Consider the following 115,343-nt stretch of genomic DNA (forward strand, 5'->3'; position numbering starts at 1 on the left):
CGGCCACGACGGCGAGCACCGACACCTCCTGGAGTCACGGGGTCGTTCGGACCAGCGGTTCCGCTCACGTCACGGCCGGACCCGGGGAGCGCCGGAAGAGGCCGCCGCACGATCACCGGAAGGGACGCGGCGACGACGCCGAGGTCATCCTATCGGCGCAACCGGACGTTTCGCCCGTGACCGTACCGAGTCTCACGCCGCGAGCGGTTTGGCGAAGCACCGGGAGCGGGGGTCGTTCCGGTACGCACCGAAGTTGCTGGTCCGACGGTATCCGCTGGTCTCGTACAGCGCGATCGCAGCGGGCTGGCCGTCACCCGTCTCGAGGATCATGCGACGACGCCCGGCGGCGGCGGCCGCACGCTCCAGCGCGACGAGTACCGCCCGGGCGTGTCCCCGGCCGCGGGCGGCGGGCTCGACGTACATCCGCTTCAGCTCGGCGTCGCCGTCACGGCGCGCCGGGTCGGCCGGGTCGGCGTCGACGGCGCGCCACGCCCCGGTCGCGACGGGGACGCCGTCGTCGTAGCCGACCAGGAACAACCCGGACGGGGTCCGGAAGTCGGCCGGGTCGACGGGGGTGGCGTCGCCGTCGCCGTAGACCTCGCCGTAGAACGCCTGCAGCCGCCGCATCAGTGGCGTCACGTCCGGATGGTCGAGCCCCGCCACCCGCAGTTCGAGTTCCCCCACGTCCTCATGATCGGCCCCAGGTGACCGGCAGCGCACGCAGCCCTCCGGTGAGCACGTCCGAGCGCAGCTCCAGCTCGGTGCGCGGCACGGCGAGGCGCAGCGACGGGAACCGGGCGGGCAGCGCCCGGAACACCTCGGTCAGCTCGACCCGGGCCAGGCTCGCGCCCACGCAGAAGTACGGCCCGTGCCCGAACGCGAGGTGCGAGGACTTCCTCCCGGCGTCGAACCCGGTCGCCCCGTCGAAGTGCCGCGGGTCCCGGTTCGCCGCGCCCGGGGCGAGCAGGATCGCGTCGCCCGCCGGGATGTGCACCCCGGCGATGTCGACGTCGGCGTGCGCGTAGCGCGGGATGCCGCCGTTGCCCCCGCTGGGCACGGCCAGCCGCAGGACCTCCTCGACCGCCCCCGGGGCGCGCTCCGGGTCCGCGGCGAGCGCCGCCCACTCCCCCGGGCGGTCCAGCAGCAGGACGGTGCCGGTGTCGATCCGCCCGACCGTCGTCTCGTGCCCGGCGAACAGCAGTCCGGCACCGAGCGCGGCGAGCCGGTCGCGCTGCTCCGGCGCCGAGCCGAGCGCGGCGAAGTCCGACAGCACGTCCTCCCCCGGCTCGTCGTCCTTGCGGTCGACGAGGCCGCGGACGTAGGCGAACAGTGCCTGCGCGGCGGCCTCGGCGCGGGGCCGGTCGTGGAGCAGCCCGAGCTCGCCGGACCAGCGCCGGAACTCCTCGCGGTCGTCGTAGGGGACGCCGAGCAGCTCGCAGATGACCAGCACCGGCAGCGGGAAGGAGAACAGCTCGTGCAGGTCGGCGCCGGGACCGGCGGCCTCGACGACGTCGAGCTGCCGGGCCACCAGCTCCGCGACGTGTCCGGAGAGCCTGCGCATCCGGCGCGCGGAGAACGCGGGCGCGAGCAGTCTGCGCATCAGGGTGTGGTTCGCGCGCTCGGTCTCCGGTGAGTCGCCGCTCGGCCCGCCGAAGATCATCGAGTCGGAGATGCGCGCGGCCCGCTCCGGCTCGGGGTGGCTGCGGCCGAGCCGGTCGTCGGCGAACAGGGCGCGGGCCTCGTCGTAACCGGTGACCAGCCACGCGACATCACCGGCCGGGGTCCGGACCGGGGTGATCGGGGACCGCTCCCGCAGCCGGTCGAACAGCGGCGGGAGCTCGAGGACGTCGTGGCGCGGGAACGGGAGGCGCGGCAGGTCCGTGGCGTCCGGACCGGTGGTGGTGGTCACCCGCCCGACGGTACGAGCGCCGGCCGGTGGCCGCCTCCGTCCCGGGGTGGACATCGGGTGGACCCCCCGGCCGGGGGCGGCGGCGCGCGCCGACCCCGACGGCCTCCCGGCTCGGACGGCGGGGTGATCCGCACCGCGCGCGGTGATCCGCTCCGCGCGCGGACCTGGACGCGCGCGCGGAGCGGATCAGCGCGCGGACCGCGACCACACCGGGGCCGTGGCCACGGGTCAGGGCACCGCGGTCCGCTCCCGTGGGGACCGGCGCACCCGGTGCGCCCCCGCCCAGACCAGGCCCAGGCAGACCGCCTGCACCCCGGCGACGACGAGCAGCAGGACCGGGTATCCCGCGGCCCCGGTCAGGGCGGACAGCAGCATCGGCAGCAGGAAACCGGCGTAGGTCAGCGAGTAGAACACCGCGGTGAGCCCGGCCAGGTGCTCCGGCGCGGCGATGCGCTGGACCTCCTGCAGTCCTGACAGCAGCACGAAGCCGTAGCCGGCGCCGAGCAACGCGGCGGCACCGAACGCGACCGGGACGGAGCGGCCGGCGGCACCCGCCGCGGCCACCACCGTCCCGACGACGACGAGCACGAGCCCGATCCGGGTGGCGGCGAGCGCCGAGCGGGCGTCGATCGTCCGGGCCGCGGACTGGGCGAGGAAGCCGCAGCCCAGGGTGACGGCGGTGAGCAGCGTCGCGACGAGCAGCCCGTAGCCGCCGACGACGTCGCCGAGCGCGGTCGGCTGCACCGCGAACGACAGCGCGGCGGCGCCGAACACCCACGGCGCGGCGGGCAGCACCAGCCACCGGAAGCGGGGGTGCGCGGCGGCGGGCACCCGCAGGTCGCGCAGCCAGGACCGGGAGCGGCCCGGCACGACCGTCTCCGGGGCCGCCACGAGCCACCAGGTGACGGGGACCATGAGCGCGATGTGGACCAGGTAGGGCAGCTCCATCGGCAGCGGTGCGAACTGCGCGAGCAGCCCGCCGACCAACGGTCCGAGGCCGAAGCCCGCGGTGAGCGCGAGCGCCGCCCGCCGGGCGCCCTCCCCCTCGCCGGACAGCTCCTTGACCCACGTCGTCGCCACCGCCATCGCGACGCCGATGCACAGGCCGAACAGCAGCCTGCCGGCGTAGAGCAGGATCTCGGAGAACGCACCGAGCGCGATGACGGCACTGGCCGGGATCGACGCGGCCGTCGCGGGCACCAGCACCCGGCGGCGGCCCCAGCGGTCCGACGCGGGCCCGCCGACGAGCAGGCCCGGGGCGAGACCGAGCACGTAGACGCCGAAGAACGCGGCGACCACGGTCGGCGAGTAGTGCCCCTGCTCGCGGTACATGACCATCAGCGGGCTGAACTGGTTGGCGCCGTAACCGACGCCGAACAGCACGGCGGCCGGCCGCACCCACGGCTTCACGATCGGTCTCCTCCTCGGAACGCGACGACGCCCCCGGGAACCGGTCCCGGGGGCGTCGTCGTCGACGGTGGTGGTGCGGCCTAGGCCGCGGCCTTGGCCCGCTGACGCCAGCGGGTGAGCGTCCGCTCGGTGTAGCCGTTGGGCTCGGTCGCCCCGCTGAACACCAGCTCCAGCGCGGCCTGGAACGACTCGCTGGACTCCAGGTCCTTCGCCATCGCGGGGTAGCCGTCCTCGCCGGCGTTCTGCTCGTCGACCACGGCGGCCATGCGGGCGAAGGTGTCGCGCACCGTCCCCTCGTCGACGACACCGTGCTGGAGCCAGTTCGCGACCAGCTGCGCGGAGATCCGCAGGGTGGCGCGGTCCTCCATCAGCCCGACGCCCTCCAGGTCCGGCACGGTGGAGCAGCCGATGCCCATGCCGACCCAGCGCACCACGTAGCCGAGGATCGACTGGGCGTTGGTCTCCAGCTCGTGGGTCACGTCCTGCGCCGACAGCGACGCCGCGTCGGTCACCGGGACCTCGAGCAGCTTGCGACGGTCCGCGGTGGCGCGGGAGGCGATCTCGTCCTGCACCCCGTGCACGTCGACGCGCAGGTAGTGCAGCGCGTGCAGGGTCGCGGCGGTCGGAGACGGCACCCAGGCGCAGTTCGCGCCGGCCTTCGGGTGGCCGATCTTCTGCTCGATCATCTCGGCCATCGCGGCGGGCTTGGCCCACATGCCCTTGCCGACCTGCGCGGTGTGCGCGAACCCGGCGGCCAGCGCGACGTCGACGTTGCGGTCCTCGTAGGTCTTCAGCCACGTCGTCGACTTCATGTCGCCCTTGCGCAGGACCGGGCCCGCGGTGAAGCAGGTGTGGATCTCGTCGCCGGTCCGGTCGAGGAAACCGGTGTTGACGAAGATGACCCGGTTCGCGGCCTCGGCGATGCAGGCGGAGAGGTTGACCGTGGTCCGCTTCTCCTCGTCCATGATGCCGATCTTGAGCGTGTTCGCCCGCAGTCCGAGGGCCTCCTCGACGGCGCCGAACAGCTCGACGGTGAGCGCGACCTCCTCGGGCCCGTGCTGCTTGGGCTTGACGATGTAGACGCTGCCCGCGCGGGAGTTGGTGTGCGGCCCCTTCCCCTGCAGGTCGTACAGCCCGGCGACGGCCGAGACGAGCGCGTCGAGCACGCCCTCGGCGACCTCGGCGCCGTCGGCGGTGCGGACCGCGTTCGTCGTCATGTGGTGGCCGCAGTTGCGGACCAGCATCAGCGAGCGCCCGGGCAGGGTGAGGTCGGAGCCGTCGGCCGCGGTGTACTCGCGGTCCGGGTTGACCCGGCGGGTGACCGTCTTCCCGCCCTTGCGGAACTCGGCGGTCAGGTCACCGCGCAGCAGCCCGAGCCAGGTGCGGTAGGCCAGCGCCTTGTCCTCGCCGTCCACGGTCGCGACGGAGTCCTCGAGGTCGACGATCGTGGTGACCGCGGACTCGAGCACGACATCGGCGACGTCGGCGTGGTGCTGGGTGCCGACCCGGGTGGTCGGGTCGATCGTGATCTCCAGGTGCAGCCCGTTGCGGGTCAGCAGGACCGCGCCGCGGCCGTCGCCGTCGACCGGGCGGAACCCGGCGAACTGCGCGGGGTCGGCCAGCCCGACCGTGCCGGTCGCGCCGGTGTCGACGACGAGCCCGTCGGCCGAGGCCCGGTAGGCGGTGGCGTCGGCGTGGCTGCCCTTCGCGAGCGGGAACAGCTCGTCGAGCAGCTCGTCGGCGGCGGTGATCACCTGTGCGCCGCGGCGCTCGTCGTAGCCCTTCGCGAGCTCACCGTCCTGCGGGAGCGCGTCGGTGCCGTAGAAGGCGTCGAACAGCGAGCCCCAGCGGGCGTTGGCGGCGTTCAGCGCGTAGCGCGGCACGGTGGAGGGCACGACCAGCTGCGGGCCCGGAACCTCGGCGATCTCCGGGTCGACCCGGTCGACGTCGATCGTCGGGGACTTCTCCGGGAGCAGGTAGCCGAGGTCGGTGAGGAACTTCTCGTACTCCTCGACCGAGCCGGCCCCGTGCTCGCGGTGCCACTCGTCGATGCGCGCCTGGATCTCGTCGCGACGGGCCAGGGCGTCGGCGATCCTCGGGGCGAAGCGCTCCTGGAGCCGGGCCAGGGTCGCCCAGAAGTCGTCCGCCGTGAGGTCGACGTCGGACAGGAGCTCGCCCTCGACGAAGGACCTCAGGTGCTCGTCGACCTGCAGGCCGGCGGTGTCGGCCATCTGTGACCACCCTCTCCGTGTGGATGTCAGGACTGGTCGTATTTCTACCAGTGGATTATCTTTTCCGCATCACGGAAGTGACACGGCCCCCGTCCGTGACGTCGAACAGGCGTGGCGTCACCGTGTCGACGTACCCTCCCGTGAGCCCCGCCACGCGCAGCAAGGGAGTGCAGCGATGCCTCTGGCCCGCTCGATCCACGACGAGTTCGTCGCCCTCCTGGGCGCAGCGGACGTGCTCGACGACCCGGTCCGTACCCGGACCTACGAGTGCGACGGCCTGACCGGCAGCCGGGTCGTCCCCGAGCTGGTCCTGCTGCCCCGCACCGCCGAGGACGTCGCCGGGTGCGTGCGGATCTGCGCCCGGCACCGGATCCCGTTCGTCGCCCGCGGCGCCGGGACCGGCCTGTCCGGCGGCGCGCTGCCGGTGGCCGAGGGCGTCGTCATCGGGCTGAACCGGCTCAACCGGGTGCTCGAGGTCGACCCGGAGAACCGGCGCGCGGTGCTGGAGCCGGGCGTCACGAACCTCGAGATCACCGCGGCCGCGTCGCCGTACGGGCTCTACTACGCCCCGGACCCGTCGAGCCAGCAGGTGTGCACGATCGGCGGCAACGTCGCGGAGAACTCCGGCGGCGCGCACTGCCTCAAGTACGGCTTCACCACCAACCACGTGCTGTCGATGGAGGTCGTGCTCCCCGACGGCGAGGTGGTCACCCTCGGCTCAGACACGATGGAGCAGTCCGGGCCCGACCTGCGCGGGGTGTTCCTCGGCTCCGAGGGCACGCTCGGCATCGTCACCAAGGTCACCGTCCGGCTGCTGCGCACCCCCGAGGTCATGCGCACGCTGCTGGCGGACTTCCCGTCGGTGTCGGCGGGCGGCCGGGTCGTGTCCGACATCGTCGCGGCAGGGATCGTGCCCGCCGCGGTCGAGATGATGGACGCGCTGGCCATCGAGGCCGCCGAGGGCGCCACCGGCGCCGGCTACTCCCTCGACACCCCGGCCGCGCTCGTCGTCGAGCTGGACGGGACCGTCGAGGAGTGCGAGGAGCAGTTCGCGCTGGTCAAGGAGATCTGCGACCGGCACGGCTGCACCCGGCTGCACATCGCGGGCTCCCCCGAGGAGCGGGCGAACATCTGGCGGGGCCGCAAGGCCGCGTTCGCCGCGGTCGGCCGGATCTCGCCGGACTACATCGTCCAGGACGGCGTGGTCCCCCGGACCCGGCTCGCCGAGATCCTCGAACGGATCGACGAGATGGGCACCGACGCCGGGCTGCGCGTCGCGAACGTCTTCCACGCCGGCGACGGCAACCTGCACCCGCTGGTCCTGTTCTCCGCCGCCGAGGGCCAGACCGAGCAGGCCGAGCACCTGTCGGCGCAGATCGCGGAGCTGTGCGTCGAGATGGGCGGCTCGCTGTCGGGCGAGCACGGCATCGGCACCGACAAGGCCTGCTCCATGCCGCGGATGTTCGGCGAGGACGACCTGGCCGTCATGCGCCGCATCCGCGACGGCTTCGACCCCGACCACATCTGCAACCCCGGCAAGCTCCTGCCCACCCCGCGGCTGTGCGGTGAGAAGCCGGGGCTCTACCGGCCGCACCCGCTGGAGGAGGCGGGCCTGATCGAACGGCTGTGACCCGTCCGGCCGACCTGTCCGACCGACCCGTACGAGACCCGGAAGGGCCCGACGACATGACACGCGCTGCTCCCACCACGCTGCGCCCCACCTCGGCCAAGGAGGTCCGGGACGCCGTCCTGGACACCCCCGGCCGCCTCGCGATCACCGGCGCCGGCACCGCCACCGGCTGGGCCGGCCGCGCGGGCGACGACATCGCCGCGACGCTCGACCTCTCCGCACTGTCCGGGGTGATCCACCACAACCCCGGCGACATGACCGTCTCGGTGCACGCCGGGACCCCGGTCCGCGCGCTGCAGGAGCAGCTGGCCGAGCACGGTCAGCGCCTCGCGTTCGACGCCGCCCGGGTCGCCCGCGGCGCCACGGTCGGCGGGCTGCTCGCCACCGCCGACGCCGGCCCGTCCGCCCTGGTCTGGGGCGGTCTGCGGGACCTGGTCATCGGCACCACCTCGGTACTCGCCGACGGCACGATGGTCCGCTCCGGCGGACACGTCATCAAGAACGTCGCCGGCTACGACATGGCCAAGCTCATGCACGGCTCCTACGGCACCTTCGGCCCGCTGGTCGAGGTCGTCCTGCGGCTGCACCCGGTCCCGAAGGCCGTCGCCTGCGTGGGCGTCGACGGCCCGGTGGCCGAGGCCGCGTCGCGGGTGCTGGAGCTGATGGCCAGCCCGCTGGAGCCGATCGCCGTCGAGTGGGTGTCCGGTGACCCGGGACGTCTGCTGGTCCGGTTGGAGGGCGGCGCCCAGACCCTGCCCGCACGGGTGGAGCGGCTGCGTGAGCTGCTCGGCGCCGACGCCCGGGAGGTGGGCGCGGACGCGTGGGACGCCCACACGTCGCTGACCGACGGTCCGCACGCCGGCGGTGACGGCGACGGACCCGCCCTCGACGGCGCCGTCGTCCGGATCGGGTGCGCACCGACCCGGCTGGCGCCGCTGGTGGAGCAGCTGCCCGCCACCGCCGTCACGGCCGGCCTCGCGACCGGCGTCGCGACCGTCACCGTGCCGGGGGCCGCCGTCGCGGAGGTGCACGACGCCGTCGCCGCGGTCGGCGGCACCAGCGTGCTGCGTGACCGGCCCGAGACCCTCGACGCCCCCGCGTGGGGCCCCGCACCGTCCGCACTCGCCCTGCTCAGGGCCGTCAAGACCCAGCTCGACCCCGAGGCCCGGTTCGCCGCCGGTCGCTTCGCTCCCTGGATGTGAGGCACGCATGACGAGCACCCACGAGCCCGCAGGCACCCCGACCGGGGCGGCCGAGACCAAGATCCCCCAGCAGGGCCCGAGCGCGTTCGACGACGTCCACCCGCCGCAGCGCGAGCTGCTCGACGACTGCGTCCACTGCGGCTTCTGCCTGCCGACCTGCCCCACCTACGTGCTGTGGGGCGAGGAGATGGACTCCCCGCGCGGCCGGATCCTGCTGATGGACCTGGCCGAGAAGGGTGACATCGGCCTCGACGGGCCGTTCACCGAGCACATGGACAACTGCCTGGGCTGCATGGCGTGCGTGACCGCCTGCCCGTCCGGGGTGCAGTACGACAAGCTGCTGGAGTCGGTGCGCCCGCAGATCGAGCGCAACGTGCCCCGCAGTGCGTCGGACAAGCTGTTCCGCGACGCGATCTTCGCGCTGTTCCCCTACAAGCGACGGCTGCGGGCGGCCGCCCTGCCCGGCGCGCTGTACCAGCAGCTGCGGAAGGTCCCCGCGATCCGGAAGCTCGCCGAGAAGCTGCCCGGTCAGCTCGCGGCGATGGAGTCGCTGCTGCCGCCGGTCTCGGTGCGCGAGGCGTTCGCGACGCTCCCGGTGCACACCCCCGCGGTCGGCACGCGCCGGGCCCGGGTCGCACTGCTCACCGGCTGCGTGCAGGACGTGTTCTTCCACCGGGTCAACGAGGCCACCGTGCGGGTGCTCGCCGCCGAGGGCTGCGACGTGCTCGTCCCCCGCGACCAGCAGTGCTGCGGCGCGCTGGAGGTGCACGCCGGGCGCGAGGAGTCCGCGCTGGACCGGGCCCGGCGCACCATCGCCCGCTTCGAGACCCTCGACGTCGACGCGGTGGTCACGAACGTCGCGGGCTGCGGCTCGTCGATGAAGGACTACGGCCACCTGCTCGCCGACGACCCCGCCTGGGCCGACCGCGCGGCGCGCTTCTCCGCCCGCTGCCGCGACGTGCACGAGGTCCTGGCCGACCTGTACTCCCGGGAGGACGACGGCGGCCCCCGCGCCCCGCGGACCCCGGTCACCGGCCGCGTCGCCTACCACGACGCCTGTCACCTCGGGCACGCCCAGGGCGTCCGCAACCAGCCGCGCGAGGTGCTCCGGACCATCCCCGAGCTGGAGCTCGTCGACATCGCCGAGGCGTCGCTGTGCTGCGGCTCGGCCGGCATCTACAACATGGTGAAGCCGGACGCGGCCGCGGATCTGGGCGTGCGGAAGGCGGAGAAGATCCGCGACGCGAAGCCGGACGTCGTGGTCACCGCGAACCCGGGCTGTCTGCTGCAGATCGGCAAGTACCTGCCGAACGAGGACTTCGCCGACGTTCCGCTGCTGCACCCGGTGCAGCTGCTGGACGCGAGCATCCGGGGGGCGGCGGTGCCACGGCGCTGACCCCGCCCCCTGTCAGGAGGGACGCCGCCGGGTACGGCCCACCGGGCGCCGGTGCGACCGGCGCCATGCCGTGGCGCCGGCCGTCCGGGTACGCCCGGGCGTCCCGCCGGCCGGGACCGGGGACCCGGGGTCACCTCCGGGGTGCCGCGGGACGGACGGGCCGGCACCGGTGGACGTGGCGGGGTCGGACAGCTCGTCCGGCCGCCGGTGCAACGCCCGCAGCTGGGCACGCAGCGCGACGATGTCCCACTTGCGGGCGGTGTGCTCCCGCTCGAGCCGCTCCAGCCGCCGGTGGGCCAGCACGAGCAGCACACCGGCGGCGATCCACCCCGCCAGGGCGGCCCACGCCACCACCGCCACCAGCCCCGACACGCCCGCTCCGTCCACCCGTCCCACCTGCTCGGCACTCACCGTAGCGAGCACCCGGGTCTCCGACGGCGTGCCGGGTGAGCCACCGCACACGTCTCCGGAGCACGTCACGTCGGTACCCTGGGTGTGCAGGCACCGCCGCCCCGCGCTCGCCTCCCGGGCCCGGCGGTGGCCCGTCCCGGATGCGGCCCGTGCGGGTGGACCCCGGCCCCGGCGGGTACGGGTCCCGGCGATGCGCCCCGCCCGAGACCGTGAGGAGGCCGGAGATGCAGCAGGCCGTCGGTAACGACCCGACCACCGCGAGCGATGGACCGGCCGTGGAGGAGACGACCGTGCACCCCGAGAAGACCCCGTCGCCCGATGCGCGCCACTTCCCCCAGACCCTGGTCGCGATGGACCCGCCCACCCTCCCGGCGGCCCACCTGACCCCGCCGCCCGCGGAGTTCCGGCAGTTCCCGGCCCCGCAGCGGTCGGTGCCCGGTCACCCGAGCCTGCGGAGCCGGCTGCGCCGGGTGCTGCTGTTCTGGCGTCGCGGCTCCTGATCCACACGACGACGGCCCGGTCCCCGCAGCGATGGGGACCGGGCCGTCGTCGTCTCCGGGTCAGGCCGGCAGCCGGGTCGCCGCCCGCCGCAGGCCCACCACGATCGCGGCCAGTGTCAGCAGCACCAGGGTGAGCAGCACCGTGCCGGTGTTGAGCCCGACGCCGTGGATCAGCACGAACGCCAGCCCGCCCGAGAGCAGGCAGTAGTACGTCATCGGGATGATCGTCATCCGGATCACGTCGCCCTCCCGGCCGAGCAGCCCCACCGTCGCCGACGCGGCGACGACGTTGTGCACGGTGATCATGTTCCCGGCGGCGCCGCCGACCGCCTGGGCCGCGACCACCGTCTCCGGGGTGGCGCCGATGTTCTCCGCGGTCGCGAACTGGAACAGGGCGAACGTCAGGTTGGACACCGTGTTCGACCCGGCGACGAAGGCCCCCAGGGCGCCGATCCACGGTGCCAGGACCGGCCAGGCCGGCCCGGCGACGGCGGCGGCCCCCTCGGCCAGCGTCAGCGGCATCGAGGCCAGCCCGGTCGTGTTCAGCTCGGCACCGGAGTTGATCAGGATGCGGACCAGCGGCAGCGCGAACAGCAGCGCGACCGCGGCACCGGCGAGCTGGCGTCCCGACACGGCCCATGACGTCGCGACCTGGCGGCCGTTCATCCGGTGCAGGCCGTAGGTGACCAGGCAGACCAGCAGGAACACCGCGCCCGGCGAGTAGAGCGGCTGCAGCGTCTCGTCGATGCCGGTCCCGAGGATGTCCGCGGGTCCGACGGTGATTCCCGACAGCGCGTCCTTCACCGGCGCGACGGTGCGGGTCAGCACCAGCACCGCCGCGACGAGCACGTAGGGCGACCAGGCCAGCCAGGTGCTCATCCGGGTGCCGGTGACGCCGTCGTCGGCACCCGCGGAGATGGTGCCGGTCCAGCGGTCGAGCCACCGCTCGCGCGGCGGGAAGTCCCACACCGTGCGCGGCATGAGGAAGCCGCGGCTGGAGGTGAACATCACCAGCGCCAGCCCGACGAGCCCGCCGAGCAGTGACGGGAACTCCGGGCCGAGCAGCGCGGCGACCAGCACGTAGGGCACGGTCATCGCGAACGCGGCGTAGAGCGCGAACGGGGCGACCGCGAGGCCCTCGGCGAAGCTGCGGTTCTCCCCGAAGAAGCGGGTCAGCAGGCACACCAGGAACAGTGGGATGAGCGTCCCGGCGACCGCGTGCAGCGCCGCGACCTCGAACCCGATCGCGGACAGGTAGCCGGTCGCGTCCAGGCCGAGCGCAGCGGTGCGCGCGTCGACCTCCGCCGACCCGGACAGCCCCTGCCCGATGCCGGTGAGTACGGGCGTCCCGGCGGCGCCGAAGCTGACCGGCGTCGACTGGATCACCATGCCGACCAGCACCGCGGCCAGCGCCGGGAAGCCGAGCGCCAGCAACAACGGCGCGACGACGGCTGCCGGGGTCCCGAACCCCGACGCACCCTCGATGAACGACCCGAACAGCCAGCCGATGATGATCGCCTGGACCCGCCGGTCCGGGCTGATGCCGGTGAACCCGGCACGGATCGTCGCGAGCGCGCCGCTCTGGGTGAGCGTCTGCAGCAGCAGCAGCGCACCGAAGATGATGTAGAGCAGGCCGACCGCGATGATCAGGCCCTCGATCGTCGACGCGACGATCGCGGTGGTGCCCATCCCCCAGACCAGCGACCCGATCAGGGCCGCCGCGACGAAGCCGAGCGGCATCGCGTACTTCGCGGGCCAGCGCAGCCCGACCAGCAAAACCGCGACGACGAGGATGGGGGTGAGAGCGAGCAGGCTGAGTACGCCCAGGTTGTCCACGGTGACACCCCTCCGGTGCGGGGCGAATCGCGACACGTGCCCGAATCGCCCGATCGTGAGGGCACGATGTCACCCGTCCCGGCGCCGCGCAAGCACGATGTGGAATCAGTATTTCGCGAAGTGGACCCAGCCGCCGTCGCCGTCGTAGGGACGGCCGTCGACGGTGACCCCCGGGCCCGCCTCGTCCGGTGCCTCCACCGCCCCCACCTCGGTCCAGCCCTCGGGCAGCGGCGCGTCCCCGGGGAAGGTCGCCGCCAGCGCGTGGTCCTCACCACCGGTCAGGACCCAGCGCAGCGGGTCCAGGCCCAGCGCGGACGCGATCTCCGCCATCCGCGGGGCCACCGTGAACGGCCGCGACCGCAGCCGCAGCGCCACCCCCGAGGCCCGCGCGACGTGTGCCAGGTCGGCCAGCAGGCCGTCCGAGACGTCGATCATGGATGTGGCGCCGGCGTCGGCGGCCTGCGGACCGGCGGAGTAGGGCGGTTCCGGGACCCGGTGCGCGTCGACCAGCGCCGCCGGGGAGCGGAACCCGCGCCCGAGCACCGCCAGCCCGGCCGCGGACCAGCCCAGCCGCCCGCAGACCGCGATCCGGTCCCCCGCCCGGGCCCCGGAGCGCAGCACCGGGGCCCGGCCCTGCAGGTCCCCCAGCGCCGTCACCGAGACGACGATCACCGGCGCCGAGGTCAGGTCGCCCCCGACGAGCCCGGCCCCGGTCGAGCGGGCCTCGGCCCACAGCCCGTCGGCCAGCTGCTCGAGCTGCGCCGCGGGCGTCGACGAGGGGCACGCCAGCCCCACCAGCAGCGACGTGGGCACCGCCCCCATCGCGGCGATGTCGGCCAGGTTCGCGGCCGCGGCCTTGCGCCCGACCTGCTCGGGACTCGACCAGTCGAGCCGGAAGTGCACGCCCTCGACGAGCACGTCGGTGCAGGCGACGACCCGCCCGTCGGCGGCGGTGACGACGGCCGAGTCGTCCCCGGGACCGAGCTCCGTCGTAGCCGGTTGGACACGGTCCGTGGTGACCCGGTCGATCAGTGCGAACTCACCGACCTCCCGGAGTGAGACACCGGTCTCGGAACCGCCCTCGGGCGTGATCGCGGATGGGGACACGGGGGCGGCCTCCGGTAGGTTCTGCGTCCGACATTCCTGCCGCCAACCATCCGGCAGGTCGGCAGTTACCGGAAAGGGGCACGCCGTGGTGCAGGCATACATCCTCGTCCAGACCGAGGTCGGCAAGGCCGCCTCCGTCGCCTCCGAGATCGGGGGTCTGCCGGGCGTGGTCTCGGCCGAGGACGTCACCGGCCCGTACGACGTGATCGTGCGCGCCGAGGCGGACGACGTCGACGAGCTCGGCCGGCTGGTCGTGGCCCGGGTGCAGAACGTCAACGGGATCACCCGGACGCTCACCTGCCCCGTGGTCAAGCTGAGCTGAGACGGGCGCGGACGTGGCAGGGGCACGCATGTCACCACCGGTCGTGGTGGCGATCGCGCTGCCCCTGCTGCTCGCCCTCGTCGTGGCGGGGCTCGCGGTCTGGGCCCGCCTGACGACGGGGCCGGACACCGGCCCCCTGGAGCTTCCCGCACAGGCCGCACCGCAGGCGTCGTCGACGTCGTGCGACGCGGTGCTGCGCGCGCTGCCGGCCGGCATCCCCGGCGACACCGGGGACCTCGCGCCGCGCGAGATCGACCCGCCGGTCCCCGGCGCGCGGGCGTGGGTCGCCGAGCCGGAGCCGGTGGTGCTGCGCTGCGGCACCGAACGGCCGGCCGAGCTGGGGCCGACCTCGCCGCTGATCGTCGTCAACGGGGTGAGCTGGCTGCCGCTGGCGACCCCGCAGGGCGCGCTCGCGACGACCTACGCCGTCGTCGACCGCGGGGTGTACCTGGAGCTGTCCGCGCCCGCGGAGACCGGTCCGGGGCCGCTGCAGGCGGTGTCGGACGCGGTCGTCGACGCCCTCCCGCCGCAGCCGGTGCGGGTCCGGTAGCTACCGCAGCCCGGTCCCGCGGGCCAGCGCGGTGTCGACCATGGTGCTGAGCAGCTCGGAGTAGTCGAGCCCGGTGACCGCCCACATCTTCGGGAACGCGGAGCTCGGGGTGAACCCGGGCATCGTGTTGACCTCGTTGACGGTGATGTCGCCGTCGTCGGTGACGAAGAAGTCGACCCGGGCCAGGCCCTGCACGTCGAGCGCACGGAACGCGGTGATCGCCTTCCAGCGCAGCGACTCGGTGATCTCGTCGTCGAGCTTGGCGGGGATCTGCAGCTCGGAGGTGTCGAGGTACTTGGACTCGAAGTCGTAGAACTCGCCGTTGTAGCGCAGCTCGGCGGGCAGGCTGGCGCGGACGCTGCCGTCGGGGAACTCCAGCACCGCGCACTCGATCTCGCGGCCGGGCACGGCCGCCTCGACGAGCACCTTCGGGTCGTGCCGGCGGGCCTCGGCGACGGCGGCGTCGAGCGCGGCCGGGTCGGTGACCCGGGTGACGCCCATCGAGGACCCGGCGCGGGCCGGCTTCACGAACAGCGGCAGACCGAGCCGGTCGCGGTCGGCGAACCCGATATCGGTGCCGGGGCGGAGCACGACGCCGTCGGCGACGTTCAGGCCCTCGGCGCGCAGCAGCTTCTTCGCGAACTCCTTGTCCATGCCGACCGCGGAGGCCAGCACGCCGGCGCCGACGTAGGGCAGCCCGGCCATCTCCAGCAGACCCTGGATGGTGCCGTCCTCGCCGAAGGCCCCGTGCAGGATCGGGAAGACCACGTCGACCGAGGTCAGCGCCTCGCGCGCGTCGAGGCGGACCAGGCCGCGACCCGGTTCGCCGGGCAGCACCAGGGCCTCGGCGGTCCCGTCGACCTCGGGCAGCTCGCGACCCGAGATCGCCAGCCGGACCGGGTCGGACGGGCCGACCACCCACGCCCCGTGCGGGGTGATCCCGACCGGGACCGCCTCGAACCGCTCCGGGTCGAGGTGGGTCAGCACGCTGCCCGCGGACACGCACGAGATCGCGTGCTCGGAACTGCGGCCGCCGAAGACGACGGCGACCTTGACCCGGTCGGCACTCATGGGGCCCGAGGGTAGGCGGCGGCTCCGCCGGGTCGCACAGCCGGGCGTCGGCCCGGCCCTCGGCACAGCCGGGCGTCGGCCCGGCCCTCGGCACAGCCGGGCGTCGGCCCGGCCCTCGGCACGGCCGGGCGGGCCGCTCACCCCACCAGCGCCGCCAGCGCGGCGGTCAGCTCGGCCCGGGTCCCGGCGGCGTACCCGACGACCAGGCCGGACGTGCCGGGCCCGTCCCGGTGGTAGTCGGCCAGCCCGCGCACGGCGACGCCACGCCGGGCGGCCGCGGCGATCGCGGCCCGCTCCCCCTCGGGAGGGCGCAGCACGAGGTGCGCCCCGGCCGGGTCCCCCTGCGCGGCCCAGCCCGCCGTGCGGGCGGTGTCCAGGACCAGGGCCCGCCGCTCACGCAGCTCGCGGCGCAGCCGTCGCAGGTGCCGGGACAGGTCGCCGTGTGTGGCGAGCGCGGTGAGGACCAGCTGCCCCGCGGGCGACGGCCGGGTGCCGGTCCGGGCGCGCAGGTCCCGCCACGCGGCGACGACGGCGGGCGGCGCGACCGCCCAGCCGACCCCCAGCGTCGGGCTGAGGATCTTGCTCGCGGTGCCCAGGTGCACGACGTGGGCGGGCGCGAGCGCGGCGAGCAGGGGCAGCGGGGCGACGTCGTAGCGGAGCTCCCCGTCGTAGTCGTCCTCGATGACCAGGAAGTCCTCGGCGCGGGCACGCCCGACCAGGGCGACCCGGCGGGCGGCGGACAGACGCACCGCGGTGGGGAACTGGTGCGCGGGCGTGGTGTAGACGGCCGCGCAGCCGGCGGGGACGGCGTCGACGACCAGGCCGTCGTCGTCCACGGGCACGCCGAGGACCCGCAGCCCGGCGGCCCGCAGCGCGCTGACCGCCCGCGGGTACCCCGGCTCCTCGACGGCGACGGTGGCCCCCGCAGGCAGCAGCCGGGCCAGCTCGGCGACGGCGGCGGAGGTCCCGGCGGTGGCCAGCACGGTGCCCGCGGGCGGGGTGAGCCCGCGGTGACGCAGCAGGTGGCCGGTGACGGCGTCGTGGAACGCGGGCAGCCCGTCGGCGCGGGGCCGGTCGTCCGGGGGCGGATCGGCGGCGGCCCGCCAGGCGCGGCGCCACATCGCGGGGTCCAGCGCGGCGACACACGGCCGCCCCGGGTCCAGCACCGACGGCTCGGCATGCGGACGGGGCCCGGCGGGCGCGGCCGGGCCCGCCGGGGCGGGCCCGGGGACCGCGGTCACGAACGTCCCCGCGCCGACCCGGCCGGCGACCCAGCCCTCGGCGAGCAGTTGGTCGTAGGCGGCGGCGGTGACCGTCCGGCTCACCCGCAGCGTCGTCGCGAGCCCCCGGGTCGACGGCAGCCGGTCGCCGGGGCGCAGTGCCCCGCCCACGGCCGCGGCGCGGAGACCGTCGGCGAGCTGGACCGCCAGCGGGGTCGCCGCGGCGCGGTCGAGGACGATCGGGAGATCCTGCACAGTGGCCTTTCGTCCGCGACCGGAAGTGGCCGTTCCAGGATGCCACTGTCGAGAGCCATCCTCGGCTGGTGACGCTCTCCCCCACCACCCGCAGCACGCTGGGCCGCAAGCGCGACCGGGCCGCCGTCGACCGGTCCGACCTGCACGCGGTCCTCGACGACGGCCTCGTCGCCCACCTGGGCTTCGTCCGCGACGACGCACCCGTCGTCCTCCCGACCGCCTACGGCCGCGACGGCGACACGCTCTACCTGCACGGCTCGTCCGGGGCCCGCTACCTGACCGGCGACACGCTGCCCTGCTGCGTGACCGTGACCCACCTCGACGGCATCGTGCACGCCCGCGCGCTCATGCACTTCTCGATGAACTACCGCAGCGCGGTCGTGCACGGCGACGCCCGCCGCGTCACCGGCGACGACGAGCGTCTGCACGCGCTGCGGGTGATCGTCGAGCACCTCACCCCGGGCGCATGGGACCACGCCCGCCGCCCGGACCGCCGGGAGCTGGCCGCCACCGCGGTGTTCGCGCTCGACCTGACCGAGGCCAGCGTGAAGAGCCGCTCCGGGCCGCCGTCCGACGACGAGGCCGACGTCGCCGCCGGTCTCGCCTGGGCCGGCGTGGTGCCGCTGCGGACCGTCGCCGGGCCTCCGGAGACCGCCCCTGACCTGCAACGACACCGGTCGGTTCCGGACCACGTGCGCGACCGTCGTCACACCGGCGGGTGACGTAGCCTCGGGGGTTCCGACGCAGCCCTCACCGCCCCCCGAGGAGGACTCGTGACCCCCGTCGTGCTGCCCGACGTACCCCTGCAGAACGTGACGCTGATGCCGGACTGCGTGCACGACGCCGGTTCGTGGTGCGCCACGCTCTACCGCTGGACCAGCAACGACTTCCTGGCCCAGCACGCGGACACCCTGGTCAGCAGGACCGTGGCGATCACCGTGATCGTCGTGGTCGCGGTGCTGTTCCGGTGGCTGGCGCACCGGGCGATCGCGCGGATGGTCGACGGCGCGACCAACGGCCGGTTCACCGCGCTGGTGGGCCGGGCCCGCCGGCTGCGTCCGGGTGGCGGCGCCGCCGTTGCGCCGGCGGCGGACCCGGGTACGCAGCGACGGGCGCAGCGGGCACGCACGATCGGCTCGGTGCTGCGCTCGATCGTCTCGGCGGTCGTGCTGCTCGTCGCGGTGATGATGGTGATGAACGAGCTCGGCTACCCGCTGGGCCCGTTGCTGGCCGGTGCCGGGGTGATCGGGCTCGCCATCGGTTTCGGTGCGCAGAACCTGGTGCGCGACTTCCTGTCCGGCATGTTCATGCTGCTGGAGGACCAGTACGGCGTCGGCGACGTCGTCGACGTCGGGGAGGCCGTCGGCACCGTCGAGGCGGTCGGCCTGCGGATCACCACGATCCGCGACATCAAGGGCACCGTCTGGTACGTCCGCAACGGCGAGATCCTGCGCGTGGGCAACATGAGCCAGGGCTACGCGGTCGCGGTGGTCGACCTGCCGATCGCCCACCACGCCGACGTCGAGGAGGCCACCGAGCTGGCCGGGAGCACCGCCACCGAGCGCGCCTCCCAGGACGACATCGCCGGTGACGTGCTGGAGGCCCCCGAGGTGCTCGGCGTCGACAAGATCGGCCCGGAGGGCGTCACGCTGCGGATCACCGTGCGGGTCAGTCCCGGCCGGCAGTGGGCGGTGCAGCGCGCGCTCAACGGCGCGATCACCGACGCGTTCGACGACCACGGCATCCCGCGGCCGATGGTCTACCCCGGCGCGGCCTTCGACGGCCAGGCGCAGAAGCAGAACTGACGACTCCTGGGAGACTGGTCGGCGTGAGTGCACCGCAGAACTTCTACGCCGAGGTGGGTGGCGCCCCGGTCTTCCACCGGATCGTCCACCGGTTCTACGAGGAGGTGGCCCGGGACGAGGTGTTGCGGCCGCTGTACCCGGAGGAGGATCTCGGCCCGGCCGAGGACCGCCTGCGGATGTTCCTGGAGCAGTACTGGGGAGGTCCGCGCACCTACTCCGACCAGCGCGGCCACCCCCGGCTGAGGATGCGGCACGTGCCGTTCACGATCGGCCCGATCGAGCGCGACGCCTGGCTGCGCTGCATGCGGATCGCCGTCGACGAGGAAAACCTCTCTCCGGAGCACCGCGAGCAGCTGTGGAACTACCTGCAGTACGCCGCGGCGAGCATGCAGAACTCGGAGTTCTGACCCGAGTAGGGGTATTACCACACACTGTGATCGCCGGCCCGGCCGTCCGGCGGCCATTCGAGTGGCATTCGGGCGCTTTCCGGGTTGATCCAGCGCTGAACGTGACCGAATGCGTCCGGTCTCGTTGGACGGGACGCCGCCCCGGCACGTCGGGCGGCTCGTAGTCACCCGTCTTGGGGGTTCATCGTGAGCGTCTCTCCCTCGCTGTCCGGTCCGCATCGGCACGAGCCGGTCGACGGGTCGTCGCGGCACACGCACCGCGGCGGTGACTCCGGGGCCCACCCCGACCGCCACGACGGCGAGGACGGCTCCTGGTTCACCGTCGTCCTGCGCGGCTACGACCGCGGCGAGGTCGACACCCGGCTGGCCGAGCTCGACCACCGCATCCACGACGAGATCCGCCGCGCGGACGCGGCCGAGCAGTCGCTGTCCGCGGCCCGCGCGCAGGTCCGGCGACTGCAGGAGCAGCTGGAGAACGACTCCGCCGCCCGGGCCGGTGAGGAGCGCCGCGCCGAGGAAGCCGGCTTCGGCCGCCGCGTCGAACGCGTCCTCCAGGCCGCCGAGCAGGAGGCGGCCGAGCTGCGCGATCGTGCGGCCGACGAGGCCGCGGAGATCGTGGAACGCGCTCGCCGCGAGGCCGAGGACCGTCGCTCCCGCACCGAGGAGGCGCTGCTCGGCCGCGCCGCCACCCTGGACCGCGAGTTCGCCTCCCGCAGCAGCACCCTCGACGACCGTGAGCACGACGCCGACCGCCGCGAGCGCGACCTCGCCGAGCGGGAGCGCACCGTGTCCGACCGGCTGTCCGGCGTCCGCACCGAGGCCGAGCGGATCCTCGCCGACGCCCGCTCCGACGCCGAGCAGACGCTGTCCACCGCGCGCGCCGAGGCCGCCGCGCTGCTGCGCGACGCCGAGCAGGGCGCCGGGGAGCGACGGTCGGCGGTCGTGCGCGACGTCGAGCGGCTCGCCGCGCTGCGCGACGACGTCCGGGACGAGCTGACAAGGGTGCAGCGCACCCTCGCCGAGGAGCTGGACCGTGAGCCGGTCTCGGCCGCCCTCGACGACGCCCTGTTCGGCCCCGCGCCCGTCTCCCTGCCGCCCGTCTCCCTGCCGCCCGTCTCCCTGCCGTCCTCGACCTCGGCGCCGGCGTCGGACGAGGGTTCGATCGCCTCGGTGTCGGAGCTCGGCAGCAGGCCGTCGGCCGACGCCGCCGGCTCGGAGGCCGGTGATCCCGCCGACGACGAGGACGAGGACGCGCCCGCCACCGGTTCCCTGCTCCTCGGTCCCGGGCACCGCCCGGCCGAGGAGGACCCCGACAGCACCACCGTCGGCCGCATCCCGCCGATCTCGCTCACCTCGATCGGGGTCCTCCCGTTCGGTGATCTCGGAACGGGGCGTGACCAGCCCCGGACCAGGACGGACGTCGCAGGTGGGACGACCAGGACGGGCCGGGGGGCCACCCGGGGTCCGGGCCCGGGGCGACGCTCGCGATAATCGAATCGTTATGTGCACCCGACCGCCGCAGAACGCATGACGTCGGCGCCCGGTCACCCGGGCCCCGACGACCGCTCCCCCCGGCGTGCCGACGGCCCGCCGGACCCCGAACCGAACCCCGACGGGCTCGGCGAGGCGATCCGGACCGGCCGCGTGCCGGTGGTCCCCGGCTCCCTGGTCGACCTGGTCATGCGGTCCGGCTCGGGCGAGCCCCCGGAGCCGGAGGCCACGTCCGAGGACGACGGCGCCCGGCGCGAGCCGACCCCGACCGGGTTCACCGAACTGGTGTCCCGCGAACGGGATCCCGCGCCCGCCCCACGTCCCACCCCGGGACCGCGGCCCGCTGCCCCCGAACCGCCGTCGGATGCGGGTGACTACGCCGATCTCGGCGACCTCGGCGACGACCCGCTGGGCGTCGGGCCGCTGCCCGACGAACCCGGCGACGACGGTCTCGACCCCCTGCACACCCCGGCGGACCGCTTCGCGCCGCCGCCGTCGTTCGCGCCGGGCACACCGGGCGGGACACCGCCCGCGACCGGCGGCATCCCGGCCGCGCCGACGCCCGGCCCGGCCGACGCCACGCCGGCGTCACCGCGGCCGGACCCGACGGACGGCGGCCCGGCGGCACCCCGTCCCGGCCCGGCGGACGCCGTTCCGGCGACTCCCCGGTCCGGCTCGTCGGACGTCTCCCCGTCGGCTCCCGGGGTGGACGCGGCGGGCACCGTCCCGTCGGCGCCCCGGCCGGACCCCACGCAAACGGGACGTCCCGGCCCCGGGCCCGGTGCGAACCGGCCCGACCCCGCCGCCACCCCCGCGGAGGGCGGTCGTCGCACCGATGCCGGTCCCGGGCCGGACGGTGTCCCGGTGACCGCACCCGCACCGACCGTCGTCCCGCCGATCGCGCCCACCCCGCGGCCGCTCGGCGACAGCACCCGCCCCACCGCCGGCTCCACCCCGGACCAGGACGCCGCCCCGTCGCCCTCGGCCGGGGACACCACGGAGTCCGGCGGCTCCGGCGCCGGGGACCGCGACGCCGCGGGACAGCACACCACCAAGCGGTGGCCGCCCCGCCCGGCGCGCAGCGGCGCCGACGGCCCGGAGACCGACATCCTGCCGCCCGGCGCACTGATCGGGCACTACCCGAGCGCGGACTCCTCCGACGACCGGACCGAGCAGCCGCCCGCGCGGCCCTCGACCCCGCCGTCCGGGAACCGACCGACGATGCCCGGTCGCAGACCTCCCGCGCCCGCGGGCCCGGAGCAGCGTCCGGTGCCCCGTCCGGCCATGGGTGGGGCCCCGTCCGGTCCGGCGATGGCCGGGCTGTCGGGCAACGACCTGTTCGCCACCGCCGGCGGCGACTCGGGCAGCGGCTTCGGCCGGCTCCCGGGCCGCGCCGACGACCCGTGGCGCTCCCGCGCCGACACCGCGGCCTCCGCGCCCGACAGCGACGGGCCCTCCTCCGACGACGTCCACCGTGACGACACCACCGGTGAGGGTTCCGCCCGGGACGACTCCTCGCGGGACGGCGATGCCCCCCGGGGCACGGCCTGGGGCCCGGACGGCGGTCCGGGTTCCTCCGTCGGCGGGCCGTCCGCGTGGGACCGGGACGCCCCGGCGTGGGACACCGGCCGTCCGCCCACGGACGACGCCGCACCGTCCCGCAACGTCGCGTTCCCGACGCCGGGGTCGTACGGCGACCCGCCGTCGCGCTCCGGGTCGGCCCCGGGTCACGCAGCCGCTGCGTTCTCCGGACCGGCGCGGACCGGGACGTTCCCCGCCCCCGGCGCGGGCCCGGACGAGCGGCGCGGCGGGCCGGGCACCGGGGCGTACCCCACCGACCGGCCCGGCGGACCGGGCACCGGCTCACTCCCCACCGACCGGCCCACGGGACCGGGCACCGGCGCGTTCCCGACCGACCGCTCCGGTGGTCCGGGCACGGGGGCGTACCCCGTCGACCGCCCCGGTGGGCAGGGCTTCGGTTCGTCTCCGACCGACCGGCCCGGTGCCCCGGGGGCCGGTGGCCGCCCGGACGGGCCCGGTACCGGCGCCCACCCGTCGAACGGCGCCCCCGGTGCCCGTTCCTGGGCCCCCGCCCCGGACCGCCTGGGCCCCGGAGGACCGGACGGGCGGCCCGCACCGCGACCGGACGCCCCGTCCGAGAACGAGACCACCGTCGTCCTGCGGCCCGTCGGGACCGACGGCGAGCCACCCACGCTGCAGGGCCTCACCCCAGTCACCGGACACCCGGACGCCCCGGCGGCGGACGACACGACCGGCCTCTCGGACCCGGACCGGTCGGACGCCTCGACGACCAGCCGCAACGCGGCCGCCGCGGCCTCGGTCGGGGCCGTCTCGGTGGCCGCCGCCCGCGCCGCGTCCGGCCGGGACGGCACGGTCAGCGACACCGGTCCGGGCACCGCGGTCCAGCCCGCGGCCGCGGAGGCCGCCGCCCACGCCGCGGTGACCGGCGAGAAGCCGCCGGTCACCCCGCGCCGCGAGGCGATCATGTCGGCGAAGCCGCGCAACGGCCGTCGCAGCCCGTCCGCGGCCGGGCTCGCGATCGCGCTGGCGATCGTGCTGCTCGGCGCGCTGACGCTGTGGGCGATGCTGTCGCCCAGCCAGTCCGACCCGGGCGCGAACGCGACCCGGCCCGCCGTCTCGGCCGGTCCGGGCACGGGGCCGCGTCCGGAAGCGGTCGCGTCCGGGGCGAGCCTGGCACAGCCGACGGTGCGGGCGACCGTGCCCCTCGGCGGCGCCCCGGTCGCCGTCGCGGCCGCCCCGGACGGCTCGACGGCCCTCGTCGCGGTCCGTGACGCGGACCGGCTCGCGGTCGTCGACACCGCGTCCGACGCCGTCACCGGGGAGATCGAGCTCCCGGCCGCCCCGCAGGGGGTGGTGACCTCTCCGGACGGCACCCGCGCCTACGTCAGCACCGCCGGTCAGGGCGGCGGGCAGATCGCCGTCGTCGACGTGCCGGGGCGGACCGTCGTCTCGACCGCTGCCGTCGGCGGGGACCCGGCCGCGGCCGCGGTGTCCCCCGACGGCCGGTTCCTCTACGTGCCGTCCCGCGCGGACGCCACCGTGGAGGAGCTCGACCCGAACGCGGGCACCGTCACCCGGACCGTGCCGGTGTCCCGCGACCCGTACGCGAGCGCCACGAACGACGCGGGAGACCGCGTCTACCTCGCCACCCGCGGCGCCGACCAGCTCACCGTCCTCGACCCGGACAGCCTCACCGTGCTCGGCAGCTTCCCGGTGCGTGGCGGCGCGGAGTCCCTGGCCGTCAGCCCCGCGTCGGTCCCGCGGACCGTGGTCGCGGTCGGCGGCCCGGAGTCCGGCACCGTGACCGTCCTGGACCCCGCCGACGGCCGCGAGATCGCGACCGTGCAGGTCGACGGCGGCGCCACCGGCATGGCCTTCGCCCCCGACGGCCGCCACCTCTACGTCGCGACCCGGCAGGCTCTCGTCACGGTCGACACCGGGTCCTGGCAGGTCACCGGGACCACCGACGTCGCCCCGAACCCGACCGCCGTCGCGGTCGCCCCCGACGGCCGCACCGGCTGGGTCACCGGCGACGGCGCGGTCAGCGTGCTGAACCTGACCTGACCCGTCCCGGCTGCGGGCTCGGACCGTCAGCGCGCGACCGACAGCGGCAGCGACACCACGCGCCGCTTCACCACCGCCCCGTACCGGGCGTCGAGCCGCATCCACGACCCCGACGCGGACACCCGCACCCGCGGCCCGTCGGTCTCCTGCGGCGCCGAGCCGAGGAAACCCATCCCGGACATCGCGAACAGCACCCGCATCGGCACGGTCACCGGGCGGCCCGCGTCCGGCGGGGACACCGTCAGTACCGTCTGGTCCAGCAGCGACGCCGGCGGCCCCATCGGGCCTGCGTGCTCGCGGGCCAGTGCCAGCCCCCGGTCGGCGAGCTCGTCGAGCTCCGCGGCGGGGACGTCGTCGACCCGGGACCAGCCGTCGTCGGGCGGGAGCTCGTCGAGCCACGGCGCGGGCGGGCCGGGGTCGACCGCGGCGGAACGGTCGACGGCCAGCGCCGTCAGCAGCGTCGACGCCTGCGCCGTGACCGGCAGCGCCGGGTCGAGCTCCCCGGCCACCGATCGGGTCACGAGCACGTCGAACGGGGTGCGGGCCCACGCGGTGACCCGGCCGGAACCGGCTGTGAGCCGGATCGTGGCGCTCTGGTCGAGCCGGGCGACGCGCGCGGTGAACGCGCCGAGGTCGTCGCGCTCGGTCGCGTCCGCCAGTCGCAGGGTCACGACACGCCTCCCAGGTGGCGCTCGAGGAAGTTCCGCTCGTCGACGGTGAGCCGGCGGACCCGGTCCGCCTCGAGGTCGTAGAGGGCCATCCGGGTCCAGGCGGTGACCGCGACCGGGTCGCCCGCGCCGGGCCCGTCGTGCAGGGCGTAGTCGAGGACGAACGACGCGGCCCGCAGCTCCCGCACGGTGATCGCGCACCGCAGCGGCTCGGGCCGCCACGGCAGCTGCCGCTTGTACTCCACGTGCAGCCCGGCGACGAGCAGCCCGGAGGAGAACCCGGCGAGCCCCTCCCGCCCGGCGGCGGTGAAGGCCAGCGCGACGCGGGCCTCCTCGACGAGCGTGACGATCCGGGCGTGGTTGACGTGGCGGTAGGCGTCCTGGTCGGTCCAGCGCAGCGGGACCTCGGCGACGAAGGCGGTCACGGGGAGCTCCTACCGGGCCAGTCCGCGCAGCTGACGCGAGATCACCGACAGGGTCGCGAGGTCCAGCGACGCCGACGCCCCGATCTCCTCCAGCGCGCTGCGGGCGCGCGCGAGCTTCGAGGAGTTCGCCTGCTCCCAGGCGGCGATCGCGTCGTCGACACCCGTGCCGGGCGGGGTCTCGCGCAGCGCGTCGAGGGTGATCGAGCGCAGCGACCCGTAGAGGTCGTCACGCAGCGCGAGTCGCGCCAGCGCGTGCCAGCGGTCCCCGCGGTCGAGCCGGGACACCGCGGTCAGCACCTGGTCGACGCCGAGGTGCTCGGACAGCGCGTAGTACAGGCGGGCCACCTCGGCGCCGGGCCGTGGTTCGGCCTCGCGGTCGGACAGCTCCACCAGCTCGACGACGTCGAGCAGCCCGTAGGCGTAGAGCGACAGCGCGGCCGACTCCACCATCTCCTCGGGCACCCCGCAGGCGCGCAGCTCCGCGGCACGTTCCTGAACCGCGTCGAGCTCGCGGCCCTGCAGCAGCTCGGGCAGCCGCGCCCGCAGCTCCGCGATGGGGCCGGCGAACCGGTTGACCTCCGCGCCGACGGCGAGCGGCTGCGGCCGGTTGGTCAGGAACCAGCGCGACACCCGGTCGAGCAGCCGCCGCGACTCCAGCACCACCGCGTCGGCGATCGGGACTCCGACCTCGGCCCGGCGGACGGCCTCCCACAGCGCGGGCAGCCCGAACACGCGGGTGGTGACGGTGTAGGCGCGCAGCACGTCGTCGGGGCCCGCGGAGATCTCCTCGCCCAGCCGGAACGCGTAGCTGATCCCGGCACCGTCGACCATGTCGTTGACCAGCGACGTACCGATGATCTCGCGACGCAGCGGGTGGTTGCGCACGGCGTGGTCGAAGCGCTCCCGCAGCGGGTGCGGGAAGTAGCCGGGCAGAGTCGGCGCGAACGCCGGCAGGTCGGGCAGGTCGGTCTGCAGCAGCCGGTGGGTGAGGTCGAGCTTGGTGTGGGCGAGCAGCGTCGCCAGCTCGGGGCCGGTGAGACCGAGACCGTCGGCGGCCAGGCGCGCGAACCCCGCCTCGTCGGGCAGGACCTCCAGCGTGCGGTCGAGCCCGGTGCGCCCGGCGAGGTCGGTGACCATCCGGGCGTGCACACCCACCATGCCCGGGGCGTGGGCGCGCGCGACGCCGAGCACCTGGTTCTGCGCGACGTTGTCGGCGAGCACGAGGGCGGACACCTCGTCGGTCATCGACGCGAGCAGCTCGTTGCGGGCGTCGCGGTCCAGGGAGCCGTCCGCGACCGGGCGGTCCAGCAGGATCTTGATGTTGACCTCGTGGTCGGAGCAGTCGACACCCGCGGAGTTGTCGATGGCGTCGGTGTTGACCCGGCCGCCGGCGCCGTCCGGGCCGCCGTGGCGGGCGAACTCGATCCGCCCGCGCTGGGTGAGCCCGAGGTTGCCGCCCTCGCCGACGACGCGCACCCGCAGGGCACGGCCGTCGACGCGGATGGCGTCGTTGGCCTTGTCCCCCACCTCGCCGTCGGTCTCGCCGGACGCCTTGACGTAGGTGCCGATGCCGCCGTTCCACAGCAGGTCGGCGGGGGCGAGCAGGATCGCGTGGATCAGCTCGGGCGGGGACATCGCGGTGACCGTGTCGGCCAGCCCGAGCGCGGCCCGGATCTCCGGCCCGACCGGCACCTTCTTCGCCGTCCGCGGCCACACCCCGCCACCGGCGCTGATCAGGGAGGTGTCGTAGTCGGCCCAGGAGCTGCGCGGCAGCTCGAACAGCCTGCGACGCTCGGCGTAGGAGGTCGCGGCGTCCGGGGTGGGGTCGACGAACACGTGCCGGTGGTCGAACGCGGCGACGAGCCGGATGTGCTCCGACAGCAGCATCCCGTTGCCGAACACGTCGCCGGACATGTCGCCGACGCCGACGACGGTGAACTCCTCGCGCTGGGTGTCGACGCCCAGCTCGCGGAAGTGCCGCTTGACCGACTCCCACGCGCCGCGGGCGGTGATGCCCATGGCCTTGTGGTCGTAGCCGACCGAGCCGCCGGAGGCGAACGCGTCGCCCAGCCAGAAGCCGTAGGACTCGGCGACGGAGTTGGCCAGGTCGGAGAACGTGGCGGTGCCCTTGTCCGCGGCGACGACGAGGTAGGAGTCGTCGCCGTCGTGACGCACCACGTCGGTGGGCGGCAGCGTCTCGGTGGCGCCGTCGGCGTGGGTCAGCAGGTTGTCGGTGATGTCGAGCAGCCCGGAGATGAAGGTCCGGTAGCAGTCCCGGACGTGCTCGGGCGCCGGCCCGGGCCTGCGCACGACGAACCCGCCCTTCGCCCCGACCGGGACGATGACGGCGTTCTTCACCGCCTGGGCTTTCACCAGGCCGAGCACCTCGGTGCGGTAGTCCTGCTGGCGGTCGGAGAAGCGCAGACCGCCGCGGGCGACCGGGCCGAACCGCAGGTGCACGCCCTCCACCGCGGGCGAGTACACGAAGATCTCGAACCGCGGACGGGGCAGCGGCATGTCCGGTACGGCGGCCGGGTCCAGCTTGAAGGAGAAGAACGGGCGGCCCCGGAACCAGTTGGTCCGCAGCGTCGCCTCGATGACGGCCAGCAGGCCACGCAGGATGCGGTCGGCGTCGAGGCCGGAGACCTGGTCGATCAGGGTGGTGACGTTCTCCAGTGCCCGCTGGTGGGCGGCATCGCGCTCGTCGGCGTCGGCCGTGGCCGGGTCGAACCGGGCGCGGAACAGGGCGATCAGACCCTGCGCGACCTGCGGGTGGGCGACCAGGACGCCGGCCGTGTACTGCAGGGTGAACAGCCCGCCGAGCTGGCGGGTGTAGCGGCTGTAGGCCCGCAGGACGGCGGCCTCGCGCCAGTGCAGACCGGCGCGCAGGACGAGCGCGGAGAACCGGTCGGACTCGGCGTCGCCCCGCCAGGCCGCGGCGAACGCCTCCTCGAACCGTCGCCCGGCGTCCTCGACGGTGACCGTCGGGACCGCGGGGGCTCCGGCGGGCTGCGGGGGCCGGAGCCCGAAGTCGTAGAGCCAGCAGCGACGGCCGTCGGGGCGGCGGAACTCGTAGGGCCGCTCGTCGACGACCTCGACGTCGAGCTGCTGCAGCAGCGGCAGCACACCGGTGAGGGTGACCGGGTCGTCGCCGACATAGAGCGCGAACCGGATGTCGCCCTCGATGCTGCGGTACAGCCGCAGGTCGAACGCGTCCTCGCCCTTCTCCCCCAGCGTCATCAGCCGCCGCAGGTCCTCGACGGCGCGCAGCGGGGTCACCGTCGCCTTGTAGGACTCGGGGACCCCGGCCAGCATCGGGCGGGCGGCGGGCCCGGCGTCTCCGAGCGCGGCGACGAGCAGGTCGTCCCACGTGCGGGTCGCCTCGGCGACGTGGACCTGCAGCTCGGCCAGGTCCACCGTGACCGGCTCGGCGCCGGGATCGGTGGTGATCGTCAGGTGCAGCAGCGCCAGCTCGACGTCGCCGACCTGCGCGGTGTAGCTGACGTCGGTGCCCCCGAGCCGGGTGCGCAGGATGTCGGTGATCTTCAGCCGGGTCGCGGTCGTGTAGCGGTCGCGCGGCAGGTAGACCAGACAGGACAGGAAGCGGCGGTACGGGTCGGGGTGGACGAACAGCCGCACCGCGCGGCGGGCGCCCGCCTCCAGCACACCGACGGCGGTGTCGTGCAGCCGATTCTGCGACGAGGTGAACAGCTCCGCGCGCGGCAGCTGGGAGAACACCTCGAGCATCTGCTGCCCGGAGTAGGAGTCGGCCGGGAAGCCCGCGCGCCGGATGGCGCCGCGGATGCGGCGGGCGACGACCGGGATGTCCAGGACCGACTCGTGCCGGGCCGGGACGGTCAGCATCCCGAGGAAGCGGTGCTCGCCGGTGACGGTCCCGTCGGCGTCGCGGGTGCGGACCCCCACGTAGTACGGGTGCACCGCACGCAGCACCCGGCTGCGCTCGCTGGCCCGGGTGAACAGGAGCAGGCCCGCGGGGTCGGCGGCGCCGGTCTCCTCGGGGAGGAAGACGTTCGCGCCGGCGTCGCCGGGGCGCAGCACGCCGAGACCGGTGTCGGTGTCGGGCCGCAGGCGCCCGTCCGGGCCACCCCCGTCATCGGTGCGTCGGGAGTAGTGGCGGTAGCCGACGAACACGAAGTGGTCGTCGACGAGCCAGCGCAGCAGGTCCGCGACCTCGGCCGGGTGCACGTCGTCCTCGTCGGTGTCGGCGGCCGTGGCGGCACCGGTCCCGGAGAGGTCGTCGGCGAGGGCGCGGGCGCGCAGGGTCATCGCAGCGGTGTCGTCGACGACCTGCCGGACCGCGGAGAGCGTGTGTTCCAGCTCGGCGTGCAGCGCGTCGGGGTCGAGGTCCCCGGAGGACACGAGGTCAACGTGCATCCACGACTCGACCGAGGCCCCCTCGGTGGGGTCGGTCGGGTCGGCGGCGGTGTCGACGCCGGTCAGCGTGCCGTCGGCGGCGCGGTGCACGACCAGGATCGGGTGCACGACGCGCCGCGCGGTGCCGCCGGCCCGGCCGATCCCGGCGAGCGCCGACTCGACGATGTAGGGCATGTCGTCGGTGACGATGTCGACCGTCACCGCGTCTCCCCCGGCGGCGGCCACCCGGACGGCGGCCCGGCCGGGTTCGCGGTGCGCGCCGAGCGCGAGATGGGTGTCGACGACGGTCGCCGGCCCGGGCAGCTCCGCGCCGCCGGTCGCGTCGGTCTCCGGGGTGTGCCGGGCGTAGAGACGGACGAGCTCCGCGGCGGCACCGCTCCCGGGGCGGGGATCACCGCCCGGCCCGTCGGTGCTCGTGGTGTTCCCGGTCTGCCCCGTCGTCCCGCTGCTCACGATCCACTCCGGCCCCGTGCGTGTGTTGACGGCCGTCACCCTATCCCGCGGTACCGACGCCATCGGCGGACCGGGACGGCCGCGTCCGCGCTGACCGGGCGAGCGGTTCCCGGCGGCCGGTCAGATCTCGCGGTAGGCCGCGAGGGCCCCGGCGAGCAGATCGGCGAGGCCCATGTCCTCGGGGATGCCTGCGGGCTCGGACGGGGCCGGCGTGGCCGGGGCGCCCGGTGTGCCGTCGCCCGGTGACGACGTCGTCCCCGGGGCGTCGGCGGCGCTGTCCTGCCGTCCGGGCGGCAGGGGTGACGCGCTGTCCCGCGTCGCGGGCGTCGCGGGCGGGGCGTCGTCGCGCGGGGGGCCGGTCGGCGGTTCGTGCCTCGTGGCCGGGCCGTCCTCCCGGATCGCGGTGTCCGACGGCTCCGATCCGTCCGCGGGGACCGCTCGGCGGGAGCGAGCCCGTCGGGTCGCGGTGCCGACGTCCGGCGTCCGCCCGCCTGCGTCCGGTCGGTTCCCGCCGGGTCGTAGGTCCGTCATCGGTGCGTGGACGGCGCCGGTCGACGGCTCGTCGTCGCCGGTCGCGGCAGCGTCACCGGTCGCGGCAGCGTCACCGGTCGCCGGGGCGAAGACGGCCGCCGCACCCCGCACCACGGTCGGTCCGGTCGCGGTACGCAACGTCCAGGTCCCCGCGCCCACGCCACTGCCGTCGGGCTCGCCGGACGCACGGTGGCCGCCGGCGGACGTGCTCTTGCCCCCGTCGAACAGACCGGCGGCCCCGCCGTGTCCGTCATCGGCCGGTGGGGTGACGACCCGCCCACGACGACGCGGCAGCGCTGACTCCCCCACTCCGCCGTCGTCGATCCCGGACCACCGCACCGGCAGCCCGGAACGTTCCCGGGCCGGGCCGTCGTAGCGGGAGGCGGCGCCATCCGGCACGGGGAGGTCGAGGTGGGCCCGGACTGCCTCGGCGAGGCGCCGGTCCGGTTCCGGGGGCAACGCGAACCGGGTGTCCAGCGGGTCCGGCACCGACGTGGGGTCCGCCGGGGCGGAACCGCCCCACACCTGCGACGGCTCGTCTGTCGCCCGCCCGGCGGAGTCGCCGCCCACCTCGTCGCGGGCCTCGTCGCGGGCCTCGTCGCGGGCCTCGTCGCGGGCGGAGGGGTGCGGCGCGGCGGGGTGTCCGGGGTCATGATCGCGGGCACCGGAGTCGTGGGCGGCCGGGGGCCGGCCGGTCCGGTCGCGGGCCGCCGGGTCCCGGACGGCTCCGTCGGAGCGCCGCCGCCCGCCGCTCCCGGGCCGGACGGTGAGACCGACGGCGCTCAACGACGCCGTCCCGTCGCCGGCGGCCCGTCGCCGCCCACCTCGGGCCGCTCGCTCGCCGGACAGGTCCAGCGGCGTCGCCAGCGCCGGCCCCGCGACCGGCTCCGGGGCGGCCGACAGCTCACCGGAACCCGGCCCCGCGGCGCCGGTCTGCGCGGCGCCGGGATGCCCGCCGGCCCGGGCCGAGGGGGCCTCGGGGAGGGGCGCCGGCGTGTCCGGCCCGGTCAGCTCGGTGACGATCTCGTCGCCCTCGACGCCGTGCGGTCCGACGGCCTGCATCCGCAGGGACGTCCCCGCCGGCAGCCCGCCCCGGCGCACGCGGCCGCCGAGGTGCGTCGCGAGCGACCGTGCCCAGAGCAGGACGGTGACGTGGTCGACGTCGGGCAGGGTGACCCGCACCGTGTCGTCGTCGCGACGTGTGGTTCCGGACGGCGGAACCAACCGGCGGGCCCGGGTGAGCATGTCGTGCAGGGCTCCCACCGTCGCCGTACCGGTGACGGTCTCGAGGTCGCCGTCGACGAGGTCGAGGACGATCGACCGCTCCGCCGTACCGGGTGGCCCCGTCGGGGCCGCGGGGGCCGTCGGTGCCGCAGCCGGGCCGCTGTCCCGGACACGGGCCGCGGCGGACGCGCTCGCCCGATCGGACCTCGTGTCGGCCTCCGGGGGGTTCGGCTCGCCCGCAGCCCGCTCGGCAGCCACGGTCGGCTCGCCCGCAGCCCGCTCGACGGCCACGGTCGGCTCGCCCGCAGCCCGCTCAACAGCCACGACCGGCTCCGGAGCGGGAGCCCCGTTCCGGCGGCTGTCGACGAAGCCTGGCCCGGCTGCCGGCTCGGCCCCGTGGCTGTCGCCGGGCCGGTGGGCCGCGTCGTGCCGTGCTCCGTTCCGCGGGGCGGCGTCGGCCGGGCCGTGGGACCCGTTGCGGTGCGCGGCCGCGGGCGGCTCGGGGGCACGCCACTCGGCCAGGAGGGCGTCGGCGAGCGGCGACCCGCCTGCCGCGTCGGGTGTCCACGACGGGCCGGTCCACGACGGGTCCCGGGGTGCCGTCGGTGCCGGCCCGTCCGCGAGGAGCCCGGATACGCCCAGCGGGTCGGCGGGGTCGATGCCCGCGGGTCGTCGACCTCCGGCGTTCGTCGTGTCGCCCGACGCCCGGTCGGACGACCCTGCGGCGTTCGCCGTGTCCGGCGTACCGGTGGTGTCCGTAGTGCCCGGCGTACCGCTCGCCGACGACGCATCCGCCGCGAGGCCGGCCTCGCCGGGACGATGACCGTTCCGGTCCGCGCCCGTGGATCGGCCCACGGTCCGGTCGTCCGGCGACGGGTCGGCGGATCCGGCGCCGTTCATCGTGCCGGGGTCCAGGAGCAGGCTCTCCGACGGCGCCCAGCGCACCGGGAAGCGTCCGGCCGCCGGGAGGCCGTTCGTGGCCCCGGCTCCCGTGGCGCCGTCGTTCCCGGGCCCGGTCGGATGGTCGTCCCCGGCCCCGGCTCCGTCCGAGCGACCGTTCCTGCTCTCCGTGCCGGTGAACCGGTCGTCCCCGGGCCGATCGTCGGTCGGGCGATCGTGGTCGGGCTCGGTGTGGCCGGTTCCGGCGGGTCGGTCGGTCCCGGCACCGACCTCGCCTTCCTCGACGGGCGTCCCGGCGGGCGGGGCGGCTCCGTCCCGCCGGTCCGCGCCGGAGGGCGGGTCCGCGCTGGCGGGGCGAGACGCGGCGAACCCTGGTTCCGGCGTACTGCGACCGGCGCTGTCCCGGTTACCGGCACCGGGCCCGCCCGTGGGAGCACCGGCAACGGTGCCTCCGGTCGCGGGCGGACGTTCGGCGGGTACGGCAGGTGACCCGCCCGTGCGCGGGAACGGGGTGGGTCGCTCGGTGGTGCTGGTGCGGACGGCGGCGAGCGGCAGCAACGCCGCCACCGCGGCGCGGAAGCGCGTCCCGCGGTCGCGGTCGACCTGGTCGGCCTCCGTCGCGGCGCGCATGGTCTCCAGGGCCTCGCGGTACCGGCCCGAGCCCTCGTGCAGCTCGGACTGGGCGGTTCGGCAGGCCGCGACCAGCGCGGGGACACCCGCCTGTTCGGCGCCATCGGCGGCCTCGACCAGGGCGCGGGCCGCGTGGTCCGCACGTCCCGCCTGCACCCGGGCGAGCGTGAGCCGCAGCAGCACACCCTGACGACCGGCGTCCCCGGCCTCGCGCTGCACGGCGGCCGCGGCGACCGCGTCGGGCGGGACGTGCCCGGAGTCGAGCAGCGCAGTGATCCACTGGCTGAGCAGTGCCGCGGCGAGGTGGGTCGACAGCGGGCGGGACCCGGGCCGTTCCGGTGTCCACCCGAGTTGGGCCAGACCGCGCAACGCGCGGTCCACGGCGGCATCGTGTTCGCGCCGGGCCCGATGCACCGACCCGACGACGAGGTCCGCGTACGCCGCGGGTTCGCCACCGAAGCCGGACCCGCAGTCGTCGACGTCGCGGCGCAGCCGCTCGAGCTCGGCGGCGGAGGCGCCGGCGAGTGCGCAGCGCACCTCGACCGCGAGCCGGTCGAGGCGTAGCAGCCCCGGGTCCTCGCCCGGGGCGTCGTCCGGCAGGCCGACGACGAGTGCCCGAGCCGCCTCGAGCTCTCCGTCGGCCTGGGCGACCCCGGCCAGCTCCACCCGCAGGCGGGCACCCTCGGGGCGGGTGAGGACCTCGGTACCGGGCGCGCGGACGGGCACGGGGACCGTGCTGTCACCCGGGGTGGCATGACCGGTCACCCCGGCGACGACGGCAGTGGCGACGTCGCGGGCGTCCCCACCGGCGGCGTGGCCGTCGAGCAGCCAGCCCGCGGCCTGCAGCCAGCGCAGATCGTCACCGTCTGCGACAGCTCGCGCGCACGCCTGCTCGGCCAGTTCCGCGGTGAGCAGGGGCCGCTGCCAGCGCAGGGCCGCCGCCGTGCGCAGTTCGGCCGTCGTCGCGCCGGCGGCCCGACCTTGCAGGTCGAACGTCACATCGCCTCCCGTGAGTGACACCACCGTCCGGACCTCCCGAGGGAGCCGGTCTCCCCGTCGCCGGGGACCGGCCCGACCGGATGGGGAGGTCCGGACCGGGCGGTGATCAGTCGCGGGTGAGCTTACGGTGGGTGACCCGGTGCGGTCGCGCCGCCTCCGCGCCGAGCCGCTCCACCTTGTTCTTCTCGTAGGCCTCGAAGTTGCCCTCGAACCAGAACCACTCGGCCGGGTTCTCGTCCGTGCCCTCCCACGCCAGGATGTGCGTGCAGGTCCGGTCGAGGAACCAGCGGTCGTGGGAGATGACCACGGCGCAGCCGGGGAACTGCTCGAGCGCGTTCTCCAGCGAACCGAGGGTCTCGACGTCCAGGTCGTTCGTCGGCTCGTCGAGCAGGATCAGGTTGCCGCCCTGCTTGAGCGTCAGCGCCAGGTTGAGGCGGTTGCGCTCACCACCGGACAGGACCCCGGCCGGCTTCTGCTGGTCCGGCCCCTTGAAGCCGAACGCCGCGACGTAGGCGCGCGACGGCATCTCGGTGTTGCCGACCTGGATGTAGTCGAGCCCGTCGGAGACCACTTCGAAGACGGTCTTCTTCGGGTCGATCCCGCCGCGGTTCTGGTCGACGTAGGACAGCTTGACCGTGTCGCCGATCTTGACCTCGCCGGAGTCCGGGTGCTCCAGACCGACGATCGTCTTGAACAGCGTCGTCTTACCGACACCGTTCGGACCGATCACGCCGACGATGCCGTTGCGCGGCAGCGTGAAGGAGAGGTCCTTGATCAGCTGGCGGCCGTCGAAGCCCTTGTCGAGGTGGGAGACCTCGACGACCTGGCTGCCCAGGCGCGGGCCCGGCGGGATCTGGATCTCCTCGAAGTCGAGCTTCTTGTGCCGCTCGGCCTCGGTCGCCATCTCCTCGTAGCGGTCGAGCCGCGAGCGGCTCTTCGCCTGGCGGGCCTTGGGGTTGGAACGGACCCAGGCCAGCTCCTCCTTCAGGCGCTTCTGGAGCTTCGCGTCCTTCTTGCCCTGGACGGCGAGGCGCTCGGCCTTCTTCTCCAGGTAGGTGGAGTAGTTGCCCTCGTAGGGGAAGGTGCGTCCGCGGTCGAGCTCGAGGATCCAGCCCGCGACGTTGTCCAGGAAGTACCGGTCGTGGGTGACCGCGAGGACGGCGCCCGGGTAGTTCGCGAGGAACTGCTCGAGCCAGAGGACGCTCTCGGCGTCGAGGTGGTTGGTGGGCTCGTCGAGCAGGAGCAGGTCGGGCTGGGAAAGCAGCAGCTTGCACAGCGCGACACGCCGGCGCTCACCACCGGAGAGGTGGGAGACCTCGGCATCCCCGGGCGGGCAACGCAGTGCGTCCATCGCCTGCTCGAGCTGGGAGTCGATCTCCCACGCGTCGGCGTGGTCGAGCTCCTCCTGGAGCTGGCCCATCTCCTCCATCAGCTCGTCGGTGTAGTTGGTCGCCATCTCCTCGGCGATCGCGTTGTACCGGTCGAGCTTGACCTTCACGTCGCCGAGGCCCTCCTCGACGTTCCCGAGGACGGTCTTCTCCTCGTTGAGCGGGGGCTCCTGCTGGAGGATGCCGACCGTCGCCCCGGGCTTGAGGAAGGCGTCGCCGTTGTTCGCGTTCTCCAGCCCTGCCATGATCTTGAGGACGGTCGACTTCCCGGCGCCGTTGGGGCCCACGACGCCGATCTTCGCCCCCGGCAGGAAGCTGATCGACGCGTTCTCCAGGATGACCTTGTCGCCGTGCGCCTTACGCACGTTCCGCATCGTGTAAATCAGATCCGCCACGATGCGATGGTAGATCGGGCCCGCTCAGCCGCTCGAGGCCGGTGCGGTCGCCAGCCTCGCGAGCTCGTCGAGCTCCGCGGTCTCGCCCTCGTCCGGGGTGTCGCCGTACCCGTCGTGGTCCGGCTCTTCGATGGGCGGGGCGCCCCACCGCGTGGCGGCGTCGTCGGTGTCCCGGGCCTGCGGCACCGACGGTGCCTGTGACACCGACGGACGGGGCGCGACGGCCGCCGGGGAGAAGCGGATGTCGAGCCCGACGCTGGACGGCTCGATCCGGATGCTCTGCCGCACGTCGCCCTCCCGGCCCGTCCACTCCTCGACATACATCCGGCCGATGACGATCACGCGGTGCCCCTTCTCGAACGTCCGCACCGCGTGCTCGGCCAGGGTCCGCCAGCACGTCACCGTGTAGTAGGTGCACGCGACGTCGTGCCACTGCTCGGTCATCGGGTCCTTGCGACGGTGGTTGACCGCGACCGTCAGGTCCGTAACCGGGATGCTGTTCGGGGTGTAGCGCAGGACGGGGGTGCGGGTCAGGTTGCCGACGATGGTGGCGGTGTTGTCGCTCATCGGATCCTCCGAGGCTCTGGGGTGTGTTGTCCCCATGAGCTTCACCCGGCCACGCCCTGTCGACGAGGTCACTTCAGAGCCTGTGGACAACCGTGCCCGTTGGGGATGACCGGCCGTTCCAACCTGGTTCGGCCACGACGACTGTCGGTCCGGTGTGCTTCTCCCACCCCGACCTGTCCATCCCCGTGGCCGGCATCCCGCGGCGGTGGCACCGCGGCCGCACGGATCCCCTGGTCACATCACCTATCCCCTGACGGGCGGAGACACGGGCCCGACGGACCCCGCCGCCTGATCGGAGCGGACACCATCGCTCGCCCGGCACCTTTCCGCTCTCTCGCGGACCGGACGCGGACTCCGGATCGCACAGCATCGGGTGTCCGACGATCTGCGGGAAGCCCCGGCACGGTCCGTCGTAGGCCGCCGGCCGTCGACGTCACGGAAGCCAGGGGCGCCGCCGCGGTGGCGGAACCGTGCGAACGCCACGAGCCGGGCACCGCACCCGACGGACGTGTCCGGCAGCGCCCGACGGGCCCCGCGATGCACACAACGCTCTCCGGGCCACCGTGCGCCATCTCCCACAGCTTCGTCCACCTCGCACGCTCCGCGGGTGAGCGCAGCCGGGACGGACCCCTCCTCGCCGCCGTCTCCGCTCTCGCCTGCGAAGGGACTCCCTGGGTGGAACGGGCCCCGACACCGCGCTCCGACGACCGAGCTTCTTCGTACGACGCACCGGGCGCCCCACGTCGCACACGTTGCTGCGACCTCGCAGCCCCTGCAGAGGGTGCGAGGTCACAGGAAGGCATGCCAGGTGCGCCGACCCACCGGCACGACAGGACCGGATGCGACTCCCACGAGAGAGCTCCACGGCCCCGACCACCGGCCCCGAGGGACCCGCGCCAGGGACCACAAACAGACACACTCATGCCCGGCCGGGCCGGCATCACGCATCGGACCGAAAAAAGTCCGGAAATGAGAAATGCCCCGGACTCGACAGTCCGGGGCACATCCCATGAAGTTGAATGTCGGCGACGACCTACTCTCCCACACCCTGGCGAGTGCAGTACCATCGGCGCTGGAAGGCTTAGCTACCGGGTTCGGAATGGGACCGGGCGTTTCCCTACCGCAATGACCACCGACAACACTATCCAACTATCACCCCACCCCCCAGAAAACCCCGAGAGGCGGGGGTCGAGCACACAAACCGACCCCACGATCCCCGGATCACCGGGAACATGGACGGTTGTGGACTCAGGGTCACACAGTGGATGCGAACAACTCGTTGTGGCAAGCCCTCGGCCTATTAGTACCGGTCAACTCCACCCCTCACAGGGCTTCCATCTCCGGCCTATCAACCCAGTCATCTACTGGGAGCCTTACCCACTCGAAGGTGGTGGGAGACCTCATCTTGGAACAGGCTTCCCGCTTAGATGCCTTCAGCGGTTATCCCTCCCGAACATAGCCAACCAGCCGTGCCCCTGGCGGGACAACTGGCACACCAGAGGTTCGTCCGTCCCGGTCCTCTCGTACTAGGGACAGCCTTCCTCAAGTCTCCAACGCGCGCGGCGGATAGGGACCGAACTGTCTCACGACGTTCTAAACCCAGCTCGCGTACCGCTTTAATGGGCGAACAGCCCAACCCTTGGGACCTACTCCAGCCCCAGGATGCGACGAGCCGACATCGAGGTGCCAAACCATGCCGTCGATATGGACTCTTGGGCAAGATCAGCCTGTTATCCCCGGGGTACCTTTTATCCGTTGAGCGACACCCCTTCCACAAGGTGGTGCCGGATCACTAGTCCCGACTTTCGTCCCTGCTCGACCCGTCAGTCTCACAGTCAAGCTCCCTTGTGCACTTACACTCAACACCTGATTGCCAACCAGGCTGAGGGAACCTTTGGGCGCCTCCGTTACTCTTTGGGAGGCAACCGCCCCAGTTAAACTACCCACCAGGCACTGTCCCTGAACCAGATCATGGCCCGAGGTTAAGACACCCAATTCGACCAGAGTGGTATTTCAACAACGACTCCACCACCACTGGCGTGATAGCTTCACAGTCTCCCACCTATCCTACACAAGCCGAACCAAGCATCAATACCAAGCTATAGTAAAGGTCCCGGGGTCTTTCCGTCCTGCCGCGCGTAACGAGCATCTTTACTCGTAGTGCAATTTCGCCGAGTCTGTGGTCGAGACAGCGCCCAAGTCGTTACGCCATTCGTGCAGGTCGGAACTTACCCGACAAGGAATTTCGCTACCTTAGGATGGTTATAGTTACCACCGCCGTTTACTGGCGCTTAAATTCTCCGCTTCGCCCCGAAGAGCTAACAGGTCCTCTTAACGTTCCAGCACCGGGCAGGCGTCAGTCCGTATACATCGTCTTGCGACTTCGCACGGACCTGTGTTTTTAGTAAACAGTCGCTTGGGCCTGGTCTCTGCGACCGGCCGTCCCTAGCCCGCAAGGAGCCTCAAGACAACCGGCCCTCCTTCTCCCGAAGTTACGGAGGTATTTTGCCGAATTCCTTAACCACAGTTCGCTCGATCGCCTCGGTATTCTCTACCTGACCACCTGTGTCGGTTTGGGGTACGGGCCGCAACAGCACTCGCTAGAGGCTTTTCTCGACAGCATGGGATCACTCTCTTCGCCTCAATCGGCTACGCATCACCTCTCACCCTTCGATGAGCCCCGGATTTACCTAGGACTCGGGCTACAGGCTTACACCACGACAACCACCGCGTGGCGGAGCTACCCTCCTGCGTCACCCCATCACTTGCCTACTACCAGATCGGATCCCACGCTCCCCCACAAACAACACTCCCGAAGGAGCGAAGGTGGGTTCGGATGGTTAGCATCACCAGCCTCGGCATGGACGCACTATCACGAGCACGGGAATATCAACCCGTTGTCCATCGACTACGCCTGACGGCCTCGCCTTAGGTCCCGGCTCACCCTGGGCGGAACAACCTGGCCCAGGAACCCTTGGTCATCCGGCGGCAGAGATTCTCACTCTGCATTCGCTACTCATGCCTGCATTCTCACTCCCACACCCTCCACCCGTAAATCACTCCCGGGCTTCACCAGATGCAGGACGCTCCCCTACCCAACAACACCTAAGTGTCATTGCCACGGCTTCGGCGGTGCGCTTGAGCCCCGCTACATTGTCGGCGCAGGACCACTTGACCAGTGAGCTATTACGCACTCTTTCAAGGGTGGCTGCTTCTAAGCCAACCTCCTGGTTGTCCGGGCGATCCCACATCCTTTCCCACTTAGCGCACGCTTAGGGGCCTTAGCCGGTGATCTGGGCTGTTTCCCTCTCGACCACGAAGCTTATCCCCCGCAGTCTCACTGCCGCGCTCTCACTCACCGGCATTCGGAGTTTGGCTGACTTCGGTAAGCTTGTCGGCCCCCTAGGCCATCCAGTGCTCTACCTCCGGTGAGAAACACACGACGCTGCACCTAAATGCATTTCGGGGAGAACCAGCTATCACGAAGTTTGATTGGCCTTTCACCCCTACCCACAGCTCATCCCCCAGGTTTTCAACCCTGGTGGGTTCGGGCCTCCACGACGTCTTACCGACGCTTCACCCTGGCCATGGGTAGATCACTCCGCTTCGGGTCTACACCCCGCGACTCACACGCCCTATTCGGACTCGCTTTCGCTACGGCTACCCCACACAGGTTAACCTCGCCACGAAGCATAACTCGCAGGCTCATTCTTCAAAAGGCACGCCATCACCCCGAAAGGCTCTGACGGCTTGTAAGCACACGGTTTCAGGTACTATTTCACTCCCCTCCCGGGGTACTTTTCACCTTTCCCTCACGGTACTTGTCCGCTATCGGTCATCAGGTAGTATTTAGGCTTGACGGGTGGTCCCGCCAGATTCACAGCGAATTTCACGGGCTCGCTGCTACTCGAGAACACGCCCACAACAGAACCCAGTGTTTTCGCGTACGGGGCTATCACCCACTACGGCCGACCATCCCAGAGTCGTTCCGCTAACACAGGCACTTGCTGTCCCACCCTCGGCAGAAGATGAACGACACGTCTCACAACCCCGCACCCGCAACGCCTGCCGGCTTGACACGGACACGGTTTAGCCTCTTCCGCTTTCGCTCGCCACTACTCACGGAATCACTATTGTTTTCTCTTCCTGTGGGTACTGAGATGTTTCACTTCCCCACGTTCCCTCCACGCACCCTATGAATTCAGGTACGGGTAACGCCCCATGACGGGCGCTGGGTTTCCCCATTCGGACACCCTCGGATCACAGCTCGGTTGACAGCTCCCCGAGGCCTATCGCGGCCTCCCACGTCCTTCATCGGCTCCTGATGCCCAGGCATCCACCATGTGCTCTTAACAACTTGACCACAACAAGATGCTCGCATCCACTATGCAACACTCAACCCACAACCACACCCGACCAAGAAACAACCACCACCACCCACACAAGGAAGCGTTAGGAAGCCCTCGACCAGAGCGGCCAAAGAAAACAACCCACAGTTCCGAAGAACCCAGGATGTCCTCTCAGGACCCAACAGTGTGCCAAGCCAGACGGTCCGACGTGCTGCGTTCCACCCAACGCACCCGACCCACGAACGGGGCCGCAAATGCGATTCAATGAAGGAACCACAGACACCCAATAAAGAGCGTGTGGTGCCCCATCACATGATGGGACTCCTTAGAAAGGAGGTGATCCAGCCGCACCTTCCGGTACGGCTACCTTGTTACGACTTCGTCCCAATCGCCAGTCCCACCTTCGACAGCTCCCTCCACAAGGGTTGGGCCGCCGGCTTCGGGTGTTACCAACTTTCGTGACGTGACGGGCGGTGTGTACAAGGCCCGGGAACGTATTCACCGCAGCGTTGCTGATCTGCGATTACTAGCGACTCCAACTTCACGGGGTCGAGTTGCAGACCCCGATCCGAACTGAGACTCACTTTAAGGGATTCGCTCCACCTCACGGTCTCGCAGCCCTCTGTATGAGCCATTGTAGCATGTGTGAAGCCCTGGACATAAGGGGCATGATGACTTGACGTCATCCCCACCTTCCTCCGAGTTGACCCCGGCAGTCTCCCATGAGTCCCCACCATTACGTGCTGGCAACATGGAACAAGGGTTGCGCTCGTTGCGGGACTTAACCCAACATCTCACGACACGAGCTGACGACAGCCATGCACCACCTGCACACCAACCACAAGGGAAGCCCTATCTCTAGGGATGTCTGGTGCATGTCAAACCCAGGTAAGGTTCTTCGCGTTGCATCGAATTAATCCACATGCTCCGCCGCTTGTGCGGGCCCCCGTCAATTCCTTTGAGTTTTAGCCTTGCGGCCGTACTCCCCAGGCGGGGCGCTTAATGCGTTAGCTGCGGCACAGAAACCGTGGAATGGTCCCCACACCTAGCGCCCAACGTTTACGGCGTGGACTACCAGGGTATCTAATCCTGTTCGCTCCCCACGCTTTCGCTCCTCAGCGTCAGTATCGGCCCAGAGACCCGCCTTCGCCACCGGTGTTCCTCCTGATATCTGCGCATTTCACCGCTACACCAGGAATTCCAGTCTCCCCTGCCGAACTCAAGTGATGCCCGTATCGACCGCACGCTCAGAGTTAAGCCCCAAGTTTTCACGGCCGACGCGACACACCGCCTACGAGCTCTTTACGCCCAATAATTCCGGACAACGCTCGCACCCTACGTGTTACCGCGGCTGCTGGCACGTAGTTGGCCGGTGCTTCTTCTCCAGGTACCGTCAATTGCTCTTCGTCCCTGGCGAAAGAGGTTTACAACCCGAAGGCCGTCATCCCCCACGCGGCGTCGCTGCGTCAGGCTTCCGCCCATTGCGCAATATTCCCCACTGCTGCCTCCCGTAGGAGTCTGGGCCGTGTCTCAGTCCCAGTGTGGCCGGTCGCCCTCTCAGGCCGGCTACCCGTCACCGCCTTGGTAGGCCATCACCCCACCAACAAGCTGATAGGCCGCGGGCCCATCCCCCACCGAAAAAACTTTCCACCACCAACCATGCGATCAGTGGTCCTATCCGGTATTAGACCCAGTTTCCCGGGCTTATCCCAGAGTGGAGGGCAGGTCACCCACGTGTTACTCACCCGTTCGCCGCTCGTGTACCCCCGAAAGGGCCTTACCGCTCGACTTGCATGTGTTAAGCACGCCGCCAGCGTTCGTCCTGAGCCAGGATCAAACTCTCCAACAAAACCCTGACTTGCAACAAACAACTGGCCACAACACCCGACGGGATCGAATGCTGCAACCAAACAAACAATTTGGCACAAAACGCCAAACCGAATCAAAATAGCTCGACACACTGTTGAGTTCTCAAAAGACACCCGCACCGCACTCACCCAACCCCCTGAAAAGGAAGCGGGATCCTGAAGACGGATCGCCTTGACCCACCAAGACAACCACACCGAGAAACTCGATGAACCACCGGGGGTCGCTGTCCGCGGGGCCTGTTGACCGGGCCTCTCAGGGCCCGTTCTGTCCGGCTCACTCGCTGACAGGAAGAAAGTTACGGCATGGCATTCGGGCACGTCAAACCGGGGTCGGAAACCCGCGCTGACCTGGGCAAACCCGTCTCCGGGCCGCACAGCACCACGGTCGAGCCCGACCCTGTCGAGCGACGAACGGTCGCCCTGACGAGCTCACTCCGGATACTGGTTGACCAGCGCCGATCGCGCAAGTGGAAGCTCGCGACGGGGGCCGGAACCGGCGCTCCACCCGTCGTTCGTCCCGCGCCCGCCTGCCCGCCAACTAATTTCAAGATTCTTTTCGACCGTCCGTCGTGACACCCGGCCGCGACGAGCGGTCGGCAGGCGGGGGCTCGTCCTCGACGGGGACGGGCGGAGACCGGTGATCACGATCGTCGTCCGCGGGTGGCCGTTCGTCGTGGTGCCTCGTGGGAGCCGTCCGTCGGCACGCGAGACTCGGCGCGTGCACCCCGACGGAGACGTCCTCCCGCCCGTCCTGCACCGGCTGCGTGCCGGCGCGGAGCTCACCGCGGCGGCCTGGTGCCGAACCCCGGGTGCGACGAGTCGGGTCCGGGCGACCGTCGTCGCCGGGCGGCTGGTGGCGGAGGCGGGGGACAGTGAGCCCCTGTGGATCACGTCGTCGCCCGTGGCGCTCCCGCTGCGGACGCGGTCGGTGGACCGCGTCGCCGTGCCGATGCTGCTCCCACACCTACGGGACATCGACGGTCTCTTCGCGGAGCTGCGGCGGGTACTCGCCCCGCACGGGCTCATCTCGGTCCTGGTGCCGGCGCCCCGGTCGTTCGGCTGGGGTGGGGGCGCGCTGCGGAAGGCGGTGCGTGACGCGTGGCGGCACCGGTCGGCCGTCGAACACCCGGAGTGGCTCGCGGCCGCCGCGGACTTCGCCGTACTCGCCGACGACCGTCTCGACTTCACCCTCGACGGGGTCGAGCCGTCGAAGGGGGCGGACGAGCTGTGCGCGGCCGGCGTCTATCCGCCCGATCTGCCGGAGCGGGCCCGGGCGGAGCTCGCCGCGCACCGTTCGGCGGTCCGCACGGTGCGGCTGCGCCGGGTGGTGGCCCGGCGTTGAAGGTTAGTCCGCGGTGGCGATCTCGGCGACGGCCCCGGCGATCCGCAGGTCCTGACCCGGGGCGTCGACGTCGTCGATCTCCACGACGTCGGCGACGATCGCGGTGATGTTGTCGGGCCCGCCGCCCTCGTTGGCGAGTGCGATCAGCTGGGTGACGACCTGGTCGGGCTCGGCGCCGGAGGCGAGCTCGCGGTGCAGGGCCTCGTCGTCGAGCACCGCGGTGACCCCGTCCGAGCAGAGCAGATAGCGGTCCCCGGCGAGGATGTCGACACGGTCGAGGTCCGGGTCCGGCGCATGGTCGGTGCTCAGCGCACGCATCAGGACGGAGCGGCGCGGGTGGTGCGCCGCCTCCTCGAGGGTGATCTGGCCCTGGTCGACGAGCTGCTGGACCATCGTGTGGTCGTGCGTGAGACGGCTCAGCTCGCCATTCCGCAGCAGGTAGATGCGCGAGTCGCCGATGTGGGCGAGCGCGAGTTGGTCACCGGTGAGGAGCAGCGAGACGACGGTCGTGCCCATCCCCCGCATCTCCGGCTCGTCCGCGGCGCGGCGGGCCAGCCGATCCGTGGCGTCGTTGAGCGCCTCGGTCAGCTCGGCGGCGAGGTCGATGTCGCTGAGGTCCTGCGGGAGGCGGGCCTCCAGCTCGGTGAACACCGACACCGTCGTCGCACTGGCGATCTCGCCGTGGGCGTGACCGCCCATCCCGTCGGCCACGATCAGCAGTCGGCCGGTCGTCGCTCCGGAGTCCTGGTTCGACGTCCGGCGACGGCCCACATCCGACCCGATCGCGGATCGCAGTCCCAGCACCATGGGGACAGTATGGACGTCACGGTCCGTCAGCGTCGCAGGCGAGGCCCGTTCGGCGTGTGCTTCAACCGGTCGGATGGCACTCCGTCCAGCACACGGGCCGGATCGGGTGGTTCGTGACGACGGTGCCGCAGCCGTGATCGCTTGCCCTCCTCGCTACGGTGGGAGCGCACCGGACGGGGTCCGGGGCGGCCGGCCCTCGTAGCTCAGATGGATAGAGCAAGAGCCTTCTAATCTCTAGGTCGCAGGTTCGAGTCCTGCCGGGGGCACAGTTTCCGCACACGACCGTGCCCCGCCGGATCACGACGGGGCACGGCCGGTGGGGGTCCGCGGGTCAGCGCAGGCGCACGCTCGCGTCCGGCTCGACGGCGCGGAAGGTGAAGCTCTCCTCCAGGTAGAGATGCACCTCGCGGGCGTCGTGGTCGGAGTAGCCGATCGCCAGGTCCTGGCCGACGTCGAGCAGGAAGTCCCCGCCGCGCTGGCTGACGACCACGGCCCCGTCGAGGCCGTGGGCGCGCAGGATCTGCCCGCCGAGGATGCGGCTCAGGTGCTCGAACAGCGGATAGCCGCCGTGCTCGGCGGTCTCCACGATGCGGGTGTAGCCCTCGGGCGCGATCGCCATCGCGTAGGGGCCCTCGATGCCGTTGCGGCGCAGCTGGTCCACCGCACGGGCGACGGCGCCGGGGTAGGTGTCGGGGTTGTCGCCCAGGGCCACGGTGTCGTAGGGCGAGACGTCCGCGATGCCCGCGAAGCCGGCCTCCGGCCAGCCGTGGAAGATCGCGCGGTTCTCGATCGCGGCGGCCGCGCGGGCGGCGCGGGCGAGGTCGTCGAACTCCGGGTCCTGCGCGCCGCGCTGCAGATCGTCGATCTCGTCGCGGGACACCGTGAACGGGACCCGGAACTCGGCGAGCGGCTGCACCCGGCGCAGGCGGGCCGTGATGCCGTCGACGGCCACGCCCGGCGGCGGCCCGTCGAGCCGCTGCGAGCGACCGAGGTCGACCGACGACGTCTGCCAGCCCGCGGTCCCGGTCCAGTCGGCGAGGCGTCGCCCGGCCAGGAGCGGGGTCAGGCGCTCGCGCGCCTCGTCGTCGACGGCCTTCCACGCGGTCGTGGGGATGGGTGCCTTCTCCCGCAGGAGGTGGTCGTGCACGGCCACGGCTACTTCCCCTTCAGGCTGCCGATGCCGAGCCCGTCACGGGTCGGGTCGGACGGGTCGATCTCGGCCTGGACCTCGTCGACGTAGGCCTCGGGGTCCTTGTCGGAGTTGTCGAGGCCCGCGGTGGTGGGGTGGGCGTCGAGGAACTCGGCGAACTGCCGGCCGAGCGACTCGCGCAGGCCGGTGGTGGCGTTCAGGCGGAAGTTGGCGAGGCCCTCGTTCTCCTCCTCGCCCATGTGCTCGTCGTTGGCGCGGCGGGCGGCCCACACGCCCTCCCACCACTGGCCGCTGCCGACCGGGCTGCGCTCGGCCTGCGCGACGCCGTCGCGGATCTCGTTGTGGTCCCCGATGGCGTCGAGCGTCTCGTCCTCCGGGTCCTCCCCGTGCGCGAGGAGCTGCGGGTAGAAGATCTTCTCCTCGGCGAGGGCGTGCACGTCGAGACGCGCGGCGAGCGGCTCCCAGAGGCGGGCGAGCTCACGGGGGTCGGAGTCGCGGGCCTGGAGCTCGTCCAGCGCGGCGAACTGTCGGCGGAACCAGGCGTGGTCGTCGAGGATCAAGGTCGTGATGTCCGGCACCCGCGCAGGCTACGACGGTCCGGACCCGTCGTCTCGCCGAAGTTCCGGCGGTCGTCGGGGGTGCCGGAGGCGGAGGGCGAGGTCGGCGGCGGCCGGCCGGTCCCCCGGGTGCCGGCGGGTCGAGTCGGACAACGCCCGGTGCAGCCGGGCCGGCAGCTCGTCCGGGACACGCGGAGGCCGGTGCAGCCGGGCGACGGCGGACTCCACCGTGGTCCCCGGGTACTCCCGCTCCCCGGTGAGCGCCTCGAGCAGGACCAGGCCGAGGGCGTGCACGTCCGCGGCAACCCCGACGGTCTCACCGGCGACCTGCTCGGGCGCGAGGTAGGCCGCGGTGCCCAGGACGGCGTCGGTCCGGGTCAGCACGGAGTGGCCCAGCACGCGGGCGATGCCGAAGTCGGTGAGCCGCGCCCGGCCGGTGTCGGAACAGAGCAGGATGTTGGCGGGCTTCACGTCGCGGTGCACCACCCCACGGCTGTGCAGGTGCGCGAGCCCCGACGCGATGTCGGCGCCGATCGCGGCTGCCCGCTCGACCGGCAGCGGGCCACCGGCCAGCCGGGCCGCGAGCGTCTCCCCCTCGACGAGCTCGGCCACCAGGAAGGGCCGGCCGCGGTCGACGCCCCCGCCCAGCAGCCGCACCAGGCCTGGGTGGTCCAGGTGGGCCATGGTCCGCAGCTCACGGCACTGCCGGTCCACGCCATCGGCGTCGTAGCGGTCGAGGAACAGCTTGACCGCGACCACCCGGTCCTCGTGCGGGTCCCACGCCCGGTACACCGTCGCCGTCGACCCGATACCGACGTGGGTCGCCAGGATGTAGCGGCCGGCGATCACGTCGGTCTCCGGGACCGGAGAGCGCATCACTGCCATGACAGACGGTGCCGATCCCACCTGTGCACATGTCCAGACCGGAGCCCGTCGGTCACTCTCACGAGCACCCGTAAACAACCCGATGAGGCCATTCCCGGGACTCGGAAGGCCTTGCGGGACAGTGGCAGGACGACGATCCCCCCGCGCTATGCCGGTGCGGCCCCGCCGTCCGCGACCGGACGACCGGGCACGGCCGGCGGTGCCGGTGCACCGGCACCGCGCGACCGCCGTCGCACCACCGGCCGACCACGCCGTGCGGGTCGTCGCACACCCCGGCCGCGGCCGGGCGGGTCGCCGCCGGGCCTGCGAGGCTCGGACCGACCCCGTCCACCGTCCGAGGGAGCCTCCAGCGCCATGGCAGTCGAGACGCCGGCCGGGGTCTCCGCGGCGTCGGCCCTGCTGGACGCGGGCACGGCGCCCGGGTCGGCGCTGCTGTTGCGCGCGCTGCTGGAGGCCGCGCGGCTGCGCTACGTCGGACGCCCGATGACGCTGCGTTCCCGTGGGTCGGAGGTACGGCTGGTGCCGACGGCCGTCGCGTCGTCGGGGCTCGGTCCCCGGGCGCTGACGACCGGGCGGTTCGCCACGGTCACCCTGGCCGCGCGCGACGTCGTCCGGCCCGGCCTCGCGCTGCGCGGGCTCACCGTGACCGCCGCGGACGTGCGGCTGCGCCCCGGGCTCGCCCCGGAGCTGGTGGCCGGTCCGGTGGAGATCGAGGCCGAGCTCGACCCGGACTGGGTCGCCGGGCGGCTGCGGGAGCACGTGCCGCAGGTCGAGGTGGGTGTCGACGCCGACGGCGTCGCCCGCGCCCGGCTGCGTCGCCGTCCCGGGCTCGGGGCCGCCGACCTCGCCGTGTCGGTGGACGGGCACACCCTGTCCTGGAAGGTCATCGGTCTGACCGTCGCCGGGCGGTGGATGGGGCCACCCCGGTCGGCGGACACCCGTCGCTCGGTGCGGGCGATGGTCGACCGCAGCCCGCTGGCGGCGATCCGCTCGGGCCGGGTCGAGCTGCCCGGGCTGCCCGGTGCGCTGCAGCTGCACGGGATCGACCTGACCCCCGGGCGGATCCTGGTGCGCGGCGGGCTCGACGGGTGGCGCCGCACCGTCCCGCTCGCGCGGATCGACGACGTGCTGCGCGGCGCGCTGTCATTGCTGGACCTGAGCCGCTGACCAGGGGCGGTCAGCTCCGGCGGAGCCGCCGGGTGATGGCGCCCAGGCGCGAGGCCGGGCGGCGCGACGGGAGCCGGCCGGCGACGGCGTCGTCGAGCAGGGACCCGACGGTCTCGGCCGCGCAGGTGCGGTTGGTGCCGATCCCCCCGGACGGGCCCCGCTTGATCCAGCCGACGACGTAGTGGCCGGGACGGCCCTCGACGCGGCCCGCGTCGTGCGGGACGACGCCGCGGTCGTCGTCGAAGGGCAGGCCGGCGACCGGGCGGCCTCGGTGCCCGACGGCGCGCACGACCAGGTCGGCCGGGATGTCGGTCCCGTCGGCGGTGTGCACCCCGCGGGCCCGGGTGGTGCCGTCGACCCGTTCGGGCGCCGAGTGGAACCGGAACACCACCCGCGGGCGCTCCGCGGGCACCGACCAGTCGATCTTCTCCCGGCGGGCGCCGCGCAGCAGCGCGTGCGACGGGGACGCGGCGGGGCCGTCGAGGGACTCGGCGATGCGGGGGTCGTGCTCGTCGACCACGACCTCGACCGTGCTGCGGCCCAGCAGCTCGCGCAGCTCCGGCGCGGTCGCGGCGACCGCCTCCGGGCCACGGCGGGCGAGCAGCACGACCTCGGTGATCGCACCGGTGCGCAGGGCGGCCAGCGCGGCAGGATCGATCGGGGTGCCCGCCAGGTCCGCGGCGGGCGCGGTGAGGACCCGGGCGACGTCGATCGCGACGTTGCCCGTGCCGACCACGACGACCCGTCCCGCCGCGGTGTCGACGGCGTCACGCGGCACGTCGGGGTGGCCGTTGTACCAGCCCACGACGGTGTCGGCGGCGATGCTGCCGACTCGCCCCTCCCCCGGCAGGCCCAGGTCGCGCGGCACGGGCGCCCCGACGGCCCAGATGACGGCGTCGTGGCGCTGCGCGAGCTCGTCGGCGGTGACGTCGCGGCCGACCTCGGTGCCCAGGCGCATCCGCACCCGCGGGTGGGTGTGGAAGCGGGCGAAGGACTCCCCGATCCCCTTCGTCGACGGGTGGTCGGGCGCGACCCCGAACCGCACCAGACCGCCCGCGACGTCGAGCCGGTCGTAGAGCGTGACCGTCGACGACGTGTGCAGGAGCAGGTCCTGGGCGGCGTACATCCCGGCGGGCCCGGTCCCGACGACGGCGACGTCGAGCGGGGCCATGTCCGCGGGAAGCGACCGTGTGAACTTCAGCGGGTACCACTCGTGGAACAGCGGTGAGTCGCCCTCCAGCTTCCCGGCGACCGGCTTGCCCTCGTAGTAGTCCGCGTTGACCTCGGCGTACCCCGCGAGCGACGCGCTCAGCCTCTCCACCGGGAAGATCGCGTCGACCGGGCAGGCGTCGGCACACGCCCCGCAGTCGATGCACGCCCGCGGGTCGATGTAGAGCATGTCGGTCGTGGCGAAGTCCGCCTCGTCGGGCGTCGGGTGGATGCAGTTGACCGGGCAGGCCGCGACGCAGGACGCGTCGGTGCAGCAGGTCTGGGTGATCGCGAAGGGCACGGCCGGCTCCGGGTCAGATCAGGTTCGCGCGACGGTAGAAGTACAGCGCGGGCCTGGTCAGCAGGCCGCAGGATCCCAGGAACTCCATGAGCCCGGCGCAGGAGGAGCGCAGCAGCGCCTTGTGGTGCTCGTTGGCGGCCGCCTCGCGCAGGGCGCGCCGGGTGTCGAGGCCGACGTTGGCGTAGACCTTCTCGTTCCACATGCTGGTCACGATGAAGTACGCGGCCATCGCGACGGCCAGCGCCTGCCAGTGACGACGGACGGGGCCGGCGCCGCGCAGGTTCTCCTTGGTCTCCTCGCGGGCGAACTTCATGTGCCGCGACTCCTCCACCACGTGGATGTTGGAGATGGTCCGCACGAACGGGGCGACCCGCTCGTCGCGCATCCAGTCGCGCTGCATGACGTCGAGGACCTCCTCGGCGACCAGGATGGAGGCGTAGGCGGCCTCGCCCCGCCAGGTGGCGGCGCAGAAGCGGCCGAGCGCGACCGTGGAGCGCTTCGGGACGTACGCGGGGGCCCCGAGCTTCGCCGAGCCGCGGGCGAACATGATCGAGTGCCGGCACTCGTCGGCGATCTCGGTCAGGGCCCACTGGAACGACGGGTCGGTCGGGTCCTTGGCGTAGAAGTCCCGCAGGACCAGCTGCTGCAGGATCATCTCGAACCAGATACCGGTGGAGGCGACCGAGGCGGCCTCGTGGCGGGTCAGCTCCTTGCGCTTCGCCTCGGACAGCTCCGCCCAGTAGTCGGTGCCGTAGAGGCTGCTCCACTCCGGGCTCATGCCGTGGTCGTCGAGGTTCAGCGGGGTCTCCCAGTCCACCTGGGTGGACGGGTCGAACGACAGCTCCGCGGACGAACGCAGGAGACGCTCGGCGGTGTCGTGCCGGTCGGCGGCGTGCCGGACGTCCCCGGCCTCGAGCCCGTGCTCCGGAACGGTGGCGGTCATGGCGACTCCTCGCAGACAACGACGTCAGGTGCTGTAACCGCCGGTAACGTTACCACTGGTTACACGTGACGCAAGTCCCGGGATGCGGCACGACACGATCACCGGCCGCCGACACCGGTGCGGGTGACGCACCGTCCACCCGGGAGGGTTATCGTTGCGATGCGCAACTAACCTGGGAGGTCGCGACGTGACACCGGAACGGGACGGACCTGCGGTCGTCGGCACCGTGCGGGGGCGGTCCGGCACCCCCGTGCCGGGCGCGACCGTCACCGTCACCGACCTCGACGGGCGCCAGCACGGGCGGGCCGTCAGCGGCGGCGACGGCACCTACGCCGTGGCCCTGACCACCGGCGGGACCTACCTGGTGGTGACCCGCACCGACGGCGCCGGGCCCGACGCCGGGCTCGTCGCCGTCGTCGCCTCCCCCGCGCGGCACGACGTGACCGTCGCCGGCGGCGGCACGGTGCGGGGCACGCTGACCGACGCCGCGGGCCGCCCGGTCGGGGGCGCCGCCGTCACGCTGATCGACACCGCGGGCGAGGTCGTCGCGCACACGCCGACCGACCCGGCGGGCCGGTTCCTGGCCGACACCCCCGGCACCGGCCCGCACACCCTCACCGCGACCGCACCCGGGCACGGGCCGCTGGCCCGCACGGTCGACGCCGACCCGGCCGGGCCGCCGGTGGAGCTGCGTTTCCCGGCCCTGGCCGGGATCGCCGGCGTCGCGCGCAGCGGCGACGGCCGCCCGGTCCCCGGGGCGCGGATCGTGATCGGTGACAGCGACGGGCGCACCGTCGCCGAGACCACCACCGGCCGGGACGGCAGCTACGAGCTGCACGGGCTCCCGCCCGGACGGCACGAGCTGACGGCGAGCGGCTGGGCGCCGGTCGTCGTCGCGGTGCAGGTGGCGCGCGGCGCGACCACACCGGTCGAGGTGCGCTTCGGCGCCCCGGACCCGACCGACGACCGGATCGGCGACCCGACGAGGACGGAGCAGGGACGTGGCTGAGCTCTACGGACGGCTGAGCACCCCCGACGGCTGGCCGGTGACCGGCGCGACGGTCACCGTCATGGACGCCACCGGCGTGCAGCGGGGCCGGGGGGCCAGCCGGGCCGACGGCGGGTTCGCGGTGGCGGAGCTGGCCGCGGGGCCGCACACGGTCGTCGTCGCCGCGGCGGGGTACGAGCCGTCCGCGCGGGCGGTCTCACTGGCCGGGGACGGCACCGACCTGGGCCGCGTCGAGCTCGCCCGGGCGGGCGGCGCGGTGCTGCCCACCCCCGGCCTGTGGCGGATCGACCCGCAGCACTCCAGCATCCGGGCCACCGCGCTACACCTCGGGATGAGCCGCATCCACGGCAGGCTGCGCCGGTTCTCCGGCGACCTGCGGGTGGCCGACCCGTTCGAGGCCAGCTCGGTGAGCGTGTCGATCGACGCGGGCTCGGTGGACTCCGACGACCCCGACCGCGACACCCACCTGCGGACCGCGGACTTCCTCGACGTCGGGGCCCACCCGGCCATCGGCTATGAGGGCGACGGCCTGACCCGCGTCGACGCCACCCGCTGGACGGTGCACGGGATGCTGGCGCTCAAGGGCGTCAAGGCCCCCGTCGACCTGCACATGACCTACGGCGGCACCGGCCCCGACCTGTGGGGTGGCACCCGGGCGGCGTTCACCGCCACCACCGAGATCTCCCGCGACGAATTCGCGATCGACTGGAACCAGTCGGTGCTGGCCGGGGTCCTGGCCGTCGGCCGGACGCTGCGGATCGACCTCGACGTGCAGGCCGTCCTGCAGGAGGACTGACCCACCCCCGGCGCACGACCGGCCCGCCCGGACCCGCGGTCCGGGCGGGGCGGCCGGCTCGGCCCGGGCGGCCCTGTGCACAGCAGCCCGGGGCGGGTCTCAGCTCAGGCCGTCCAGCACGCCGAACGCGGGCGCGGTCAGGTCGACCGGCTTCAGCAGGTCCTCGGGCGCCACCGCCGCCGGGACGTCCTTCAGCAGGTACACCGGGGTGTTGCCGTCCGCGCGGTCGCCTGCGGACTCGTTGAGGTCGGCCGAGTCGGAGGGGTGGGCCTCGCCGTCGTAGTGCCAGACGGAGCCGTCGTAGTGCGCATCGCCGTGGCCGTGGCGGCTGCCGTGGTGGCCCTCGTCGGCGTGCGCGAGGCCGCCGGCCAGGGTGGCCAGCGCCCCCGCGCCGGCGACGGCGGCCAGCGCGCGGACGGTGGTACGTGCGGTCATCGTGTGAACCTCTCTCGTGGGGGGAGCGTCCGGCCGGCTCAGCAGAGCGAGTCGGCAGGCTTGGGGTTGGTCAGGCCGAACAGCGGCCGCAGCCGTAGCCCGACCCAGGTGCCGCCGAGTGCGACGACGGCCCAGATCCAGCCGTGCAGGCTGAACGAGGCGATGCCGGAGAAGTAGGCACCGATGTTGCAGCCGCCCGCGAGACGCGCGCCGTAGCCCATGGCGATGCCGCCGAGGACCGCGCCGAGGGCGAGCTTCCACGGGATCCGCTTGTGCAGCACGAACGCGCCGCCCACCGCGGAGGCCACCAGCGCGCCGATCATGATGCCGACGTCGAGGTTGGAGATGCGGTCGGCCAGCACCGGGGCGGCCAGCGACCGCGCGTTCGCCGGGGCCTGCCAGTACGCCAGCCCCGCCATGTCGAACCCGACGGCCTGCAGGAGCTTCGAGCCCCACAGCGCGAACGCCGAGGTCACGCCCCACGGGGCGGCGGAGACGAACAGGACCGCCGCGTTGAGCACGGCGAGCACGACCGCGCCGACCCACATCGGCCACGATCCGCGCAGGATCCGCGCGACGCCGCGCGCCGACGGCGGGCGCTCCACCGGCGGCGGGGTGCGGCGCCGGGCGACCACCCAGGTGACCGCGGTGATCGCGGCCGTCACGAGCAGGGTGGCGGCGACGGCGCCGGGGTAGCCGAGCAGCTGGGCCAGGTTGACGCTCGGGCCCTGCGGCACGGTCTGCGTCCAGAAGGTGTGGGTGAACACCGCGAACATCGAGCCGACGACGAACCCGAGCAGGGTCAGCACGATCGCGGACTGCCCGCTGCCGACGGCGAACAGCGTGCCCGAGGCGCACGACCCGCCGACCTGCATGCCGACGCCGAACAGGAACGCGCCGACGACGAGCCCGATGCCGATCGGGTTGGTGAACCCCTTCGGCTCGCCGGCGAGGGCGAACCCGGACGAGAGGATCACCGCGAACAGCACCGACGCCGTCGCCAGCATGACCATGTGCGCGCGGATCGCGGCGCCCTGCCCGACGGCGACGAGCTGGCGCCAGCCGGAGGTGAAGCCGAACCGGGAGTGGAACAGGGTGAAGCCCAGGGCCAGGCCGAGCGCGGCGGTGCCGACCATCGTCGCCGGGGCCACCGTGCCCACCCCGACCAGGAACAGCACGGCCAGGACCAGGCCGACGGCGACGACCCGCCACTGCGGCGGGGCGGCGGCGCGGTCCTGCGGCCCGAACGCGGTGCGCCCGCTGCCGGGCAGCTCGCGCAACGCGCGGGCCAGTGTGCCCGGCGACCGGCCGGGCGGGTCCTTCGTGATCGACACGGGAGCCTCCTCGTGGGTGGTGCTGGTCAGGGGGTGGGTCCGGCGGGGGCGCCGGTCCCGGGGTCGGTGTCCGCCCGCCCGGGCCCGGTCAGCGCGGAGCCGATCCGGACGATCGCGCCGCCCGGGAACCAGGCGGCCTCGTTGGGGGCACCGTGGTGCCCGCCGTCGTCGTCGGCGGCGGTCATCGGCACGCTCACCGGGGCGGCACCGTACAGAGCCGGTGCCGGGTCGGTGTAGGCCTCTCCGGTCGTCGCCGCCCAGGTGCGCAGCCCCGACAGCGACGGGGCGGATCCCGGTGCGACGGCGGCGAGCGTCCGGACGTAGCGCTGCGGGACCTGTTCCTGCGGGCCGAAGTCCAGCGGGAGCAGGGTGCCCGGGCTCTGCCCGAGCACTCCCCCGGTCAGCAGCCACGGCGCGAGGTAGGTCCCGCCGAGCGCGGTCGGCGTGGTCTGCGCCGCGCGGGCGGTGTCGCGGACCGTCGTCGCGGCGTGCTGCCAGCCGGACACGACGACCAGGGCGTCGTCCGGGCCGGGGGCCGGGCGCACCGGCAGCCCGGCGGCACCGGCCGCGGTGCGGACGACGTCGGCGGCCGCACGGGAGCGGGGCGACACGTCACCGGCGATCGCCAGACCCGGCGCCCCCTGGGAGGCGAGCGCGCGGACGGTGCCGCGCAGCGCCAGGGCGTCGGCCGGGTCGAGCCCCTCCGACGGGCACGGGCCGGGTGCGGGGTCGCCCCCGGCCAGGATCCGCCCGACGGCGGCGGACAGGCACTCCGGCCCGTCGGCACCGCTCGCGCCGGCGGGGGCGGTCCGGTCGGTGCCGACGTCGACCGGCACCGCGCGGGCCAGTCCCCCGGCGGTGAGGGTGATCGAGGTGGTGCCCTCGGGCAGGTCGACCAGTGCCCAGCCGCCCGGGGCGCCGGAGCGGGCCGTGAACGGCACGTCGCGGTCACCGGTGCGGACGGCGTAGCCGGCGGGGGCGCCGGTGTCCCCGTGCCCGGCGGGCATCGTGGCGTCGGGCCCGGTCACGGTGCCCCCGGCGCCGGTGAGCTGGACGAGGTTGGGGCCGGGGCGCATCGGGGAGACCGCCAGGGTGAGCGGTCCGGCGCCGAGGTCGACCGAGCGCAGCAGGGCCTGTCCCGGGACGGCCGCGGGCGCCGGCGCCGGGAGGGCGGCGAGCAGCGACGCCGCACCGACGGCGACGACCGCGGCCAGCGCGGCGGGGGTGCGGACGCGGTCGCGCACCTCGTCGGCGCGGACCCTGTTGGCCGCGCGGCGGATCAGCAGCGTCTCGGCGAGCAGCAGGGCCGCGACCGCGGCCGGGGCCACGACCGTCACCAGCGCGGCGCGGCCGAAGCCGGTGCCGTGCACGTCGGTGAGCGAGAACGGCCCGGCGACGGCGAGCCGCACCGCGGCGAGCACGGCCCCCACCGTGCCCGCCGCGATGCCGAGCACGCGCACCCGGGCGGGCCGCGTGTCGTCATCGGTGCGGGTGGTGACCAGGTGCACCGCCGCACCGGCGGCCAGGGACCCGGCGACGGCGTACCCGGCGTCCGGCGCGAACCACGGAGCGCCGGGGGTGCCGGCGAGCTGGAGGACCAGCAGCGCGGTCACGGCGGCTGCGGGCAGCACGGCGAGTACCGGGCGGGGACCGACGAGCAGCGCCGGTACCGCGACCGTGACCAGGAGGAGGAACAGGGTCCAGCCGGTGAGCCCGGCGCCGGACCGGGTCACCGCGGCAACCGCGGCGGAGACGGCGACGAGCGCCGCGACTCCCGCGACGACCCGCTCGGCGCGTCCGGGCGCACCGGCCAGGACCCGGACCAGACCGGTTCCGGCCACCACGGCGAGCGCGATGAGCAGGACCAGCCGCAGGGCCGTGTCCGCGAACGGCACGCCGTCGAAGGGTCCTCGGGCGAGGACCGCCGGGGCGGCCCCCGCCACTGCACGGAGCAGGGCGGGGGCGTCGTCCCCGGCCGGGCCGGCGGGCAGGAGCCCGCCGGCCGGCACGAGCGTCACGATCGACGAGGGGGACATCATCAGTCCTTGATGTCCTCGTCGGCCGCGACGAACAGCATCGAGTGCGGCTTGGCGTTGCCGAAGTCGCCGTGCGGCCAGTGCCGGCGGTTGAAGCTCACGCACGTGTCGCCGGTGTCCTCGTCCGTGAACGACTCGTCCAGGCTCAGCGTGCCGTCCGGGGCGACGTCGGTCATGCACAGGCGGTGGTCGCCGTCGAGCCCGGTGCGGGCCACGAAGTAGTTCGCGGTCGCGAGGCGCGTGGGCCGGTCCGTGTGGCGGTAGTAGCCGTCGTCACCGCGCTCCAGATTGTCCAGCGCGCCCCAGTGCGGGCCCGCGCCGGTCCGGTCCGGGTTGATGCCGACCGTGCCCTTGATCGTCGGGCAGTCGCTCTCGGCGCCACCGGCGGTGGTCTCCTCGATCGTGTCGATCGAGCACTGCGGCGCGTTGCCGGAGGCCAGGAGCTTCTCGATGTCGAGTGCGATGACCCCGCCCGCGGTGCCCTTGTCGTCCGGGCCCAGCGTGCCGGCCTTGCGACCGATCGTGGCGTGGTAGAGCGTCGTGTCGTCGGCGCTGGTCTGGATCCAGCCGCCGTTGGCGCTCGGGCCGCCGTTCTCGCCACCGACACCCAGCTCGGGCGCAGAGGTCCCCAGGTCGAAGACCTCCTTCCACTCCGGGTTCTCGGCGGTGATGTCCGGCGTGTAGAAGATCGCGCCACCCTGCATGGTCTGAGCGAACGCGCCCCGGTTCTCCGGCCGGTTGGTGACCGTGGTCTCCATGACGGCGCGGTTCTCATTGCGCAGCGGGTCCACGCCGTTGCTGCGCGGACCGGTCGGCAGGTATTGCACCGACGTGACCTTCGGCTTGTTCAGGTCCGAGATGTCCCAGGTCCGCACGGTGGGCCGGCGCAGGTACGGCGACGGGTTCTTCACCGGGTCGAGGATGATCGAACGCGGCTCCGCGTAGTCACTGGTGACCATGGTGTTCAGGTCCTCGCGGACCTGGATGCCGTGCGGGTTCGCGCAGGTGGGGTTGCCCAGGGCCGGCATGTTGAGGCACTGGGTCGGGTCCTCGGGCGTCTCGGTCGCGGCCGGGGCCTCGACGAGGTTCCTGCCCTCCTCGTCGAACCGGATCACCGAGCCGGGAGAGCCCGCGAAGCCGTTGCCGGTGCGGACCTCGCCGCCTGAGTAACGGCACGGCCCCGGGGCGACGGGGCCGCCCATGTAGGTGCCGTAGGCGGTGCCGTCCTTGAGGACCCAGTAGGCGTCCGGCACCGAGCCGCAGAGCGTCTGCGACGGCAGCGAGATGCCCGACAGCCTGATCTCCGGCAGCGCCGCGACGTCGAAGACGTAGGTGGCCGCGGAGAACAGGCCGCCCGCGTAGATCTTGTCGCCCTTGCGCCACGAGTACTGCATGTGGTGCGGCTCGTTCTCCACGAGCGGGCCAACGGTCGCGGTGTTGACGACCTTGCCGTAGTCCGGGGTGCCCTTGGTGACGTCGACGACGGCCAGGAAGTCCGGACCGGGGAGTGCGTCGCGGACCTTGTCGACCGGGTCGAGCAGCGACCCCGGCAGGTTGCGCACGTCGGCGACCGCGGTGTCGGCGACGTTCTCGTCACCGGCCCAGACCAGCGCGTACTCCTTCTTGGGCCCGTCGGCGGACTGCTGACGGGCCTCCGGCGTGAGGTTGTTCTCGACCCAGTAGTTCTTGCCGTCGGCGCCGGTGACCTCGGACTTGACCTTGTCGATCGTTCCCTGGGCCGACGCGGGGATCGCGACGACCCCGGCGACGACGGCGGCGCTCGCGAGGGCGATGAGCCCCCGCCGCGCCCAGCGGGACTGCGGGAGCAGGCTCATTCGCCCGCTCCGCCGGACAGGAAGGTCGGGGTGATCTGCTTCGGCGCCTTCGACACGACGTCGACCAGGCCGGCGGCGGGGACGCCCGCGGGGGCGAAGTCGCGCAGCTGCTGGATCGGCTGGTCGGAGTCGAACGCCTCGTAGGACGACTCGACCGGGGGCGCGGTCGGCGCCGGGTCGGGCTGGTCGTCGTTCGGGGCGCTGAGGATCGGGCCGAGGTCGGGGACCAGGTCCGGGGTGGCCGCCTGGGCCGCCCCGGACAGGCCGATCAGGGCGGTGCCGGCGAGAGCGGCGCCGCCGGCGATCAGCCGGGCCCGGGACGCGGACCGTGCGCGGTGCTGAGGCACGACGTGTCTCCTTCTTTCGTGACGGGGAGTGAAGTGGAGTCCGATGTGGACATCCGCCGAGCGGCGAGCCGCGACGTCGTCCGTCGTGGACGGCGCCGCGGGGCGCGGGCAGGTGCGGGCGTGCGCCACGAGGGGCCGTCGGACCCCGCCCTCCCGGGCCGCCGGGGGGGGACGGGGCGGGAGGTCCGCGCGGGGGCGCGGTGGTGTCGGGGAGTGCGGGGGGCGGTCCCGTGGCTACCGCGGCTGCGGACCCCGTGCCGGGGACGGCGTGCGGCGGAGCGCGGGCGCGCCCCGGGAGCCGGGCGCGGTCAGACGCCGGAACAGAGCGCGCTCGCCTGGCGGCGCAGGTCGACGTGGCGCCGAACCGCGAACCGGGAGACGAGGTGCATGGGAATCAGTAAACAGACCCGTTCGGGCCAACTCGACACCGGACAGGTCCACATCATGGGAACGGGGTCGCAGAGCCGCGAGATCGGGCGCGGGGAGTGACCTGGGCTACTCCGTACGGACCGGGACGACCCGCCCCGCGGTGCCGGAACAGGGCGAAACGAATCACCTGATCGTGTCAACGACGTCGGGAACCGGTTCGCTTCGAGGCTCTGACCTGGGACGACGTACGACGCGACGGGCCGTACGGGAACCCGTCCGGACAACCCGGGCGGCCGTCGATCCCGTGACCGGCACGAGCGAGGGGTCCGGTGCCGCATCCGGCACCGGACCCCTCACCGTCGACGATCACCCCAGTCCGAGCATCCGCACCGCGTTGTCCTTGAGGATCATCGGCCGGACGTCGGGCTTCATCTCGAGGGTCTCGAAGTCCGCGAGCCACCGGTCGGGGGTGATGACCGGGTAGTCCGAGCCGAACAGCACCTTGCGGCGCAGCATCGTGTTCGCGGCCCGCACCAGCTGCGGCGGGAAGTACTTCGGCGACCAGCCCGACAGGTCGATGTACACGTTGGACTTGTGGGTGGCGATCGAGATCGCCTCGTCCTGCCAGGGCACCGACGGGTGGGCGAGCACCACGGTGAGGTCGGGATGGTCGGCGGCGACGTCGTCGAGCAGCATCGGGTTCGAGTAGCGCAGCTTGATCCCACGTCCGCCCGGCAGTCCGGCGCCGATCCCGGTCTGTCCGGTGTGGAACAGCGCGGGCACGCCCAGCTCGGCGATGGCCTCGTAGAGCGGGTAGAAGCGCACGTCGTCGGGTTCGAAGGCCTGCAGGCTGGGGTGGAACTTGAAGCCGCGGACCCCGTGCTCGGTGACCAGCCGGCGGGCGCGGGCGACGGCCGCCTTGCCGGTGTGCGGGTCGACCGAGCCGAACGGGATCAGGACGTCGTCGTGCGCGGCGGCCGCGTCGGCGATCTCCTCGCTGGACAGCGGCGGGTGCCCGGTGCCCGACGGCGCGTCGACGGTGAACACCACCGCGGCGATCCGGCGTGCCCGGTAGTGCTCGGCGATCGCGTCGATGGTCGGGGTGCGGTCCTGGTCGGCCTTGAAGTACTTCGCCGAGGCGTCGAGCAGCTCCTGGTCGAGGGCCAGACAGCCGTGGCCGTCCTGTTCGACGTGGACGTGCACGTCGATCGCGTCGACGGCAGCGAGGTCGATGGGCATGGGGAACCTCCGTCAGGGGAGCTCGGTACGGGACTTGGCCTCGAGCAGCGCGGCCAGGACGCTGTCGCGGCGGGCGGCGAGCACGGGGCCGTCGAGGTCGCCCAGCTCGTCGCGGACGCCGTCGACGAGCGTCGCGGCCAGCTCGGGCGTGAGCGTGACCCGGCCGAGGTCGCGCCACCACCGCTCCGTGGGCGGACCGAGATGCTGCAGGATGTGCGCGAGGCCGCCGGGGCCGCCGGACAGGTGCTGGTTGGCGAACGGGCCGAGCACCGCCCAGCGCAGGCCGGGGCCGTGGGAGATGGCGGCGTCGACGTCGGCGACCGTCGCGACACCCCGCTCGACCAGCGAGTACGCCTCCTGCCACAGCGCGGCCTGCAGCCGGTTGGCCAGGTGGCCCGGCACCTCGGCCCGCAGCCGGACCGGCCGCTTGCCCAGCGCGGTGTAGAAGGCGAGCGCGGCCTCGACGGCGGACTCCGCCGTCCGCTCCCCCGGCACGACCTCGACCAGCGGGATGACCTGCGGCGGGTTGAACGGGTGCCCGACGAGCACCCGCTCGGGGTGCCGGGCGGCGCCGCGGGCGATCGTCGTCGGCAGGAGGCCCGAGGAGCTGGAGGCGAGCACGACGCCGGGGGCGGCGGCGGAGTCCAGCTCGGCGAACAGGGTGTGCTTGAGGTCCTCGCGCTCGGGGCCGTTCTCCTGCACGAAACCGGCGGGCCCGGCGGCGTCAGCGGCGCTGCCGGCGAACACCAGGTTCGCCACCGGCAGCGGGCCGTCGTGGCCGGGGAACGGGCCGAGCGCGGCGAGGTCGGCACGCAGCCGGTCCTCGGCGCCCGGTGCGGGGTCGAAGGCGCGCACGTGCAGGCCGCGGGCCAGGAACAGCGCCGTCCAGCCGACGCCGATCACCCCCGTCCCGACGACGGCGACGGTGCCGACCCCGGCCGCGGCACCGGCGCCGCCGGGGGTCCCGGGCGCGCTCACGCCGGCGTCCCGGAGGCGAAGTGGACGAACGCGTCGAGCGCGGTCGGGTCGGCGAGCACGTCGCGGGAGGCGACGTCGTCGACGGCGGCGCCGAGCAGGATGCGCTTCACGGGGACCTCCAGCTTCTTGCCGGTGCGGTTGCGCGGCACGACCGGCACCGCCTCGATCCGGTCCGGGACGTGGCGCGGGGTGAGCTCGCCACGCAGCGCGGTGCGGATCCGGGTGACCAGGGCGTCGTCGAGGGGGGTGCCGTCGGCGGGCTGCACGAACAGCAGCAGCTCACCGTTGCCGCCCGCGGGGTCCTCCAGGTGCACCACGAGCGAGTCCTCGACCTCGGGCAGTTCCTCGACGACGCGGTAGAACTCGGCGGTCCCCAGCCGGACGCCGCCCCGGTTGAGGGTGGCGTCGGAGCGGCCGGCGACGACCGCGGAGCCGTCGGCCGAGAAGCGGACCCAGTCGCCGTGCCGCCATACCCCGGGCCAGGTGGCGAAGTAGGTGTCGCGGTAGCGGCTGCCGTCGTCGTCGCCCCAGAAGCCGACGGGCATCGACGGCATGGGGGCCCGGATGACCAGCTCGCCGAGCTCGTCGACGACCGGGCGGCCCGCGTCGTCGACGGCGGCGGCGTCGACCCCGAGACAGGGCCCGGAGATCTCGCCGGACCACACCGGCTGGAAGGGGCTCCCCTGCACGATGCCGGAGCAGACGTCGGTGCCGCCGCTGCCCACGTTGAGCAGTACCTCGGGGCCGAACTGCTCGGCCACCCAGCGGTAGCCCTCCGGCGGGAGAGGGCTTCCGGCGGCGCCGATCTGGCGGACCGCGGACAGGTCGTGCTCGGCGGCCGGGCGCAGGCCCGCGGCGCGCGAGGCCATGAGGAACCCGGGGCTGGCACCCAGCAGCGTCGCGCCGGTCTCGGCGGCGAGACGCCACTGCCACCCGAGGTCGGGGTGGGCCGGGTTGCCGTCGATCAGCACGATCGAGGCCTGCCGCAGCAGCCCGGACACCAGCGCGTTCCACATCATCCAGGCGGTCGTGGAGTACCAGAGGATCCGGTCGCCGGGGCCGAGGTCCCAGCTCAGGGCGTGGTTCTTGAGGTGCTCGACCAGGATGCCGCCGTGGCCGTGCACGATCGCCTTGGGCAGCCCGGTGGTGCCGGAGGAGAACAGCACGCACAGCGGGTGGTCGAACGGGACCGGGTCGGCGCCCGGCTCCGGGTCGGCGGCCAGCAGCTCGTCCCAGGTCATCGCGTCGGGCACGGTGTGCGGCCCGTACGGCACGGCGACGACGTGGCGCACCCCGGGCAGCCCGGCGCGCAGGGCGGCGACCTCGTCACGGCGGTCGACGTCGCGCCCGGCCCAGCCGTAGCCGCCGACGGTGAGCAGCACGACCGGGTCGACCTGGCCGAACCGGTCGAGCACGCTGCGGGCGCCGAACTCGGGGGCACAGCTCGTCCAGACCGCGCCGAGCGAGGCGGTCGCGAGGAACGCGACGACGGTCTCGGGCAGGTTCGGCAGGTACGCCGCGACGCGGTCGCCGCGGCCGACGCCGAGCCTGCGCAGCCCGGCCCGGGCGCGGGCGACCTGCTCGCGCAGCCCGCCCCAGGTGAGCTCCACCCGGTCGCGGGTCTGGGAGTACGCGACGACGGCGACGTCGTCCTCGGGGCCGTCCAGGGCGTGCGCGGCGTAGTTCAGCGTCGCGCCGGGGAACCACTCGGCGCCGGGCATCCCCCGCCGCCCGAGCACCGCCCGGGGCGGGGTGTCGAACCGGACGCCGAGGTGGGTCGCGACCGCGGACCAGAACGCCTCGGGCTCGGTCACCGACCAGCGGTGCAGCGCGGCGTAGTCGGGCAGGGTCAGGCCGTGCCCGCGCTCGACGGCGGTGACGAACCGGCCGATCTCGGTGGTCTCCCGGACGTCGTCGGCGACGGGGCGCAGCAGCTCGCTCACCGGCTCACCTTCCCGCCGCGGCCGTCGAGGAAGGCCCGCATCCGCTCCTGGGCCTCGGCGCTGGACGAGGCGACGGCGGCGACCAGCGACTCCATCATGAAACCGTGGTCCGGGGAGGCCTCGGCGATCCGCGGCAGCGCCTGGAGCACCGCGACGTTGGTGATCGCCGAGTTCCCGGCGACGGTGCGGGCCAGCTCGCAGGCGCGGGCCAGGCCCTCCCCCGGACCGGTGCGGTAGTGCGACAGGCCGAGCGTGTGGCCCTCGTCGGCGTCGAGGACGCGGCCGGTCAGCATCATGTCGGTCATCCGGTGCACGCCGATCAGCCGCGGCACCCGCACCGACCCGCCGCCACCGACGAACAGGCCGTGCTGGCCCTCGGGCAGCGCGTAGAAGGTGGAGTCCTCGGCGACGCGCAGGTGGGTGGCCGAGGCCAGCTCCAGCCCGCCGCCGACGACGGCGCCCTTGAGCACCGAGACGACCGGCAGCCGTCCCTCGGCGAGCCGGGCGAACGCGCGGTGCCACATCCGGGAGTGCTCCATCGCCGCGACGACGTCGCGGTCGCCGAGCTCGGACAGGTCCAGCCCGGCGCAGAAGTGGTCGCCCTCGGCGTCGAGGACGACGGCGCGCACCCCCTCGGGCGGGCGGGCGAAGAAGTCCTCGATACCGAGCACGGTCGCGTCGTCGAGGGCGTTGCGCTTGCGGGGCCGGGACAGGCGCAGCACGGCCACCTCGCCCTGGCGTTCCACGATCAGCGACTCCGGCAGAGAACTCACGACAGCTCCTCGGCGACGGCCGCGGCCGCACGCAGGTCGACGCGCCGGACCTTGCCGGACGCGTTGCGGGGCAGCTCGTCGACGAACCGCACGTACTTCGGGACCTTGTAGCGCGCCAGCCGCCCGGCGAGCAGCGCGCGCACCGCGTCGGCGTCGAGGTCGGTGCCGGGGCGCAGCTGCACGTAGGCCGCGCCGACCTCGCCCCAGCGTTCGTCGGGGACCCCGACGACGGCGCAGTCGGCGATGTCGGGATGGGTGACCGCGACCGCCTCGACCTCGGCCGGGTACACGTTCTCGCCGCCCGAGATGATCATGTCCTTGACCCGGTCGACGGCGAACGCCCAGCCGTCCTCGCCGGCCCGGAGCACGTCGCCGGTGCGGAACCACTCCCCGCGCCGCGACGCCGCGGTCTCGTCCGGGCGGTTCCAGTAGCCGGGGCTGACGTGCGGCCCGCGGACCAGCAGCTCGCCGGGCTCGTCGTCGAGGGGGGCGAGCTCGCCGTCGCGCTCGACGGCGACGTCGGTGAAGAAGTGCGGCACCCCGACCGAGGTCGGCGGGTGCGCGGCCGTACCGTCGCGGGTCGCCATGTGCACCCCGGGCGAGGCCTCGGTCATCCCGTAGCCCTGCTGCAGCGCGACGCCGCGCTCCAGCCAGGCCCTGGCGACCCGCTCCTGCACCGGGGACCCGCCGTAGACCACGGTGCGCAGCGACGACAGGTCCGTGCCCGCGAACGACGGGGACTCGCACAGCATCTGCAGCATCGTCGGGACGGCGGCGAAGCTGGTGATCCCGGCCTCGGCGATCCGGCCCAGGACCGCCGCCGGGTCGAACCGGGCGACCAGCTCGACGCTGCCGCCCTTGAACAGCGTGGGCAGCGTGACCTGGGAGAGCCCGACGCAGTGGAACAGCGGCGAGATGCACAGCGTGCGCTCGTCCGAGCAGACGTCGACGTGGGCGAGCTGGTTGACCGTGTTCCAGGTCAGGTTGCCGTGGGTCAGCACCGCCGCCTTCGGACGACCGGTGGTGCCAGAGGTGTAGAGCAGCACGGCCGGGGCGTCGAGACCGGCACCGGCGTCGTCGCGGGCGGGCCCGCGGGCGAGGTCCTCGACGCCGCGCACGACCGGGATCCGCGGCGCGGTCGCGGCGACGAGGTCGTCGGCATCGGCGCCGTGCACGAGCAGCGTCGCGCCGCAGTCGTCGAGCATGTAGCCGACCTCGGCGGGGGCCAGGCGGTAGTTCAGCGGGACCGCGACCGCGCCGAGCCGCCACGCCGCGAAGCAGGTCTCCAGGGTGGCGACGGCGTTCACCCCGAGCCAGGCGACCCGGTCCCCCGGCCCGACGCCCCGCTCCGCCAGACCGCCGGCGATCCGGGCTGCGCGCCCGGCCAGCTCGGCGTGGTCGACCGCCCGCTCCCCGTCGGACAGGGCCGGGGCGTGCGGACTGATCCGCGCGCGGCGGGCGGGCCAGGTACCCAGCCCGAGGCCGGGACCGGTGATCGGGCTCATGGGGCTCCCTCGCTCCTTCATATCAAGCAAGTTGATAGCAAGGTGCTTGCCATGGGGTCAAGCATCGCCGTCCGGCGGGACCCCGTCGCGACCGGCCAGGGCGGCGAGGCACCGTTCGAGGGCGTCGGCGAACACCTCGGCCTGGTCGGGCTCCAGCGCGTCGAGCATCCGGCGCTCGACGACCCCGGCCGCGGTGTGGCAGCGGGCCAGCGTCGCGTCGCCGTGCGGGGTGAGCCAGACCTGCAGGATCCGGCGGTTCTCCGGGTCCGGCCGGCGCTCGACGATCCCGTCGCGCTCCATCGCGGCGACGAGCTGCTGCATCGCCTGCGGGGTCACGAAGTGCCGTCGCGCGAGCTGCGCCGAGGACAGCCCGCCGCGGCGCTCCAGCACGCTGAGCGCGGTGTACTGGGCCAGCGTCACGCCCAGCGGGCGCAGCGCCTCCTCCATCCGGGCCCGCTCGGCCATCTGCAGACGCTTGACCAGGTAGGTCAGCCGCTGTCCCCGCGTCCCCGTCGGTACCGACGCCGCATCCGTCACGTGTGCGATCCTAACGATCGTGGCGCTGATCACAAGTAACTTGCTATAAAGCTGCTTTCCATCTCACGGAAGGCAGGGAGCTGCGATGACGCACCCCCGGTTCTCCTCGACCCAGCGCCGGCGCGCGGTCCTGTCGAGCTACCTCGGCAGCCTGATCGAGTACTACGACTTCCTGCTGTACGCGACGGCCTCGGCCGTCGTGTTCAACGCGGTCTTCTTCTCCGACCTCGACCCGCTGGTCGGCACCGTCGCCGCCTTCGGCACGCTGGCCACCGGCTACCTGGCCCGCCCGCTCGGCGGGATCGTGTTCGGCCACTTCGGGGACCGCGTCGGGCGCAAGAGGATGCTGGTCATCAGCATGGTCGTGATGGGCGTGGCGAGCACCCTGATCGGCCTGCTGCCGACCTACGCGCAGGTCGGCGCGCTGGCCCCGGTGCTGCTGATCGTCCTGCGGGTCGTGCAGGGCATCGCGGTCGGCGGCGAGTGGGGCGGCGCGGTGCTGATGTCGGCCGAGCACGCGTCGTCGCGGCGCGGGCTGTGGGCGAGCTTCACCAACGCGGGCGCGCCGAGCGGCATGGTGCTGTCGACGCTGGTGCTGGCGCTGTCGGCGTCGCTGACCGGGGACGCGTTCCTGACCTGGGGCTGGCGGATCCCGTTCCTGCTGAGCGTGGTGCTGCTGGGCATCGGCCTGTTCGTCCGGCTGTCGGTCACCGAGACCCCGGTGTTCGCCGCGGCGGCCGCCGCACAGCCGACGACGCCGGCCCGCGCCCCGCTGCTGGAGGTGCTGTCCCGGCCGCGCAACCTGCTGCTCGCCGTCGGCGTGGGGTTCGGGGCCTTCGTCGCGCAGGGGACGCTCACCACGTTCCTGATCTCCTACGCCGTCGGTGCCGGGTTCGAGCGCCAGACCGTGCTGAACGCGCTGACGCTGTCCTCGCTGGTCGCCATCGTGGGGATCATCGGCTTCTCCGCGCTGTCGGACCGGGTCGGACGACGGCCGGTCGTCCTGGGCGGGGCGGTCGCCACCGGGCTGTGGTGCGTCGCCGTCTTCCCGATGATCGACACCGGCTCGGCGGTGCTGCTCACCCTCGCCGTGGTGGTCGGTCAGGGCGTGACGCACGCGGCCTGGTTCGGGCCGTCCGCGGCGCTGTACTCGGAGATGTTCTCCACCGGCTCGCGCTACACCGGGGCCTCGCTGGGCTACCAGATCTCCGGGATGGGCGCGGGCCTCTCGCCGGTGCTGTTCGCGTCGCTGCAGGCCGCCGGGTTCGGCACCGGGACGCTGTCGGCGGTGATCGGGGCGCTGGCGCTGGTCTCGGTCGGGTCGGTGCTCGCCCTGCGCGAGACCTCCCGCGACGGGCTGGACGACCCGGACGTCCCCGCCCCCGCCGGCACCACCGGGAGGACCGCGACCCGCTGACCCGGCGGGCGGGCCTCAGGCCCGGGCGTCCTGCGGGGCCGCGGCGGGTGCCGGCAGGCGGGACGCGGCCAGCGCGACGACCACCGTCACCAGGGACACGCCCGCCGCGACCAGGAAGGCCGCGTGCACCCCGGCCGCGTCGACGCCGGCGCCGGCCGAGGCCAGCGTCATCACGGTGATGAACAGCGCCGTCCCCGCCGCGCCGGCGACCTGCTGCAGCGTGGTGAGGATGGCGCTGCCGTGCGAGTACAGCTCGCCGGGCAGCGAGCCGAGCGCGTCGGTCATCAGCGGCGTGAACATCAGCGCCAGCGCCGCGGACAGGCCCACGTGCAGCACCACGACCAGCCAGATCGGCGTCGCCGCGGCCAGGGTGGTGAACCCCCACATCACGATCGCGAGCAGTACCGACCCGGGCAGCACCAGCGGACGGGCGCCGACCCGGTCGTAGGCCCGGCCGACGAACGGGCCCAGCAGCCCCATCACGAGCCCGCCCGGCAGCACCACCAGGCCGGCGACGAACGCGCTGTCGCCCAGCACCTCCTGGATGTAGAGCGGCAGCAGGATGATCGCGCCGAACAGCGACATGAACCCGGTCGCGACGAGCACCAGCGACAGCGAGTACCGGCGGACCGCGAACGGGCGCAGGTCCAGCAGCGGGGCCGTGCCGGTGCCGCGCTGCAGCCGGACCTGGCGGTGCACGAACACCGCCAGCGCCACCGCCCCGAGCACCAGCGGCACCCACGGCGGCACCGCGGTGTGCGCGCCCCCGGCGGCGGACTCGCCGATCGCGGACAGCCCGTAGACGATCCCGGAGAACGCGACCGCCGAGATCAGGACCGAGGCGACGTCGAGCGGGGCCCGCGTGGTCTCCGCGGCCACCCGCAGCCGCAGCGCCCCCGCGACCAGGGCGAGCAGCGCGATCGGCAGCACGATCCAGAACATCCAGCGCCAGCCCAGCGCGGAGAGGATCACCCCGGACAGCGTCGGGCCGACCGCGGGCGCCACCGCGATGACGATCGAGATCGTGCCCATCGTCTGCCCGCGGCGGCTCGCCGGGACCAGGCGCAGGATCGTCGTCATGAGCAGCGGGATCATCACCGCGGTGCCGGTGGCCTGCACGACCCGCCCGGCCAGCAGGAACCCGAACGCCGGCGCGACCGCGCACAGCAGGGTCCCGGTGCTGAACAGGCCCATCGAGGCGAGGTAGACCGCCCGCGGCGGGAACCGCCCCAGCAGGTAGCCGGTGATCGGGATGACCACCGCCATCGTCAGCAGGAACCCACTGGTCAGCCACTGCGCGGTGGCCGGGGTGACCCGCAGGTCGGCGATCAGCGCGGGCAGCGCCACGCTCATGATCGTCTCGTTCAGGATCATCACGAACGCCGAGCCGACGAGCAGGGAGATGATCAGCAGGGCTCCGGCGGGCAGCCGCTCGGCGTCGCGGCCGGCGGCCGGCTCGGTGGTCACAGCGTGCTCCTCGGTACGTGACGGACGCGCCCACCCGCGGCGCCGGCACACGGCGCGGCCGGGCGACGGGGTGGCGGTGTGCGAGTGCACCACGGCCGGGCGGGCGGTGGCGAGCCGTTTCCGCCCGGGTGCGGAGGGGACAATGGCGCCATGTCCACCTACGACGTCGTCGTGGTCGGGGCCGGTCCCGCCGGCTGCGCCGCGGCACTCAACGTGTTGCGGCTGCGGCCGTCGGCGTCGGTGCTCCTGCTCGACGCCGCGGCCTTCCCCCGCGACAAGACCTGCGGCGACGGCGTCGCGGCCGAGGTGTTCGACCTGCTCGACGAGCTGGGTGCCACCGGGGTCCGGGCCCTCGGCGCCGCGGCACCGCGGCTGCGCCTGCGCACTCCCCAGGGCCGGGTCGTGCACCGCACCGCGCCCCGGCCGAACCGGGTCGTCACGCGGCTGGAGCTGGACGCGGCGCTGGTCGACGCGGCCGTCGCGGCCGGGGCGCAGCTGCGCCGCCACCGGGTCCGCACCGTCGTCCCGCACGGGGACCGGGTGCTGCTCGACGACGACATCGTCGCGAGGGCCGTGATCGGCGCCGACGGGGCCCACTCGGTGGTCCGCCGCGCGCTCGGCGCGCCGGGGGTGCCGCCGTCGTCGACGGCGGTGGCGATCCGCGGGTACACCCCGGTCGCCGCCGAACCGGGGACGCTGTCGATCGAGTACGCCGGCGGCGCCGTCCCGGCCTACGCCTGGTCGTTCCCGATCGCGGGCGGCGGCGCGAACGTCGGCTACGGCGTGTTCGACGAACGCGGCGCCGGGAACCGGGCGTCGCTGCTGGAGCGGCTCGCCGCGCTGCTGCCCGGCCAGGAACCGGACCCGGCGACGCTGCGCGCGCACCACCTGCCGCTGTCCACCGCGCCCCGGTTCCAGCCCGACGGCCGGGTGCTGCTGGCCGGCGACGCCGCGGCGAAGGTGAACCCGCTGACCGGCGAGGGGATCTTCGACGCCGTCGCCTCCGGGATCCTCGCCGGGCGCAGCGCGCTGCGCGGCGACGACGCGGGCGCCGCCCACCGCGCCGCCATGGAGCGGACCTTCGCCCGCCACCACCGCCACGTCGGGGCGCTCGCCCGGCTGGCCGCGCGTCCCGCGTTCCTCGACGCCGCGATCGGCGCCGCCGCCCGGAGCCGGCGGGTGTTCGACTGCGCGGTCGGGTTGGGGCTGGCGCGGGGCACGGTCTCCCCCGCCGCACTGGCGGTCGTCGCCGCGCACCTGCCGGGTGCCGCGCTCGGCGGCGCGGTCCGGGGCCGCGCAGCCGCCCGCTCCGGGGTGTGAGCCGGTACCGGCCGACAGGCCGCGGCCGCCGGGCTCCGGTAGACAGGACGGCATGGAACAGGTCGTGCTGCTGGACGACGAGGGCAACCCGGTCGGCGTCGCGGACAAGGCCACCGTGCACGGTGCGAGCACCCCGCGGCACCTGGCGTTCTCCTGCTACGGCGTCGACGACGCCGGCCGGCTGCTGGTGACCCGGCGTGCCCGCACCAAGACCGCCTTCCCGCTGGTCTGGACCAACACCTGCTGCGGGCACCCCGCCCCCGGCGAGGACATGGCCGACGCGGTGCACCGCAGGCTGGCCGACGAGCTGGGCATCCGCGCGACCGAGCTGCGGATGGTGCTGCCGGACTTCAGCTACCGCGCGTCGCAGGACGGGATCGAGGAGAACGAGCTCTGCCCGGTGTTCGTCGCCCGGATCAGCGGCGAGCCCGAGCCGCGCCCCGACGAGGTCGAGGACGTGGCCTGGTGGAGCTGGTCGCGCTTCCGCGCCGCCGCCGACGACCCGGCCTCCGGGCTGTCGCCGTGGGCGCGGATGCAGGCCCCGCTGCTCGACGTGCTGGCCGACCCGCTGCTGGTCGGCGCCCGGGGCTGAGCCCGGGACTGGTGGAATGGGCGGGTGGTCCCCGACCTGTCCCCCGACCTGTCCGGCGCGCTCGGTGCCGCCCTCGACGACGCGCTCGACCGGGTCCCCGCCGCGCGGCTCGCGCCGGTGGTCGACCGGCTGATCCGCGACTACCGCAGCGGCACCGTGCCCACCGCGCCGATCCTGCGCACGGACGACGACGCGGCCGCCTACGCCGCGTACCGGATGCCCGCGACGCACGCGGCGGTCGTCGACGTGCTGGAGCGGGCCGCAGCGCGGGTACCGGAGCCGGTGTCGCTGCTCGACCTCGGCGGCGGGACCGGCGCCGCGGTGTGGGCCGCGGCGCAGGTGTGGCCGTCGCTGGAGCAGGCCACGGTGCTGGAGGCCGCGGCGCCGGCCCGGGCGCTGGGGCGCAGGCTCGCGGGCGGAGCTCCGTCGGCGCTGCTGCGCGGCGCTCACTGGGAGGCCGCGGTGCTCGGCACCGCCCCGGCGCTGCCGGACACCGACCTGCTGACCGCCTGCTACCTGCTCGGGGAGCTGGCGGTCCCGGTGCGCGACGCCGTCGTCGACGCCGCCGCCCGGGCCGCGCGGGTGGTCGTGCTCGTCGAGCCGGGGACGCCGGCCGGGCACGCGCGCATCCTCGACGCCCGTGCCCGGCTGCTCGCCGCGGGCCTGACCGTCGCCGCGCCCTGCCCGCACGACGGCGCCTGCCCGGTGACCGGTGACGACTGGTGCCACTTCGCCGTGCGCGTCGGCCGCAGTTCGCGCCACCGGGTGCTGAAGGCCGGCTCGCTGGGCCACGAGGACGAGAAGTTCTCCTACGTCGCCGCCGTGCGTGACGACGACGGCACCGTCGGACGGGCCCCGGGCCGGGTGGTCCGGCACCCGCACACACGCAAGGGCCTGGTGACTCTGCGTGTCTGCGAGGCGGACGGGACGCTGCGGGACACACCCGTCCCACGCAGTCGCAAGGAGCTGTTCCGGCACGCCCGTGACACCGCGTGGGGCGACGCCTGGCCACCCGGGTGAGCCCTCCGGGTTGCTCGCAAGCGGGGGAGGCGAACGTCACAGACCGGACGCGCCGAGGAACGTTGTGAATCTGTAACACCGACCGGCATCGTGGGCGACTGACCGGGCGAGACGGCCACCAGGTGGGCCGCGAGCAGCAGCATTCTCACAGATCGAGCACGACCATGAACGACTTCGTCACCGGCGCCCCCGCCGACCGCCTGCCCACCCTCGTCCGCACCCGTACCGGATACCGCGTGTACGACCCGGCCCTGATCACCGGCACCGACTACGTCGTCGACGACGCGGGCGACCTCGTCTACACGAAGCTCCCGGCCGGTGCGATGACCGGCACCGCCGTCGTCGCCGCCGCCGTGGTGGCGCTCACCGTGGGTGAGAACAGCTGGTCCTGGTCGGCGCTGGCGTTCCTCGTCTGCCTGCCCGTCGCGCTCGGGCTGGCGATCGGGGTGCTCTCGATCATCCACGCGGTCACCGACCCGGTCCGGGCCTACCGCGCCCGCACCGGGCACACCCGTTTCGCCCGCGACATCGCCGCGACCGACCCCGCCTCCTGGCAGCTCTGCGCACGCGCCGAGCGGCTCGCGGCGACGCCGTCGTGGCAGGCGGGACGGATCGACCCGACCCGCACCCTCGGTGTCCTGCTGTGGACCGCCGTGGCCGGTGGGGAGGCGTGGGCCGCCGACGCGCTGACCCAGCTGGCCGAGCCAGCGACGGGCCCGGACCTCACCCCGGTCTGAGCTCGGGTCTGCCCCCACCCGCCGACCGAGCCCCGCGTCGTGTCCCCAGGGTCACCCTCGTAGCGCTCTACGCCCCGAGAGTGACCCTCGGAGCAACAGCAGCAGGGGAGGACGGGTCAGACGGCGTAGCGGGCGACGGGGAGCAGGGCGTCGGCGTCGCTGCGGCGGAGTCGGTCGCGACGCAGGCGCGCAGCGAACGTTCCAACGCGGCCTCGTCCAGCCCGGTCCCGATCAGGACCAGGGTGGTGCGGCGGGGCTCGTCGGGGTCCCACCGGCTCCGGCGGAACCGCACGTACCGGCCGACGGTGTGCAGGTCCCAGCGTTCCCGGTCCGGGGCGGCGGCGAAGCGCACCGAGCCCTTGATCCGGTACAGCCCGGACGGCCGGGCGTCGAGGAGGTCCTGCAGGCGGGCGGCGTCGAGCGGCTCGTCGCACAGGAACGTCAGGCTCTGGTAGCCGGCGTGCAGGTGGTGGGAGTGCGGCTCGTCGACGCGCTCGCCCAGCATCAGCTGCCTGCCCGGCACGATCTCGATGTCGAACAGCAGCGCCGGGTCCACCGCGCCGTCGCGGACCGGCACGATCGGGGCCCGCGGGTTCGCCTCGCGGCACAGCCGCCGGACCCGCCACAGCGGCCCCGGTCCCACCCGGTCGATCTTGTTCAGGACGACGAGGTCGGCCATGCCGACGTGCTTGTCGAGCTGGGGGTGGCGGCGCCGCGAGTCCTCGAACTCCGCGGCGTCGACGACCTCGACGAGCCCGCCGAAGCTCAGGTGCTGGCCCAGTGCGTCGAGCACGAGCTGGACCAGCGTGCCGGGCTCGGCGATGCCGCTGGCCTCGATGACGACGACGTCGATCTCGTCGCGGCGGCGGGTCAGCTTCTCCAGCACCGAGGAGACGCCACCCTCACCGACCTCGCAGCACAGGCAGCCGTTGCCGAGCCCGACGACGTCGCCGGCCTGACCGGCCACACGCATCGCGTCGATGCCGACCGACCCGAAGTCGTTGACGACCACGCCGATCCGCGCGTCCCCGCCCGCGGCGAGGAGGTGGTTCAGCAGTGTCGTCTTGCCGGCTCCGAGGAATCCGGCCAGCACCACGACCGGGATCTTCCGGGGCATCCGTCATGCCTACCACGTGCGTGTCGACGCACCGTGACGTGGTCGTGACCCGTCACGGACCTGTCCGGGGACCCCGATCGGGCCACTACAGTGCGGCCATGCCCGACACAGCTGCCGGACGCCCGCCACGCGGAGTGATCGCCGTCGCCGGAGAAGCCCTCGTCGACATCGTCCCCGTGACCGCGCAGCGGGAAGCGCAGGCGGACCGCGCATCGACACAGCAGTACTGGGAGCTCGCGCCCGGCGGCAGCCCCGCGAACGTCGCGGTCGGGCTGTCCCGCCTCGACGTGCCGGCCCGGATGCTGGCCCGGCTCGCCGACGACCTGCTCGGGCGCAAGCTGCGCGACCATCTCGAGGACAACGGCGTCGACCTGTCGCACTCGGTCGAGGCGGACGAGCCGTCGTCGTTGGCGATCGTGGAGCTGGCCGCCGACGGGCAGGCGTCCTACGACTTCCGGATCGCGGGCACCGCGGACTGGCAGTGGACCGACGACGAGCTCGCCGGTGCCCTCGACGACGGCCCGGCAGGCCCGGTCGTCGCCGTCCACTCCGGATCGCTGGCGCTGACCACCGCGCCCGGTCACGAGGCGCTGCGCGAGCTGCTCGCCTCCGCTGTGGACACCGCGACGGTGAGCTACGACCCGAACTTCCGGCCGCTGCTGATGGGCACGCCGGAGGAGATCCTGCCCGGCGTGCACGAGCTGCTCGGCGTGGCCGACGTGGTGAAGGTCAGTGAGGAGGACCTGGGCTGGCTGCACCCGGGCCGCGAGCCCGGCGACGTCGTCGGCGAGTGGCTCGAGCTCGGTCCGGCGGTCGTCGTGGTCACCCTCGGGGCGAACGGGGTGCTGGCCGGGACGTCGTCGGGGCTGCACCTGGTGCTGTCCGGCCGCACCGTCGAGGTCGTCGACACCGTCGGTGCCGGGGACAGCTTCTCCGCGGCGCTGCTCGCCGGTCTGCACCGGCGCGGGCTGCTCGGCGCGACCGCCCGCGACGACCTGTACCGCGTCGACCGGCCGACCCTGGAGGCCGTGCTGACCGAGGCCGTCGCGGCGTCGGCGATCACCTGCTCGCGGCACGGCGCGAACCCGCCCACCCGCGCGGAGCTCGACGCCGCGGTCTGAGCCTCAGCGGTGCTCGCGGGCGAGCATCGCGGTCTGCGCCTGCTGCTCGGGCTCCGACAGCTCGCGCGGCTTCCGGTCGGGGAAGTCGCGGGGCTGCCCGGTCGCGGCCGAGCCGGGCGGCAGGCTCAGCGTGGCCACGGTGCTCTGCGGCAGCGCCCACTGCCGGGCCCAGTCCATGTGCATCGCGGTGGGGCCGCCCGCGTTGCCGAAGTAGTCCAGCTGCATGGTCATGTTCATCGGGCGCGGCGGGAACTGGTCGGTGTCGGTGTTGGAGTACCACTCCTTCCCGTTCACGTACGCGGTGATCTTCTCCGGGGTCCATTCCAGCGCGTAGGCCGACCACTGCGTCGAGTCGTGCTTCACCGACCCGTAGTCCTGGTCGTTGCCCGGTCCGTAGTGGAGGAAGAAGCTGGTCTTCTGGCGGGAGTCGTCCATGATCTCCATCCAGTCGACCTCGCCGCCGACCGGGAAGTCCTCGGCCACCGGCCAGAGCAGCAGCAGCGCGTTGATCCCGCCCCGGCCCTCGTCCGACTTCACGCAGGCCTCCCAGCGGCCGTACTTCTGGCCGGGGTGCCAGCTGACGGCGCCGGTGTTGCCGTCGGCGTCGGCGGAGATGGTCATCGCCCCGTCGGCGACGGTGACCGCCTCCGGGGTGCGGGTGCCCTTCCTGTTGTGGCCGGGCTCGGGGCCGTAGGGGTGCCAGTCCGGCGGGACCGTGGTGCCGTCGAAGCCGGACTCGCGGGCGGGCGCGCCCCAGCCGAGCTCCTGTGCCGCGGTCTCGGTGCAGTGCGACGACGCCGGGGGTGCGGCGGGGTCGGCCGGGGTCGCCTTCGCCGTCCCGCCGGCCGGGTCGCCTCCCGGGGTCGCGGTGCCCGCGGCCGGGCCGGTCGGGTCTCCGCCGGCCGGGCCGGCCGGGCCGGTCGGGGCGGGCGCGGCCGCGCCGCTGTCGTCCCGCGGGGGCGCCGGGTCGTCGGCGACGGTCCGGGTCACGGCGTCCGCCGGAGCCGCGGGTGCCGCCGACGCCGTCGACGCACCGGCCGTCGTGACCGCCGACAGCGCGAGCGTCGCGGCGAGCACCGCCACCGTCGTCCTGGTCCTGGTCCGCACCGTGGATCACTCCCGTCACTCGGTCACCTGCGGTCCCATCTCACGTGCGGTGGGTGAGGAGCACCAGTCGAACCACCCGTCCGGGGAGCGCGCGGACGGGTGGGATGCGGTCGCCCGTGGACGGACGGTGATATTCCTGCGGGCACCGGTGACGTCGGGTGACCGGCCGGCGCGCGACAGCGGGTGTGGCACGCGTCGCCGCGCGGAGCGCCCCGCGCACGGAGGTCTCGCACCCCGGCGGGGGCTCCCGCACCCGCAGCGACGGGTGGGGCGACCGCACCAGGGGTGCGACGCGCCCCGGGGCCGATGTTCCCGGGGCGCCACGAGGTGGGATCCGAGGACGGACGGCGCGTCCGCCTGCCACAGTGGCGACGTGGCTCGCCCCGACCTCGCCGTCGCGCTGGACCTCGCCCCGCACCCGGAGGGTGGCTGGTACCGGCGGACCTGGACCTCGCCGGTCGTCGTCGGGACCCCGTACGGTCCGCGCCCCTCGGCGACGGCGATCCTCTACCTCTTCGACGCACCCGGCCGCTGGCACCGCGTCCGGTCCACCGAGCTGTGGTGCCGGCACTCCGGCCCGGAGGCGGACCTGGTCCTCGGTGGTGACGGGCCGGACCCCGTCCCCGGGGCCCGGTTGCGCCTCGGGCCGGCCGGCCCGCAGCAGGAGGTCCCGGCCGGGGTGTGGCAGCGGGCGGAGCCGGCGGGGCCGGGGGCGGTCCTGGTCAGCTGCGTCGTCTCCCCCGGCTTCGACTTCGCCGACTTCGAGCTGCGCTGAGCCGGGCGCCCGCCGGCACAGGAGGTCAGCGGCGCAGCAGGCCCGCGAGGTCGCGGGTGTTGCGGATCCGCTCCGGGTCCACCCCGCAGGCGACGGCGCGGGCGCAGCCGTGGTCGAGCCAGTCGAGCTGGCCGGGGGCGTGCGCGTCGGTGTCGATCGTGAACTCGCACCCGGCCTCGACGGCCAGGCGCAGCAGCCGCTTCGGCGGGTCGAGGCGCTCGGGCCGGGCGTTGATCTCCACGGCGACGCCGTGCTCCGCGCAGGCGGCGAAGACGGCGTCGGCGTCGAACTCCGACTCGGGGCGCGTGCGGCGGCCGGTGACCATCCGGCCGGTGCAGTGCCCGAGCACGTCGACGTGCGGGTTCGCGACGGCGGTGAGCATCCGCTCGGTCATCTCGTCGCGGGGCATCCGCAGCTTCGAGTGCACGCTGGCCACCACCACGTCGAGCGAGGCGAGCAGGTCCTCGGACTGGTCGAGGGCGCCGTCGTCGAGGATGTCCACCTCGATGCCGGTGAGCACCCGGAAGTCCGACCCGGACGCGGTGATCCGCTCGTTGAGCTGCGCGATCTGCTCGACCTGGCGGCGCAGCCGGTCCGCGGACAGCCCGTTCGCGACGGTCAGGCGCGGCGAGTGGTCGGTGACGACGAGGTAGTCGTGGCCCAGCCCGATCGCGGTCTCGGCCATCTCGGCGAGCGGGGAGCCGCCGTCGGAGGCGTCGGTGTGGCTGTGGCAGTCCCCGCGCAGGCCCTCGCGCAGCCGCAGCGCTGCCTCGGCCAGGGGCACCCCGGTGGCGTCGGCGCGGGCGACGGCGTCCTCCAGCCGTCGCAGGTAGACCGGTTCCTCCCCGGCGACGGACTCCCCCACGCAGCGCGCGGTCACCTCGCCGACGCCCTTCAGGTCGGTGAGGCCGCCCGCGGCGTGCAGCCGGGCCAGTTCCTCGGCGTCGCGGCCGCGCAGCGCGGCGGCCGCGGTCCGGAACGCGCGCACCCGGTAGGTCGACTCCTGGGCGCGTTCGAGCAGGAACGCGATCCGGCGGAGGTCGGCGACGGCGTCTCTCACCCCGCGCAGGCTAGCCGCGCATCCACCGGCGGGCGCGCCGCGTCCACGCCGTCTCCCACACCGTGGGCAGCCTGCGCTCCAGCTCGAGCATCGTCGCGGTGTCCCGGCCGTGCAGCACGCCGAAGGTGAACCCGTTGTCCCGCTCGGCGCCGGCGCGGGCCCCGAGGGTCCGCAGGGTCTCCCGGGAGACGACGGCGTCCTGGTGCTCGCCGAGCACGTCGGAGACCTTCTTGAGCCGCTTCGCGAACGCCCGCGCGTCCTTGCCGACGCCGGGCCGGGCGACCTCGGTGGCGTAGCGGAGCTGCTTGCCGGTCTTGCGGGCGGCGTGCAGCGAGTCGGGGGCGACCCGACCGGCGTCGAGGTCGGCCAGCGCGCGTTCCATCCGCCGCTCCAGCTTGCGGGCCGTGCGGCCCACCATCGCGGGCAGGACCGCGGTCGCGGGCCTGCGGGCCCGGCGCGACAGCGGCGGGTCGGCGAGCAGCCGGCGCAGCGCGCCCTGCAGCGCGGCGTAGCGCTCCCCGTCGACGACGTCGAGCACCGCCGCCCCGGTCTCGGCGCGGGTGCGGGCGAAGTGCCGGGTGACGGCGGCCTGCACCGGTCCCAGCAGCAGCTCCGGCTCCAGTGCGGTCAGCCGGGCGTTCAGGCGCTCCTCCTGGACCTCGGCGTCGCGCTCACCGGCCAGCGCCCGGCCCAGCCAGCGCAGCTCGGCGACCACGTGCGCGGCCCGCGGGCCCTCCAGGAGCCTCGCGTAGGTGCGCAGCGCGCTGCGCATCCGGCGGGCGGCGATGCGCATCTGGTGCACCGCGTCCGGGCGCTCGGCGCGCAGGTCCTGCTCGCGCGCGGCGAGCGCGTCGACCTGGTCCCCGAGGTAACGCAGCAGCAGCGCACCCGCGCTGCCCCTGCGCCCGGTCCGCCGCGGCGGGTCGACGGGCGCCGCCTCGGCCAGCAGCGCGGTCAGCCGGGCGTACCCGCCGCGCGGGGCGCGGACGAGGCCGGTGGTGCGCAGGGCGTCGTCGAGCTGCTGCAGCAGGGCGGTCCCGGCCGTCCCCGGTTCGACGACGGCCTCGGTCCAGCTCTCGACGGTCGCGGACCCGCCCAGCGTCGCGACGTCGACCTGCTCGCGGGTCAGGGTGGCCAGGTCGCGCCCGGCGCCGTCGCGCATCCTGCTGACGGTGCGGGTGACGTGCACCCGGCCCACCGGCACCAGCGGCGCGTCGCCGCGAACCCGGCGGACGAGCGCGTCGATGCCGTCGGGGACCGACCGGTCGGCGACGCCCTCGACCTCGCTGCCGGACAGCGGGACGCGCAGGTCGTCGTCGGGGCCGGCGTCGGGCAGCCGCAGCACCCAGGTCGAGCCGGGCGCCACCACCGAGGCCCGGTCGGGCACCACGTGCTCGACGACGAGCTCGATGCCCGCGGAGAACAGCCGCAGGTCGGCGGTGTCGAGGCGTTCGACCTCGCGGACCTCGGCCGCCACCACCGGCACCACCTCGTGCACGCCGTCCACGCCGGACAGCCGCGGCGCACCGGTGTGCGCCGGACCCCGGTAGGTCAGGGCGAGCGCGGACGGGACCAGGGCCGGGTCGGTCGTACTCATCCTCCGGAGTTCCCCGGTACGGGGACGATCACGCGCGGCCATCCGGGCGATGCGGCCGGTTCAGACGGCCTTGCCCGGGTTCAGGATGCCGTCCGGGTCGAGGGCCGCCTTCACCGCCCGCTGCAGGGCGAGCACCTCCGGGCCGAGCTCGCGCTCCATCCCGTCGCGCTTGAGCAGGCCGACGCCGTGCTCGCCGGTGACCGTCCCGCCCAGCTCGACGGCCGCGCCGATGATCTCGTCGAACGCGGCGCGGGTGCGGTCCCGGGCGTCCGGGTCGTCGTGCGGGGTGAGCATCAGCGGGTGCAGGTTCCCGTCGCCGGCGTGCGCGACGGTCGCGATCCGGACCCCGCGGCGACGGCCGATGTCCTCGATCCGGGCGAGCATCTCGGCCATCCGCGGCCGGGGGACGCAGACGTCCTCGGTCAGCATCCCCATCCCGAGCTGCTCCAGCGCCGGGTAGGCCATCCGGCGGGCGGCGAACAGCGCCTCGGACTCGGTCTCGTCGGTCGAGGCCATCGCCTCGGTCGCCCCGTGCGCGGTGAACGCGGCCAGGATCGCGTCGGCCTCGGCCTGTGCGGCGGGCTCGGGCAGGTCGGTCTGGGCGATCAGCAGCGCCGCGGCACCGGTCGGCAGGCCCGCGTTGCGCCACGCGTTGACCGCGGCCAGGCACTCCCGGTCGACCAGCTCGAACACCGCGGGCTGCAGCCCCTGTTCGGTGACGGCGGCGACCGCGGCCCCGCAGTCGGCGAGGGAGTCGAAGAACCCGACGACGGTGCGCGGTGCGGCCGGGCGGGCCGGGCGCAGCTTCACGGTGATCTCGGTGATGATCCCGAGCGTCCCCTCCGAGCCGACCATCAGACCGGCGAGGTCGTAGCCGACGACCCCCTTCGCGGTGCGCCGCCCGAGCCGCACGACCTCACCGGTGGCGGTGACGACCTCGAGGGCGAGCACGTAGTCGCGGGTGACGCCGTACTTCACGCAGCACAGCCCGCCCGCGTTGGTCGCGACGTTGCCGCCGATCGTCGACCAGGGCGCCGACGCCGGGTCCGGCGGGTACCAGAGGCCCTGCTCCGCGCAGGCGGCCCGCAGGTCGTCGTTGACCACCCCCGGTTCGACGACGGCGAGCCTCTCCCCCGCCGAGATCTCCCGGATCGCGGTCATCCGTTCCAGGCTGACCAGGACACAGCCGTCGACCGCGTTCGCCCCGCCGGACAGCCCGGTGCCCGCGCCCCGCGCGACGACCGGGACCCGGTGGGCCGCACAGGCCCGCACGGTCGCGGCGACGTCGGCGGTGGTCCGTGCCCGCACCACGCAGAGCGGCGTTCCGTACTCGGCCCACTCGGCCTCGTCGTGGACGTAGGGGCGCACGACATCGGGGTCGGTGAGGACCCGGTCGGCGTCGAGCGCGGCGGCCAGCTCGGCGAGCACCGCGCGCCCGGCGGCGTCCGGGCCGGAGGCGTCGAGCTCCGCGGGCACGGTGGACCCGCCGAACGGCCGTCCCTCCGGTTCGACGACGACGGGGGCGGCAGCGGTGGCGCGGTCGGGCATGCCCACGACGGTAGGTCGCCGACACCGACGCGGCCAGGGCTCAGCGACCCAGGCGTCCCGCGAGCTCCCCGGCCAGCTCCAGCCCGGACAGCCAGGCCGTCTGCACCCGGGACCGGCCCCAGCCGTCCCCGGCCAGGGCGACGCCGTCGTCGTCGAGGTGGAAGGTCTGCTCCCGCGTGCCGGCGGGGGAGGCGAAGCGCCAGCGGTGCACGTGCGTCCAGTCCGGCTCGGCGGTGATGCCCAGCAGCTCCCGGACGGCGGCGGTCATCGCGGGCACCGCGCCGGCGGGGTCGGGGTCGTGGGCGCGGGCGAGGTCGCCGGTGGAGTGCGCGACGAGTACCGGGGCGTCGTCGCCGCGGCGGTCGCCGTCGTCGGCGACGAGGGACAGGACGGGGTGGTCGTTGACGAACGCGGCGGGCAGCCGCGGCCAGTCCCGCGCGGCGAACCCGGCGGTCAGGGCGAGCACCGGGTTCCACTCCCGCCCGGCGACCGCGGCGCCCGCGGGGGTGTCCGGGTCGAGCAGCCAGGCGGCCTGCGGGTCGGGCATCGCCAGCACGACGGCGTCGGCGCGCTCGCCGTCGACGGTCGGGCCGTCCGGTCCGGGGCGGACCCGCTCGACGGTGCGGCCGGTGCGGACGACGAGGTCACGGGCGGTGTCGGTGACCAGCGACCGCAGCCCGGCCGGTGCCGCGAACCGCAGCGGACCCGGGTTGTCCGCGCCCCGGACCGCGCCGTCGAACACCGCGAGGGTGTCGGTCCACCGGCGGACCAGGCCGTCGTCGCGCCAGCGGCGGACGCGGGCGTCGAACCGGTCGTCGGAGACGGTGAAGTAGGCGGCGCCGATGTCGGCGGGACGGCCGTCGTGGCGGTGCACCGCGAGCCGTCCCCCGGCTCCGCGGGCCCGCTCGTACACCGTCACGTCCACGCCGCGGGCGACCAGCTCCGCGGCGCAGGTCACCCCGGCGATGCCGGCCCCGATCACGATCACGCCCACACCGGGACCCTAGGCGGGGGTCGCCCCGGGAGCACGCCCACGGTTAGGGTGACCTAACAACGAGGGGGATGCGATGGAACACGTGACCGACGAGGCCAGGCTCCGGGAGATCATCGGCGAGGTGCCCGGGTTCATCCGGGACAAGGCACGCGACCGGGTCGACCCGGTGACCGCGGAGTTCCTGGCCGCGGCGCCGTTCTTCCTGCTGGCGACGACCGGGCCGGACGGCGTCGACGTCTCGCCCCGGGGCGACCCGGCGGGCTGTCTGCTGGTCCTCGACGAGCACACGATCGCCTTCGCCGACCGCAAGGGGAACCGCAGGCTCGACTCGATGCGCAACATCCTGCACGACCCCCGGGTCGGGATGATCGTCGTCGTGCCGGGGTCGAACGACACCGTGCGGATCAACGGGCGGGCCCGGATCGTGCACCGGCCGGACTTCGCCGACCGGCTCACCGTGCAGAGCTCGACGCCCGAGGTGGCGATCGTCGTCGAGATCGACGAGCTGTTCCTGCACTGCGCGAAGGCGTTCCTGCGCTCGTCGCTGTGGGACACGGCGACGTGGCCGGGCACGGGCGCGGTGCCCAGCGCCGGGAAGCTGGTGAAGGGCCAGTACCGGGTGCCCGGTCCGGCGCGGGCGATCGACGCGGCGCTGCGCCGCGACGGGCGGGTCAACCAGTACTGACCCGGCCGGCGCCGGTGGCCGCGTCGAGCAGGGCGGCGACGCGGTCGTGCCGGTCGCGCCACCACGCGGCACGGTCCGGGGCGGCGGCGACCGCGGCCCGGTGCACCGGCTCGGGCGCGACCCGCGGCACGGACAGGAAGCCCCGCTGCGGGGCGAGCGGCTCCGCGACGACGTCGGCGGCCAGCAGCGGGACCGTCCCGAGCCCGCAGGCGTGGTGCAGCTCCGGCAGCGCCCCGGCCAGCGCGAGTCCGGCGGCGAGCCCGACGCTCGACTCCACCGCCGAGGACACGACGACCGGCAGCCCGACCTCCTCGGCGATCCGCAGGGCCCGGCGCACCCCGCCCAGCGGCGACGCCTTCAGCACGACGACGTCGGCCGCCCCGGCCCGCACCACCCGCATCGGGTCCTCGGCGCGGCGGATCGACTCGTCGGCGGCGATCGGCACGTCCACCTTCCGGCGGACGGCGGCGAGGTCCTCGACCTCCCAGCAGGGCTGCTCGACGTACTCCAGTCCCCCGGCGGCCCGGTCCAGCTCGCCGATCGCGGCGACGGCCGTGTCGACGTCCCAGGCGGCGTTGGCGTCCACCCGGACCAGCCCGGCGGGGCCGAGCGCGTCGCGGACGGCGGCGACGCGCTCGATGTCCCCGGACAACGGGGCACCGGCGTCGGCGACCTTGACCTTCGCGGTGGTGCAGCCGGAGGCGCGCACGATCCGCTGCGCGTGCTCGGGGCCGACGGCGGGCACGGTGCAGTTGACCGGCACGCGGTCGCGCACCGGCTCCGGCCAGCCCACCTGGGCCGCCTCGCGGGCCGCGGCCAGCCATGCGACGGCCTCGCGGTCGTCGTACTCGGGGAAGGGGCAGAACTCCCCCCAGCCGGCCGGGCCGGACAGCAGGAGGCCCTCGCGCACGGTGATCCCGCGGAACCGGGTGGTCATCGGCAGGGAGTAGACGTCCATTCCCACTCGCTTCCTACCGCCAGTAACTTACTGCGGGTAAAGTCTCCGACGTGACCGCGCAGACCGTACCCGGCCCCCGCCGCCGCGTGCCCAGGGCGGAGCGGGAGCGTCAGATCGTCGACGCGGCCGTCGCCGTCTTCGGCGAGCGGGGCTACGCCGAGGTCTCGATGGAACAGGTCGCGGAGCGGGTCGGGGTCACCAAGCCGGTGCTCTACACCCACTTCGGGTCCAAGGAGGGACTGCTGCTGGCCGCGATCGCGCGGGCCCGGTCCGAGCTGCTCGACGTCGTCGCACAGGCGGCGGGGGCCGCGGAGTCGCCGGAGGCGATGCTGCGGGGCGGGACGCTGGCCTTCTTCCGCTACCTCGACCGGCGGGCGCCCGCCTGGCAGCTGTTCTGCTCCGAGGCCGGGGTCACCGACACCGCGCTGGAGGAGATCCGCGCCCAGCAGACCGACTTCACCGCCGCCTTGCTGGCCGCGCAGGTCCCCGGCACCGAACCGGCCCGGCTGACCGGCTGGGCGCAGGTGATCGTCGGGGCCTGCGAGCGGCTCGCCGTCTGGCGTGGCCAGGAAGAGTCGGTCACCGCCGAGCAGGCCACCGAGTACCTGATGGACCTGGTCTGGACCGGCCTGGCGGGCCTCGGCCACCGGGCCTGAGCGCGTCCGGGACAATTCCCGGCCATGAGCACGACCGCACCACGCCTGCTGCAGGTGGCCCGCACCGAGCGGGTCACCCCCGGCATGGTCCGGGTGACCCTGACCGGCGAGGAGCTGGCCGGGTTCCCCGGGCACGGCCCGGACCGCCGGATCAAGATGTTCTTCCCGGTCGAGGGCCAGGAACGGCCCGCCGTCCCGCGCGCCTCGACCGGCGGACCGGTCTGGCCCGCCGGGGAGGCCCGCCCGGCGATCCGCACCTACACGGTGCGCCGCTTCGCCCCCGACGCCGGCGGCCACGGTGAACTCGACGTCGACTTCGTCGTGCACGCCGGGCACGGCCCGGCCGCCGCCTGGGCCGTGTCGGCCGCCCCCGGGGACTGGGTCGGGGTGTCCGAGCCCGGCGGGCGCTGGGAGCCGGACCCGGCCGCCGTGCACCACCTCGTGATCGGCGACGAGTCCGCGCTGCCCGCCATCGCGACCGTCTGCGAGACCCTCGCCGAGGCCGCCCCCGGGGTGCCGGTCCGGGTCGTCGCCGAGGTCGCCGACGCGGGCGAGGAGCAGACCCTGCCCGGCGACGTCGCCGTCACCTGGGTGCACCGGGGCGACGCCCCGGCGGGTGAGCCGCTGGTCGCGGCGGTGCGGGCCGCACAGCTGCCGGGCGGGCGCGGCCAGGCGTGGCTGTCCGGGGAGTCCGCCGCGGTCAAGGAGCTGCGCGCGCACCTGCTCGGCGAGCGGGGGTTCGACCGGCGCGCCGTCTACGCCACGGGGTACTGGCGCGCCCGGTGAACCGACAGCCGGGGCACAGCTGTCGCACAGGTTCGTGCGGTGTGCTCCTAGCATGACCGAGGTGATGGACCGGGACGCCGACCCGCTGCGCCGCGCCGACGGCGGCCCGATCCGGGTGCTCGTGGTGGACGACGAGTCGACGCTGTCGGACCTGCTGTCGATGGCCCTGCGCTACGAGGGCTGGGAGGTCCGCGCCGCCGCCGACGGCATGTCCGCGGTGCGCCACGCCCGCGAGTTCCGCCCGGACGCGATCGTGCTGGACGTGATGCTGCCCGACGTCGACGGCTTCGAGGTGCTGCGCCGGGTCCGCGCCGACACCCCCGAGGTGCCGGTGCTGTTCCTGACCGCGCGCGACGCCGTCGAGGACCGGGTCGCGGGGCTCACCGCGGGCGGCGACGACTACGTCACCAAGCCGTTCTCGCTGGAGGAGCTGGTCGCGCGGCTGCGCGGGCTGCTGCGCCGCGCCGGGATGGCCGCCGCCCAGCGCTCCTCGGAGCTGGTCGTCGGCGACCTGGTGCTCGACGAGGACGCACACGAGGTGTCGCGCGCCGGCGACCCGGTGGAGCTGACCGCGACCGAGTTCGAGCTGCTGCGCTACCTCATGCGCAACCCGCGCCGGGTGCTGTCGAAGGCCCAGATCCTCGACCGGGTGTGGAACTACGACTTCGGCGGCCAGTCCAACGTGGTCGAGCTCTACGTCTCCTACCTGCGCAAGAAGATCGACGCCGGACGCCGGCCGATGATCCACACGGTGCGCGGCGCGGGCTACGTGCTGCGTCCCGCGGCGGAGTGACCCGGTGGTCGTCACCCGCGTCTCCGGCCGGGTCCGCTCGCTGCGGGCCCGGCTGGTCGTCACGGTGCTGCTGCTGTTCGCGGTGGCGTGCGTGGCGATCGGCGTCGCGACGACGCTCTCGCTCGACCGCTACCTGTCCACCCGGCAGGACCGCGAGCTGTCGTTCTCCCTGGAAGGCTTCGTCGCCCAGCAGACCGGGCGCGCCCCCGGGCGGCTGACCCAGGACGGGAGCGACGGGACCGGCGCACCGCCCGGGGACGGCGGCCGGCGCCCCGGTCCGCCCGACGGGGTGTTCCTCGGCCCCGGCCCGAGCGCGAACGCGATCGGTGCGGTGTTCGACGACGGCCGTGTCGTCATGGCCCGGCTCGCCCAGCGCGGCGGCACCAGCACCACGGTGTCCGACGACGACCTCGGCGCGCTCCGGTCGGTGCCCGCCGACACCGCGCCGCACGACGTCACGCTGTCCCTGGGCGACTACCGGGCGATCGGCTGGACCGAGGGGACGACGACCTACCTGATCGCGCAGCCGGACAACGCCGGCGCCACCGTGACCAGGCTCGTCGTCACCGAACTCGTCGTGCTGGGCGGGGCGGTGGTGCTCGCGGGCATCGCGGCGGCCGTGCTGGTGCGTCGCGAGCTGCGCCCGCTCGAACGCGTCGCCGGCGTCGCCGCGCAGGTCGGCGACCTGCCGCTGGACCGGGGCGAGGTCCACCTCGCCGCCCGCGTCCCCGACCCCGACCCCCGCACCGAGGTCGGCCAGGTCGGCACCGCGCTCAACCACATGCTCGACAACGTCGAGAGCGCGCTCGCCGCCCGCCAGGAGTCCGAGACCCGGCTGCGGCGCTTCGTCGCCGACGCCAGCCACGAGCTGCGCACCCCGCTGACGGCGATCCGCGGCTACGCCGAGCTGTCGCGCCGCGAGCGCGACCCGGTCCCGGAGCGGACCACGCACGCACTGGCCCGGATCAGCTCGCAGGCCGAACGCATGTCCACCCTGGTCGAGGACCTGCTGCTGCTCGCCCGGCTCGACGCGGGCCGCCCGCTGGAGCGCGCCGAGGTGGACCTCACCCGGCTGGTCCTCGACGCCGTCGGGGACGCCCACGTGGCGGGCCGCGACCACCGCTGGTTCCCGCGGCTGCCCGATGAGCCGGTCACGGTCACCGGCGACGCCCACCGGCTCGCCCAGGTGGTCACCAACCTGTTCGCGAACGCCCGCACCCACACCCCGCCCGGCACGACGGTCACCGTCTCCCTCGACCGGCCCGTCCCCGGCCGGGTCCGGTTGCGGGTCGCCGACGACGGCCCCGGCATCGCCCCGGACGTCCTGCCGCGGGTGTTCGAGCGGTTCGCCCGCGGCGCCGAGGGACGCACCCGCGCCGGGAACGACACCCCCAGCACCGGGCTGGGCCTGGCGATCGTGGTCGCGGTCGTCGCCGCCCACGACGGGACGGTCGGGGTCGACAGCGCCCCCGGCCGGACGGTGTTCACCGTCGACCTACCGGTCTGAGTGCGGCTCCGCGGCCCCGGGGTCGACGGGCGGGTCGGCCGGGGCGAGATCGGTGGACAGCCGGCGGATGAAGTCGTCCATCGCCTCCTGCATCGTCTGGCGGAAGGCGCCGAGCAGCGACTGGGTGGCGACCGGCTGCAGGGCCTCGACCGCCGTGCGCAGGTCCGCGACGCCGCTGCGGGGCAGCCCGGCCGCGACGTGCGCCGCCCAGACCTGCTCCCGGAACAGCTCGACGAAGATCTCGGCGATCTCACGGGTGCGGGTCAGCAGCTCGTCGCCGACCTGCTGCACCGCCTCCGGCGCCAGACCGAGGGCGACGGCGTGCGCCCCGGATCGGACCATCGACGGGTTGAGCACGCGCAGCCGCCCCGGGCCGGTGCGCTCGATCATCCCGGAGGCGACCAGCTGCCCGACGAACTCCGGGGACGTCCGGGCGCCGGCCCACGCGGCCAGGTCCTCCTCGGCGAGCTCGACCGGCTCCTCCGGCTGCCACGGGGCGAGCATGCCGCGGTAGAGGCGCAGCGCCTCCTCCGCGCTGCCGGAGGGGGTCTGGTTGATCAGCACACCGATCGCGGCGAGCGAGAACCCGCGCCGCTGCAGGCCGGCGATCAGCTCCAGCCGGGCCAGGTGGACGGGGCCGTACCAGGCGGTGCGCCCGCGCATCTCCCCCGGCTGCAGCAGCCCGCGGGACAGGTGGGCACGCACGTTGCGGACGGTCATACCGGCACGCGCGGCGAGCGTGTCGATCGGGAACTCGTCCCCGGCCGTCGGCGTTCCGGACATCGGGGCGGATCCTACCCGGGGCAGCCGGGCGCGCACGGCGACGACGGGCGGGCCGCAACCACCCCGTGACCCGTGGCGACGACGGTCGCGGGCACTCACCCGACGATCAACGATGTCATCGGCTGCCCGATCCGCACCGCGACATCGAGCTGACACCGACCCACACCCGGTTCCTGCTGGTCATGGGCGCAGCGTAGCGGAACGTTGACACGAGTACGTGACGGGATAGTACTGTTCATGGGTGTCGTCGTCATCACGGTCGACGCGCCCGACCCCGGTCGCATGCCCGCGACCGGTGCACGCCGGGCCGGCCGACGGGTCCCCCTCCCTGCCGGCCGGTCCGGTCCGGTCAGCGCGGTCCGTCGACGGCGCGACCGAGGTGCTCGCGCTGCAGCACCGCCATCCGGTAGGCGTCGTGGTAGCGGCCGCTGGCGAAGTACTCCTCGCGCAGCTCGCCCTCGACGACGAAGCCGGTGCGTTCGTAGGCGCGCACCGCACGGGCGTTGTCGACGTCGACGACGAGGTACACCTTGTGCAGGTTCAGCACGCCGAAGGCGTAGTCGAGGGCCGCGGAGGTGGCGCGGGCGGCGAGACCCCGGCCCTGGAAGGCGGGGGCGACGATGATCTGGAACTCCGCGTTGCGGTGGATGTAGTCGATCTCCACCAGCTCGACCAGGCCGGCGCGCTCGCCCGCGCAGTCGATGACGAACCGCCGCTCGCGGTTGTCGTGCACGTGCCGGGCGAAGATCTCCTGCAGCTCGACGAGCGACTCATAGGGCTCCTCGAACCAGTACGACATGATCCCGGAGTCGTTCGACAGCCCGTGGACGAACGGCAGGTCCTCGCGCTCGAGGGCGCGCAGCCGCATCTCGGGGGTGGGCGTACTCATGGGGCCTCCGCGGGCGACGGACCCGATGCCCGTCGACCCGGAAACCTACGAGGCCGGCGCGGTCAGCGCCCGGCGCGGGCCCGCTGCGGCGTGCAGGACGGACAGTCCCGCCACGGCAGGGCGCGCGCGTCGGCGGGCCGGGCCGCACCGCAGCGGCAGACGCCGGCGAGGCCGCCGAACCCGGGCATCGACTTGGTCGGACGTCCCGCGCGCACCAGGGTGCGGCCGGAAGTGGACGTGCGTGTGGGCAGGTAGAGGCGCATCAGGATCCCCGACGGTGTGGTGGAGAGTTCGGCGACCTGTGGGTCACCGAGAGACACATCGTCTTCACCCTACGAAACATGACGGACATGCTCAGTGACCTCTGACACAGATCCCCGCACCGGACCCGGCGACCCCACGGGTGGCCCTGCCAGACTGCGCCGCATGGCTGGCTCCCCGCTGCTCCAGAACCTCTCCGGCACCGCCCGTACCGCCTACGAGCTGGGCAGCGGCACCGCCCGTGCCGCCGTGGCCCTGACCCGCTCGGGAGTCGTCCGCCCGCTCGGCCCCGGGAAGCTGTACGGGATGGGCCGGGCCCTGGTCCGCTACGGCAACAGCATCACCGCCGCGTTCGCCGTCGGAGCGGCCCGCCACCCGTACCGGCTCGCCGTCGTCGACGACGACGGGGTCACCACCTACGCCGAGCTGGAGGCCCGCACCGACAGCCTCGCGCTGGCGCTGCTCGACTCCGGCGCCGGGCCGGGCGCCCCGGTCGGCGTGCTGTGCCGCAACGCCCGCGCGCCGATCGAGGCGATGGTCGCGGCGGGCAAGGCGGGCGCCGACGTCGTACTGGTGAACACCGGGCTCTCGGCCGAGCAGCTGCGCGGGGTGCAGGAGCAGCAGCAGCTGCACACCCTCGTCGCCGACCCGGACTTCCTCGACATCGTCCCGGACGGGCCGCGCGTCGTGCTGACCCGCACCCCGGACGGGCCGCGCCGCGCTGGCGACCGCGCGCTCGACGACCTGGACGCGATGGTCGAGCGCGGCGGGCCGGGCGAGCTGCCGTTCAAGCCGGAGCCGTCCAAGCAGATCGTGCTGACCTCCGGCACCACCGGGACGCCGAAGGGCGCCAAGCGGCCGCACCCCTCGACCCTCGCCCCGGCGGCGTCGATCCTGTCGACGATCCCGCTGCGCGCCGGTGAGCCGACGCACATCGCCGCGCCGCTGTTCCACACCTGGGGCAACGCCGGGCTGCTGCTCGCCTCGCTGCACGGCGCGACCGTCGTGCTGCGCCGCAGGTTCACCCCCGAGGGGTTCCTCGACGCCGTGCGCGAGCGCCGGTGCACGACGGTGTTCGCGGTGCCGGTGATGCTGCAGCGCGTCCTGGAGTCCGACGCCGACGGCTGGGGCGACGGCGGGGACGACCCGGCGGGCCCGCGGATCGTGGCCGTCTCCGGGTCGGCGCTGCCCGGCGGACAGGCCAACCGGTTCATGGACCGCTTCGGCGACTGCCTCTACAACCTCTACGGCTCCACCGAGGTCTCCTGGGTCTCGATCGCCGGACCGGAGGACCTGCGCGACGCCCCCGGCACCGCGGGCCGCGCCCCGGCCGGGACCACCCTGGTCATCCTCGACGACGACACCCCGGCCGCGGCGGGCGTCGACGGCCGGGTGTTCGTCGGCAACGACCTGCCGTTCGAGGGCTACACCGGCGGCGAGGACGGCCTGGAGGAGCGCGACGGACTGCTCGGGACCGGCGACGTCGGGCACCTCGACGAGCAGGGACGGCTGTTCCTCACCGGCCGGGCCGACGACATGATCGTCTCGGGCGGGGAGAACCTGCACCCCGGCCCGGTCGAGGAGCTCGTCTCGGGGATGGACGGGGTGCGCGAGGCCTGTGTGCTCGGGGTGGACGACGACGAGTACGGCCAGCGGTTCGCCGCCTGGGTGGTGCTCGAGCCGGGAGCCGACGTCACCGCGGACGCGATCCGCAGCCGGGTGAAGTCCGACCTGGAGAAGTTCGCCGCCCCACGGGACGTGCACTTCCTGGACGAGCTGCCGCGCAACCAGACCGGCAAGGTCCTGCGCACGGAGCTCCCCGGCCGGGAGTGACCCGACCGGGCGTCCCGGGTTGAAGTCAGGGAAACCTTCCCTAAGATGGCCCGATGACGGTCACCGCGGCACGTGGCGCACTCGGCGGTCCCCCCGCCGGGGCGCCCGCCGGGGGTTGTGCCGGGCTGAGCGAGGCCGTCGGCGAGCCGATGACCGGCACCGCGCCGCACGTGCGCCGCCTCGTCGCCGTCGAGCACATCGGGGCGTGGCCGCGGAAGGTCGCCGACCACCCGGACCCGGCGGTCACCGCGCTCTGCGACCGGCTCCGCGCCGACGACGTCATCCTCCTCCTGATCCGCCGCCCCGGTCGCGAGGGCCGCTGCGACGCCGACGGCGACCGCACCGTCTACGTCGCCGACCTCGCCCCGGGCGGCTCGCGGGTGTGGGCGCGCACCGTGCGGGGCACCGACGACCTCGCCCGCATCGACCTCGACCCGGGTGCGGGCACCCCGGTCACCGACCCGGTGATGCTGGTGTGCGCGCACGGCAGGCGCGACGTCTGCTGCGCCGTCCGCGGCCGCGCGCTCGCCGGGGAGCTGGCCGCCGAGGGCGCCGACGTCTGGGAGTGCACCCACCTCGGCGGGCACCGGTTCGCGCCGACCGCGCTGGTGCTGCCCACCGGCTACGCCTACGGCCGCCTCGACACCGGCGGCGCGCTGGCCGCGTTGAAGGCCGCGGCCGGGGGCGGCGTCGACCCGTGGAGCTGCCGCGGGCACACCGGGCTGGACCCGGTCCGCCAGCTCGCCGAACTCGCCGTGCGCGAGCACACCGGCATCGGGGACGCGTCCGCACTGCTCCTCGATGCCGTCGACGGCCCGGGGGACGTGACCGTGCGGTCCCGCGACGGCCGGGTCTGGACGGTGCCGGTGGTCATCGACTCCTCGCTGCCGCCACGGCCGCCGTCCTGCGGGGCGGCCCTGGAGGCGGCGACGCCGCTGGTCGCGGGCACCCCCGTCGAGCACTAGCTGTACTGACCGGAGACGTTGGTCGAACTCGTGTGACGACACGATCTAGCTGATCTTGAAGGGTGAGGACCTCCTGCGGAGGGTGTGGAGCTGTCGAAGGCACCCGCACCCACAACCACAGGAGGTCCTCGTGGTCCACGCTAACGCTCCACTGTCCGAACGCGGCCGACTGCGCCTGGCGCGTCTGATCGTCGAGGGCGACGTGCCGATCGCTGCGGCCGCTGCCCGGTTCCAGGTGGCCTGGCCGACCGCGAAACGCTGGGCCGACCGCTACCGCCTCGACGGCCCGGCCGGCATGGCCGATCGCTCCAGCCGGCCGCACCACTCGCCGCGGGCGACGCCGGCACCGGTGGTGCGCCGGATCGTGCACCTGCGCTGGAAGAAGCGCCTGGGCCCGGTCCAGATCGCCGACCGGGTCGGTGTCGCTGCCTCGACCGTGCACCGGGTGCTGGTGCGGTGTCGGATCAACCGCCTCGCCCATGTCGACCGCGCCACCGGAGAACCGGTGCGTCGCTACGAACACCCCGCCCCCGGGGATCTGCTGCACGTGGATGTGAAGAAGCTGGGCAACATCCCCGACGGCGGCGGCTGGCGCTATGTCGGGCGCGCCCAGGGAGACCGCAACCGGGCCGCGACCCCTGGGAAACTTCGCAACGCCCACCACCAGGCGAAGATGGGCACGGCGTTCGTCCACACCGTGCTCGACGACCACTCCCGCCTGGCCTACGCCGAGATCCACGACGACGAGACCGCCGCCACCGCGATCGCTGTGCTGCGCCGCGCGGTGGCCTGGTTCTCCGCCCGCGGGGTCACCACCCGCCGAGTCCTGTCCGACAACGGCTCGGCCTACCGCTCCCACGCCTGGCGCGACACCTGCCACGCGCTGCGGATCACCCCGAAACGCACCCGTCCCTACCGCCCACAGACCAACGGAAAGATCGAACGGTTCCACCGCACTCTCGCCGACGGCTGGGCCTTCGCCCGGCTCTACACCGGCGAGTCGCAACGCCGAAAGGCGCTACCCGGGTGGCTGCACGAGTACAACCACCACAGGCCCCACACCGCCATCGGTGGTCTCCCACCGATCAGCAGGTTGACCAACCTGTCCGGGCAGTACAACTAGCCGAACGCGCGCTCCAGGGCGCGGGCCAGGCCGTCCTCCGCGACGGTGCCGGTGGACTCGTCGGCGTCGGCGTGCACCTGCGGCGGGGCCTGCCCCATCGCGATCCCGCGGCCCGCCCAGCGCAGCATCGCGCGGTCGTTGTCGCCGTCGCCGACGGCGAGTACCTCGGAGCGGTCGACGCCGAGCCGGGCCGCGACCCGCGCGAGCCCGGACGCCTTGGACACCCCGGCCGGCACCAGCGTGACCCACGGCAGCTCGTGGTCCAGGGTCGGCTCGGTGCCGGGGACGTGCAGCCGGGCCGCCCGGGCGGCGGTCTCGTCCGGGTCGTGCCCCGGCCAGTACATGACGAGCTTGGGCGTCGGCTCGTCGAGCAATCCGGCGCGGCCGACCTCGGTGACGGTGCCGGCGAGCACGCCGTCCGGGAACGGGGCGCTGACCCGCTGCCCGACGCCGACGTGCTCGCAGGCGAACACCGCCCCCGGGAACAGCTCGCTCATCGCGTCGAGGCCCGCGGTCACGGCCTCGGGGGCGAGCCGCTCCATCGCCAGGACCCGGCGGGTCGCGGTCTCCATCTCGACCGCGCCGTTCGAGGTCAGGGTGACGCCGTCGCGCAGCCCGATCGCGTCCAGCGCGCCGGCCACGCCGACGACGGTCCGGCCGGTGCACAGCATCACCTCGGCCCGGGTCCCGGCGAGCGCGATCGCGTCGAGGACCGCGGGGCTCGGGGGCCTGCGCCCGTGGACGATGGTGCCGTCGATGTCGAGCGCGACGAGCCTGATCACGGGGTCGACCCTACGTCGAGCCGGAACCGTGTGACGCCGTCGCGTGTCCCGGTGGGGCGCATCCCGATCCGCTCCAGCACCCGCTCCGAGGCGGGGTTGCCGGGCTCGACACCCGCGACCAGCGGCGAGGCCCCGGCCGTGCGGGCCAGCGCGAGCAGCAGGCGGGCGGCCTCGACGGCGTAGCCGCGGCCGCGGCGCGACGGCACCACGCCGTAACCGAGCTCGACGGCGGCCGGGCCCTCGTCGGGGGCGGGGAACAGGCCCGCGCCGCCGACGACCGTACCGCCGTCGCGTTCGACGAGCAGCCGGTGCCCGAGCTCGCCCCAGCCCGGCCCGGACGGATCGCGGGCGAGCAGCACCGCGACGATCCGGTCGCCCTCGGCCGGGAAGTCCGGCGCCCAGTCCGGGTGCCGGGTGCCGGCGACGACCGCGGCCGCGACCTGCGGGGTCCACCCGGGCAGCAGCAGCCGCGGGCCGGCCAGGACCGGCTCCGGGGTCGACGCGGGGACCGGCACGTCGCCGATCCTCCCCCGCACCCGCCCACCCCGCACCGCGGCGCCGTCCCGCGTCACACCGCCCGCGTCCGCCCGGCGTCCCTGCGTCCCTGCGTCCCTGCGTCCCTGCGTCGATCAGTACATGAGGGCTGGCACGGCCCGGGCTCGCAGCGCTCAGGTACTGATCGACGGACCGGGGGTGACCGGCACAGGTGGTTCACAGGTCGATCACCGGTTCCGCACAGCGCGGCGGAGCAGCGTCGCCCGGGTGACGAGCACCCTGTCCCGGCCCCGGCCCGCCCGCGCACCGTCCCCGCCGCCGACCCGCCGGTGGCGGCACCTGCCGCTCGCGGTGCTGCTCGCCGCGGCGGCCGCGCTGTACCTGTGGGGGCTGTCGGCCTCGGGCTGGGCCAACGCGTTCTACGCGGCGGCCGCGCAGGCAGGCGGGCAGAGCTGGTCGGCGTGGTTCTTCGGCGCCTCCGACGCGGCCGGTGGCATCACCGTCGACAAGGCGCCGGGTGCGCTGTGGCCGATCGGGCTGTCGGTGCGGCTGTTCGGGCTGTCCAGCTGGAGCGTGCTGGTGCCGCAGGCGCTGATGGGCGTCGGCGCGGTCGCGCTGCTGCACGCCGCGGTCCGGCGCGTCGCCGGGCCGGGGGCCGGGCTGGTCGCCGGGGCGGCGCTCGCGCTCACCCCGGTCGCGGTGCTGATGTTCCGCTTCGACAACCCCGACGCGATGCTCGTGCTCGTCCTGACCGGCGCCGCCTACGCGCTCACCCGGGCGGTCGAGCAGGGCCGCACCCGGTGGCTGGTGCTCGTCGGCCTCCTGGTCGGCTACGGCTTCCTCACCAAGATGCTGCAGGCGTTCCTGGTGCTGCCGGCGTTCTCCGCCGTGTGGCTGCTCGCCGCCCCGCTCGCCTGGTGGCCGCGGATCCGGGCGCTGCTCGTCGCCGGTGCCGCGCTGCTGCTCTCGGCGGGCTGGTGGGTGCTCGTCGTGGAGCTGTGGCCGGCCGCGGACCGGCCCTGGATCGGCGGCTCCCAGGGCGACAGCGTGCTGGAGCTGGTCTTCGGCTACAACGGCTTCGGCCGGCTCACCGGCGACGAGGTCGGCTCCGTCGGCGGCGGCGCGGGCGGACGTGCCGGTGGCTGGGGCGAGACCGGGCTGCTGCGGCTGTTCGGGTCGGAGATGGGTCGTGAGGCGTCCTGGCTGTTGCCGGCCGCGCTCGTGCTGACGGTCGTGCTGCTGTGGTGGACCCGGCGGGCACCGCGCACCGACCCGCTGCGTGCGGCGACCGTGCTGTGGGGCGGCTGGCTGCTGGTCACCGGGCTGACGTTCAGCCTGATGGGCGGGATCGTGCACAGCTACTACACCGTCGCGCTGGCTCCGGCGGTCGCCGCGCTGGTCGGGATCGGCGGGGCGACGCTGTGGCGGGACCGTGCGTCCGCGGCCGCCCGCTGGTGGCTGGCCGCGGCGGTCGCGGCGACGGCCGTGTGGGCCTACGCGCTGCTGCCCACGGCCTGGCTGGGGTGGCTGCGCCCGGCGGTGCTCGTCATCGGGCTCGGCGCGGCCCTCGCCCTGCTCGGGGTGCACCGGATGCCGCGGGTGCTCGCGGCGGGGGTGCTCACCGCGGCCCTGCTGGCAGGGGCCGGTGGGACGACGGCCTGGGCGCTGGGGACGGCGGCGACCCCGCACACCGGCGCGATCCCGAGCTCCGGGCCGGAGGGCTACGCGTCCGGACCGGGCGGGGCCCGGGGTGGCCCCGGAACGATGCGCGGGCCGTGGGCCGGTTCCGGGTCCGGCGCCCCGGGTGGCGCACCCGGCCCGGCCGGAACCGTCAGCGGTGGGGCCCCCGGGGCACCGGGCGCGACCGGGGGCGGCGCGGCTGCGGGTGCGGGTGCGGCCGGGAACGATGGGTCCGCGGGCGCCCCGGGTGCCGCGACGGCGGGCGGGCCGGGCGGCCGGTGGGCCGGTGGCGGACCCACCCGGGGGCCGGGCGGTGCCGGCGGGGGCCCAGGGGGCATCCTCAGCGCCCCCACGCCGTCGTCGCAGGTCACAGGGTTGATCGCGGCGGACGCGGACGACTTCACCTGGGCCGCGGCCACGGTGACCTCGATGCAGGCGGCGGGTTACCAGCTGGCGTCGGGGGCACCGGTGCTCGCTGTCGGCGGGTTCAACGGCACCGACCCCTACCCGACGCTCGCGCAGTTCCAGCAGATGGTGGCGCAGCACCGGATCCACTGGTTCATCGGCTCCGCGGGCAGCGGGATGATCTCCACCGCCTCCGGCGGCAGCGACGAGGCGCGCCTCATCGCCGAGTGGGTCGCGGCGACGTTCCCGGCCCGCACCGTCGACGGCGTCACCCTCCACGACCTGAGCGCGTCGTGACCCGGCGGGCGGCAGACAGGCTCACAGCCGACGCACAGGTCGATCACACGGCTGCGACAGCGCAGGCCCCGATCGTCGATCCCATGACCACAGTCGTCGCCGGCCCCGCGACCGGCACCCACCCGGGCCACCCCGAGGCGCGTCCGTCCGACCGCGGCCGGACCGTGCTCGACATCGTCGTCCCCGTCTTCGACGAGGAGCGCGAGCTGGAGTCCTCGGTGCGGCGCCTGCACGCGTTCCTCACCTCCGGGTTCCCCTACTCGTTCCGGATCACCGTCGCCGACAACGCCAGCACCGACGCCACCCCGGTGATCGCCCGGCGGCTGGCCGCCGAGATCCCCGAGGTCCGCACGGTGCGCCTGGAGCAGAAGGGCCGCGGCCGCGCCCTGCGCCGGGTCTGGTCGGACTCCGACGCCGATGTCCTCGCCTACTGCGACGTCGACCTGTCCACCGACCTCGGCGCGCTGCTCCCGCTCGTCGCCCCGCTCGTGTCCGGGCACTCCGACCTCGCGATCGGGACCCGGCTGGGTCGCGGCTCGCGGGTCGTGCGCGGCCCGAAACGGGAGTTCATCTCGCGCAGCTACAACCTGATCCTGCGCGGTGCGCTCTCGGCACGCTTCTCCGACGCCCAGTGCGGGTTCAAGGCGATCCGCTCCGACGTGGCCCGGCGGCTGCTGCCGCTGGTCGAGGACACCGGCTGGTTCTTCGACACCGAGCTGCTGGTGCTGGCCGAGCGGTCCGGGCTGCGCATCCACGAGGTGCCGGTCGACTGGGTCGACGACCCGGACTCCAGCGTGGACATCGTGGCGACGGCCGTCGCGGACCTGAAGGGCGTGTGGCGGGTCGGCCGGGCACTGGCGACGGGTGCGCTGCCGCTGGCCGAGGTCCCCGCGCAGCTCGGGCGGGCGCCGCTGGCCCCGCCGGAGGTGCCCGGGGTGCCCCGGGCGATGCCGTTCCAGCTGGCCCGCTTCGCCGCGATCGGCGTCGCCTCGACGGCGGCGAACCTGGTGCTGTTCCTCGCCCTGCGGGGGGTGCTCGGGCCGATCGCGGCGAACGTCGTCGCGATGCTGTTGTGCGCGGTCGTGAACACGGCGCTGAACCGGCGGTTCACCTTCGGCGTCCGCGGCCGGGGCCGGGCGGTCACCCACCAGTTCCAGGGCCTTGTCGTGTTCGCCCTGGGACTGGGGCTGACCACCGGTGCACTCGCCGTTCTCGGAGCGGTCGCGCCCGGCGCGCACCCGGCCGTCGAGGTGGCGGTGATCGTCGGGGCCAACCTGGTCGCGACGGTGCTGCGCTTCGTCCTGTTCCGCTCCTGGGTGTTCCGTCCCCGGGCCTCCGCCACCATCCCGATGGAGAAGGCGACCCTGCAGTGACCAGCACCCTCGACCGGAACCCCACACGGTCCGACGCCTCTCCACCCCCGGCCGGCGGTTCGCACCGCAGGCTCCGGGCCGCATCGGTGATCGCTCTCCTCACCGGCACCGGCCTGCTCTACCTGTGGGACCTCGGCTCCTCGGGCTGGGCCAACTCCTTCTACGCCGCCGCGGTCCAGGCCGGGGCGAACGACTGGACGGCGTTCTTCTTCGGCTCGCTCGACCCGCAGAACTCCATCACCGTCGACAAGCCGCCCGCGTCGCTGTGGCCGATGGCGCTCGCCGCCCGGATCGTCGGGTTCAACTCCTGGAGCCTGCTGGTCCCCCAGGCACTGATGGGCATCGCCGCGGTCGGACTGCTCTACGCCGCGGTGCGCCGGGTCTCCGGGCACGGCGCCGGCCTGCTCGCCGGGACGCTGCTGGCGCTGACTCCGGTCGCGGCGCTGATGTTCCGGTTCGACAACCCCGACGCGCTGCTGACGCTGCTGCTCGTCGCGGCGGCGTACCTGCTCGTCCGGGGCCTGGAGGACGGCCGGACGCGGTGGATCGCCGCGGTCGGGCTGGTGCTCGGTTTCGCGTTCCTGACCAAGTCCCTGCAGGCGTTCCTGGTGCTGCCCGGTCTGGCACTGGCCTGGCTGTGGGCCGCGCCCGGCCGTCCGTGGCGACGGGTGTGGCAGCTTCTCGTCGGCGGTGCCGGGATCGTCGTCGGCGCCGGCTGGTGGCTGCTCGCCGTCGCGCTGTGGCCGGTCGACGCCCGCCCGTACATCGGCGGGTCCGGGGACAACACCCCGCTCGGACTGGCGTTCGGCTACAACGGTCTCGGCCGCATCGTCGGCGGCGAGGGCGGCGGACCCGGCGGTGGCGGGAGGCCCGGTGCCGCGTTCGGCGGCGGGATGCCCGACGCCGCCGGTCTCCCGGGCGGCGCGGCCGGTGCCGTGCCCGGGGGCGGCATGCCACCGGGCGGGCCCGGGGGCGGTATGGGCGCGGCCTTCGGCGGCCGGGCCGGGTTCCTGCGGATGTTCGGCGATTCCTTCGGCACCCAGGTCTCCTGGCTGCTGCCGGCCGCGCTGCTCCTGTTCGTCGCGGCGCTGGTGCTCCGTGGTCGAGCCGCGCGCACCGACGCGGTCCGCGGTTCGCTGATCGTGTGGGGCGGCTGGACGCTGGTGACCGTGCTGGTGCTGTCCTTGATGGAGGGCATCGTCCACCCGTACTACGCGGTTGCCCTCGCGCCCGGGATCGCGGCGCTGGTCGCGGTCGGCGCCCGCGAGCTCCTGCGGTACCGGGACCGCCGGTGGGTCCGTGGGGTGCTCGCCGTCGCCTCCGCCGGGACCACGGTGTGGGCGTTCGTACTGCTCGGCGGGTCGCCGCAGTTCCTGCCGTGGCTGCGGTGGGTGGTGCTGGTGGCGGGCGTCGCCGCCGGCGCGGCGTTGCTGGTCCCCGCCCGGGGGCGACGGTGGCTCGCCGTGGTCCTCGGCGTCGCGGTCCTGAGTGGGGTCGCCGCGCCGGCCGCGTACGCGGTCCAGACCGCGGCGACCACGCACGAGGGCTCCACACCGATGGCCGGGCCGTCGGGCGCCGGCGCCGACCGCGGCATGGGCGGGCCCCGCGACCGACGGGGCGGGGCGGATCGGACCGACGGCACCGACGCGGGCATACCGGGGACCACGACCGGTGCCGGCCCGTCGGGCACCGGCGCCACCGATGCCGGTGGGCTGCCTGCCGGTGCCGCGCCGGATGGTGCCGGGCAGCCCGGCGCGGGCGGGCCGGGCGGGATGCCCGGTGGCGGTCCGGGAGGCGAGCGGACCAGCGCCCAGGTCGTGGCCCTGCTGCGTGAGGCAGGACCGTCCCGCTGGGCGGCGGCGACGATCGGCTCGCAGGGCGCGGCGTCGATGATGCTCGTCGCGGGCGGGGACACCGCCGTCATGGCGATCGGCGGCTTCTCCGGCAGCGACGACTCCCCCACCCTGGAGCAGTTCCGGCAGTACGTCGCGCAGGGCGACGTCCGGTACTTCGTCAGCGGCGGCGAGCGGGGTGGCCCCGGCGGCGGCCGCGGCACCGGCGCGGAGATCACCGCCTGGGTCGCACAGCACTACACCGCGACGACAGTCGACGGCACCACGGTCTACGACCTGTCCGCGCCGGCCCACTGACCGTCGTCGCCCGCCGAGTGGCACACCACGTACCCGGACCCGGATTCCAGACGCACGTGGTGTGCCACTCGGCGGCACCCCTCTGTCGGCCACGCCCCCTCTTTCGGCCACAGTGGGGTCTCCGACGGCGTGCTCGGATGCTCCCGCCGGGTGCGGTTCGGCAGAGTGGGACCATGACCGCCACCGGCCCCCGCACCGGCGACCCCGGACCCGGGATCCCGACCGACGCGCTGCCGCTCCCGTTGCGCCCACCCGCGAACCGGGTCGACCCCCGCGCGATCTGGTGGTGGCGGCTCTCGGCGGTGCCGGTCCCGCTCGTGCTGCTCGGCGGCCAGGTCGTCGCGTGGTTCCTGCTGCCCGCGGTCCCGTGGCACGGGGTTCTGGTCGCGACCGTGGTGTTGACGGTGCTGTGGCTGCTGGTCGGGACGCTCGTCGTGCCCGGTCTGCGGTACCGGCTGCACCGCTGGGAGGTGACCGAGGACGCCGTCTACACCCGGTCGGGCTGGCTGGTGCGGGAGTGGCGGATCGCGCCGATCCCGCGGGTGCAGACCGTCGACACCGAGCACGGCCCGCTGCAGCAGGCGCTGCGCCTGGCGACGGTGACCGTCACGACCGCGTCGGCCCGCGGCCCGGTACGCATCGCCGGGCTCGACGCCGCCGCCGCCGCCGAGCTCGCCCGCAGGCTCACCGAGACGACCGGGCGGCACAGCGGGGACGCGACGTGACCGAGCCCGTACCCGTCGCCCCCGCGGACGGCACCGGCACGCCCCCCGAGGAGGTCGGCTGGCGACGGCTGCCGGGCCGGATGCTGCTCGTCGGCCCGGCCACCGCGCTGCTGCGGCTGGCCCCCGCACTGGTCGTGCTGGTCCTGTTCGGCGCGGGCAGCGGCAACTCCACCCAGGTCTGGATCGCGGGGGCGGCGGTCGTCGTCGCGGTCGCGGTGGGCGTCGTGCGCTGGCGCACCACCCGCTACCGGATCACCGACGAACGCGTCGAGCTGCACAGCGGGCTGCTGAACCGGCAGCGTCGCTCGGTGCCGCGGGATCGGATCCGCACCGTCGACCTGACCGCACCGCTGCTGCACCGGCTCGTCGGGCTGTCGGTGGTGAAGGTCGGCTCCGGGCAGAGCGGGTCGGACGCGGGCCTCGACCTCGACGCCGTCACCACCGACGAGGCCGAACGGCTGCGCCGCGAGCTGCTCGCCCGCCCCGCCCCGGCACGCGGACCGGCCGCGGTCGCCGGCGGGACCGGGGCGGACCGGGCCCGGGTCGAGGGGAACGGTGCCGACGGGAACGGTGCCGACGGGAACGCGGCCGGCGGGGACGGGACCGTCGGCCCGGCGGATCCCGTCGACCCCGCGGGCGAGGAGCTCGACCGGATCGACTGGTCCTCGCTGCGCTTCGCCCCGCTGACGGTCAGCTCGCTGGCCGCGATCGGTGCGCTGGCCGGCGCCGGCTGGAACGTGCTCAACGAGACCGGCCTCGACCCGCGCTCGCTGCCCGGCGCGGACGCCGTCGCCGGGGAGCTGTCGGCCGCACCGGTCTGGGCGACGGTGCTCGTCGCGGTCGCGCTCCTGCTGCCGGTCATGGTCGCCGGCAGCATCGTGCTGTTCGTGGAGCGCTGGTGGGACTACCGGCTCAGCCGCGAGCCCGACGGCACGCTGCGGGTGCGACGCGGCCTGCTGACCAAGCGGTCGCTGTCGGTGTCCGAGCAGCGGCTGCGCGGGGTGACGGTGTCCGAGCCGCTGCTGGTGCGGGCCCTGGGCGGCGGTGCCCAGGCCGGGGCGCTGACCGTCGGGCTCGCCGGGGAGGACACGGACTCCGGCGGCGGCGCACTCGGCCCGCCGGTGCGCCGCGCGCACGCCCACGCCGTCGCCGCGACGGCCGCACGCGCGACCGATCCGGTCACCGACGGTCCGCTGCGGGCGCACCCGGCGCGGGCCCGGGCCCGGCGCCTGGTGCGCGCGGTCGGCCCCGCGCTCGTCCCGGCCGTCGCCCTCGGGGTGTTCGCCTGGTTCGACGCCGCGGTCTGGCCGGTCGTCGTCGGCGTTGCGCTGGTCGTGGTGGCCGTGCCGCTCGCGCTGGACCGCTACCGCGCCCTGGGCCACCGGCTCGACGAGCGCTACCTCGTCGCCCGGCACGGGTCGCTGCTGCGCACGACGACCGCGCTGCGCCGCGACGGCGTCATCGGATGGCGGGTGCGGCAGAGCCTGTTCCAGCGCCGCGCCGGGGTGCTGACGCTGGAGGCGACCACCGCCGCGGGCGGAGGCGCGGTGCAGGTGCTGGACCTCGACCCCGCCGACGCCGTCGCGCTGATGGCCGCGGTGACCCCGGACGCGGTCACCCCGTTCCGGGCCTGACCCGTGGGTCAGCGACGCCGGCGGGTCCCGAACAGGCTGCGGGTGATCTCGCGGGTCACGGTGTTGGTGAGCTGACGACCGGTCGGCGACTGCAGGAAGTCCCCGATCTTGGAGAAGAACCCGCCGCCCGGCGAGTCCTGCGGCGGGGGCGGCGGGGCCTGGCCCGGCCCCGGGGCGGGTGCCGGGGGCGCCTCGACCGGCGTCGCCTCGCCGCCCGGCCCGGCCGCGATGCTCGCGGTGAGCTTCTCGTAGGCGGACTCGCGGTCCACCATCTGCCCGTACTTCGCCTGCAGCGGTGAGGCGGCGGCGTCGGCGCGGACGTCGTCGACCGGCAGGGCCGCCATCAGCGAGCGCGGGGCCCGCAGCCGGGTCCAGGCGACCGGGGTGGGCGCGCCGCGCTCGGACAGCACCGTGACGACCGCCTCACCGGTGCCCAGCGAGGTCAGCGCCGACTCCAGGTCGTAGACGTCGGACTTCGGGTAGGTCCGCACGGTGCGCGACAGCGCCTTCTGGTCGTCCGGGGTGAAGGCCCGCAGCGCGTGCTGGATCCGCGCGCCCAGCTGGGACAGCACCTCGTTCGGCACGTCGGTGGGCAGCTGGGTGCAGAAGAACACGCCGACGCCCTTGGACCGGATGAGCTTGACGGTCTGCTCGATGCGGTCGAGGAACGCCTTCGACGCGTCGGTGAACAGCAGGTGCGCCTCGTCGAAGAAGAACACCAGCTTGGGCCGGTCGAGGTCGCCCGCCTCGGGCAGCTCCTCGTACAGCTCGGCGAGCAGCCACATCAGGAACGTGGAGAACAGCACCGGGTTCGCGGCGCGTTCGGCCAGCTCCAGCAGGGTGACGACGCCCTTGCCGTCGATCTGACGCATCAGGTCCGCGGGGTCGAACTCGGGCTCGCCGAAGAACTCCTCGCCGCCCTGGGCCTCCAGGTTGACCAGCGCGCGCAGGATGACCCCGGCCGTCGCCGGGGAGACCCCGCCGATGCCCTTGAGGTCGGCCTTGCCCTGGTCGGAGGTGAGGTGCTGGATGACCGCGCGCAGGTCCTTGGTGTCGAGCAGCGGCAGCCCGCGCCGGTCGGCCCAGTGGAAGATCAGGCCGAGGGTGGACTCCTGGGTGGCGTTGAGGCCGAGCACCTTGGCCAGCAGGATCGGGCCGAACTGGGTCAGCGTCGCCCGCACCGGGACGGCGACGCCGCCGTCGCCCAGCGACAGGAACTGCACCGGGTACGCGGTCGGGCTCCAGTCGTCGCCGGTGTCGGTCGCGCGGGCGGTGACCTTGTCGTCCGGCTCGCCCGCGCGGGCCATGCCGGACAGGTCGCCCTTGACGTCGGCGAGCAGGACGGGGACCCCGGCGTCGGACAGCTGCCCGGCCAGGGCCTGCAGTGTCTTGGTCTTGCCGGTGCCGGTCGCCCCGGCCACCAGGCCGTGCCGGTTCAGCGTCGCAAGGGGGATCCGGACCCGCGCCTGCGGGTCGCACACCCCGTCGACCATGACGGTGCCGAGCTCGAGCCCAGCTCCGTCGGTGGCGTATCCGGCGGCGATGGTGCGGGCAGGTGTGTCGTCAGCCACGGCGCGAGCCTAGGGCACTCCCCCGACGGTGACGGCCGAGGCTCGCGCCGGTCGCGACGACGTCACCTAGGCTGTGACGATGACCGATCGGCTGGTGTGGATCGACTGCGAGATGACCGGGCTGGATCTGGGCTCCGACGCCCTGATCGAGATCGCGGCACTGGTCACCGACGGCGACCTCAACATCCTCGGCGAGGGCGTCGACGTGGTCATCGCCTGTGACGACGCGAAGCTCGACGCGATGCCCGACGTCGTGCGCGACATGCACGCCCGGTCCGGGCTGACCGAGGAGGTCCGGCGCGCGACGGTCACGATCGAGCAGGCCGAGAAGATGGTGCTCGACTACGTCCGCACCCACGTCCCGGACGCCCGCTCGGCGCCGCTGGCCGGCAACTCGATCGCGACCGACCGCGGCTTCATCGCTCGGGACATGACCGAGCTCGACGGGTACCTGCACTACCGGATGATCGACGTCAGCTCGGTGAAGGAGCTGGCGCGGCGCTGGTTCCCGCGGGTGTTCTACGCGAAGCCGGAGAAGGGCCTCGCGCACCGCGCGCTCGCCGACATCCGCGAGTCGATCCGCGAGCTGGCCTACTACCGGCAGGCGCTGTTCGTGGCCCCGCCCGGTCCGACGACCGAGCAGGCGCAGGCCGCGGCGGCCGCGGTCGCGCACGTCGCGGCACCCCCGGAGGGCGGTACGACCCCCGCCTGACACCCCCCGGAGCGGGCGGGCTACAGTAGTCCAGCGCTTCCGGGAGTGCCCGGGAGAACGCATGGTGGGTGTAGCTCAGTTGGTAGAGCACCTGGTTGTGGTCCAGGGGGCCGCGGGTTCAAGTCCCGTCACTCACCCGGTCGCCGCCTCGGCGATCGATCCCACCGCACGCCCGGGATCGATCCTCCGTGCGTGGGCGAGGCACGACAACTCCACACGCGCCGTTAGCTCAATTGGCAGAGCAGCTGGCTCTTAACCAGCGGGTTCGGGGTTCGAGTCCCTGACGGCGCACGCAGGACCACAAGTGAACACATGCGCCGTTAGCTCAATTGGCAGAGCAGCTGGCTCTTAACCAGCGGGTTCGGGGTTCAAGTCCCTGACGGCGCACCATGTGATCCGCAGGGGGTAGGACGTCGTCGTCCTACCCCCTGCGGCGTTCGCGGTCGGCACCGCGCCCGGACGGGTCCCTCAGACCCCGCCGGAGAGGTCGACCGTGACCTTCCCGCCCCGCTGGTCGCGGGCAGCCTCGAGCGCGTGCTGGGTGTCCTCGAGCCGGTAGACCGGCTCGAGGAACGGGGTCACGTCGACGGCACCGGAGTGGATGAGGTCCACGGCCTCGCGGAACGCGGTGAGGCCCGGCTCGAGCTGGGTGCTGTGGTTGTGCTCGATGGACGGTTGCTTGGCCCAGGCCTCCGCGAAGTCCCAGGGCGTCGGCCCGCTGGGCCGCTCCGGGAAACCGAAGTGCCCGATCCGGCCCTGCGGCCGGACGGCGCGCAGACACTGGATGCGCGTCTCGTCGTAGCCCGCGGCCTCGATGACCAGGTCGGCCCCCACGCCGCCGGTCATCTCGGCGACGGCGTCCACGAACGGGGTCTGCGCGACGTCCACCGCGGCGTCCACCGTGAACGCGGCCGCGAGCGCCACCCGCGACGGCGCCTTGTCGGCGATGAGCACGGAGCTGAACCCCGCCCGGCGGGCCAGCTGGGTGAAGAACAGTCCGGCCGACCCGGCGCCGCAGATCGCCACCGAGCGCCCTTCGCCGCTGCCCATGGTCGAGGGCCAGAACCGGCGCATGGCGTAGATCGTGGTGCCCAGCTGCTGGGCCATCAGCAGCCGGTCGAGGTCACCGCCCGGGGGCAGGGTGACCAGCGAGCGCTCGGAGACGACCTGCCACTCGGCGAAGCAGCCCGCCGCGTGCGGGACCGGCGCCACGAGGACCGCGTCGCCGGGGGCGAACCCGGCCGAGCGGGACCGCTCCACCACGCCGACCCCCTCGTGGCCGGGGAAGCCGGGCGGGGCGGGGTACTCGCCCGCGTAGAAGCCGTCGAAGACGACGTGGAGATCGCTTCCGCAGATCGAGGCGCGATGCGTGCGGACGAGGACCTCGCCCTCCCCGGGCTCCGGGATCGGGACCTCGACGGTCTCGAGACGTCCCGGAGCGACCATCTGTGCTGCGCGCACGGTTCCTCCTCAGCCCTGATAGGTGGCGTAGTCGAAGGTCGAGTAGGTCTTCTCCCGGGTGGTGACGAACTCCAGGAGCGCCGGTGTGCCGTCCTCGGTCGCGGCGACGGCCTTGCGGATCGCGGGCACGATCTCGGCGGGCGTGGCGACGCGCTCGGCGTGCAGGCCGAAGGCCCGCGCCATCTCCGCGTACTCGCCGGTGATGTCGGTGCTGGCGAAGCGCTCGCGGGAGGTCGCCATGATCCGGTCCTCCATCGCCATGGCGGAGTTGTTGAACAGGATCGACAGGACCGGGATGCCGGCGCGCGCGCAGGTCTCGAGGTCCATGCCCGTCATGCCGATGGCGGCGTCGCCCCACACGTTGATGCACAGCCGCTCGGGCTGCGCGAGCTTGGCGCCCATCGCAAGGCCGAGGCCGTAGCCGAGCTGGGTGGACTTCCCCCAGCCCAAGTAGCTGTGGGGGGCCACCGACCGCCAGAACGGGGTCAGCTCGTCCCGCGGGCTGCCCGCGTCGTGGGTGATCGTGGTCCGCTCGACGTCGACGGTGTGCAGGAGGTCCCAGATCACGCGGTAGGGCGACAGCGGGGTCGCGGTGCTGGTCAGCAGCGGCCGCCACTTCTCGAGCCACGGGCCGTTCTGCGCCCTGATCCGTGCAGCCACCTCCTCGGCGCGGCCGCGGGGACGGCCGAGACGGTCGGCGACCGCCTCGAGCAGGAGGTCGAGGGCGAGCGCGGTGTCCCCCAGCAGGGCGTGCTCGGCCGGGATGTTCTTGTCCAGGTCGCCGGGGTCGGCGGTGTTGTGGATGAAGGACGTGCCCGCCGTGGGGAACCGGATCCCGAACGGGGTCGCGGAGAAGCTGGCCCCGACACCGAACACGACGTCCGCGTCCCGCACGTGCTCGAACACCGCCCGCGGCATGGCGACCCCGCCCGAGCCCAGGGCGAGCGGGTGGGTCTCGGGGAACGCGCTCTTCCCCTCGATGCTGGTGGTCACCGGCGCCTCGAGGAGCTCCGCCAGCTCGCGCAGCTGCCGCCACGCCGTCGCGCGGTGCACGCCCTGGCCCGCGTACAGCAGCGGCCGGTCGGCCTCGACCAGCGCGCGGGCCGCGGCCTCCACCGACCCGGTGTCGGGCGCCGAACGGGCGCGGCGCGACGGCGTGTAGGTCTCCAGGCCGGGCGCCGCCTCGTCCCAGACGTCCGCCGGGATCTCGACGAGCACCGGCCCGGGGCGGCCGTTGCGGGCCTGGGCGAACGCGCGGCGCAGCGCCGGGACGAGCCCGGCACCCGTCGTGACCTGCTCGGTCGCCTTCGTCACGTGCCGGAAGTTCAGCGCCGCGTTGAACGCGGGCGGGACCCAGGTCTCGGCCCGGGGCGCTCCCCCCGGGATGACGACGAGCGGGACACCCTCGGCGTAGGCCTGCGCGACGGCACCGAACGCGTTCTCGACACCCGGCCCCGACTGCATGCAGGTCACGCCGACGGTGTCGCCGAGCCGGCTGATCGCGTCCGCCATGTGGACGCCGACCCGCTCCTGCCGGACGATCACCGGACGGATCCCCAGGCCCGCCGCGGCCTCGATGAGCGGGTTCAGCGGGTAGGCGGGCAGGTGGGTCACCCCCTCGGACCGGAGGATCTCGGCCGCCGCGGCCGCGACGGTGGGTTCGGACCGGGTCGGTTCGGTCACCACGGGTTCACCAGTGCCCTTCGCTGGTCGGGAGACGACGGGGAGGCCCGCCGTCGGTCGTGCGGAACGCGGTCACCGCGGCACGGAGGTCTCGGCGTGCTGCGGCGCCTGTCGGTCGAACACCGTGGCGCCGCGTTCCTGCTCGGCCTGGTTGTCCGGGCCGAGGTCGATGTCGGGCCGGTCGCGGAGCAGGACGCAGGCGATCGTCCCGAGGACGAACATGCCCAGCAGGTAGAAGGCCACCGCGTACAGGGTCCCGCTGGACTGCAGCACGGCCGAGGCGATGAGCGGGGCGAACGCGCCGCCCATGATCGAGCCGATCGCGAAGGAGATGGCGACACCGGAGTACCGCACCGACGCCGGGAAGAGCTCCGTGTACCAGGCCGCCTGCCCGCCGAAGGCGAGGCCGGAGCCGAACGTGAACAGGGAGACCCCGAGGAACAGCAGCCAGACGCTGCCGGTGGACACCAGGGCGACCATCGGGAAGACCGCCAGGATCAGACAGCCGTAGCCGATCAGGTTGATCCGCCTGCGGCCGATGCGGTCGGCGAGCACCCCCGCGGCGTACGTGGTGAACGCCCAGACCACGGCCGCGCCCGTGATCGCCAGCAGCACGGACGTCCGGTCGAGCCCGAAGGGTCCGTCCGGGTCGGTCGTGTAGGCCGAGAGGAAGCCGCCCATGGTCACGTAGCCCCCGGCGTTGTTGCCCGCCATGATCAGCGCGGCGAGCAGCACGAGCGCCCAGTGCCTGCGGAACAGCTCGACGACCGGGGTCCTGCTGCGGGCCCGCTTCGCGGCCATCTCGGTGAAGACCGGGCTCTCGTCGACCGAGAGCCGCACGACGAAGCCGATCACGATCAGCACCACGCTGAACAGGAACGGGATCCGCCACCCCCAGTCGAGGAAGGCCTGGCCGGGCGAGATCACGCCGGTCATCAGGGCCGTGACGCCGGAGGCGAGGATCATGCCGAGCGGCGAACCGAGCTGGGGGAAGGCGCCCGCGCGGCCGCGCCACCCGCGTGGGGCGTGCTCGACCGCCATCAGCACGGCGCCTCCCCATTCGCCACCTGCGGCGATGCCCTGGAGGATGCGCAGGAGCAGCAGGAGGACGGGGGCGAGCACGCCCGCGGTCTCGAACGTCGGCAACAGGCCGATGGCCGTGGTCGCCCCACCCATGAGGACCAGCGTCGCGACCAGCATCGTGCGCCGGCCGACCCGATCGCCGAGGTGGCCCGACAGGAACGCACCCAGCGGCCGGAAGACGAAGCTGATGCCGATGGTGGCGAAGGACAGGAGTTGGGCGACACCGGCCCCCGCGGGCGCGAAGAACACCTGGGAGAAGACCAGCGAGGCGATGGTCGCGTAGATGAAGAAGTCGTAGAGCTCGATCGTGGTCCCGATGAGTGTCGCGAAGGCGACCCGTCGGGACTGGCGTGCGGACATCGCGGAGGCCGGCTCGCTCATGTTGCTCCTCTTCACTGAGGTGGCACGACGACGCCCCACTCCGGCGCCGCAACGATGCTTGCAAGGAGCATCGGAGGGCGGCCACCGAGCAATGACCGATCACGCCCGGTGGAGCCGCCGCGCACGGTCGGGACGGATGACGTACTCCCCGTGCCCGTCAGCGGCGGCCGCCGGCGGCGGGGGCGGTGGGGGCCGGATCCCGTTCCGGGTCCCAGCGGATCACGGTCGCCACCAGGGCTCCGGCGGCGGGGACGAGCGCGGTCACCAGGATCGCGCCGCCCGCACCGCCCGTCTCCTGCAGCAGCGGGTAGCAGAACAGGCCGACGGCCGCGGCGCCCGAGGCCAGGGCCGTCGTCACGCCGGTTCCGAGCGTCCCCCGCGCCGACCAGCAGGAGTTCTGACGCACCACCCTCACCGACATCTACTTCGCCGGAGGGCGTGGTCGGGCAGGTGAGGCCGGTGACCGCGTGGACCATGAGCGGACGCTCGGGCCCCGCCGCCGTCGCCTCGTCGGCGCTGACGGCGCTGATCCGCCAGCCCACCGACCGGGACGACCCCTCCGCACGGATAGCGGCCCGTGCGGCGGCCGACCTGACCGCCGGGGCCCTGCTGGACCGCGTCGACGGTCCCTCGCGACAGCCGAACCCGCGGGCCGCGCTCCTCGGCCGGGCCCGCCGCTTCATGAGCGACCACCTGCACGAGGCCGACCTCTCCCCCGCCTGTGTGGCCGCCTCCATCCCCATCTCCGAGCGGTACCTGTTCGCCCTCTTCGCCGACGTCGGCTCCACACCGGCGACCTGGCTGCGCGAGGCCCGGCTCGAGCGCGCGCGGCAGCTGCTGGACGACGATCCCGCGCGCCCCGTCCAGGAGGTGGGCGTGGCGGTCGGCATCCCGCGGGCCTCCCACTTCAGCAGGCTCTTCCGCGCGCGCTACACCGTGGCCCCCCGCGCGTACCGGGCCGTCGCGGCGCGCCGGCACCACGACGAATGACGTAGGCGGGACCGGCCGAGGCTCCGCACCGGTCCGGTCATTCGCGAGTTACCCCGTTCCGGGCCCGTCTCTAGCGTCGTGCTCGGCGCCATCGCGGACGCGCGGTGGCCGGTCCCGATCGGCCGAGGAAGGCGATGGCTGCAGCGATGGCTGACGAGAAACGACCCTCCGTACTGGTGGTCAGTGCCCACTCCGGTGACTTCGTGTGGCGCGCGGGGGGAGCGCTCGCCCTCTACGCCGAGCGCGGCTACGACGTGCGCATCGTCTGTCTGAGCTACGGCGAGCGCGGGGAGTCCCAGGGCCTGTGGCGGCAGGAGGGCATGACCCTGGAGAAGGCGAAGGCTGGCAGGCGCGCCGAGGCCGAGGGGGCCGCGGAGGCGCTCGGCGCCGCGATCTCCTTCCTCGACCTGGGCGACTACCCGTTGCGCATCGACGACGCCGGGCTCGACCGCATCGTCGGCGCGATGCGGTCGGCACAACCCGAGCTGCTGCTCACCCATGTCGCGAACGACCCGTACAACCGCGACCACGACGCCGCGCACGAGGCGACGCTGCTCGCCCGGCAGGTCGCGCAGGCCGCGGGCCACGACCGTTCGACGAGCCCGATCGGAGCACCGCAGGTGCTGCAGTTCGAGCCGCACCAGCCCGAGCAGTGCGGCTTCGCTCCGAACCTGCTGCTGGACATCACCCCGGTGTTCGACCGCAAGCGCAAGGCCATGGAGTGCATGGGAGCGCAGGCGCACCTCGTGCAGTACTACACCGATCTCGGCCTGCGCCGGGGGGTGCAGGCCGTGCGGAACGGCGGCGCCAGGTCGATCGTGCAGGCCGAGGCCTACCAGCGGGTGTTCCCGATCGTCGGGGACGTGCTGCTGTGACCGGCCACGTGATCGTCCGGACGACGCGGGGGCCGTCACCGCAGGTCGTCGACGCGCTGGCGACGAGCGGCGTCGCCACCGCCCACGAGGCCCACGGCCGTCGTGGGCTGCTCGGTCCCGAGCTGCGCCCGATCTACCCCGGTGCCCGGATCGCCGGACGGGCGGTGACCGTCCTGTCGCATCCCGGGGACAACCTGATGATCCACGCGTCGATCGAGCAGTGCCGGGCGGGCGACGTCCTGGTGGTCGCCACCACCTCGCGGTGCACCGACGGGATGTTCGGCGACCTGTTCGCCACCCAGCTGCTGCACCGCGGCGTGCGTGGCCTGGTCACCGACGCCGGAGTGCGCGACATCGCGGACCTGCAGGCGATGGGCTTCCCGGTGTGGTCGCGGGCCGTGCACGCGCAGGGCACCGCGAAGGCGGTCCCGGGATCGGTCAACGTGCCGGTCGTGGTGGCCGGTCAGCTCGTCCACCCCGGCGACATCATCGTCGCCGACGACGACGGAGTGCTCTGTGTCCCGCTGGCCGACGGCGGGACCGTCGTCGCGGCCGCGGCGGAACGCGAGGCGAACGAGGAGGCCAAGCGTCGCCGGTTCCGCGACGGCGAGCTGGGTCTCGACGTCTACGGCATGCGCCCCCTGCTGGAACGGCTCGGCGTCCGCTACGTCGACGACCTCGCCGACGGGGAGGAGACCCCGTGAGCACGTTCCTCCTGGTCCACGGCGCGTGGCACGGCGGCTGGGTGTGGGAGCGGGTGGTCCCGGCCCTGCGTGCCGCGGGCCACGACGTCCACACCCCGACCCTGACCGGGCTGTCCGACCGCGCCCACACCCTCACCCCGCAGGTCGGGCTCTCGACCCACGTCCAGGACGTCGTCGGGATGATCGAGGCCTACGACCTGCGCGAGGTCGTGCTCGTCGGGCACAGCTACGCCGGGCAGATCGTCACCGGCACGGCCGACCGGGTCCCGGAGCGCCTGGCCACCCGGGTCTACCTGGACGCCTTCGTCGGCGACGACGGAGAGGCCGCCATCGACCTGCAGCCCGCCACCGTGGCCGGGCACTGGCGCGAGGCCGCCGAGGGCCCCGGGTTCGGGTGGCTGGTCCCACCCCGGTCGCTGACAAAGCTCGGCGTCACCGAGCAGGCCGACATCGACTGGCTCACCCCCCGGCTCACCCCGCACCCCTGGCTCACCTACACCGAACCGCTCCGGCTGACCGGCAAGGGCGACCAGGTCCCGGCCGTGTTCATCGAGTGCGTGGAGTGGATGCGGGTCTTCGCGGCCCACGCCGAACGTGCCGCGGTCCGCGGCTGGCCGACGCACCGGCTCGCCACCGGTCACGAGGCCATGGTCACCGCGCCCGACGAGCTCGCCGCGCTGCTGCTCGAGATCGCCCCGAGCTGAGAGGACACGTCATGGAATTCCTGGTCCGCACCGAGAACAGGCTGCCGAACGATACTCCCGCCGACATCCGGGACCGGCTCAGGAAGGGTGAGCGGGAGCGGGCGACGGAGCTGCGCGAGGCCGGTGTCCTCCGGCGGCTCTGGCGGGTGCCCGGTCGCAACGCCACGATCGGCCTCTACGAGGCCGAGGATCCCGCCGCCCTGCACGACGCCCTCGTGTCCCTGCCCATGTGGACGTGGATGGACGTCACCGTCGAGGCGCTGGCCACCCACCCGCAGGAGAAGAAGGGGTGACCGCCCGGCTCGCCGGCGTCGTCGCGATCGTGACCGGCGCGGCGGGCGGTCTGGGGAGCGCGATCGCGCGGCGGCTCGCCGCCGACGGCGCGACCGTCGCCGCCCTGGACCTGGCGACCGATCCCGCGGAGCTGCGCAGGGACGACTTCCCGGGATCCATCGTCCACCGGGCCTGCGACGTCACCGACCGTACAGCCGTCAGCCGCACGGTCGGCGAGGTCGCCGACCGGTTCGGCGGCGTGGACGTCCTGGTCAACAACGCCGGGCTCCTCTCCGGCCGCGCGAGCCTGCTGGAGGCGACGCCTGAGGAGCTGCACCGCTTCTACGACGTCAACGCCGTCGGCCCGCTGCTCATGGTGCAGGCCTGCTTTCCCCACCTGCGGGACAGCGCGCACCGCGGCCGGATCGTCAACGTCGCGTCCCGGACGTTCTTCACCGGCGCACCGGGACAGATCGGCTACATCGCCAGCAAGGGCGCACTGCTCGGAATGACCCGGGTCATGGCCCGTGAGCTGGGCGAGCACCGCATCTGCGTGAACGCGGTGCTGCCCGCCCAGGTCGCCACGCCCGGCACCCGCGCGCACTCGGGCGACGAGGTCTTCGCCCGGACCATGTCCCAACAGGCGATCCAGGAGTTCGTGACACCGGAGGACTTCGCGGGGCTGATCGCGTTCCTGGCCTCCGCCGACGGCGCACGGATCACGGGCCAGTCGCTCGTCTGTGACGGCGGCGGTCTTCTGCACTGATCACCGTGGCCCACTCGGGTCACGCACGCCACGCATCCATCTCCGTCCCCGCCCGGTCCGAGAGGACCGGCTTGCTCAACGAGGAGCCTCATGGCCACCAGCACGTCGGCCCGGTCGGGAGGCACTGCCGCCCGCCGCAAGCCCGGTACGGTCGCGTTCGCCAGCTACATCGGCACGACCATCGAGTGGTACGACTTCTTCATCTACGGAGTCGCGGCCACGCTGGTCTTCCGCACGCAGTTCTTCCCCGGCTTCTCCGAGACCGCGGGGACCCTCGCCGCACTCGGTACCTTCGCCGTCGGATTCATCGCGCGCCCCGTCGGTGGCATCGTGATGGGGCACTTCGGCGACCGTGTCGGACGCAAGTCGATGCTGGTCGTCTCCCTGCTCATGATGGGCGTCGCCACGACCCTCATCGGTCTCATCCCCACCTACGAGACCATCGGCATCTGGGCGCCGATCCTGCTCGTGGTGCTGCGGCTGATCCAGGGTGCGGGTGTCGGTGGCGAGTGGGCGGGCGCGGTACTCATGGCCGTCGAGAACGCCCCACCGAAGCGCCGTTCGCTCTACGGCTGCTTCCCCCAGCTCGGCCTGCCGTCCGGCATCCTGCTCTCGCAGCTGGCCTTCCTGCTCCTCACCAGCCTGATGTCCCCGGAGGCGTTCGCCGCATGGGGGTGGCGGGTCGCATTCCTCAGCAGCGCGCTGCTCATCATCGTCGGACTCGTCATCCGGCTGGCCATCGAGGAGAGCGAGGACTTCGAGAAGGTCCGTGACTCCGGCACCGTCGAGAAGATGCCGATCGTCGAGGTGTTCCGGCGCAGCCCCCGACAGATCCTGATC

Annotated in this window: 94 protein-coding genes, 4 tRNA genes and 3 rRNA genes (2 of these 101 only partly in view); 47 read left to right on the forward strand and 54 right to left on the reverse strand. The window is 74.1% G+C overall.

The genetic code is table 11. From position 1 onward, the window contains the following. The 5 genes from mbhE to DMP15_RS22935 form a co-directional block, all read right to left on the reverse strand. On the reverse strand, positions 1-25 hold the 5' portion of the coding sequence (mbhE, locus tag DMP15_RS22915) for a hydrogen gas-evolving membrane-bound hydrogenase subunit E (RefSeq protein ID WP_443217665.1). It extends 2,354 nt beyond the left edge of the window; only the first 25 of its 2,379 coding nucleotides appear in the window; the start codon lies at positions 23-25; its stop codon lies beyond the left edge, outside the window. Positions 26-192: 167 nt separating this feature from the next. Then, positions 193-627 carry a GNAT family N-acetyltransferase gene (locus DMP15_RS22920; protein ID WP_062404342.1) on the reverse strand — a complete coding sequence of 145 codons (435 nt, stop codon included), beginning with the start codon at positions 625-627 and terminating at the stop codon, positions 193-195. A gap of 61 nt (positions 628-688) precedes the next feature. Continuing rightward, the gene (locus tag DMP15_RS22925) at positions 689-1,909 is read right to left on the reverse strand and encodes a cytochrome P450 (RefSeq protein ID WP_301549154.1); all 1,221 of its coding nucleotides are present in this window, start codon (positions 1,907-1,909) and stop codon (positions 689-691) included. Positions 1,910-2,137: 228 nt separating this feature from the next. Next, positions 2,138-3,319 carry an MFS transporter gene (locus DMP15_RS22930; RefSeq protein ID WP_202417699.1) on the reverse strand — a complete coding sequence of 394 codons (1,182 nt, stop codon included), beginning with the start codon at positions 3,317-3,319 and terminating at the stop codon, positions 2,138-2,140. A gap of 80 nt (positions 3,320-3,399) precedes the next feature. Then, complete coding sequence (locus tag DMP15_RS22935) at positions 3,400-5,550, reverse strand: malate synthase G (RefSeq protein WP_073578218.1); 2,151 nt, start codon at positions 5,548-5,550, stop codon at positions 3,400-3,402. A gap of 175 nt (positions 5,551-5,725) precedes the next feature. Between DMP15_RS22935 and DMP15_RS22940 the strand changes: the two genes are divergently transcribed. Genes DMP15_RS22940 through DMP15_RS22950 form a run of 3 tightly spaced genes read left to right on the forward strand, consistent with a single transcriptional unit; the run spans position 5,726 to position 9,778 of the window. Further along, positions 5,726-7,180 (forward strand): FAD-binding oxidoreductase, encoded by a 1,455-nt coding sequence (locus DMP15_RS22940; protein WP_073578219.1) that lies wholly within the window; start codon positions 5,726-5,728, stop codon positions 7,178-7,180. A 56-nt stretch (positions 7,181-7,236) separates the two neighbouring features. Then, on the forward strand, positions 7,237-8,382 hold the full coding sequence (locus tag DMP15_RS22945; protein WP_253067694.1) for an FAD-binding oxidoreductase: 1,146 nt from the start codon (positions 7,237-7,239) through the stop codon (positions 8,380-8,382). 7 nt (positions 8,383-8,389) lie between these two features. Continuing rightward, positions 8,390-9,778, forward strand: a complete 1,389-nt coding sequence (locus DMP15_RS22950) for a (Fe-S)-binding protein (RefSeq protein ID WP_083659110.1) — start codon at positions 8,390-8,392, stop codon at positions 9,776-9,778. Positions 9,779-9,790: 12 nt separating this feature from the next. Here DMP15_RS22950 and DMP15_RS22955 read toward each other — a convergent pair whose 3' ends face one another. Then, positions 9,791-10,189, reverse strand: coding sequence for a hypothetical protein (locus DMP15_RS22955; protein WP_337826429.1), 399 nt, complete (start codon positions 10,187-10,189; stop codon positions 9,791-9,793). A 224-nt stretch (positions 10,190-10,413) separates the two neighbouring features. Between DMP15_RS22955 and DMP15_RS22960 the strand changes: the two genes are divergently transcribed. Then, positions 10,414-10,689, forward strand: a complete 276-nt coding sequence (locus tag DMP15_RS22960; RefSeq protein WP_073578221.1) for a hypothetical protein — start codon at positions 10,414-10,416, stop codon at positions 10,687-10,689. A 60-nt stretch (positions 10,690-10,749) separates the two neighbouring features. Here the strand turns inward: DMP15_RS22960 and DMP15_RS22965 are convergent, their stop codons facing one another. Then, positions 10,750-12,525: an L-lactate permease gene (locus tag DMP15_RS22965; RefSeq protein WP_073578222.1), complete on the reverse strand. Its 1,776-nt coding sequence runs from the start codon at positions 12,523-12,525 to the stop codon at positions 10,750-10,752. A gap of 105 nt (positions 12,526-12,630) precedes the next feature. Further along, positions 12,631-13,617: a thiamine-phosphate kinase gene (locus DMP15_RS22970; protein WP_073578311.1), complete on the reverse strand. Its 987-nt coding sequence runs from the start codon at positions 13,615-13,617 to the stop codon at positions 12,631-12,633. Positions 13,618-13,717: 100 nt separating this feature from the next. On the opposite strand from DMP15_RS22970, the gene DMP15_RS22975 reads away from it, so the two are divergent. Beyond that, positions 13,718-13,954 (forward strand): Lrp/AsnC family transcriptional regulator, encoded by a 237-nt coding sequence (locus DMP15_RS22975; protein ID WP_020627802.1) that lies wholly within the window; start codon positions 13,718-13,720, stop codon positions 13,952-13,954. 28 nt (positions 13,955-13,982) lie between these two features. Next, positions 13,983-14,504, forward strand: coding sequence for a DUF3515 domain-containing protein (locus DMP15_RS22980; RefSeq protein ID WP_073578223.1), 522 nt, complete (start codon positions 13,983-13,985; stop codon positions 14,502-14,504). On the opposite strand, the gene DMP15_RS22985 is transcribed toward DMP15_RS22980, so the two are convergent. Beyond that, complete coding sequence (locus DMP15_RS22985; RefSeq protein WP_073578224.1) at positions 14,505-15,575, reverse strand: D-alanine--D-alanine ligase family protein; 1,071 nt, start codon at positions 15,573-15,575, stop codon at positions 14,505-14,507. A 137-nt stretch (positions 15,576-15,712) separates the two neighbouring features. Next, on the reverse strand, positions 15,713-17,050 hold the full coding sequence (gene pdxR / locus DMP15_RS22990) for a MocR-like pyridoxine biosynthesis transcription factor PdxR (RefSeq protein ID WP_073578225.1): 1,338 nt from the start codon (positions 17,048-17,050) through the stop codon (positions 15,713-15,715). Positions 17,051-17,118: 68 nt separating this feature from the next. Here pdxR and DMP15_RS22995 point away from each other — a divergent pair, with 68 nt between their 5' ends. From DMP15_RS22995 to DMP15_RS23015, 5 genes are all read left to right on the forward strand, one after another. Beyond that, positions 17,119-17,772 (forward strand): pyridoxamine 5'-phosphate oxidase family protein, encoded by a 654-nt coding sequence (locus DMP15_RS22995; protein ID WP_208623055.1) that lies wholly within the window; start codon positions 17,119-17,121, stop codon positions 17,770-17,772. Positions 17,773-17,823: 51 nt separating this feature from the next. After that, the gene (locus tag DMP15_RS23000; RefSeq protein WP_304580221.1) at positions 17,824-18,855 is read left to right on the forward strand and encodes a mechanosensitive ion channel family protein; all 1,032 of its coding nucleotides are present in this window, start codon (positions 17,824-17,826) and stop codon (positions 18,853-18,855) included. A gap of 23 nt (positions 18,856-18,878) precedes the next feature. Continuing rightward, positions 18,879-19,262 carry a globin gene (locus DMP15_RS23005; protein WP_073578226.1) on the forward strand — a complete coding sequence of 128 codons (384 nt, stop codon included), beginning with the start codon at positions 18,879-18,881 and terminating at the stop codon, positions 19,260-19,262. Positions 19,263-19,448: 186 nt separating this feature from the next. Further along, complete coding sequence (locus tag DMP15_RS23010) at positions 19,449-20,753, forward strand: hypothetical protein (RefSeq protein ID WP_100879950.1); 1,305 nt, start codon at positions 19,449-19,451, stop codon at positions 20,751-20,753. 36 nt (positions 20,754-20,789) lie between these two features. Next, positions 20,790-24,359, forward strand: coding sequence for a YncE family protein (locus tag DMP15_RS23015; RefSeq protein ID WP_100879949.1), 3,570 nt, complete (start codon positions 20,790-20,792; stop codon positions 24,357-24,359). A gap of 26 nt (positions 24,360-24,385) precedes the next feature. Here DMP15_RS23015 and DMP15_RS23020 read toward each other — a convergent pair whose 3' ends face one another. The 9 genes from DMP15_RS23020 to DMP15_RS23060 all read right to left on the reverse strand — a co-directional run bounded on the left by DMP15_RS23020 (position 24,386) and on the right by DMP15_RS23060 (position 43,132). Then, positions 24,386-25,030 (reverse strand): hypothetical protein, encoded by a 645-nt coding sequence (locus tag DMP15_RS23020; RefSeq protein WP_073578229.1) that lies wholly within the window; start codon positions 25,028-25,030, stop codon positions 24,386-24,388. Continuing rightward, complete coding sequence (locus tag DMP15_RS23025; RefSeq protein ID WP_073578230.1) at positions 25,027-25,452, reverse strand: acyl-CoA thioesterase; 426 nt, start codon at positions 25,450-25,452, stop codon at positions 25,027-25,029. The genes DMP15_RS23020 and DMP15_RS23025 overlap by 4 nt, the downstream gene beginning before the upstream one ends. 9 nt (positions 25,453-25,461) lie before the next feature. Beyond that, complete coding sequence (locus DMP15_RS23030; RefSeq protein ID WP_100879948.1) at positions 25,462-30,363, reverse strand: NAD-glutamate dehydrogenase; 4,902 nt, start codon at positions 30,361-30,363, stop codon at positions 25,462-25,464. 57 nt (positions 30,364-30,420) lie between these two features. After that, on the reverse strand, positions 30,421-34,584 hold the full coding sequence (locus tag DMP15_RS23035; RefSeq protein ID WP_100879947.1) for a hypothetical protein: 4,164 nt from the start codon (positions 34,582-34,584) through the stop codon (positions 30,421-30,423). A gap of 106 nt (positions 34,585-34,690) precedes the next feature. Further along, positions 34,691-36,367: an energy-dependent translational throttle protein EttA gene (gene ettA, locus DMP15_RS23040; protein ID WP_161151294.1), complete on the reverse strand. Its 1,677-nt coding sequence runs from the start codon at positions 36,365-36,367 to the stop codon at positions 34,691-34,693. A gap of 24 nt (positions 36,368-36,391) precedes the next feature. Further along, positions 36,392-36,934, reverse strand: coding sequence for a single-stranded DNA-binding protein (locus DMP15_RS23045; protein WP_161151293.1), 543 nt, complete (start codon positions 36,932-36,934; stop codon positions 36,392-36,394). A 1,020-nt stretch (positions 36,935-37,954) separates the two neighbouring features. Next, a 5S ribosomal RNA gene (gene rrf, locus DMP15_RS23050) occupies positions 37,955-38,071 on the reverse strand. Positions 38,072-38,214: 143 nt separating this feature from the next. Then, a 23S ribosomal RNA gene (locus DMP15_RS23055) occupies positions 38,215-41,297 on the reverse strand. Positions 41,298-41,612: 315 nt separating this feature from the next. Continuing rightward, positions 41,613-43,132, reverse strand: a 16S ribosomal RNA gene (locus DMP15_RS23060). Together the 16S, 23S and 5S rRNA genes form the textbook arrangement of a ribosomal RNA operon. A 737-nt stretch (positions 43,133-43,869) precedes the next feature. On the opposite strand from DMP15_RS23060, the gene DMP15_RS23065 reads away from it, so the two are divergent. Continuing rightward, complete coding sequence (locus DMP15_RS23065) at positions 43,870-44,493, forward strand: methyltransferase domain-containing protein (protein ID WP_139282933.1); 624 nt, start codon at positions 43,870-43,872, stop codon at positions 44,491-44,493. A gap of 3 nt (positions 44,494-44,496) precedes the next feature. Here DMP15_RS23065 and DMP15_RS23070 read toward each other — a convergent pair whose 3' ends face one another. Beyond that, entirely contained in the window at positions 44,497-45,300 is an 804-nt protein-coding gene (locus DMP15_RS23070) for a Stp1/IreP family PP2C-type Ser/Thr phosphatase (protein ID WP_073577177.1), read from the reverse strand. 192 nt (positions 45,301-45,492) lie between these two features. Here DMP15_RS23070 and DMP15_RS23075 point away from each other — a divergent pair. Further along, positions 45,493-45,566 (forward strand) — tRNA-Arg (locus tag DMP15_RS23075). A 65-nt stretch (positions 45,567-45,631) separates the two neighbouring features. On the opposite strand, the gene DMP15_RS23080 is transcribed toward DMP15_RS23075, so the two are convergent. From DMP15_RS23080 to DMP15_RS23090, 3 genes are read right to left on the reverse strand one after another with little or no spacing between them, the layout of a single operon-like run. Continuing rightward, a complete protein-coding gene (locus DMP15_RS23080; RefSeq protein ID WP_139282934.1) occupies positions 45,632-46,453 on the reverse strand; it encodes a family 1 encapsulin nanocompartment shell protein in 822 nt (273 codons plus the stop codon). A gap of 2 nt (positions 46,454-46,455) precedes the next feature. Continuing rightward, complete coding sequence (locus tag DMP15_RS23085) at positions 46,456-47,028, reverse strand: hemerythrin domain-containing protein (RefSeq protein WP_062400887.1); 573 nt, start codon at positions 47,026-47,028, stop codon at positions 46,456-46,458. Positions 47,029-47,037: 9 nt separating this feature from the next. Next, on the reverse strand, positions 47,038-47,883 hold the full coding sequence (locus DMP15_RS23090) for a serine/threonine-protein kinase (RefSeq protein ID WP_179760785.1): 846 nt from the start codon (positions 47,881-47,883) through the stop codon (positions 47,038-47,040). Positions 47,884-48,246: 363 nt separating this feature from the next. Between DMP15_RS23090 and DMP15_RS23095 the strand changes: the two genes are divergently transcribed. Next, positions 48,247-49,059 carry a hypothetical protein gene (locus DMP15_RS23095; RefSeq protein WP_073577179.1) on the forward strand — a complete coding sequence of 271 codons (813 nt, stop codon included), beginning with the start codon at positions 48,247-48,249 and terminating at the stop codon, positions 49,057-49,059. Positions 49,060-49,069: 10 nt separating this feature from the next. On the opposite strand, the gene DMP15_RS23100 is transcribed toward DMP15_RS23095, so the two are convergent. Both DMP15_RS23100 and DMP15_RS23105 read right to left on the reverse strand, forming a co-directional pair. Beyond that, entirely contained in the window at positions 49,070-50,569 is a 1,500-nt protein-coding gene (locus DMP15_RS23100; protein ID WP_337826430.1) for an FAD-dependent oxidoreductase, read from the reverse strand. Positions 50,570-50,582: 13 nt separating this feature from the next. Continuing rightward, entirely contained in the window at positions 50,583-51,512 is a 930-nt protein-coding gene (locus DMP15_RS23105) for an AurF N-oxygenase family protein (RefSeq protein WP_337826431.1), read from the reverse strand. 187 nt (positions 51,513-51,699) lie between these two features. Between DMP15_RS23105 and DMP15_RS23110 the strand changes: the two genes are divergently transcribed. Both DMP15_RS23110 and DMP15_RS23115 read left to right on the forward strand, forming a co-directional pair. Beyond that, on the forward strand, positions 51,700-52,521 hold the full coding sequence (locus tag DMP15_RS23110; RefSeq protein WP_073577182.1) for an MSCRAMM family protein: 822 nt from the start codon (positions 51,700-51,702) through the stop codon (positions 52,519-52,521). Then, entirely contained in the window at positions 52,514-53,317 is an 804-nt protein-coding gene (locus DMP15_RS23115; RefSeq protein WP_073577183.1) for a YceI family protein, read from the forward strand. The genes DMP15_RS23110 and DMP15_RS23115 overlap by 8 nt, the downstream gene beginning before the upstream one ends. A gap of 99 nt (positions 53,318-53,416) precedes the next feature. On the opposite strand, the gene DMP15_RS23120 is transcribed toward DMP15_RS23115, so the two are convergent. From DMP15_RS23120 to DMP15_RS23170, 11 genes are all read right to left on the reverse strand, one after another. Beyond that, positions 53,417-53,752 (reverse strand): hypothetical protein, encoded by a 336-nt coding sequence (locus DMP15_RS23120; RefSeq protein WP_073577184.1) that lies wholly within the window; start codon positions 53,750-53,752, stop codon positions 53,417-53,419. A gap of 38 nt (positions 53,753-53,790) precedes the next feature. Beyond that, complete coding sequence (locus DMP15_RS23125; protein WP_083658919.1) at positions 53,791-55,086, reverse strand: YeeE/YedE family protein; 1,296 nt, start codon at positions 55,084-55,086, stop codon at positions 53,791-53,793. A 26-nt stretch (positions 55,087-55,112) separates the two neighbouring features. Further along, on the reverse strand, positions 55,113-57,122 hold the full coding sequence (locus DMP15_RS23130; protein WP_337826432.1) for a hypothetical protein: 2,010 nt from the start codon (positions 57,120-57,122) through the stop codon (positions 55,113-55,115). 2 nt (positions 57,123-57,124) lie between these two features. Next, positions 57,125-58,957 carry a hypothetical protein gene (locus DMP15_RS23135; protein ID WP_337826433.1) on the reverse strand — a complete coding sequence of 611 codons (1,833 nt, stop codon included), beginning with the start codon at positions 58,955-58,957 and terminating at the stop codon, positions 57,125-57,127. Beyond that, positions 58,954-59,304: a hypothetical protein gene (locus tag DMP15_RS23140; RefSeq protein ID WP_062400879.1), complete on the reverse strand. Its 351-nt coding sequence runs from the start codon at positions 59,302-59,304 to the stop codon at positions 58,954-58,956. Before DMP15_RS23140 ends, DMP15_RS23135 begins: the two co-directional genes overlap by 4 nt. A 735-nt stretch (positions 59,305-60,039) precedes the next feature. After that, the gene (couO, locus tag DMP15_RS23145; protein WP_434094286.1) at positions 60,040-60,912 is read right to left on the reverse strand and encodes a 4-hydroxyphenyl-beta-ketoacyl-CoA hydrolase; all 873 of its coding nucleotides are present in this window, start codon (positions 60,910-60,912) and stop codon (positions 60,040-60,042) included. Between the two features lie 12 nt (positions 60,913-60,924). Then, positions 60,925-61,890, reverse strand: coding sequence for a 3-hydroxyacyl-CoA dehydrogenase NAD-binding domain-containing protein (locus tag DMP15_RS23150; RefSeq protein ID WP_337826434.1), 966 nt, complete (start codon positions 61,888-61,890; stop codon positions 60,925-60,927). Next, entirely contained in the window at positions 61,887-63,833 is a 1,947-nt protein-coding gene (locus tag DMP15_RS23155) for an acetoacetate--CoA ligase (RefSeq protein WP_337826435.1), read from the reverse strand. Before DMP15_RS23155 ends, DMP15_RS23150 begins: the two co-directional genes overlap by 4 nt. Beyond that, a complete protein-coding gene (locus tag DMP15_RS23160) occupies positions 63,830-64,606 on the reverse strand; it encodes a crotonase/enoyl-CoA hydratase family protein (RefSeq protein ID WP_073577191.1) in 777 nt (258 codons plus the stop codon). The genes DMP15_RS23155 and DMP15_RS23160 overlap by 4 nt, the downstream gene beginning before the upstream one ends. Next, a complete protein-coding gene (locus tag DMP15_RS23165; protein WP_337826436.1) occupies positions 64,603-66,111 on the reverse strand; it encodes an acyl-CoA synthetase in 1,509 nt (502 codons plus the stop codon). The genes DMP15_RS23160 and DMP15_RS23165 overlap by 4 nt, the downstream gene beginning before the upstream one ends. Positions 66,112-66,168: 57 nt before the next feature. Further along, on the reverse strand, positions 66,169-66,648 hold the full coding sequence (locus DMP15_RS23170) for a MarR family winged helix-turn-helix transcriptional regulator (RefSeq protein WP_304580177.1): 480 nt from the start codon (positions 66,646-66,648) through the stop codon (positions 66,169-66,171). Between the two features lie 85 nt (positions 66,649-66,733). On the opposite strand from DMP15_RS23170, the gene DMP15_RS23175 reads away from it, so the two are divergent. Beyond that, positions 66,734-68,065 carry an MFS transporter gene (locus DMP15_RS23175; RefSeq protein ID WP_073577193.1) on the forward strand — a complete coding sequence of 444 codons (1,332 nt, stop codon included), beginning with the start codon at positions 66,734-66,736 and terminating at the stop codon, positions 68,063-68,065. Between the two features lie 15 nt (positions 68,066-68,080). Here the strand turns inward: DMP15_RS23175 and DMP15_RS23180 are convergent, their stop codons facing one another. After that, entirely contained in the window at positions 68,081-69,532 is a 1,452-nt protein-coding gene (locus tag DMP15_RS23180; RefSeq protein WP_073577194.1) for a DHA2 family efflux MFS transporter permease subunit, read from the reverse strand. Positions 69,533-69,682: 150 nt separating this feature from the next. On the opposite strand from DMP15_RS23180, the gene DMP15_RS23185 reads away from it, so the two are divergent. From DMP15_RS23185 to DMP15_RS23200, 4 genes are all read left to right on the forward strand, one after another. Then, positions 69,683-70,852: a geranylgeranyl reductase family protein gene (locus tag DMP15_RS23185; RefSeq protein ID WP_100879925.1), complete on the forward strand. Its 1,170-nt coding sequence runs from the start codon at positions 69,683-69,685 to the stop codon at positions 70,850-70,852. Between the two features lie 52 nt (positions 70,853-70,904). After that, positions 70,905-71,444 carry an isopentenyl-diphosphate Delta-isomerase gene (idi, locus tag DMP15_RS23190; protein ID WP_337826437.1) on the forward strand — a complete coding sequence of 180 codons (540 nt, stop codon included), beginning with the start codon at positions 70,905-70,907 and terminating at the stop codon, positions 71,442-71,444. A 24-nt stretch (positions 71,445-71,468) separates the two neighbouring features. Continuing rightward, the gene (locus DMP15_RS23195) at positions 71,469-72,464 is read left to right on the forward strand and encodes a small ribosomal subunit Rsm22 family protein (RefSeq protein ID WP_337826438.1); all 996 of its coding nucleotides are present in this window, start codon (positions 71,469-71,471) and stop codon (positions 72,462-72,464) included. A gap of 164 nt (positions 72,465-72,628) precedes the next feature. Next, complete coding sequence (locus DMP15_RS23200; RefSeq protein ID WP_073577197.1) at positions 72,629-73,201, forward strand: hypothetical protein; 573 nt, start codon at positions 72,629-72,631, stop codon at positions 73,199-73,201. Positions 73,202-73,268: 67 nt separating this feature from the next. On the opposite strand, the gene DMP15_RS23205 is transcribed toward DMP15_RS23200, so the two are convergent. Beyond that, positions 73,269-74,318: a CobW family GTP-binding protein gene (locus DMP15_RS23205; protein ID WP_337826439.1), complete on the reverse strand. Its 1,050-nt coding sequence runs from the start codon at positions 74,316-74,318 to the stop codon at positions 73,269-73,271. 98 nt (positions 74,319-74,416) lie between these two features. Here DMP15_RS23205 and DMP15_RS23210 point away from each other — a divergent pair, with 98 nt between their 5' ends. Further along, positions 74,417-75,439: a carbohydrate kinase family protein gene (locus tag DMP15_RS23210; RefSeq protein ID WP_337826440.1), complete on the forward strand. Its 1,023-nt coding sequence runs from the start codon at positions 74,417-74,419 to the stop codon at positions 75,437-75,439. Between the two features lie 3 nt (positions 75,440-75,442). On the opposite strand, the gene DMP15_RS23215 is transcribed toward DMP15_RS23210, so the two are convergent. After that, positions 75,443-76,522, reverse strand: a complete 1,080-nt coding sequence (locus DMP15_RS23215; RefSeq protein ID WP_337826441.1) for a glycoside hydrolase family 16 protein — start codon at positions 76,520-76,522, stop codon at positions 75,443-75,445. A gap of 397 nt (positions 76,523-76,919) precedes the next feature. On the opposite strand from DMP15_RS23215, the gene DMP15_RS23220 reads away from it, so the two are divergent. Then, a complete protein-coding gene (locus DMP15_RS23220) occupies positions 76,920-77,321 on the forward strand; it encodes a cupin domain-containing protein (RefSeq protein ID WP_337826442.1) in 402 nt (133 codons plus the stop codon). A gap of 25 nt (positions 77,322-77,346) precedes the next feature. Here DMP15_RS23220 and DMP15_RS23225 read toward each other — a convergent pair whose 3' ends face one another. From DMP15_RS23225 to DMP15_RS23240, 4 genes are read right to left on the reverse strand one after another with little or no spacing between them, the layout of a single operon-like run. Beyond that, on the reverse strand, positions 77,347-78,381 hold the full coding sequence (locus tag DMP15_RS23225) for a PHP domain-containing protein (RefSeq protein WP_337826443.1): 1,035 nt from the start codon (positions 78,379-78,381) through the stop codon (positions 77,347-77,349). Between the two features lie 10 nt (positions 78,382-78,391). Continuing rightward, positions 78,392-79,978, reverse strand: coding sequence for a CYTH and CHAD domain-containing protein (locus DMP15_RS23230; protein ID WP_337826444.1), 1,587 nt, complete (start codon positions 79,976-79,978; stop codon positions 78,392-78,394). 60 nt (positions 79,979-80,038) lie between these two features. Further along, positions 80,039-81,526 (reverse strand): FAD-binding oxidoreductase, encoded by a 1,488-nt coding sequence (locus DMP15_RS23235; protein WP_161152645.1) that lies wholly within the window; start codon positions 81,524-81,526, stop codon positions 80,039-80,041. A gap of 40 nt (positions 81,527-81,566) precedes the next feature. Beyond that, positions 81,567-82,520: an NAD(P)/FAD-dependent oxidoreductase gene (locus tag DMP15_RS23240; RefSeq protein WP_217266927.1), complete on the reverse strand. Its 954-nt coding sequence runs from the start codon at positions 82,518-82,520 to the stop codon at positions 81,567-81,569. 73 nt (positions 82,521-82,593) lie between these two features. On the opposite strand from DMP15_RS23240, the gene DMP15_RS23245 reads away from it, so the two are divergent. Continuing rightward, positions 82,594-83,205 carry an MSMEG_1061 family FMN-dependent PPOX-type flavoprotein gene (locus DMP15_RS23245; RefSeq protein WP_161151934.1) on the forward strand — a complete coding sequence of 204 codons (612 nt, stop codon included), beginning with the start codon at positions 82,594-82,596 and terminating at the stop codon, positions 83,203-83,205. Here the strand turns inward: DMP15_RS23245 and DMP15_RS23250 are convergent. Then, entirely contained in the window at positions 83,192-84,163 is a 972-nt protein-coding gene (locus DMP15_RS23250; RefSeq protein ID WP_073577206.1) for an o-succinylbenzoate synthase, read from the reverse strand. The genes DMP15_RS23245 and DMP15_RS23250 overlap by 14 nt on opposite strands. A gap of 50 nt (positions 84,164-84,213) precedes the next feature. Between DMP15_RS23250 and DMP15_RS23255 the strand changes: the two genes are divergently transcribed. From DMP15_RS23255 to DMP15_RS23270, 4 genes are read left to right on the forward strand one after another with little or no spacing between them, the layout of a single operon-like run. Then, entirely contained in the window at positions 84,214-84,819 is a 606-nt protein-coding gene (locus tag DMP15_RS23255; protein WP_337826445.1) for a TetR/AcrR family transcriptional regulator, read from the forward strand. A gap of 24 nt (positions 84,820-84,843) precedes the next feature. Continuing rightward, positions 84,844-85,605, forward strand: coding sequence for a siderophore-interacting protein (locus DMP15_RS23260; protein WP_073577208.1), 762 nt, complete (start codon positions 84,844-84,846; stop codon positions 85,603-85,605). Between the two features lie 52 nt (positions 85,606-85,657). Continuing rightward, entirely contained in the window at positions 85,658-86,398 is a 741-nt protein-coding gene (locus DMP15_RS23265) for a response regulator transcription factor (protein ID WP_062400865.1), read from the forward strand. A 4-nt stretch (positions 86,399-86,402) separates the two neighbouring features. Continuing rightward, on the forward strand, positions 86,403-87,905 hold the full coding sequence (locus DMP15_RS23270; protein WP_337826446.1) for a sensor histidine kinase: 1,503 nt from the start codon (positions 86,403-86,405) through the stop codon (positions 87,903-87,905). On the opposite strand, the gene DMP15_RS23275 is transcribed toward DMP15_RS23270, so the two are convergent. The 3 genes from DMP15_RS23275 to DMP15_RS23285 all read right to left on the reverse strand — a co-directional run bounded on the left by DMP15_RS23275 (position 87,894) and on the right by DMP15_RS23285 (position 89,897). Next, complete coding sequence (locus tag DMP15_RS23275; protein ID WP_073577210.1) at positions 87,894-88,688, reverse strand: MerR family transcriptional regulator; 795 nt, start codon at positions 88,686-88,688, stop codon at positions 87,894-87,896. The genes DMP15_RS23270 and DMP15_RS23275 overlap by 12 nt on opposite strands. A 349-nt stretch (positions 88,689-89,037) precedes the next feature. Beyond that, the gene (speG, locus tag DMP15_RS23280; protein ID WP_073577211.1) at positions 89,038-89,577 is read right to left on the reverse strand and encodes a spermidine N1-acetyltransferase; all 540 of its coding nucleotides are present in this window, start codon (positions 89,575-89,577) and stop codon (positions 89,038-89,040) included. Between the two features lie 62 nt (positions 89,578-89,639). After that, the gene (locus DMP15_RS23285; protein WP_073577212.1) at positions 89,640-89,897 is read right to left on the reverse strand and encodes a hypothetical protein; all 258 of its coding nucleotides are present in this window, start codon (positions 89,895-89,897) and stop codon (positions 89,640-89,642) included. 106 nt (positions 89,898-90,003) lie between these two features. Here DMP15_RS23285 and DMP15_RS23290 point away from each other — a divergent pair, with 106 nt between their 5' ends. The 3 genes from DMP15_RS23290 (at position 90,004) to DMP15_RS23300 (ending at position 93,759) form a co-directional block, all read left to right on the forward strand. Next, positions 90,004-91,671 carry an AMP-binding protein gene (locus DMP15_RS23290; RefSeq protein WP_337826447.1) on the forward strand — a complete coding sequence of 556 codons (1,668 nt, stop codon included), beginning with the start codon at positions 90,004-90,006 and terminating at the stop codon, positions 91,669-91,671. Positions 91,672-91,724: 53 nt separating this feature from the next. After that, entirely contained in the window at positions 91,725-92,636 is a 912-nt protein-coding gene (locus DMP15_RS23295) for a sucrase ferredoxin (protein WP_083658926.1), read from the forward strand. Between the two features lie 130 nt (positions 92,637-92,766). Continuing rightward, the gene (locus tag DMP15_RS23300; protein ID WP_337825755.1) at positions 92,767-93,759 is read left to right on the forward strand and encodes an IS481 family transposase; all 993 of its coding nucleotides are present in this window, start codon (positions 92,767-92,769) and stop codon (positions 93,757-93,759) included. Here DMP15_RS23300 and DMP15_RS23305 read toward each other — a convergent pair. Together DMP15_RS23305 and DMP15_RS23310 are read right to left on the reverse strand one after the other, a co-directional pair. Next, positions 93,756-94,541 carry an HAD family hydrolase gene (locus DMP15_RS23305; protein WP_073575405.1) on the reverse strand — a complete coding sequence of 262 codons (786 nt, stop codon included), beginning with the start codon at positions 94,539-94,541 and terminating at the stop codon, positions 93,756-93,758. The genes DMP15_RS23300 and DMP15_RS23305 overlap by 4 nt on opposite strands. Next, entirely contained in the window at positions 94,538-95,056 is a 519-nt protein-coding gene (locus DMP15_RS23310; RefSeq protein WP_073575511.1) for a GNAT family N-acetyltransferase, read from the reverse strand. The genes DMP15_RS23305 and DMP15_RS23310 overlap by 4 nt, the downstream gene beginning before the upstream one ends. Positions 95,057-95,303: 247 nt before the next feature. Between DMP15_RS23310 and DMP15_RS23315 the strand changes: the two genes are divergently transcribed. The 5 genes from DMP15_RS23315 (at position 95,304) to DMP15_RS23335 (ending at position 103,300) form a co-directional block, all read left to right on the forward strand. Further along, on the forward strand, positions 95,304-97,418 hold the full coding sequence (locus DMP15_RS23315) for a glycosyltransferase family 39 protein (protein ID WP_073575406.1): 2,115 nt from the start codon (positions 95,304-95,306) through the stop codon (positions 97,416-97,418). 83 nt (positions 97,419-97,501) lie between these two features. Beyond that, complete coding sequence (locus tag DMP15_RS23320; RefSeq protein ID WP_073575407.1) at positions 97,502-98,791, forward strand: bifunctional glycosyltransferase family 2/GtrA family protein; 1,290 nt, start codon at positions 97,502-97,504, stop codon at positions 98,789-98,791. 86 nt (positions 98,792-98,877) lie between these two features. After that, positions 98,878-100,941, forward strand: coding sequence for a glycosyltransferase family 39 protein (locus tag DMP15_RS23325; RefSeq protein ID WP_304580101.1), 2,064 nt, complete (start codon positions 98,878-98,880; stop codon positions 100,939-100,941). A 173-nt stretch (positions 100,942-101,114) separates the two neighbouring features. After that, positions 101,115-101,666, forward strand: coding sequence for a PH domain-containing protein (locus tag DMP15_RS23330; RefSeq protein WP_073575409.1), 552 nt, complete (start codon positions 101,115-101,117; stop codon positions 101,664-101,666). Then, positions 101,663-103,300, forward strand: coding sequence for a PH domain-containing protein (locus tag DMP15_RS23335; protein WP_337826448.1), 1,638 nt, complete (start codon positions 101,663-101,665; stop codon positions 103,298-103,300). Before DMP15_RS23330 ends, DMP15_RS23335 begins: the two co-directional genes overlap by 4 nt. Before the next feature lie 8 nt (positions 103,301-103,308). Here the strand turns inward: DMP15_RS23335 and DMP15_RS23340 are convergent, their stop codons facing one another. Then, a complete protein-coding gene (locus tag DMP15_RS23340; RefSeq protein WP_312888475.1) occupies positions 103,309-104,871 on the reverse strand; it encodes a helicase HerA-like domain-containing protein in 1,563 nt (520 codons plus the stop codon). A gap of 79 nt (positions 104,872-104,950) precedes the next feature. Between DMP15_RS23340 and orn the strand changes: the two genes are divergently transcribed. The 4 genes from orn (at position 104,951) to DMP15_RS23360 (ending at position 105,973) form a co-directional block, all read left to right on the forward strand. Continuing rightward, on the forward strand, positions 104,951-105,583 hold the full coding sequence (gene orn, locus DMP15_RS23345; protein WP_208821361.1) for an oligoribonuclease: 633 nt from the start codon (positions 104,951-104,953) through the stop codon (positions 105,581-105,583). A 64-nt stretch (positions 105,584-105,647) separates the two neighbouring features. Beyond that, a tRNA-His gene (locus DMP15_RS23350) sits at positions 105,648-105,720 on the forward strand. An 81-nt stretch (positions 105,721-105,801) separates the two neighbouring features. After that, positions 105,802-105,874 (forward strand) — tRNA-Lys (locus tag DMP15_RS23355). A 23-nt stretch (positions 105,875-105,897) separates the two neighbouring features. Next, positions 105,898-105,973 (forward strand) — tRNA-Lys (locus tag DMP15_RS23360). Positions 105,974-106,051: 78 nt separating this feature from the next. On the opposite strand, the gene DMP15_RS23365 is transcribed toward DMP15_RS23360, so the two are convergent. The 4 genes from DMP15_RS23365 to DMP15_RS23380 all read right to left on the reverse strand — a co-directional run bounded on the left by DMP15_RS23365 (position 106,052) and on the right by DMP15_RS23380 (position 110,606). Next, positions 106,052-107,044, reverse strand: coding sequence for a zinc-binding dehydrogenase (locus tag DMP15_RS23365; RefSeq protein ID WP_073575412.1), 993 nt, complete (start codon positions 107,042-107,044; stop codon positions 106,052-106,054). A gap of 9 nt (positions 107,045-107,053) precedes the next feature. Further along, the gene (locus DMP15_RS23370; protein ID WP_179760813.1) at positions 107,054-108,727 is read right to left on the reverse strand and encodes a thiamine pyrophosphate-requiring protein; all 1,674 of its coding nucleotides are present in this window, start codon (positions 108,725-108,727) and stop codon (positions 107,054-107,056) included. A 72-nt stretch (positions 108,728-108,799) separates the two neighbouring features. Beyond that, on the reverse strand, positions 108,800-110,191 hold the full coding sequence (locus tag DMP15_RS23375) for an MFS transporter (protein WP_073575413.1): 1,392 nt from the start codon (positions 110,189-110,191) through the stop codon (positions 108,800-108,802). Positions 110,192-110,348: 157 nt separating this feature from the next. Then, positions 110,349-110,606: a hypothetical protein gene (locus DMP15_RS23380; RefSeq protein WP_337826449.1), complete on the reverse strand. Its 258-nt coding sequence runs from the start codon at positions 110,604-110,606 to the stop codon at positions 110,349-110,351. A gap of 44 nt (positions 110,607-110,650) precedes the next feature. On the opposite strand from DMP15_RS23380, the gene DMP15_RS23385 reads away from it, so the two are divergent. The 7 genes from DMP15_RS23385 to DMP15_RS23415 all read left to right on the forward strand — a co-directional run. Further along, positions 110,651-111,181, forward strand: a complete 531-nt coding sequence (locus DMP15_RS23385) for a helix-turn-helix domain-containing protein (RefSeq protein WP_337826450.1) — start codon at positions 110,651-110,653, stop codon at positions 111,179-111,181. Between the two features lie 176 nt (positions 111,182-111,357). Continuing rightward, positions 111,358-112,056, forward strand: a complete 699-nt coding sequence (locus DMP15_RS23390; protein WP_304580102.1) for a PIG-L deacetylase family protein — start codon at positions 111,358-111,360, stop codon at positions 112,054-112,056. After that, positions 112,053-112,760, forward strand: a complete 708-nt coding sequence (locus DMP15_RS23395) for a 4-carboxy-4-hydroxy-2-oxoadipate aldolase/oxaloacetate decarboxylase (protein ID WP_253067316.1) — start codon at positions 112,053-112,055, stop codon at positions 112,758-112,760. The genes DMP15_RS23390 and DMP15_RS23395 overlap by 4 nt, the downstream gene beginning before the upstream one ends. Next, complete coding sequence (locus tag DMP15_RS23400) at positions 112,757-113,464, forward strand: alpha/beta fold hydrolase (protein WP_073575417.1); 708 nt, start codon at positions 112,757-112,759, stop codon at positions 113,462-113,464. Before DMP15_RS23395 ends, DMP15_RS23400 begins: the two co-directional genes overlap by 4 nt. 11 nt (positions 113,465-113,475) lie before the next feature. Next, complete coding sequence (locus tag DMP15_RS23405) at positions 113,476-113,757, forward strand: muconolactone Delta-isomerase family protein (RefSeq protein WP_073575418.1); 282 nt, start codon at positions 113,476-113,478, stop codon at positions 113,755-113,757. After that, positions 113,754-114,503: an SDR family NAD(P)-dependent oxidoreductase gene (locus DMP15_RS23410; protein ID WP_073575419.1), complete on the forward strand. Its 750-nt coding sequence runs from the start codon at positions 113,754-113,756 to the stop codon at positions 114,501-114,503. Before DMP15_RS23405 ends, DMP15_RS23410 begins: the two co-directional genes overlap by 4 nt. A 90-nt stretch (positions 114,504-114,593) precedes the next feature. After that, on the forward strand, positions 114,594-115,343 hold the 5' portion of the coding sequence (locus tag DMP15_RS23415; protein WP_073575420.1) for an MFS transporter. The gene runs 597 nt beyond the window's last position; only the first 750 of its 1,347 coding nucleotides appear in the window; its start codon is at positions 114,594-114,596; the stop codon falls past the right edge of the window.

This window comes from Pseudonocardia sp. UM4_GMWB1, assembly GCF_017312155.1.
GTDB classification, from domain to species: domain Bacteria; phylum Actinomycetota; class Actinomycetes; order Mycobacteriales; family Pseudonocardiaceae; genus Pseudonocardia; species Pseudonocardia alni.

Excerpts from the sequence above, each read along its gene's own strand:
- idi (WP_337826437.1), top strand. The coding sequence starts at position 70,905 with ATGGAACAGGTCGTGCTGCTGGACGACGAGGGCAACCCGGTCGGCGTC.
- DMP15_RS23135 (WP_337826433.1), bottom strand. The coding sequence starts at position 58,957 with ATGAGCCTGCTCCCGCAGTCCCGCTGGGCGCGGCGGGGGCTCATCGCC.
- DMP15_RS23230 (WP_337826444.1), bottom strand. The coding sequence starts at position 79,978 with ATGAGTACGACCGACCCGGCCCTGGTCCCGTCCGCGCTCGCCCTGACC.
- DMP15_RS23235 (WP_161152645.1), bottom strand. The coding sequence starts at position 81,526 with ATGCCCGACCGCGCCACCGCTGCCGCCCCCGTCGTCGTCGAACCGGAG.
- couO (WP_434094286.1), bottom strand. The coding sequence starts at position 60,912 with ATGCCCATCGACCTCGCTGCCGTCGACGCGATCGACGTGCACGTCCAC.
- DMP15_RS23200 (WP_073577197.1), top strand. The coding sequence starts at position 72,629 with ATGAACGACTTCGTCACCGGCGCCCCCGCCGACCGCCTGCCCACCCTC.
- DMP15_RS22960 (WP_073578221.1), top strand. The coding sequence starts at position 10,414 with ATGCAGCAGGCCGTCGGTAACGACCCGACCACCGCGAGCGATGGACCG.
- DMP15_RS23250 (WP_073577206.1), bottom strand. The coding sequence starts at position 84,163 with ATGGACGTCTACTCCCTGCCGATGACCACCCGGTTCCGCGGGATCACC.
- DMP15_RS23015 (WP_100879949.1), top strand. The coding sequence starts at position 20,790 with ATGACGTCGGCGCCCGGTCACCCGGGCCCCGACGACCGCTCCCCCCGG.
- DMP15_RS23095 (WP_073577179.1), top strand. The coding sequence starts at position 48,247 with ATGGCAGTCGAGACGCCGGCCGGGGTCTCCGCGGCGTCGGCCCTGCTG.
- DMP15_RS23205 (WP_337826439.1), bottom strand. The coding sequence starts at position 74,318 with ATGCCCCGGAAGATCCCGGTCGTGGTGCTGGCCGGATTCCTCGGAGCC.
- DMP15_RS23185 (WP_100879925.1), top strand. The coding sequence starts at position 69,683 with ATGTCCACCTACGACGTCGTCGTGGTCGGGGCCGGTCCCGCCGGCTGC.
- DMP15_RS23405 (WP_073575418.1), top strand. The coding sequence starts at position 113,476 with ATGGAATTCCTGGTCCGCACCGAGAACAGGCTGCCGAACGATACTCCC.
- DMP15_RS23045 (WP_161151293.1), bottom strand. The coding sequence starts at position 36,934 with ATGAGCGACAACACCGCCACCATCGTCGGCAACCTGACCCGCACCCCC.
- speG (WP_073577211.1), bottom strand. The coding sequence starts at position 89,577 with ATGAGTACGCCCACCCCCGAGATGCGGCTGCGCGCCCTCGAGCGCGAG.
- DMP15_RS23295 (WP_083658926.1), top strand. The coding sequence starts at position 91,725 with ATGACGGTCACCGCGGCACGTGGCGCACTCGGCGGTCCCCCCGCCGGG.
- DMP15_RS23120 (WP_073577184.1), bottom strand. The coding sequence starts at position 53,752 with ATGACCGCACGTACCACCGTCCGCGCGCTGGCCGCCGTCGCCGGCGCG.
- DMP15_RS23290 (WP_337826447.1), top strand. The coding sequence starts at position 90,004 with ATGGCTGGCTCCCCGCTGCTCCAGAACCTCTCCGGCACCGCCCGTACC.
- DMP15_RS23330 (WP_073575409.1), top strand. The coding sequence starts at position 101,115 with ATGACCGCCACCGGCCCCCGCACCGGCGACCCCGGACCCGGGATCCCG.
- DMP15_RS23275 (WP_073577210.1), bottom strand. The coding sequence starts at position 88,688 with ATGTCCGGAACGCCGACGGCCGGGGACGAGTTCCCGATCGACACGCTC.
- DMP15_RS23165 (WP_337826436.1), bottom strand. The coding sequence starts at position 66,111 with ATGAGCCCGATCACCGGTCCCGGCCTCGGGCTGGGTACCTGGCCCGCC.
- DMP15_RS22980 (WP_073578223.1), top strand. The coding sequence starts at position 13,983 with ATGTCACCACCGGTCGTGGTGGCGATCGCGCTGCCCCTGCTGCTCGCC.
- DMP15_RS23090 (WP_179760785.1), bottom strand. The coding sequence starts at position 47,883 with ATGCGCTCTCCGGTCCCGGAGACCGACGTGATCGCCGGCCGCTACATC.
- DMP15_RS23210 (WP_337826440.1), top strand. The coding sequence starts at position 74,417 with ATGCCCGACACAGCTGCCGGACGCCCGCCACGCGGAGTGATCGCCGTC.
- DMP15_RS23105 (WP_337826431.1), bottom strand. The coding sequence starts at position 51,512 with ATGACCGCCACCGTTCCGGAGCACGGGCTCGAGGCCGGGGACGTCCGG.
- DMP15_RS22985 (WP_073578224.1), bottom strand. The coding sequence starts at position 15,575 with ATGAGTGCCGACCGGGTCAAGGTCGCCGTCGTCTTCGGCGGCCGCAGT.
- DMP15_RS23130 (WP_337826432.1), bottom strand. The coding sequence starts at position 57,122 with ATGTCCCCCTCGTCGATCGTGACGCTCGTGCCGGCCGGCGGGCTCCTG.
- DMP15_RS23245 (WP_161151934.1), top strand. The coding sequence starts at position 82,594 with ATGGAACACGTGACCGACGAGGCCAGGCTCCGGGAGATCATCGGCGAG.
- DMP15_RS23070 (WP_073577177.1), bottom strand. The coding sequence starts at position 45,300 with ATGGTGCTGGGACTGCGATCCGCGATCGGGTCGGATGTGGGCCGTCGC.
- DMP15_RS22950 (WP_083659110.1), top strand. The coding sequence starts at position 8,390 with ATGACGAGCACCCACGAGCCCGCAGGCACCCCGACCGGGGCGGCCGAG.
- orn (WP_208821361.1), top strand. The coding sequence starts at position 104,951 with ATGACCGATCGGCTGGTGTGGATCGACTGCGAGATGACCGGGCTGGAT.
- DMP15_RS23265 (WP_062400865.1), top strand. The coding sequence starts at position 85,658 with ATGACCGAGGTGATGGACCGGGACGCCGACCCGCTGCGCCGCGCCGAC.
- DMP15_RS23175 (WP_073577193.1), top strand. The coding sequence starts at position 66,734 with ATGACGCACCCCCGGTTCTCCTCGACCCAGCGCCGGCGCGCGGTCCTG.
- DMP15_RS22945 (WP_253067694.1), top strand. The coding sequence starts at position 7,237 with ATGACACGCGCTGCTCCCACCACGCTGCGCCCCACCTCGGCCAAGGAG.
- DMP15_RS23030 (WP_100879948.1), bottom strand. The coding sequence starts at position 30,363 with ATGGCGTCGGTACCGCGGGATAGGGTGACGGCCGTCAACACACGCACG.
- DMP15_RS22935 (WP_073578218.1), bottom strand. The coding sequence starts at position 5,550 with ATGGCCGACACCGCCGGCCTGCAGGTCGACGAGCACCTGAGGTCCTTC.
- DMP15_RS23320 (WP_073575407.1), top strand. The coding sequence starts at position 97,502 with ATGACCACAGTCGTCGCCGGCCCCGCGACCGGCACCCACCCGGGCCAC.
- DMP15_RS23260 (WP_073577208.1), top strand. The coding sequence starts at position 84,844 with ATGAGCACGACCGCACCACGCCTGCTGCAGGTGGCCCGCACCGAGCGG.
- DMP15_RS23375 (WP_073575413.1), bottom strand. The coding sequence starts at position 110,191 with ATGAGCGAGCCGGCCTCCGCGATGTCCGCACGCCAGTCCCGACGGGTC.
- DMP15_RS22920 (WP_062404342.1), bottom strand. The coding sequence starts at position 627 with ATGCGGCGGCTGCAGGCGTTCTACGGCGAGGTCTACGGCGACGGCGAC.
- DMP15_RS22940 (WP_073578219.1), top strand. The coding sequence starts at position 5,726 with ATGCCTCTGGCCCGCTCGATCCACGACGAGTTCGTCGCCCTCCTGGGC.